This is a genomic window from Streptacidiphilus jiangxiensis, assembly GCF_900109465.1.
Lineage (GTDB): Bacteria > Actinomycetota > Actinomycetes > Streptomycetales > Streptomycetaceae > Streptacidiphilus > Streptacidiphilus jiangxiensis.
In genome coordinates this window covers 1-111,858 of record NZ_FOAZ01000008.1, presented here as the reverse complement: position 1 = coordinate 111,858, position 111,858 = coordinate 1, and the positions used below count along the sequence as shown (strand labels likewise).

The 111,858-nt window shown below is 72.5% G+C and carries 112 protein-coding genes, 2 tRNA genes and 1 riboswitch (1 of these 115 only partly in view); of the genes, 64 read left to right on the top strand and 50 right to left on the bottom strand.

The genetic code is table 11. The annotated features are described in order from the left end of the window. Positions 1-181: the 3' portion of an HhH-GPD-type base excision DNA repair protein gene (locus BMY61_RS17110; protein ID WP_042447889.1), read on the top strand. The gene continues 425 nt to the left of window position 1, outside the view; only the last 181 of its 606 coding nucleotides appear in the window; its start codon lies off the left edge, out of view; the stop codon is at positions 179-181. A 2-nt stretch (positions 182-183) separates the two neighbouring features. Here BMY61_RS17110 and BMY61_RS17105 read toward each other — a convergent pair whose 3' ends face one another. Next, positions 184-1,149, bottom strand: a complete 966-nt coding sequence (locus BMY61_RS17105) for a LysR family transcriptional regulator (protein ID WP_063773252.1) — start codon at positions 1,147-1,149, stop codon at positions 184-186. Positions 1,150-1,219: 70 nt separating this feature from the next. On the opposite strand from BMY61_RS17105, the gene BMY61_RS17100 reads away from it, so the two are divergent. Next, positions 1,220-2,269: an NAD-dependent epimerase/dehydratase family protein gene (locus tag BMY61_RS17100; RefSeq protein ID WP_063773251.1), complete on the top strand. Its 1,050-nt coding sequence runs from the start codon at positions 1,220-1,222 to the stop codon at positions 2,267-2,269. 65 nt (positions 2,270-2,334) lie between these two features. Then, a riboswitch (M-box (ykoK) riboswitch) is annotated at positions 2,335-2,503 on the top strand. A 285-nt stretch (positions 2,504-2,788) separates the two neighbouring features. Then, positions 2,789-4,429, top strand: coding sequence for an NRAMP family divalent metal transporter (locus BMY61_RS17095; protein WP_042447886.1), 1,641 nt, complete (start codon positions 2,789-2,791; stop codon positions 4,427-4,429). 40 nt (positions 4,430-4,469) lie between these two features. On the opposite strand, the gene BMY61_RS17090 is transcribed toward BMY61_RS17095, so the two are convergent. Then, positions 4,470-4,952 carry a carboxymuconolactone decarboxylase family protein gene (locus tag BMY61_RS17090; protein ID WP_082015031.1) on the bottom strand — a complete coding sequence of 161 codons (483 nt, stop codon included), beginning with the start codon at positions 4,950-4,952 and terminating at the stop codon, positions 4,470-4,472. A gap of 47 nt (positions 4,953-4,999) precedes the next feature. On the opposite strand from BMY61_RS17090, the gene pdxR reads away from it, so the two are divergent. Then, entirely contained in the window at positions 5,000-6,394 is a 1,395-nt protein-coding gene (gene pdxR / locus BMY61_RS17085; protein WP_042447883.1) for a MocR-like pyridoxine biosynthesis transcription factor PdxR, read from the top strand. Here pdxR and BMY61_RS17080 read toward each other — a convergent pair. Further along, the gene (locus BMY61_RS17080) at positions 6,368-7,090 is read right to left on the bottom strand and encodes a VC0807 family protein (protein ID WP_042447881.1); all 723 of its coding nucleotides are present in this window, start codon (positions 7,088-7,090) and stop codon (positions 6,368-6,370) included. The genes pdxR and BMY61_RS17080 overlap by 27 nt on opposite strands. Positions 7,091-7,201: 111 nt before the next feature. Between BMY61_RS17080 and BMY61_RS17075 the strand changes: the two genes are divergently transcribed. After that, the gene (locus BMY61_RS17075) at positions 7,202-8,407 is read left to right on the top strand and encodes a sensor histidine kinase (protein ID WP_143094392.1); all 1,206 of its coding nucleotides are present in this window, start codon (positions 7,202-7,204) and stop codon (positions 8,405-8,407) included. Next, positions 8,404-9,036 (top strand): response regulator, encoded by a 633-nt coding sequence (locus BMY61_RS17070; protein WP_042447876.1) that lies wholly within the window; start codon positions 8,404-8,406, stop codon positions 9,034-9,036. The genes BMY61_RS17075 and BMY61_RS17070 overlap by 4 nt, the downstream gene beginning before the upstream one ends. A gap of 5 nt (positions 9,037-9,041) precedes the next feature. On the opposite strand, the gene BMY61_RS17065 is transcribed toward BMY61_RS17070, so the two are convergent. Further along, positions 9,042-9,239: a hypothetical protein gene (locus BMY61_RS17065; protein WP_042447873.1), complete on the bottom strand. Its 198-nt coding sequence runs from the start codon at positions 9,237-9,239 to the stop codon at positions 9,042-9,044. Beyond that, the gene (locus BMY61_RS47705) at positions 9,236-10,000 is read right to left on the bottom strand and encodes a COG4280 domain-containing protein (RefSeq protein ID WP_052438713.1); all 765 of its coding nucleotides are present in this window, start codon (positions 9,998-10,000) and stop codon (positions 9,236-9,238) included. The genes BMY61_RS17065 and BMY61_RS47705 overlap by 4 nt, the downstream gene beginning before the upstream one ends. 108 nt (positions 10,001-10,108) lie before the next feature. Here BMY61_RS47705 and BMY61_RS17055 point away from each other — a divergent pair, with 108 nt between their 5' ends. From BMY61_RS17055 to BMY61_RS17035, 5 genes are all read left to right on the top strand, one after another. Further along, a complete protein-coding gene (locus BMY61_RS17055) occupies positions 10,109-11,410 on the top strand; it encodes a hypothetical protein (RefSeq protein ID WP_075003944.1) in 1,302 nt (433 codons plus the stop codon). A 115-nt stretch (positions 11,411-11,525) separates the two neighbouring features. Then, positions 11,526-12,179, top strand: a complete 654-nt coding sequence (locus tag BMY61_RS17050; RefSeq protein ID WP_082015030.1) for an NUDIX domain-containing protein — start codon at positions 11,526-11,528, stop codon at positions 12,177-12,179. 160 nt (positions 12,180-12,339) lie between these two features. Further along, complete coding sequence (locus BMY61_RS17045; RefSeq protein WP_052438712.1) at positions 12,340-12,924, top strand: DUF6542 domain-containing protein; 585 nt, start codon at positions 12,340-12,342, stop codon at positions 12,922-12,924. Continuing rightward, positions 12,917-14,596, top strand: coding sequence for an LCP family protein (locus BMY61_RS17040; RefSeq protein ID WP_082015029.1), 1,680 nt, complete (start codon positions 12,917-12,919; stop codon positions 14,594-14,596). The genes BMY61_RS17045 and BMY61_RS17040 overlap by 8 nt, the downstream gene beginning before the upstream one ends. A gap of 154 nt (positions 14,597-14,750) precedes the next feature. Then, positions 14,751-15,425, top strand: a complete 675-nt coding sequence (locus BMY61_RS17035; RefSeq protein WP_042447868.1) for a Crp/Fnr family transcriptional regulator — start codon at positions 14,751-14,753, stop codon at positions 15,423-15,425. 147 nt (positions 15,426-15,572) lie between these two features. Here the strand turns inward: BMY61_RS17035 and BMY61_RS17030 are convergent, their stop codons facing one another. From BMY61_RS17030 to sp36, 4 genes are all read right to left on the bottom strand, one after another. Further along, on the bottom strand, positions 15,573-16,352 hold the full coding sequence (locus tag BMY61_RS17030; protein WP_425314691.1) for an MBL fold metallo-hydrolase: 780 nt from the start codon (positions 16,350-16,352) through the stop codon (positions 15,573-15,575). Beyond that, positions 16,349-17,212 (bottom strand): NUDIX hydrolase, encoded by an 864-nt coding sequence (locus tag BMY61_RS17025; protein ID WP_042447865.1) that lies wholly within the window; start codon positions 17,210-17,212, stop codon positions 16,349-16,351. The genes BMY61_RS17030 and BMY61_RS17025 overlap by 4 nt, the downstream gene beginning before the upstream one ends. A gap of 70 nt (positions 17,213-17,282) precedes the next feature. Further along, positions 17,283-17,747 (bottom strand): RidA family protein, encoded by a 465-nt coding sequence (locus tag BMY61_RS17020; protein ID WP_042447863.1) that lies wholly within the window; start codon positions 17,745-17,747, stop codon positions 17,283-17,285. Positions 17,748-17,749: 2 nt separating this feature from the next. Continuing rightward, complete coding sequence (gene sp36 / locus BMY61_RS45015; RefSeq protein ID WP_143094391.1) at positions 17,750-17,908, bottom strand: Sp36 family protein; 159 nt, start codon at positions 17,906-17,908, stop codon at positions 17,750-17,752. A 97-nt stretch (positions 17,909-18,005) separates the two neighbouring features. Here sp36 and bagA point away from each other — a divergent pair, with 97 nt between their 5' ends. After that, positions 18,006-19,049 (top strand): ATPase BagA, encoded by a 1,044-nt coding sequence (bagA, locus tag BMY61_RS17015; RefSeq protein ID WP_042447862.1) that lies wholly within the window; start codon positions 18,006-18,008, stop codon positions 19,047-19,049. Further along, positions 19,046-20,194: an ATPase BagB gene (bagB, locus tag BMY61_RS17010; RefSeq protein WP_042447860.1), complete on the top strand. Its 1,149-nt coding sequence runs from the start codon at positions 19,046-19,048 to the stop codon at positions 20,192-20,194. Before bagA ends, bagB begins: the two co-directional genes overlap by 4 nt. Positions 20,195-20,225: 31 nt before the next feature. Here the strand turns inward: bagB and BMY61_RS17005 are convergent, their stop codons facing one another. Further along, positions 20,226-20,540, bottom strand: a complete 315-nt coding sequence (locus tag BMY61_RS17005) for a WhiB family transcriptional regulator (RefSeq protein ID WP_042447859.1) — start codon at positions 20,538-20,540, stop codon at positions 20,226-20,228. A gap of 387 nt (positions 20,541-20,927) precedes the next feature. Here BMY61_RS17005 and BMY61_RS16995 point away from each other — a divergent pair, with 387 nt between their 5' ends. Then, positions 20,928-23,180: a transglycosylase domain-containing protein gene (locus BMY61_RS16995; RefSeq protein WP_042447857.1), complete on the top strand. Its 2,253-nt coding sequence runs from the start codon at positions 20,928-20,930 to the stop codon at positions 23,178-23,180. Positions 23,181-23,283: 103 nt separating this feature from the next. Here BMY61_RS16995 and BMY61_RS16990 read toward each other — a convergent pair whose 3' ends face one another. Further along, complete coding sequence (locus BMY61_RS16990) at positions 23,284-23,751, bottom strand: GatB/YqeY domain-containing protein (protein ID WP_042447855.1); 468 nt, start codon at positions 23,749-23,751, stop codon at positions 23,284-23,286. A gap of 109 nt (positions 23,752-23,860) precedes the next feature. Here BMY61_RS16990 and BMY61_RS16985 point away from each other — a divergent pair, with 109 nt between their 5' ends. Then, on the top strand, positions 23,861-24,820 hold the full coding sequence (locus BMY61_RS16985; RefSeq protein ID WP_042447853.1) for a metallophosphoesterase: 960 nt from the start codon (positions 23,861-23,863) through the stop codon (positions 24,818-24,820). A gap of 9 nt (positions 24,821-24,829) precedes the next feature. On the opposite strand, the gene BMY61_RS16980 is transcribed toward BMY61_RS16985, so the two are convergent. Then, the gene (locus BMY61_RS16980) at positions 24,830-25,840 is read right to left on the bottom strand and encodes a LysR family transcriptional regulator (RefSeq protein WP_082015028.1); all 1,011 of its coding nucleotides are present in this window, start codon (positions 25,838-25,840) and stop codon (positions 24,830-24,832) included. Positions 25,841-25,939: 99 nt separating this feature from the next. Between BMY61_RS16980 and BMY61_RS16975 the strand changes: the two genes are divergently transcribed. From BMY61_RS16975 to BMY61_RS16960, 4 genes are all read left to right on the top strand, one after another. Further along, positions 25,940-26,013, top strand: a tRNA-Pro gene (locus tag BMY61_RS16975). Positions 26,014-26,191: 178 nt separating this feature from the next. After that, positions 26,192-27,832 carry an LCP family protein gene (locus tag BMY61_RS16970; protein WP_082015027.1) on the top strand — a complete coding sequence of 547 codons (1,641 nt, stop codon included), beginning with the start codon at positions 26,192-26,194 and terminating at the stop codon, positions 27,830-27,832. Positions 27,833-27,970: 138 nt separating this feature from the next. Continuing rightward, complete coding sequence (locus tag BMY61_RS16965; RefSeq protein ID WP_083555175.1) at positions 27,971-29,641, top strand: LCP family protein; 1,671 nt, start codon at positions 27,971-27,973, stop codon at positions 29,639-29,641. A gap of 35 nt (positions 29,642-29,676) precedes the next feature. Next, positions 29,677-29,750, top strand: a tRNA-Pro gene (locus BMY61_RS16960). Positions 29,751-29,800: 50 nt separating this feature from the next. On the opposite strand, the gene BMY61_RS16955 is transcribed toward BMY61_RS16960, so the two are convergent. Beyond that, positions 29,801-30,568, bottom strand: coding sequence for a class I SAM-dependent methyltransferase (locus tag BMY61_RS16955; RefSeq protein ID WP_042447849.1), 768 nt, complete (start codon positions 30,566-30,568; stop codon positions 29,801-29,803). Between the two features lie 118 nt (positions 30,569-30,686). On the opposite strand from BMY61_RS16955, the gene BMY61_RS16950 reads away from it, so the two are divergent. After that, positions 30,687-32,441, top strand: coding sequence for a pyruvate dehydrogenase (locus BMY61_RS16950; RefSeq protein ID WP_042447847.1), 1,755 nt, complete (start codon positions 30,687-30,689; stop codon positions 32,439-32,441). A gap of 13 nt (positions 32,442-32,454) precedes the next feature. Here BMY61_RS16950 and BMY61_RS16945 read toward each other — a convergent pair whose 3' ends face one another. Beyond that, positions 32,455-33,384 carry a glutaminase gene (locus BMY61_RS16945; protein WP_075003942.1) on the bottom strand — a complete coding sequence of 310 codons (930 nt, stop codon included), beginning with the start codon at positions 33,382-33,384 and terminating at the stop codon, positions 32,455-32,457. Between the two features lie 115 nt (positions 33,385-33,499). On the opposite strand from BMY61_RS16945, the gene BMY61_RS16940 reads away from it, so the two are divergent. After that, complete coding sequence (locus BMY61_RS16940) at positions 33,500-34,189, top strand: enoyl-CoA hydratase-related protein (RefSeq protein WP_042447846.1); 690 nt, start codon at positions 33,500-33,502, stop codon at positions 34,187-34,189. A 152-nt stretch (positions 34,190-34,341) separates the two neighbouring features. Continuing rightward, positions 34,342-35,328 carry a tellurite resistance/C4-dicarboxylate transporter family protein gene (locus BMY61_RS16935; RefSeq protein WP_042447844.1) on the top strand — a complete coding sequence of 329 codons (987 nt, stop codon included), beginning with the start codon at positions 34,342-34,344 and terminating at the stop codon, positions 35,326-35,328. A 73-nt stretch (positions 35,329-35,401) separates the two neighbouring features. On the opposite strand, the gene BMY61_RS16930 is transcribed toward BMY61_RS16935, so the two are convergent. After that, the gene (locus BMY61_RS16930) at positions 35,402-36,769 is read right to left on the bottom strand and encodes an MFS transporter (RefSeq protein WP_143094390.1); all 1,368 of its coding nucleotides are present in this window, start codon (positions 36,767-36,769) and stop codon (positions 35,402-35,404) included. Between the two features lie 345 nt (positions 36,770-37,114). Between BMY61_RS16930 and BMY61_RS16925 the strand changes: the two genes are divergently transcribed. The 3 genes from BMY61_RS16925 to sigJ all read left to right on the top strand — a co-directional run bounded on the left by BMY61_RS16925 (position 37,115) and on the right by sigJ (position 39,738). After that, on the top strand, positions 37,115-38,284 hold the full coding sequence (locus BMY61_RS16925) for an alpha/beta hydrolase (RefSeq protein WP_082015024.1): 1,170 nt from the start codon (positions 37,115-37,117) through the stop codon (positions 38,282-38,284). Positions 38,285-38,365: 81 nt separating this feature from the next. Then, positions 38,366-38,821: a carboxymuconolactone decarboxylase family protein gene (locus BMY61_RS16920; RefSeq protein ID WP_042447841.1), complete on the top strand. Its 456-nt coding sequence runs from the start codon at positions 38,366-38,368 to the stop codon at positions 38,819-38,821. Then, complete coding sequence (gene sigJ / locus BMY61_RS16915; protein ID WP_236656017.1) at positions 38,770-39,738, top strand: RNA polymerase sigma factor SigJ; 969 nt, start codon at positions 38,770-38,772, stop codon at positions 39,736-39,738. The genes BMY61_RS16920 and sigJ overlap by 52 nt, the downstream gene beginning before the upstream one ends. On the opposite strand, the gene BMY61_RS16910 is transcribed toward sigJ, so the two are convergent. Beyond that, positions 39,710-40,675, bottom strand: coding sequence for a hypothetical protein (locus BMY61_RS16910; protein WP_042447838.1), 966 nt, complete (start codon positions 40,673-40,675; stop codon positions 39,710-39,712). The two genes, sigJ and BMY61_RS16910, sit on opposite strands and share 29 nt — an antisense overlap. Positions 40,676-40,894: 219 nt before the next feature. On the opposite strand from BMY61_RS16910, the gene gltX reads away from it, so the two are divergent. Next, positions 40,895-42,253 (top strand): glutamate--tRNA ligase, encoded by a 1,359-nt coding sequence (gene gltX / locus BMY61_RS16905; protein ID WP_236656025.1) that lies wholly within the window; start codon positions 40,895-40,897, stop codon positions 42,251-42,253. A gap of 113 nt (positions 42,254-42,366) precedes the next feature. Here the strand turns inward: gltX and BMY61_RS16900 are convergent, their stop codons facing one another. Continuing rightward, entirely contained in the window at positions 42,367-43,329 is a 963-nt protein-coding gene (locus BMY61_RS16900; RefSeq protein ID WP_042447835.1) for a phosphotriesterase family protein, read from the bottom strand. Further along, complete coding sequence (locus BMY61_RS16895; protein WP_052438709.1) at positions 43,326-43,727, bottom strand: carboxymuconolactone decarboxylase family protein; 402 nt, start codon at positions 43,725-43,727, stop codon at positions 43,326-43,328. The genes BMY61_RS16900 and BMY61_RS16895 overlap by 4 nt, the downstream gene beginning before the upstream one ends. A gap of 93 nt (positions 43,728-43,820) precedes the next feature. On the opposite strand from BMY61_RS16895, the gene BMY61_RS16890 reads away from it, so the two are divergent. Together BMY61_RS16890 and BMY61_RS16885 are read left to right on the top strand one after the other, a co-directional pair. After that, a complete protein-coding gene (locus BMY61_RS16890) occupies positions 43,821-44,429 on the top strand; it encodes a CGNR zinc finger domain-containing protein (protein ID WP_042447833.1) in 609 nt (202 codons plus the stop codon). A gap of 29 nt (positions 44,430-44,458) precedes the next feature. Beyond that, positions 44,459-46,705, top strand: a complete 2,247-nt coding sequence (locus BMY61_RS16885; RefSeq protein WP_075003940.1) for a terpene synthase family protein — start codon at positions 44,459-44,461, stop codon at positions 46,703-46,705. Positions 46,706-46,840: 135 nt separating this feature from the next. Here BMY61_RS16885 and BMY61_RS16880 read toward each other — a convergent pair whose 3' ends face one another. Then, positions 46,841-47,644 carry a sulfite exporter TauE/SafE family protein gene (locus BMY61_RS16880; protein WP_425314690.1) on the bottom strand — a complete coding sequence of 268 codons (804 nt, stop codon included), beginning with the start codon at positions 47,642-47,644 and terminating at the stop codon, positions 46,841-46,843. A gap of 154 nt (positions 47,645-47,798) precedes the next feature. Here BMY61_RS16880 and BMY61_RS16875 point away from each other — a divergent pair, with 154 nt between their 5' ends. The 3 genes from BMY61_RS16875 (at position 47,799) to BMY61_RS16865 (ending at position 50,119) form a co-directional block, all read left to right on the top strand. Then, entirely contained in the window at positions 47,799-48,800 is a 1,002-nt protein-coding gene (locus BMY61_RS16875) for a trypsin-like serine peptidase (protein WP_143094389.1), read from the top strand. A 161-nt stretch (positions 48,801-48,961) separates the two neighbouring features. After that, positions 48,962-49,546: a TetR/AcrR family transcriptional regulator gene (locus BMY61_RS16870; protein ID WP_042447827.1), complete on the top strand. Its 585-nt coding sequence runs from the start codon at positions 48,962-48,964 to the stop codon at positions 49,544-49,546. 21 nt (positions 49,547-49,567) lie between these two features. Beyond that, positions 49,568-50,119 carry a hypothetical protein gene (locus BMY61_RS16865; RefSeq protein ID WP_042447825.1) on the top strand — a complete coding sequence of 184 codons (552 nt, stop codon included), beginning with the start codon at positions 49,568-49,570 and terminating at the stop codon, positions 50,117-50,119. Here the strand turns inward: BMY61_RS16865 and BMY61_RS16860 are convergent. From BMY61_RS16860 to BMY61_RS16850, 3 genes are all read right to left on the bottom strand, one after another. After that, positions 50,110-51,186 (bottom strand): TolB-like translocation protein, encoded by a 1,077-nt coding sequence (locus tag BMY61_RS16860; RefSeq protein ID WP_042447823.1) that lies wholly within the window; start codon positions 51,184-51,186, stop codon positions 50,110-50,112. The two genes, BMY61_RS16865 and BMY61_RS16860, sit on opposite strands and share 10 nt — an antisense overlap. Positions 51,187-51,335: 149 nt before the next feature. After that, the gene (locus tag BMY61_RS16855; protein ID WP_042447820.1) at positions 51,336-52,484 is read right to left on the bottom strand and encodes an SPFH domain-containing protein; all 1,149 of its coding nucleotides are present in this window, start codon (positions 52,482-52,484) and stop codon (positions 51,336-51,338) included. A gap of 119 nt (positions 52,485-52,603) precedes the next feature. Then, positions 52,604-52,834, bottom strand: a complete 231-nt coding sequence (locus BMY61_RS16850) for a hypothetical protein (RefSeq protein WP_042447817.1) — start codon at positions 52,832-52,834, stop codon at positions 52,604-52,606. Positions 52,835-53,047: 213 nt separating this feature from the next. Between BMY61_RS16850 and BMY61_RS16845 the strand changes: the two genes are divergently transcribed. After that, on the top strand, positions 53,048-54,736 hold the full coding sequence (locus tag BMY61_RS16845; protein WP_042448090.1) for an APC family permease: 1,689 nt from the start codon (positions 53,048-53,050) through the stop codon (positions 54,734-54,736). 196 nt (positions 54,737-54,932) lie between these two features. Continuing rightward, a complete protein-coding gene (locus BMY61_RS16840; protein ID WP_052438707.1) occupies positions 54,933-55,718 on the top strand; it encodes a hypothetical protein in 786 nt (261 codons plus the stop codon). Positions 55,719-55,802: 84 nt separating this feature from the next. Here BMY61_RS16840 and BMY61_RS16835 read toward each other — a convergent pair whose 3' ends face one another. Then, a complete protein-coding gene (locus BMY61_RS16835; RefSeq protein ID WP_042447816.1) occupies positions 55,803-56,360 on the bottom strand; it encodes a GlcG/HbpS family heme-binding protein in 558 nt (185 codons plus the stop codon). 208 nt (positions 56,361-56,568) lie between these two features. Between BMY61_RS16835 and BMY61_RS16830 the strand changes: the two genes are divergently transcribed. The 3 genes from BMY61_RS16830 (at position 56,569) to BMY61_RS16820 (ending at position 59,346) form a co-directional block, all read left to right on the top strand. Next, positions 56,569-57,759: a sensor histidine kinase gene (locus tag BMY61_RS16830; protein ID WP_042447813.1), complete on the top strand. Its 1,191-nt coding sequence runs from the start codon at positions 56,569-56,571 to the stop codon at positions 57,757-57,759. Next, positions 57,756-58,376, top strand: a complete 621-nt coding sequence (locus BMY61_RS16825) for a response regulator (protein WP_042447810.1) — start codon at positions 57,756-57,758, stop codon at positions 58,374-58,376. Before BMY61_RS16830 ends, BMY61_RS16825 begins: the two co-directional genes overlap by 4 nt. Before the next feature lie 133 nt (positions 58,377-58,509). Further along, positions 58,510-59,346, top strand: a complete 837-nt coding sequence (locus BMY61_RS16820; protein WP_042447807.1) for a hypothetical protein — start codon at positions 58,510-58,512, stop codon at positions 59,344-59,346. Positions 59,347-59,384: 38 nt separating this feature from the next. On the opposite strand, the gene BMY61_RS16815 is transcribed toward BMY61_RS16820, so the two are convergent. Further along, a complete protein-coding gene (locus BMY61_RS16815; RefSeq protein ID WP_075003939.1) occupies positions 59,385-60,068 on the bottom strand; it encodes an SRPBCC family protein in 684 nt (227 codons plus the stop codon). A 140-nt stretch (positions 60,069-60,208) separates the two neighbouring features. Between BMY61_RS16815 and BMY61_RS16810 the strand changes: the two genes are divergently transcribed. Both BMY61_RS16810 and BMY61_RS16805 read left to right on the top strand, forming a co-directional pair. Beyond that, positions 60,209-61,192 carry a daunorubicin resistance protein DrrA family ABC transporter ATP-binding protein gene (locus BMY61_RS16810; protein WP_042447798.1) on the top strand — a complete coding sequence of 328 codons (984 nt, stop codon included), beginning with the start codon at positions 60,209-60,211 and terminating at the stop codon, positions 61,190-61,192. Then, positions 61,189-61,995 carry an ABC transporter permease gene (locus BMY61_RS16805; RefSeq protein WP_042447796.1) on the top strand — a complete coding sequence of 269 codons (807 nt, stop codon included), beginning with the start codon at positions 61,189-61,191 and terminating at the stop codon, positions 61,993-61,995. Before BMY61_RS16810 ends, BMY61_RS16805 begins: the two co-directional genes overlap by 4 nt. A gap of 47 nt (positions 61,996-62,042) precedes the next feature. Here the strand turns inward: BMY61_RS16805 and BMY61_RS16800 are convergent, their stop codons facing one another. From BMY61_RS16800 to BMY61_RS16790, 3 genes are read right to left on the bottom strand one after another with little or no spacing between them, the layout of a single operon-like run. Then, entirely contained in the window at positions 62,043-65,300 is a 3,258-nt protein-coding gene (locus BMY61_RS16800; RefSeq protein ID WP_042447793.1) for an ATP-binding protein, read from the bottom strand. A gap of 36 nt (positions 65,301-65,336) precedes the next feature. Next, on the bottom strand, positions 65,337-65,921 hold the full coding sequence (locus BMY61_RS16795; protein WP_082015021.1) for a MarR family winged helix-turn-helix transcriptional regulator: 585 nt from the start codon (positions 65,919-65,921) through the stop codon (positions 65,337-65,339). 30 nt (positions 65,922-65,951) lie between these two features. Beyond that, positions 65,952-67,241 (bottom strand): glycosyltransferase 87 family protein, encoded by a 1,290-nt coding sequence (locus BMY61_RS16790; protein ID WP_143094388.1) that lies wholly within the window; start codon positions 67,239-67,241, stop codon positions 65,952-65,954. A 244-nt stretch (positions 67,242-67,485) separates the two neighbouring features. On the opposite strand from BMY61_RS16790, the gene BMY61_RS16785 reads away from it, so the two are divergent. After that, positions 67,486-68,883, top strand: coding sequence for a dipeptidase (locus BMY61_RS16785; protein WP_042447791.1), 1,398 nt, complete (start codon positions 67,486-67,488; stop codon positions 68,881-68,883). A gap of 55 nt (positions 68,884-68,938) precedes the next feature. Here BMY61_RS16785 and BMY61_RS16780 read toward each other — a convergent pair whose 3' ends face one another. From BMY61_RS16780 to BMY61_RS16740, 9 genes are all read right to left on the bottom strand, one after another. Then, a complete protein-coding gene (locus tag BMY61_RS16780; RefSeq protein WP_042447789.1) occupies positions 68,939-69,475 on the bottom strand; it encodes a GNAT family N-acetyltransferase in 537 nt (178 codons plus the stop codon). Between the two features lie 42 nt (positions 69,476-69,517). After that, positions 69,518-70,417, bottom strand: a complete 900-nt coding sequence (locus BMY61_RS16775) for a TauD/TfdA dioxygenase family protein (RefSeq protein ID WP_042447786.1) — start codon at positions 70,415-70,417, stop codon at positions 69,518-69,520. A gap of 13 nt (positions 70,418-70,430) precedes the next feature. Beyond that, positions 70,431-71,780 carry an LLM class flavin-dependent oxidoreductase gene (locus BMY61_RS16770; protein ID WP_042447782.1) on the bottom strand — a complete coding sequence of 450 codons (1,350 nt, stop codon included), beginning with the start codon at positions 71,778-71,780 and terminating at the stop codon, positions 70,431-70,433. Then, positions 71,777-72,841 carry an ABC transporter permease gene (locus tag BMY61_RS16765; RefSeq protein WP_082015020.1) on the bottom strand — a complete coding sequence of 355 codons (1,065 nt, stop codon included), beginning with the start codon at positions 72,839-72,841 and terminating at the stop codon, positions 71,777-71,779. The genes BMY61_RS16770 and BMY61_RS16765 overlap by 4 nt, the downstream gene beginning before the upstream one ends. After that, positions 72,838-73,659, bottom strand: coding sequence for an ABC transporter ATP-binding protein (locus BMY61_RS16760; protein WP_042447779.1), 822 nt, complete (start codon positions 73,657-73,659; stop codon positions 72,838-72,840). Before BMY61_RS16760 ends, BMY61_RS16765 begins: the two co-directional genes overlap by 4 nt. 4 nt (positions 73,660-73,663) lie before the next feature. Further along, a complete protein-coding gene (locus tag BMY61_RS16755) occupies positions 73,664-74,692 on the bottom strand; it encodes an ABC transporter substrate-binding protein (protein ID WP_042447776.1) in 1,029 nt (342 codons plus the stop codon). A gap of 343 nt (positions 74,693-75,035) precedes the next feature. Further along, positions 75,036-75,362, bottom strand: a complete 327-nt coding sequence (locus tag BMY61_RS16750) for a transcriptional regulator (RefSeq protein WP_236656016.1) — start codon at positions 75,360-75,362, stop codon at positions 75,036-75,038. Further along, positions 75,359-75,796: a hypothetical protein gene (locus tag BMY61_RS16745; protein WP_042447775.1), complete on the bottom strand. Its 438-nt coding sequence runs from the start codon at positions 75,794-75,796 to the stop codon at positions 75,359-75,361. The genes BMY61_RS16750 and BMY61_RS16745 overlap by 4 nt, the downstream gene beginning before the upstream one ends. A 50-nt stretch (positions 75,797-75,846) precedes the next feature. Beyond that, the gene (locus tag BMY61_RS16740) at positions 75,847-77,733 is read right to left on the bottom strand and encodes a PucR family transcriptional regulator (RefSeq protein ID WP_075003938.1); all 1,887 of its coding nucleotides are present in this window, start codon (positions 77,731-77,733) and stop codon (positions 75,847-75,849) included. 114 nt (positions 77,734-77,847) lie between these two features. Here BMY61_RS16740 and BMY61_RS16735 point away from each other — a divergent pair, with 114 nt between their 5' ends. The 8 genes from BMY61_RS16735 (at position 77,848) to BMY61_RS16700 (ending at position 85,725) form a co-directional block, all read left to right on the top strand. Then, the gene (locus BMY61_RS16735; protein ID WP_042447768.1) at positions 77,848-79,335 is read left to right on the top strand and encodes a purine-cytosine permease family protein; all 1,488 of its coding nucleotides are present in this window, start codon (positions 77,848-77,850) and stop codon (positions 79,333-79,335) included. 1 nt (position 79,336) lies between these two features. After that, complete coding sequence (locus BMY61_RS16730) at positions 79,337-80,206, top strand: nitrilase-related carbon-nitrogen hydrolase (RefSeq protein ID WP_042447766.1); 870 nt, start codon at positions 79,337-79,339, stop codon at positions 80,204-80,206. Next, positions 80,203-81,171, top strand: a complete 969-nt coding sequence (gene speB / locus BMY61_RS16725) for an agmatinase (protein ID WP_042447763.1) — start codon at positions 80,203-80,205, stop codon at positions 81,169-81,171. Before BMY61_RS16730 ends, speB begins: the two co-directional genes overlap by 4 nt. A 38-nt stretch (positions 81,172-81,209) precedes the next feature. Then, a complete protein-coding gene (locus BMY61_RS16720) occupies positions 81,210-81,860 on the top strand; it encodes a class I SAM-dependent DNA methyltransferase (protein WP_042447761.1) in 651 nt (216 codons plus the stop codon). A 145-nt stretch (positions 81,861-82,005) separates the two neighbouring features. Continuing rightward, complete coding sequence (locus BMY61_RS16715) at positions 82,006-82,638, top strand: HAD family acid phosphatase (protein ID WP_063773249.1); 633 nt, start codon at positions 82,006-82,008, stop codon at positions 82,636-82,638. A gap of 37 nt (positions 82,639-82,675) precedes the next feature. Next, complete coding sequence (locus BMY61_RS16710; protein ID WP_042447758.1) at positions 82,676-83,374, top strand: TetR/AcrR family transcriptional regulator; 699 nt, start codon at positions 82,676-82,678, stop codon at positions 83,372-83,374. Between the two features lie 78 nt (positions 83,375-83,452). Next, on the top strand, positions 83,453-84,061 hold the full coding sequence (locus BMY61_RS16705) for an antibiotic biosynthesis monooxygenase (protein WP_042447755.1): 609 nt from the start codon (positions 83,453-83,455) through the stop codon (positions 84,059-84,061). Positions 84,062-84,186: 125 nt separating this feature from the next. Then, positions 84,187-85,725, top strand: a complete 1,539-nt coding sequence (locus BMY61_RS16700; protein ID WP_052438703.1) for a protein kinase domain-containing protein — start codon at positions 84,187-84,189, stop codon at positions 85,723-85,725. A 7-nt stretch (positions 85,726-85,732) separates the two neighbouring features. Here the strand turns inward: BMY61_RS16700 and BMY61_RS16695 are convergent, their stop codons facing one another. After that, positions 85,733-86,038 carry a hypothetical protein gene (locus BMY61_RS16695; protein WP_143094387.1) on the bottom strand — a complete coding sequence of 102 codons (306 nt, stop codon included), beginning with the start codon at positions 86,036-86,038 and terminating at the stop codon, positions 85,733-85,735. Positions 86,039-86,154: 116 nt separating this feature from the next. Next, positions 86,155-86,628, bottom strand: a complete 474-nt coding sequence (locus BMY61_RS16690; protein ID WP_042447750.1) for an NUDIX hydrolase — start codon at positions 86,626-86,628, stop codon at positions 86,155-86,157. A gap of 113 nt (positions 86,629-86,741) precedes the next feature. On the opposite strand from BMY61_RS16690, the gene BMY61_RS16685 reads away from it, so the two are divergent. The 3 genes from BMY61_RS16685 to BMY61_RS16675 all read left to right on the top strand — a co-directional run bounded on the left by BMY61_RS16685 (position 86,742) and on the right by BMY61_RS16675 (position 90,755). Continuing rightward, the gene (locus BMY61_RS16685; protein WP_042447748.1) at positions 86,742-87,872 is read left to right on the top strand and encodes a tyrosine-protein phosphatase; all 1,131 of its coding nucleotides are present in this window, start codon (positions 86,742-86,744) and stop codon (positions 87,870-87,872) included. A gap of 104 nt (positions 87,873-87,976) precedes the next feature. After that, positions 87,977-90,010: a hypothetical protein gene (locus BMY61_RS16680; protein ID WP_042447745.1), complete on the top strand. Its 2,034-nt coding sequence runs from the start codon at positions 87,977-87,979 to the stop codon at positions 90,008-90,010. Positions 90,011-90,128: 118 nt separating this feature from the next. Continuing rightward, entirely contained in the window at positions 90,129-90,755 is a 627-nt protein-coding gene (locus tag BMY61_RS16675; protein WP_042448048.1) for a VOC family protein, read from the top strand. On the opposite strand, the gene BMY61_RS16670 is transcribed toward BMY61_RS16675, so the two are convergent. Both BMY61_RS16670 and BMY61_RS16665 read right to left on the bottom strand, forming a co-directional pair. Beyond that, complete coding sequence (locus tag BMY61_RS16670; RefSeq protein WP_042447743.1) at positions 90,719-91,189, bottom strand: hypothetical protein; 471 nt, start codon at positions 91,187-91,189, stop codon at positions 90,719-90,721. The genes BMY61_RS16675 and BMY61_RS16670 overlap by 37 nt on opposite strands. A gap of 34 nt (positions 91,190-91,223) precedes the next feature. Next, a complete protein-coding gene (locus tag BMY61_RS16665) occupies positions 91,224-91,700 on the bottom strand; it encodes an ABC transporter permease (RefSeq protein WP_052438702.1) in 477 nt (158 codons plus the stop codon). Positions 91,701-91,921: 221 nt separating this feature from the next. Between BMY61_RS16665 and BMY61_RS16660 the strand changes: the two genes are divergently transcribed. Continuing rightward, positions 91,922-92,299, top strand: a complete 378-nt coding sequence (locus BMY61_RS16660) for a VOC family protein (protein WP_042447741.1) — start codon at positions 91,922-91,924, stop codon at positions 92,297-92,299. Between the two features lie 40 nt (positions 92,300-92,339). Here the strand turns inward: BMY61_RS16660 and BMY61_RS16655 are convergent, their stop codons facing one another. Continuing rightward, a complete protein-coding gene (locus BMY61_RS16655; protein WP_042447738.1) occupies positions 92,340-93,407 on the bottom strand; it encodes an oxygenase MpaB family protein in 1,068 nt (355 codons plus the stop codon). Between the two features lie 84 nt (positions 93,408-93,491). Here BMY61_RS16655 and BMY61_RS16650 point away from each other — a divergent pair, with 84 nt between their 5' ends. Together BMY61_RS16650 and BMY61_RS16645 are read left to right on the top strand one after the other, a co-directional pair. Continuing rightward, positions 93,492-94,151 (top strand): TetR/AcrR family transcriptional regulator, encoded by a 660-nt coding sequence (locus tag BMY61_RS16650; RefSeq protein ID WP_042447735.1) that lies wholly within the window; start codon positions 93,492-93,494, stop codon positions 94,149-94,151. Between the two features lie 108 nt (positions 94,152-94,259). Next, the gene (locus BMY61_RS16645) at positions 94,260-95,012 is read left to right on the top strand and encodes an MBL fold metallo-hydrolase (protein ID WP_052438701.1); all 753 of its coding nucleotides are present in this window, start codon (positions 94,260-94,262) and stop codon (positions 95,010-95,012) included. A 27-nt stretch (positions 95,013-95,039) separates the two neighbouring features. Here BMY61_RS16645 and BMY61_RS16640 read toward each other — a convergent pair whose 3' ends face one another. Then, complete coding sequence (locus tag BMY61_RS16640) at positions 95,040-95,930, bottom strand: LysR family transcriptional regulator (RefSeq protein WP_042447731.1); 891 nt, start codon at positions 95,928-95,930, stop codon at positions 95,040-95,042. 155 nt (positions 95,931-96,085) lie between these two features. On the opposite strand from BMY61_RS16640, the gene BMY61_RS16635 reads away from it, so the two are divergent. Both BMY61_RS16635 and BMY61_RS16630 read left to right on the top strand, forming a co-directional pair. Next, a complete protein-coding gene (locus tag BMY61_RS16635) occupies positions 96,086-96,526 on the top strand; it encodes a nuclear transport factor 2 family protein (RefSeq protein WP_042447729.1) in 441 nt (146 codons plus the stop codon). A 12-nt stretch (positions 96,527-96,538) separates the two neighbouring features. Next, positions 96,539-97,276: an SDR family NAD(P)-dependent oxidoreductase gene (locus tag BMY61_RS16630; protein WP_042447726.1), complete on the top strand. Its 738-nt coding sequence runs from the start codon at positions 96,539-96,541 to the stop codon at positions 97,274-97,276. Between the two features lie 44 nt (positions 97,277-97,320). On the opposite strand, the gene BMY61_RS16625 is transcribed toward BMY61_RS16630, so the two are convergent. Both BMY61_RS16625 and BMY61_RS45010 read right to left on the bottom strand, forming a co-directional pair. Then, on the bottom strand, positions 97,321-97,551 hold the full coding sequence (locus tag BMY61_RS16625) for a hypothetical protein (protein WP_042447723.1): 231 nt from the start codon (positions 97,549-97,551) through the stop codon (positions 97,321-97,323). A gap of 112 nt (positions 97,552-97,663) precedes the next feature. Then, a complete protein-coding gene (locus tag BMY61_RS45010; protein WP_143094386.1) occupies positions 97,664-98,314 on the bottom strand; it encodes a hypothetical protein in 651 nt (216 codons plus the stop codon). Positions 98,315-98,510: 196 nt separating this feature from the next. Here BMY61_RS45010 and BMY61_RS16610 point away from each other — a divergent pair, with 196 nt between their 5' ends. The 3 genes from BMY61_RS16610 (at position 98,511) to BMY61_RS16605 (ending at position 100,863) form a co-directional block, all read left to right on the top strand. Then, positions 98,511-99,380: a MurR/RpiR family transcriptional regulator gene (locus BMY61_RS16610; RefSeq protein ID WP_042447720.1), complete on the top strand. Its 870-nt coding sequence runs from the start codon at positions 98,511-98,513 to the stop codon at positions 99,378-99,380. 134 nt (positions 99,381-99,514) lie between these two features. Further along, positions 99,515-99,658 carry a hypothetical protein gene (locus BMY61_RS46255; protein ID WP_161791254.1) on the top strand — a complete coding sequence of 48 codons (144 nt, stop codon included), beginning with the start codon at positions 99,515-99,517 and terminating at the stop codon, positions 99,656-99,658. Beyond that, positions 99,655-100,863 (top strand): M20 family metallopeptidase, encoded by a 1,209-nt coding sequence (locus tag BMY61_RS16605; RefSeq protein WP_236656015.1) that lies wholly within the window; start codon positions 99,655-99,657, stop codon positions 100,861-100,863. The genes BMY61_RS46255 and BMY61_RS16605 overlap by 4 nt, the downstream gene beginning before the upstream one ends. Positions 100,864-101,047: 184 nt before the next feature. Here the strand turns inward: BMY61_RS16605 and BMY61_RS16600 are convergent, their stop codons facing one another. Further along, on the bottom strand, positions 101,048-101,740 hold the full coding sequence (locus BMY61_RS16600) for a DUF6882 domain-containing protein (RefSeq protein WP_042447717.1): 693 nt from the start codon (positions 101,738-101,740) through the stop codon (positions 101,048-101,050). A 178-nt stretch (positions 101,741-101,918) separates the two neighbouring features. Here BMY61_RS16600 and BMY61_RS16595 point away from each other — a divergent pair, with 178 nt between their 5' ends. Beyond that, positions 101,919-102,497 (top strand): RNA polymerase sigma factor, encoded by a 579-nt coding sequence (locus BMY61_RS16595; protein WP_042447714.1) that lies wholly within the window; start codon positions 101,919-101,921, stop codon positions 102,495-102,497. Then, a complete protein-coding gene (locus BMY61_RS16590) occupies positions 102,494-103,135 on the top strand; it encodes a hypothetical protein (protein ID WP_042447713.1) in 642 nt (213 codons plus the stop codon). The genes BMY61_RS16595 and BMY61_RS16590 overlap by 4 nt, the downstream gene beginning before the upstream one ends. Positions 103,136-103,357: 222 nt before the next feature. Here BMY61_RS16590 and BMY61_RS16585 read toward each other — a convergent pair whose 3' ends face one another. From BMY61_RS16585 to BMY61_RS16575, 3 genes are all read right to left on the bottom strand, one after another. After that, positions 103,358-104,044, bottom strand: coding sequence for a hypothetical protein (locus tag BMY61_RS16585; RefSeq protein ID WP_042447710.1), 687 nt, complete (start codon positions 104,042-104,044; stop codon positions 103,358-103,360). 94 nt (positions 104,045-104,138) lie between these two features. Then, positions 104,139-104,702 carry a hypothetical protein gene (locus BMY61_RS16580; RefSeq protein WP_042447708.1) on the bottom strand — a complete coding sequence of 188 codons (564 nt, stop codon included), beginning with the start codon at positions 104,700-104,702 and terminating at the stop codon, positions 104,139-104,141. A 287-nt stretch (positions 104,703-104,989) separates the two neighbouring features. Next, positions 104,990-105,535, bottom strand: a complete 546-nt coding sequence (locus BMY61_RS16575) for an RNA polymerase sigma factor (RefSeq protein WP_042447706.1) — start codon at positions 105,533-105,535, stop codon at positions 104,990-104,992. A 97-nt stretch (positions 105,536-105,632) separates the two neighbouring features. Here BMY61_RS16575 and BMY61_RS16570 point away from each other — a divergent pair, with 97 nt between their 5' ends. Continuing rightward, the gene (locus BMY61_RS16570; RefSeq protein ID WP_052438697.1) at positions 105,633-106,562 is read left to right on the top strand and encodes a serine/threonine-protein kinase; all 930 of its coding nucleotides are present in this window, start codon (positions 105,633-105,635) and stop codon (positions 106,560-106,562) included. A gap of 160 nt (positions 106,563-106,722) precedes the next feature. Next, a complete protein-coding gene (locus tag BMY61_RS16565) occupies positions 106,723-107,739 on the top strand; it encodes a L,D-transpeptidase (RefSeq protein WP_042447702.1) in 1,017 nt (338 codons plus the stop codon). A gap of 181 nt (positions 107,740-107,920) precedes the next feature. Here BMY61_RS16565 and BMY61_RS16560 read toward each other — a convergent pair whose 3' ends face one another. After that, positions 107,921-108,826 (bottom strand): NAD-dependent epimerase/dehydratase family protein, encoded by a 906-nt coding sequence (locus tag BMY61_RS16560; protein ID WP_042447700.1) that lies wholly within the window; start codon positions 108,824-108,826, stop codon positions 107,921-107,923. Between the two features lie 170 nt (positions 108,827-108,996). On the opposite strand from BMY61_RS16560, the gene BMY61_RS16555 reads away from it, so the two are divergent. Continuing rightward, positions 108,997-109,938: a GlxA family transcriptional regulator gene (locus BMY61_RS16555; protein ID WP_042448034.1), complete on the top strand. Its 942-nt coding sequence runs from the start codon at positions 108,997-108,999 to the stop codon at positions 109,936-109,938. Here BMY61_RS16555 and BMY61_RS16550 read toward each other — a convergent pair. Then, positions 109,911-110,240, bottom strand: a complete 330-nt coding sequence (locus BMY61_RS16550; RefSeq protein WP_042447697.1) for a hypothetical protein — start codon at positions 110,238-110,240, stop codon at positions 109,911-109,913. The genes BMY61_RS16555 and BMY61_RS16550 overlap by 28 nt on opposite strands. A 74-nt stretch (positions 110,241-110,314) precedes the next feature. Between BMY61_RS16550 and BMY61_RS16545 the strand changes: the two genes are divergently transcribed. Next, entirely contained in the window at positions 110,315-111,652 is a 1,338-nt protein-coding gene (locus tag BMY61_RS16545; RefSeq protein ID WP_052438695.1) for a DUF1254 domain-containing protein, read from the top strand. Positions 111,653-111,858 lie beyond the last annotated feature (206 nt).

Sequence of the window (111,858 nt, the reverse complement as noted above, 5' to 3'; positions counted from 1 at the left end):
GCTCGGCGTCCGCCCCAAGGGCTGGCGCGAGGCGGCGGGGGCCTACGGCGAGAAGGACAGCTTCCGCTCGATCGCGGACATCACCGGGCCCGCATCCCTGGAGAAGGTCCGGGCCCACAAGCAGGAGATGAAGGCCGCCGCGAAGGCCGCGAAGGCGGCCAAGTCGGCCACCGCGGGCTGACGCTACGACGCGGCGCAGGCGTCGGCGTCGGCTGGGGCGTTCCCTGGGGCTGCGGCTCCGGCGTCGGCTGCGACTGCGGCGCGCAGACGAGCCGAGAGCTCGTCGGTCAGCCGGTCCGCCGGGCCGCGGTGGCGGCGGGCGCGGGCGAGGCCGATGTGGCGGACCGGGGCGGGCGAGGCCGGCGTGAGCGCCACGAGATCCGGTGCCCGCTCGACCGCGATCTGCGGGATCAGCGCGATGCCGACCCCCGCGCGGACCAGCGACTGGGCAAAGGCGTAGTCCGTCGAGCTGCACGACACGCTCAACTCCACTCCTGCCAGCTCCGCGTAACGGGCCAGCTGTGCGGCGGACTTGAGACAGCCCAGCACCCACCGCTCCCCCGCCAGGTCGGCCAGGTCCACAGTCGCCGGCCCGCCCGCGCGGGGGTGCGCGCGCGGGAGGACGACCCGCAGCGGGTCGTCCAGCAACGGGGCCCAGTCCAGGCCGGTGCGGTCACCGGGGCGGGCGGGCGGCGGACCGTCGAAGTGGTAGGCGAGAGCCACGTCCACACGTCCCTCGCGGACCAGCGGCAGGCTCTCCTCGGGCTCGGCCTCGACGATCGTCAGCTCCGCCTCCGGATGGTCGGCGACGAACCCACCGAGGACGCCCGGCAGCAGATGACGGCCACCGCTGGCGAAGGTGGCCACGGTCAGCGTCTGCCGCGGCTGGGCGAGCCGGTCGATGCGCTGCTGCGCGTCGGCGAGTTCGGCCGCGATGGCCTCGGCCGCGTCGACCAGCAGCCGTCCGGCCTCGGTCAGCACCACGCCCCGCGTGCTGCGTTCGACCACCCGGGAGCCCAGCCGCCGTTCCAGCGCCGCGATCTGCTGGGAGACGGCCGAGGGGGTGAGCCGCAGCACGCCCGCCGCCTGGTTGAAGCTGCCCTGGCGGGACACCTCGCGCAGCACGGCCAGCCGCTGGACGTCGATCACCAGTTCTCCTTAGGACGGCTTCAGCAGATCGACACTACCGCTGTCGACAGTGCCCCGACAGGCTGGCCTCATGGACCACACGCGCCAACCCCTCGCGGCTCTCGCCGGACGCTCCGTCGCCGTGATCGGCGGGAGCCGCTACTTCGGACGGCTCCTGGTCACGGAGCTGTGCGCGGCCGGAGCCGAGGTCACCGTCGTCAACCGAGGCTCCGCGCCACCGCCACAGGGCGTCACGCACGCGCGGGCGGACCGTGACGACGAGGCGGCGCTGCACGCGGCGCTGGGCGAGCGGCGCTTCGACGCCGTCGTGGACCAGGTCTGCTACACGCCGCGCCAAGCAGCCGTCGCGGCACGGGTGTTCGCGGGCCGCACGGCGCGGTACGTGATGACCTCGACCGTCGAGGTCTACGCGGAACTCGGACGCCCGCACGGTCCGACGCTCACCGAGGACGCCGTCGATCTCGCCGCGGTCCGGATCCGGCCGGAACTCCCGTGGCACGAACCGGATTTCCTCGACCGCCACTACGGTGAGGGCAAGCGCCAGGCCGAGGCCGTCCTGCAGGCGGCCTTCGCCTCGGCGGACAGCACGTTCACGAGCGTGCGAACCGCCCACGTGCTGGGCGACGGTGACTTCACCGGGCGGCTCGCCCACTACACGGAGCGGATCGCCGCCCGTCGGCCGATCCTGGTCCACCCCGACCCGCAGCCGGCCTCGTTCGTCCACGCGCCGGAGATCGCCCGGTTCCTGGCCTGGACGGCAGCCGCCGAGTTCACCGGGCCGGTCAACGCGGCCGGCCAGGGGACTTTGACCGCACGGGAGTTGGCATTGGCCATCGACCCGGCGGCGATCGTCGAGGTCGGGGCGCCCGCCTCGCCGTTCTCGTTCGAACGCGCCTACGCGATGGACACGACCCGCGCCGAGACCCTCGGCTTCCGCTTCTCCCGCACAGCGGACCTGCTGCCGGACCTGCTGTCGGGCCCGGCGGCGCTTCCGGACCAGCTGCCGGGCCCGGCGGCGCTCCCGGGCGTGCTGCCGGTCCCGGCGGCGCTCCCGGACCTGCCGGCGGGCCGCAGCGGAGCCGACGCTCGGCACACGGACCTGGCCCGGCAAAAGGCGTAAAGGTCGCGTCAACGCATTTGACACCCCACGTGCACGAGAGCAACCATGGTGGAGTTCTTACGAGAGAGACACCTCGTTCGGTGAGGCGTCTTCACGGACACAGGCCACTGATCCCAACCGTCGAGAGACGCTCCGGATCAGGACACCTCTTCCCGACCTAAGGGTTGAGGCCAAGTGGCTGCACGCGAGTGCTACGCCGTGGAGTGCCAAAGCTCTGACGAGTTGGGGTGTACCGGATCCGCGTCGGCGATCCGTGTCCGGTGTGCCCCCTGCCGCTACGACGTACCGCGCGATGCGTGCGTCTTGACCGGAGGGAGGCGAGAAGCAGTGGACTGCAGTCCTAGTCCGGGCCACAAACGGCCCCACGACACCCGCTTGACCTCGTCTTCTTCCGGCATGCGGTAACCACCTGCCTTCCTGAACCGCCCCATTCTGCGCGCCCGTGTGCTCGGTGCTCGCAGGGCGGATGGATGCTGCATGCCCTCCACCAGGCCTCACGGCCACAGGGAGGGATTCACCATGACCACCACCATCGACACCCGGACCCGTTCGGCGGTGCTCGACGACGCGCACGTCGGCGACATCCGCGGCGCACTCGGCACCATCAGGCTCGACGACCACGGCGACCGCCGCGGCCTGTCCGCGAAGCTCAAGACGCTGCTCGCGATCGTCGGCCCCGGCCTGATCGTCATGGTCGGCGACAACGACGCCGGCGCCTTCGCCACCTACGGCCAGGCCGGGCAGAACTACGGCACCCACCTGCTGTGGACGCTGCTGCTGCTCGTGCCGGTGCTCTACGTCAACCAGGAGATGGTGCTCCGCCTGGGCGCGGTCACCGGGGTGGGCCACGCCCGGCTGATCCTGGAGCGCTTCGGCAGGTTCTGGGGCGCGTTCAGCGTCATCGACCTGTTCATCCTCAACGCACTGACGCTGGTGACGGAGTTCATCGGGATCACGCTGGCCGCGGGCTATCTGGGCCTGCCCAAGGCACTCGCCGTGGTGCTCGCCGCCGCGATCATCGTCGCCTCGGCCTTCACCGGTTCGTTCCAGCGCTTCGAGCGGATCGCGATCGCGCTCTGCGCCGGCTCGCTGCTGCTGGTGCCGATCTACTTCCTGTCCCACCCGAAGACCTCGCAGATGGCCCACGACTTCGTGGTCCCGAACCTGCCGGGCGGGCAGGGCCAGCTCGCCACCGTGATGCTGCTGATCATCGGCATCGTCGGCACCACCGTCGCGCCCTGGCAGCTGTTCTTCCAGCAGAGCTACGTCATCGACAAGCGGATCACCCCGCGCTTCATGAAGTACGAGAAGGCCGACCTGTGGCTCGGCATCGTGATCGTCGTCGTCGGCGCCGCCGCGCTGATGGGCGCGACCGCCGCCGCGTTCGCCGGCACCACCGGTCCCGACGGCTTCGGCAACTTCACGGACGCGGCCGGGCTCGCGCACGGCATCGAGGCCCACGCGGGCAAGGTCGCCGGGGTGCTGTTCGCCGTCGCGCTGCTGGACGCCTCGATCATCGGCGCGTTCGCGGTCTCGCTCTCCACCGCCTACGCGATCGGTGACGTCTTCGGCATCAGGCACTCGCTGCACCGCGGGGTCAAGGGCGCCAAGGGCTTCTACGCCGTCTACGCCGGCATCGTGGCCCTCGCGGCCGCGGTCGTGCTGATCCCCGGCTCGCCGCTGGGCCTGCTGACCGAGGGCGTGCAGACGCTCGCGGGCGTGCTGCTGCCCTCCGCGACGGTCTTCCTGCTGCTGCTCTGCAACGACAAGCAGGTGCTCGGCCCGTGGGTCAACGGCCCCAGGACCAACGCCTTCACGGCGGCCGTCGTCGGCGTCCTGGTCACCCTGTCGATCATCCTTACGGCCTCGGTGCTGTTCCCGGACATCACCGCCGGCGCGATCATCGACATCATGGCCGGCTGCGGAGTCGCCGGGGTCCTGGCGGCGGGCTACGCCTTCACCAAGCGCCGCACCGCCACCAAGGAGGACCCCGTCGACCGGACCGACCGCGACAACTGGCGGATGCCGCCGCTGGAGACGCTGACCCGGCCCGCCATGGCCACCGGCCGCAGGATCGGCATGAGCGCGCTCCGCGGCTACCTGCTGATCGCGATGATCTTGGTCGTCGTCAAGATCGTCGAGGTCGCCCTCAACCACTGAGCCGAGGCGCGCTCCCGGCGCCGCACGCCTGGTCCGTCCTTCACTCGTTGACGGGCCAGGCCTGCGCCGCGACGCTGACGCGGTTCCAGGCGTTGATGGTGGTGATCAGCCAGAGCAGCTCGGCGAGCTCGGTCTCCTCGAACTCCTCGGCCGCGGCGGACCACACCTCGTCCCGGACCGGCCCCTCCGACAGGCGGGTGACCGCCTCGGTCAGCGCCAGCGCGGCACGCTCGCGGCGCGAGAACAGGCCCGTCTCCTGCCACACCGGCAGCAGCAGCAGCCGCCGCTGGTCCTCGCCGCCGGCCAGCGCGTCGGCGGAGTGGGTGTCGACGCAGTAGGCGCAGCCGTTGATCTGCGAGGCACGCGCCCGCACCAGCTCCTTCAGGCCCACCTCCAGGTCGCTCCCGGAGGTCGCCTTGTCCAGCGCGACCATCGCACGCATCGCGGCGGGGGCCAGCTTGTCCGCGGCGATGCGGACGGTGATCTGCGGGTTCTCGGTCTTCGTGTTCGTGTTCGTCGTCATGAGTAAGAGTCTGGCGCGCCAGTGGTCCCACGATAAGGTCCATTCCCATGACCGATGAGTGGTCCACTTTCGGCGTCGACCTCCACCTCGACCTGACCGCCGGGCGCGTCGGCGGCGAGGGCGTCCGGGCCGCCCTGGAGCGGTCGCTGCGCGAGGCGATCCGCGACGGCCGGTTGACCACCGGCGCCCTGCTGCCGGCGACCCGCGTCCTGGCCTCGGAGCTGGGCCTGTCCCGGGGCACCGTCAGCGCGGCCTACGACCAGCTGGTGGCCGAGGGCTACCTGATCGCCCGTCACGGCTCCGGCACCCGCGTCGCGGAGATCGCCCGACCCGAGCCACGGGCGACCCGGGGCACCCCGCGCCCGCCCCGCCACGACCTGCGCCCCGGCACGCCGGACGTCGGCTCGTTCCCCGTCGCCGCCTGGCTGAGCGCCTCCCGCCGCGCGCTGGGCTCGGCCCCTCCCGCGGCGTTCGCCTACGGAGACAGTCGCGGCCGCCCCGAGCTGCGCGCCGCACTCGCCGACTACCTCGGCCGCGCGCGCGGTGTCGACGCCTCGCCGGGCCGCATCGTCGTCACCGCCGGCTACGTGCAGGCCCTCACCCTCCTCGCCCACGCCCTGCGGGAGGGCGCGTTCGCCCTGGAGGACCCCGGCCTGCCGTTCCACCGCGAGGTGCTGCGCTTCAACGGCCGTGACGTCCGCCCGCTCCGGGTCGACGCCGAGGGCGCCGACCCGGCCTCGCTGCCCGCTGATGTCGCGGCGGCGGTCGTCACCCCCGCCCACCAGTACCCCACCGGCGTCACCCTGCACCCGGAACGGCGCCGAGCGCTGGTCGCCTGGGCGCGGGCCACCGACGCAGTCGTCGTCGAGGACGACTACGACGGCGAGTTCCGCTACGACCGCCAACCCGTCGGCGCGCTCCAGGGCACGGCGCCGGACTCGGTCGTCTACATCGGCACGGCGTCGAAGACCCTGGCCCCCGGCGTCCGGTTGGCCTGGATGGTCCTGCCCGGCCGCCTGGTCGAGCCAGTGATGCGGGCCAAGCGGCTGACGGACTTCCAGTCCGAGGCGCTGGGCCAGCTGACCCTGGCGGAGTTCATCACCTCCCACGCCTACGACCGCCACGTCCGCGCGAGCCGCGGCCGCTACCGCCGCCGCCGTGACCTGCTCCTGTCGGAGCTGGAGGGCTACTCCCTGGAGGGCGTGGCCGCCGGCCAGCACGTACTGCTCGGCCTCCCGCCCGGCGCGCCGCCCGAGGCGCAGCTGCTCCGCCGGGCCTCCGCCCGGGGTCTGGCCTTCGGCCTGCTGGGCGAGCACTGGCACGAGCCCTCGGCCGCCCCGCGTACCGGCCTCGTGATCGGCTACGGAACCCCGCGTGACGGCGCCTTCCCGAGCGCCGTCGCCGAGTTGTCGGCCCTACTGGGCGACGAGGCCGGGGGCTGAGCCGGGGGCCGTGGTCTCCGCGGCGGCCCGGGCCGCGCCGCGTGCCGCGGAGCGCTTGGAGTAGACGATGGTGAAGAGGACCTGGAGGCCGATGCAGACGTAGGGGACGGTGGAGTTGAGACCGACCATGGTCCTGGTGGAGACCACCGCCGTCAGCGCGCCGAGCAGGACGCCCTGCCCGACGAAGCCCAGGCCCCAGACGACCGTCAGAACCCGCTGGGAGTGCCGGAAGCCGGGGTACTGCCACAGCCCGTTCCACCAGGCGAGGCTGTCCGGCGAGCCGTCGGTGGCGAACTTGCGGCCGAAGTAGAACATCAGCGGTCGCGGCAGCAGCAGGCTGCCCAGGAAGGCCGCTCCGAGCAGCACGGTCAGCGCCGACTCCTTCAGCAGCAGCAGCTTTGAGCTGTCGTAGGCCACCGCGGACAGCGCCGTCAGCAGGAACATCACCAGCATCATCGCGCCGAACTCGTCCAACCGCTTGTGCAGCAGGTAGTACACCAGGAGCTCCACCACCGGCCAGGCCGCGATGAGCAGCAGACCCTGCACCTCGGAGGCCCCGTGACCGGTGAGGTAGGAGTAAGTGAAGTAGGGCAGAAGCCCGTTGAAGAGGATGGTCGGGCCCCAGGTCATCAGCAGGGTCCGGCCCCTGCGCGCACCGGGTCGCGGCCCGGCCGGCGTCGACTGCGTGGTGGTCATACTCACAAGCCTTGCGTGGAACGGTAGTTGCCGCGATCCACCGGGCGGTCACACCGGTGTCCACCGATCGGTTGACACGCTCGACGAACGGCACGTGCCACACTTCCGCGCGTGGACAGGACTCCGGCGTGGAACGTGTGGGACAGCCCGGCCAACCGATGGGACCTCAGCTGCTCGCTGGTTTTCGCCTGCACGCTGGTCATGCTGGGCCTGTCTCCGGGCGCCGGCAGCCGGTCGCATCTGGTCGGGATCGGCTGCGTCGCGGCCATGGGCCTGTGGTACGGCCTGATCGGCCATCACGCCATTCTGCGCAACGGCCCCAAGCCCCGGGCGACAGCCGTCCCCTACCTGGCCGGCCAGGCGGCCCTGTTGGCGGCGGCGCAGTCACAGTTGCCCGTCGGACTGACGCTGACCTTCCTGCTCTATGCGCTCAACCCGCAGTTCTTCATGGCCTTCCCGCCCCGCCGGGCCTTCCTGGCGTTCGTCGGCGTCAACCTGATCCCACCGCTGTTCGCGCTGGCCCGGCACGACCCGCGCACGGCCGCGATCGTGGGCGCCGCCGGCGCACTGGGCGTCGCGCACTCCAGCATCCTGGGCGGCTGGATCAACCAGATCATCGCCGAGAGCCGGGAGCGCCACCACCTGATCGGGCAGCTGAAGCAGGCCCGCGCCGAACTGGCCGAGGCGCACCGCCGGCAGGGCGCCCTGGAGGAGCGCCAGCGCATGGCCGGAGAGATCCACGACACGCTGGCCCAGGGCTTCAGCAGCATCCTGATGCTGATCCAGGCCGCGGAGGCCCAGGTCGACCCGGATCCCGAACAGGCGTGCCGGCAGCTCGGCCTCGCGGCCCGCACGGCGCGGGAGAACCTGGCCGAGGCGCGCGCACTGGTCGCCTCGCAGGGACCGAGCGCGCTCGACTCGGCCAGCCTCTCCGACGCGCTCGGCCGGTTGACCGGGCAGCTCGACGAGGAGACCGGCATCCGGGCCCGCTACCGCACCGTCGGCGAGCCCCGAAGACTGCCGACCGACGCCGAGATCACGATGCTGCGGGCGGCCCAGGAGGCGTTGGCCAACGTCCGCAAACACGCGCGGGCGGACACCGTCGACGTGGTCCTGACCTACGCGCCCGAATCGGTCCGGCTCGACGTGGCCGACGACGGCGTGGGCTTCCCCACGGAACGGGCCAGGACGAAGGGGCACGAGGGCGGTTTCGGTCTCGTCGGCATGCAGGACAGGGTCGGCCGCGTGGGCGGGCGGCTCAGCGTGGACAGCTCTCCCGGCGACGGGACCCGACTCCGGGTGGAGATAGCTCAGTGATCAAGGTACTGCTCGTGGACGACCACCCGGTGGTGCGTGAAGGGCTCCGCGGCATGCTGGCGCCCGAGGCCGACCTGGAGGTTGTCGGGGAGGCCGGCAGCGCGGCCGAGGCCGTCGCCGCCACGCTGCTGAACAGGCCGGAGGTCGTTCTGATGGACCTGCGGATGCCCGGGACCGACGGTGCCGACGCGACCGCGATGATCCTTGCCGAGAGCCCCGGCACCAGGGTCGTCGTGGTCACCACCTACGAGACCGACGCCGACATCCTGCGGGCCGTGGCGGCCGGGGCCGCGGGCTACCTGCTCAAGGACTGCACCCGGCAGGAGCTCGCCCACGCCATCCGGGCGGCCGCCCGGGGCGAGACCGTGCTGGCCCCGACCGTGGCGGCCAAGCTCGTCTCCCGGATCCGGACCACCGGCCCGACCACCGCCCTGTCCGCACGCGAGCTGGAGGTCCTGCGCCTGGTCGCCACCGGCCTGACCAACGCCGAGATCGGCCGCGAGCTGCTGATCAGCGAGGCGACGGTCAAGACCCACCTGCTGCGCGCCTTCGGCAAGCTGGGCGTCACCGACCGCACCGCCGCGGTGACCACGGCCATGGAACGCGGCATCCTCGCCCCGGGCCGATGAACCGGTCACCGCTTCGCGGCCCGCCTCAGCGAGAGGCCGAGGAGGAGCACGACCGCGGGCGGCGTCAGCCACCAGGCGTCGACGCCCGCGTGGACCAGCGCGGCCGTGCAACCGAGGGCGACGGCGACACCCACCGCGACGCGCCAGTCGTCGCCGATGACGAAGTCGTACCAGAACCGTCCGAACGCACGCAGGGTCCTCACGCCGTCGCCCCCGTCCTCTCCGACTTCTCCGTCTTCCGCTCCGCCCTCCGCAGGAGCCGCACGTAGCCGAGGGCGACCAGGGCGATCCCGGGGACCAGCACGAGCAGGGCCGCGTCCGAGCCGGGCCAGTGGGCGCCCGCGCCCTCCGTGGACCAGAACACGCCGAAGGCCGTCAGCATCGTGCCGACCACGAACTTCATGGTGTTCTCCGGGACCCGCGCGAGCGGTCCCCGCACCGCGAAACCGGCGCCGGCCACCAGCGCCACCGCGACCGCCGCGGCGAGCGCGGCCAGCGGAACATCGTGGGCGTTCGCGCCGAACGTCAGGACGATGAAGACCACCTCCAGACCCTCCAGGAAGACCCCCTTGAACGCCAGCGTGAAGGCGTACCAGTCGCGCACCACGCCGCGCCCGCCCGCCGCCGCGGCGCGGGCCGAGGCCAGGCCGCGGGTGTAGGCGGCCTCCTCGTCGCGCAGCGCCTTGAGACCCGAGGCCCGCAGGACGGCCTTGCGCAGCCACTGGAGGCCGAAGACCAACAACAGCGCGCCGACGACCAGGCGCAGACCGCCCAAGGGGATCCGGCCGACGGCGGGGCCGAGCACCGCGACCGTCGCGGTGAGCGCGGTGAGCGCCGCGAGGACGCCTTGGCCGGCGGAACGCCAGTCCCGGCCGACGCCTGCGGCCAGGACCACCGTCAGCGCCTCGACGGCCTCGACGGCGCAGGCCAGCAGGACGGTGACGAAGAGAACCCACGCGCTCAACGGACCACCACCACTCGGTAAGACTTTCGTCCGGACTGTGCCACTCATATTTCTTTCATTCAACGCCTAGGATGTGCCGCGCCCGGGGGGAACAAAGGACTGAATCGGGTGAAAGAGAAGAACGTGGGCCGATCCGGCGGGGAGGGACCGCTTTCCGACTACCGGGCGCACACCGGACGCATCGCGTCGTGGCTGCCGCTGCGCAGGCACCACGCGCTGCTGGTCGGGTGGACTGCGCTCTGGTTCGTGCTGGTCGTGCCCAGCGGCGGCGTGTCGTGGCACTACCTGCGCCAGGGCGAGCAACTCCTCTTCGGCGACCAGCCGGGCGGGGGTCTGTCGCTGTACGCGAACCACCCGGATCTGCAGATCGGGCCGGTCAGCCTGGCCGCGGCCCGGCTGTTCCAGCCGTTCGCGCCGGCCACCGGGCAGCTGCTGGCCGAGGCGGCCATGTCGGTGCTGGGCCTGGTGATGCTGATCCTGGTGGGCCGCACGGCCGCCCTGCACTACCTGGGCACGGGCACCAACCACCGGCGGCTGCAGCAGCGGATCCTCACCGCGGGGCTGGCCTTCATCCCGATGTGGATCGAGGTCTCGGTCCGCTTCGCGCACCTGGACGACGTGCTGGCGCTCTTCTTCGCCACCGTGGCCGTGCACTCGCTCGCGCGGGGCGGCAGCTGGGCGGTGGCGGTGTGGCTGGCGCTGTCCGTCGACGCCAAGCCGACCGCGGTGCCGTTCGCGGTACTTCTGCTGGCGCTGCCGCGCGGCGGGCGGCGCGGGCCGTTCCTGCTCTTCTGCGCGCTGGTCGCGGGCGCCTGGCTGCCGTTCTACCTGGGCAACCTGGGTTCGATCTCGGCGGCGAAGTTCGCGATACCCAACCAGCCCGCGTCCTCGCTGCGCTGGCTGGGCGTCCACAGCGCGGGCACGCCGCCCTGGGACCGCCCGGCGCAGTTCGCGCTCGGGGGTCTGCTGGGGGCGATCGCGGTGTGGCGCGGACGCTGGCCGGCCGTGATCCTGCTGGGCGCGGACGCGCGCATCCTGCTCGACCCGAGCGTCTACACCTACTACAGCGCCTCGGTGCTGCTCGGCACGCTGCTGTGGGACGCGGTGGGGCAGCGGCGCCTGGTGCCGTGGTGGAGCTGGATCGCACTGCTCTCGCTCTACGGCGGGACGCTGGTCATCCCGGACGACCCGACCCGCGGCCTGGTGCGGCTGGGCTTCGTGGCCCTGTCCGTCGCCTACGTGCTGCTGTGGCCGACGCCGGGCGCGAAGCGGCAGCGCAAGCGGCGTCGCGCCGAGCGTCGAGCCGGGCGCCGGGCCGGGCGCCGAGCCCAGGTCGCGGCCGGCGCGGCGGGATCCTCGGCCCGCTCGTCCCGGCACGCTGCGGCACCGGAGTTGGTCGACGCGGGGTGACCCGTCGGGCCGTCCGCGGTCGCGCACCCGCAGTGACGTTTCGGCAACCGCGCGTCAAACCGTTGCACTTCGCGCGCTCCCCCGAACGGGCCAGTCGAGCCGCTACGCTCGATCAATGACACGGACGACGACGCGTTCTGACGACCCGGCCCGGCCGGATCCCACCGAACTTCAGGCCCTGGCACGGCGCTTCCCGCGCCTGCACGCACCACAGTTCTGGGCCTGGGGCGGCTACGACGCCCAGTTCGCCGCCGTCATGCCGGAGGACCGGCTGGTCACCAACGTGCACCTGATCGGCTTCGCCCCGCTGCCCGACACGCCGGAGGGCCCCGGCCCGGGCGACGGCGTCGTGCTCTGCCGTGACGAGCGCGACCACTGGTTCCTGCCCGGCGGCACCCGGGAGCGGGACGAGAGCATCGACGACTGCCTGGCCCGTGAGCTGCGCGAGGAGGCGGGCGCGCGGCTGCTGGACGCGCCGGTGTGGATCGGCGCGCACCGGTGCGTCACCGACCGGCCGACGCCCTACCGTCCGTGGCAGCCGCACCCGGAGAAGGCCTGGCTGTGGGGCTGGGCCGAGGTGGTCGTCGACTCCGCGCCGACCAATCCGGAGGACGGGGAGTCCGTGGTCGAGGTTCGCGTCATGCCACCGCAGGAGGCCCAGGAGCTGCTGACCCGGGGTCGCGACGGCTGGTGGGCCGAGCTGGTCGCGCTCGCCGTGGAGTCGCGCGGGAACGCCCCGCGCGCCGGGGGGCGCACGCCCGGCGCGTGACGATCGGGCCGAATCGACCTGCGGCGATGCACACGTGACACCGCGACTTCCGCGCGGAACCATGAATGTCCCCTGTGCGTCTGTTACACCTGTTAAGCCCGATCTTGTGGGTTTATGGGTTTTGACACGCAGTGCGGAGGACCGGCGTGAGAGGAGAGGTATGACTGGGCAGTCGACGCAGCGTCCGACGCAGCGACCGGGCGACCGGGCCGCCCAGCCGCCGACCCAACGCGCGGTCCGCCCCCAGGGCGGGCAGCCCACGCCGCAACGCGGCGGACCGACGCGAACCGGATCGGCGCGCCTGCGGCTCGCCCGGCCGCAGGCCGGCTGGGTACTGCTGGGCCTGCCGCTGTTCGGCGCCCTGGTCGACGAGGTGTCCGGCGCGCCGCTCGGCACCGTGTTCGCCGTCTGCTCGGTGCTGGCCTCGGCCTGGGCCGCTCTGCTGGTGACCAGGCGTGGGCTGTGGTGGGTGCTGCCCAGCCCGCCGCTGGTGATCGCCGGGATCGCGTTCCTCGACCAACTGCTGCTGCACAGCTCCGACTTCGCCGGGACCAAGCTCGGCACCGGGCTGCTGAAGTGGTCCGTCGAGCTCTTCCCGGCGATGTTCTTCGCGCTGCTCGCCGCCCTCGCCGCCCCCGCGTTGCGGCGCGTGCTGACCCACCGCGCCGCCGTCCGGGCCACCGCCCGCGCGGCCGCCGACCGCGACGCCCAGGTCCCTGTCCCGCGAAGGAGCCACCATGGCTGACCGCCCCCAGGACCGCCCGCAGCGGCGTCCTTCGGGCCGTCCCTCGGGCCGTCCCTCGGACCGCACCGGCGAGCGTGACGGCGACCGCCCCGGCGAGCGGCCCGCGGACCGCGTGGTGGGTCGGCGTCCCGCGACGCCACTGGTCCGCGCCGGACGCGCCGTGGTGGCCACCGCCTCGGCCGTGGTGCTGCTGGGCAGCGGCGTCTCCTGGTTCACCTACCACTCGCTGACGGACGGCCTGAACACCTCCGACGCCCTCGGCATCACCCAGCGGCACGCGCCGCCCAAGCTGGACAACTCGATCAACCTGCTGCTGATCGGCCTGGACAGCCGCAAGGACATGAACGGCAACGACCTGCCCAAGCAGTTCGTCGAGCAGGACCTGCACGCCGGCTCCAGCGACATCGGCGGCTACAACACCAACACCCTGATCCTGCTCCACATCCCCGCCAACGGCGGCAAGGTCCAGGCCTTCTCCATCCCGCGCGACGACTACGTCGAGACGCTCAACGGCGACGGCACCTCCCAGGGTCACCACAAGATCAAGGAGGCCTACGGCCTGGCCAAGGCCGCGGTCGAGCCCACGCTCAAGGCCCAGGGCGTCACCGGCGCCGCCCTCGAACAGCAGAGCCGCGAGGCCGGGCGCGAGGCCACCCTCGCCACCGTCCAGCAGTTCCTGGGCGTGCGCATCGACCACTTCGCCGAGGTCAACCTGCTCGGCTTCTACGACATCGCCAAGGTCGTCCAGCCGATCACGGTCTGCCTCAAGCACGCCACCAAGGACCCGGCCATGACCGGCCAGGGCTCCGGCGCCGACTTCCACGCCGGCTACAACACCCTGGACGCGGCCGGGGCCCTCTCCTTCGTCCGTCAACGGCACAACCTGACCAACGGCGACCTGGACCGCACCCACCGGCAGCAGGCCTTCATCTCCTCGGTGATGTACAAGCTGAAGCAGGAGGGCCTCTTCAACGACCTGGGCAAGATGCAGGGCCTGTTCGACGTGGTGAAGCAGGACGTCGTGCTGGACTCCCAGTGGAACGTCCTCGACTTCGCCCAGCAGGTGCCGAACCTGACGGGTGGCAACGTCGTCTTCAACACCCTGCCGATCCAGGGCTTCGCCACCCGCAACGGCGAGTCGGTGAACCTGGTGGACGCCCAGCAGATCCAGCGGATCATGCAGCGACTCATCTCCGTCGACCCCAGCCCCGCCGCCGCGCCCTCCACGACCGCGCCCGCACCGGCGCCGGCCTCCGGAGCGCAGCGGCAGTCCACGCCCGTGGCCCCCGCGGCGGTCGACGTGCTCAACGGATCCGGCGTCACCGGTCTCGCCGCACAGAAGCAGAAGGACCTCGTCGACGCCGGCTGGACCGCCGGCCGCACCGGCAACGCCACGGCCCGCGCGCACACCGTCATCCGCTACGGCTCCGGCGCGGACGCGGCCAAGGCCGCGAAGCAGGTCGCGGCCAAGCTCGGCGTCTCCGCGGTGCCGACCGCGTCGGCGAACGTCGCGGCAGGCCACGTCGAGGTCCTCCTCGGCGCCGACGCGGGCGCCGCCGGGGGCACCTCCGGCAGCTCGTCCGACAGCGCCGCGACGGGCGGAACGACCTCGAGCATTCCGTTCCAGGGCGCCTCGGTCGACATGGGCAAGGGCATCCCCTGCGTCGACTGATCCCGGCTGGTGGACGGATCCGTCTCAGGGGTGGCACCCGGCTAGGAGATCGGGAAACACGTAAGACACACTTGTTGTGATTGATCGCACTGTTTCCCGGTCGGGCATGATGGGGATCGCACCTCAAGCCTGCACGGCCGACTAGGAGGACCGAGTGGACGACGTTCTGCGGCGGGCACCGCTCTTCACCGCACTGGACGACGAGCAGGCCGCCGAGCTGCGTGCCTCCATGACGGAGACGACGCTGAGCCGCGGCGAGTCGTTGTTCCACGAGGGAGACCCCGGGGACCGGCTCTACGTCATCGTCGACGGCAAGGTGAAGCTGCACCGGGCCTCGGCCGACGGCCGCGAGAACATGCTCGCGGTGGTGGGGCCGAGCGAGATGATCGGTGAGCTCTCGCTCTTCGACCCGGGCCCGCGCACCGCGACCGCCTCGGCACTGACCGAGGTCAAGCTGCTCGGCCTCGGCCACGGCGATCTGCAGCCGTGGCTGCAGACCCGCCCCGAGGTCGCCATCGCCCTGCTCCGGGCGATCGCGCGGCGACTGCGCCGGACCAACGACGTCATGTCGGACCTGGTCTTCTCGGACGTGCCCGGCCGCGTGGCGAAGGCCCTGCTCGACCTCTCGCGCCGCTTCGGCGTCCCCTCGGACGAGGGCATCCACGTGGTGCACGACCTCACCCAGGAGGAGCTGGCCCAGCTGGTGGGCGCGTCGCGCGAGACGGTCAACAAGGCTCTCGCGGACTTCGCCCAGCGCGGTTGGCTCCGCCTCGAGGCTCGCGCCGTGATCCTGCTGGACGTCGAGCGTCTCGCCCGCCGGTCGCGGTAATCCTTCCAGGGGCGCGGGGAACTGCGCGAGAAACCACTGATGAGCGGATGGCCCTGAACGTTCGGGGCTCCATCTCACCGGGTGGCTTGTCGCGCCCACGCGGCGGAGCCGCAAATCGGCAGAGCCCCGCGCCCTGAGGTAGTGCAGCTACCTGTTTTCGCGCAGGTACTCGAGCTGGGCCCGGACCGACCACTCCGCCGCGGGCCAGAGCGACCGGTCGACGTCCGCGTACACGTGTGCGACGACCTCCGAGGGCGTCGTGAACCCTGCCTCGACCGCCGCAGCGACCTGCGCCAAGCGCTGCTCCCGGTGCGCGAGGTAGTACTCCACCGCGCCGAGAGGGTCCGCCAGGACCGGGCCGTGGCCCGGGAGGACGGTGGTGGCCTCCCGGGACTCCGCCAGGGCACGGAGCCGGCGCAGGGAGGCGAGGTAGTCGCCCAGGCGGCCGTCCGGGTGGGCGACGACGGTGGTGCCCCGACCGAGGACGGTGTCGCCGGTCAGCAGGGAGCCCTCGGCGGGCAGGGTGAAGCACAGGGAGTCCGAGGTGTGTCCCGGCGTCCCGAGGACGCGAAGCTCCAGGCCGCCGACCTCCAGGACGTCCCCGTCCGCCAGGCCCTCCGCGCCCAGTCGCAGCGCGGGGTCCAGCGCCCGGACCCCGCTGCCGCTCAGCGCCGCGAAGCGGGCCGCGCCCTCCGCGTGGTCGTGGTGGCCGTGGGTCAGCAGCGTCGCGGCGACCCTGCGGCCCTGGGACTCGACCGCCGCGAGCACCGCGGCCAGGTGGCCTTCGTGCAGCGGACCGGGGTCGACGACGACGGCCTGGTCGGACCCCGGCTCGGCCAGGATCCAGGTGTTGGTGCCCTCCAGCGTCATCGGGGACGGGTTCGGCGCCAGGACGAGGGTGGCGCGGTCGGTGACGACGGTGCTCACAGATTGCCCCGCAGGGCGAGGCCCGGGTAGCCGGGCCAGCTGACCACGACGGCACCGTCGGCGTCGATCTGCGCCGTCGCCAGGATCGGGTCGATCGAGCGTGCCTTCGCCGCGGTCAGGGCCGCGTCCGGCGTCCCGAACGGGCTCAGCTCGCGCAGGGTCGTGACCGTCGGCGGCAGCATGAAGAACTCGCCCGCCGCGTGGTGCCCGACGGCCTCCTCCGGGGAGATCCACAGCACCCGGTCCGCCTCGCCCGGGACCTCCGCCGTGCGCTGGCCGTCGGGGACGGTCGCGACGAAGAACCAGGTGTCGTAGCGGCGCTCCTCGAACTCCGGGGTGATCCAGCGGGACCAGGCACCCAGCAGGTCGCTGCGGAGCACCAGGCCGCGCGAGGCGAGGAACTCGCCGAAGGAGAGCTCGTGGGCCTCCAGCGCGGCGCGCGCCGCGCGCCACTCCTCGCCGGAGACGTCGGCGACCACGGAGGCCGCGTCGGGGCCGGCCAGCAGCACGCCGGACTCCTCGAAGGTCTCCCGGACCGCCGCACAGACGATGGCCCGCGCGTCGTCCGCGGGGACGCCCAGGCGTTCGCCCCAGGCCGCCGCGTCGGGGCCGGCCCAACCGAGGCCGGGGGCGCTGTCGCGCGGGTCGACGGCGCCGCCGGGGTAGGCGTAGGCGCCGCCGGCGAAGGCCATGGAGGTGCGGCGACGCAGCAGATAGGCCTCGACGGCCTCGTCGTGCGAGCGCAGCAGCACCACCGTGGCCGCGCGGCGCGGCTCGACGGGGGTCAGCTCGCCGCGGGCCTGCGCCGCGATCCGGTCCGCCCAGCTTGCGGGGAGACGATCGTTCCGTCGATCACTCATGGCCGGATCGTACGGCGCAGGCCTCGAAATGCCCACCTCGCCCCGGGGTGGGGCATGCCTCAGCAGCAGGTCAGGCGCGGACCTTGACCTGGATCTCGACCTCGACCGGCGCGTCCAGCGGCAGCACCGCGACGCCGACCGCGCTGCGGGCGTGGACGCCCGCGTCACCGAGGACCTCGCCGAGGAACTCGCTGGCGCCGTTGACGACGCCCGGCTGCCCGGTGAAGTCGGGGGCGGAGGCGACGAAGCCGACGACCTTGACGACACGCTCGATGCGGTCCAGGTCGCCGATGACGGACTTGACGGCCGCCAGCGCGTTGATCGCGCAGATCCTCGCCTGCTCCTTGGCCTCCTCGGCGGTGACCTCGGCGCCGACCTTGCCGGTCAGGCCGAGCTTGCCGGCCACCATCGGCAGCTGGCCCGAGGTGTAGACGAACTCTCCGGTCTGCACGGCCGGGACGTAGGCCGCCAGCGGCGGAACGACCTCGGGCAGCGAAAGGCCCAGCTCGGCCAGGCGGCTCTCAACCTTGCTCATGGTTACTGCTTCTCCCGCTTCAGGTACGCCACCAGCTGCTCGGGGTTGTTCGGGCCAGGGACGACCTGGACGAGCTCCCAGCCGTCCTCGCCCCAGGTGTCCAGGATCTGCTTGGTGGCGTGCACCAGCAGCGGCACCGTCACGTATTCCCACTTGGTCATGACACTGGACTCTAGCCCGTCCACCGGACACCCATTGGTTACGCTCGACCGGACGGCAGCAATGACGTGACGCGCGATCGCCAGGGAGGCACGGCCCATGCCCGCAGCTCCACCTGCAGGTCCGACAGGTCCGGACTGGGAGGGTGTCCGACTCCACGTCGTCACCGGCAAGGGCGGCACCGGCAAGACCACCGTCGCGGCGGCGCTGGCGCTCGCGCTGGCCAAGGAGGGCCGCCGGACGCTGTTGATCGAGGTCGAGGAGCGCCAGGGCATCGCCGAGCTCTTCGGGATAGCCGCGCTGCCCTACGAGGAGCGCAAGGTGGCCGGCGGTCGCGGCCACGGCGAGGTCTTCGCACTGGCCATCGACATCGAGCAGGCCCTGCTGGAGTACCTGGAGATGTTCTACAAGCTGGGCCGCGCGGGCAAGGCGCTGCGCAAGCTCGGCTTCATCGACTTCGCCACGACGATCGCGCCGGGCCTGCGGGACGTGCTGCTGACCGGCAAGGCCTGCGAAGCGGTGCGCCGCCGTCGCCCGGACGGGCGACGCGTCTACGACGCGGTGGTGATGGACGCCCCGCCGACGGGCCGGGTGACCAGGTTCCTCAACATCAACACCGAGGTGGCGGGGCTGGCCCGGGTCGGGCCGATCCACAACCAGTCGCAGGCGGTGATGCGGGTGATCCAGTCCCCGGAGACGGCCGTGCACCTGGTGACCCTGCTGGAGGAGATGCCGGTCCAGGAGACCGTGGACGGGGTGGCCGACCTGCAGGCGGCGAAGCTGCCGGTGGGCGGGGTCTTCGTCAACATGGTCCGGCCGCCGGTGCTGGACCAGGCGGCGCTGCTGGCCGCCGAGGACGGGCACGAGGAGGAGCTGGCGCTCGCGCTGACCGAGGCCGGCCTCGGCGGACGCCGTACCGCCGCGAACGGGGGCGGCCCGGGGCCGACGGTGCGCAAGCTGGTCGGCCCGCTGCTCGCAGAGGGACGCGAACACGCGGCACGTGTCGAACTGGAGCGCGCCCAGCGAGCGGACATCCAGGGCCTGCGCCTGCCCACGTACGAACTGCCGCAGCTTCCGGGCGGCGTCGACCTCGGCGGCCTGTACCGGCTCGCCGCCGAACTGCGGACCCAGGGGGCGGCATGACGAACTCCGCATTGACCACGCACCGGTTGGACGTGGACGCGCTGCTGGACGACCGGAAGACGAAGATCATCGTCTGCTGCGGAAGCGGTGGCGTCGGCAAGACCACGACCGCGGCGGCGCTGGGCCTGCGGGCGGCCGAACGCGGCCGCAGGGTCGTCGTCCTGACGATCGATCCCGCGCGGCGGCTGGCCCAGTCGATGGGCCTGACCGAGCTCGACAACACCCCGCGCGTGGTCAAGGGCGTCTCCGGCACGGGCGAGCTGCAGGCCATGATGCTGGACATGAAGCGGACCTTCGACGAGGTCGTGCTGGCCGCCGCCGACGCCGAACGGGCCCGGCAGATCATGGAGAACCCCTTCTACCAGTCGCTCTCCTCCGGCTTCGCCGGCACGCAGGAGTACATGGCGATGGAGAAGCTGGGCCAGCTGCACGCCGACGGCACCTGGGACCTGATCGTCGTCGACACCCCGCCGAGCCGTTCGGCGCTGGACTTCCTGGACGCGCCGAACCGGCTGGGGTCGTTCCTGGACGGCCGGCTCATCAAGGTCCTGACGGCCCCCGCGAAGGTCGGCGGCCGCAGCGCGATGAAGATGCTGAACGTCGGCATGACGATGTTCACCGGCGTGCTCAGCAAGGTGCTGGGCGCGACGGTGCTGCAGGACGTCTCCACGTTCGTCGCCGCCATGGACTCCATGTTCGGCGGCTTCCGCGAGCGCGCGGACCGCACGTACGCGCTGCTGCAGGCCAAGGGCACGGCGTTCCTCGTCGTCGCCGCGCCGGAGCGGGACGCGCTGCGGGAAGCGGCGTACTTCGTCGACCGCCTGGAGGCGGACCGCATGCCGCTGGCCGGCCTGGTGCTGAACCGCGTGCACGACACCGGCGCGCCCCAGCTCAGTGCGGAGCGCGCGCGGGCGGCAGCCGAGGCCCTCGACGAGGCCCCACCGGGGGACGCGGAGCAGCTGGCCGCGGGCCTCCTGCGGCTGCACGCGGAACGGATGCAGGTGATCGCACGCGAGCGGCGCATGCGCGACCGCTTCGCCTCCGTCTACCCGAACGTCAAGGTCGCCGACGTCCCCGCCCTACCCGGCGACGTCCACGACCTCGACGGCCTCCGCGCGATCGGCAGCCGGTTGGCAGAGGGGTGAGTTGCACTGCCCCTGAAGACGCTTGCGCGTCTCAGCCCGCTTCGGCGAAGTCCACGTTGATGGTGTAGGCCTGCTCGTACTCGCTGCGCGCCGTCTCGAGCAGCCGGCGCCACGAGACCACAGTCGGCCTGCGGCGCAGCAGCGCTCTGCGCTCGCGCTCGGTCATGCCCCCCCAGACACCGAACTCGACACGGTTGTCCAGAGCATCCGCCAGGCACTCCGTGCGCACCGGACATCCCGTGCACACCGCCTTGGCGCGGTTCTGTGCCGCCCCCTGGACGAACAGTTCGTCCGGATCGCTGGTGCGGCAGGCGGCCTGCGCACTCCAGTCCTCAACCCAGCTCATGCTGGCGCCGTCCTCTCCCGAATCGAGGCTCCCCCACGGCGGCAACGGCGAATATGCCGTTGCCAGTTGAGGACGTTACGGAAGAAGTGCGCGTTGCAACAGCCCCCTGGGGCCCAATCCTTATGGCCCGTTTGGACTATGCGTGCCCGGGAGATCACCCGTTGGAGTGATCGCAGGTCGGCGGGCTTTGCGGGCTTCGGGGACCCGCCCTACCGTTCCCACGAGCTCATACGCCTGGCATATGCCAGGCAATCCGCCATGATTCGGTCATCTCTCATCACCCACAAGAGTGAAGCGAGTGGGCATACGGCAACTTGGTGCAGGCTTGTGACAAGAGTAGGCGAACACCTGGCCACCTGTCCGAGGAACGCCACGTATGGTTCTGCCATGGCAGCGAAGCGCAAGGTGTCCCCCCTCCAGCAGATCTCGCTCGGCGCCAGGCTTCTCGGCGCGAGTGTGCTGGCCGGCGGCCTCGTGGCGGGCCTCGCACTGCCCGCTGTCGGCGCTCTCGGCCTCGGGGCCAAGAACGCGGTGAACGACTTCAACTCGCTCCCCGCCGACTTCACCGCGCCGCCGCTGTCGCAGGCCTCCTACATCTACGACAACCAGAACAACGTCATCGCCAAGGTCTACTCGCGTGACCGCACGGTCGTCTCGGAGAGCCAGATCTCCCCGCTGATGCGCCAGGCGCTGGTCGACATCGAGGACAACCGCTTCTACCAGCACGGCGCCGTCGACCTGCGGGGCATGCTGCGTGCGCTGACCAACAACGGCGGCGGCGGCGCGGTCCAGGGCGGATCGACGCTGACCCAGCAGTACGTGAAGAACGTCTTCGTCGAGCAGGCCGGCAACGACCAGGCGCTGGTCCTGGAGGCGCAGCGGCAGACCCTGGGTCGCAAGATCCAGGAACTGAAGTACGCGATCCAGGTCGAGGAGAAGATGACCAAGGATCAGATCCTCACCGCGTACCTCAACATCACCTTCTTCGGCGAGCAGGCCTACGGCATCGAGGCCGCCTCGGAGCGGTACTTCGGCGTCCACGCCAACCAGCTGAAGGTGCAGCAGGCCGCCCTGCTCGCCGGCATGGTGCAGTCGCCGACCTACTACGACCCGATCACCTACCCGGACGTCGCGCTCAAGCGCCGCAACACCGTCCTGGACAAGATGGCGGAGTACGGCTCGATCACCCAGGCCCAGGCCGACACCGCCAAGGCGACGCCGCTCGGCCTGCACCCGCAGAAGGCCAAGGAGGGCTGCATCACCGCGAGCCACAACGGTGAGGCCTTCTTCTGCGACTACGTCGAGCACGTGATCCTGCGCGACCCGGCCTTCGGCGCCACCGAGACCGCGCGCCAGGCCCTGTGGGACCGGGGCGGCCTGCAGATCCACACCACCCTGGACCCGAAGGCGCAGGCCTCCCTCTACTCCTCGGTGACCTCGCACGTGTACGCGACCGACAAGGCCGCCACCGCCATGACGATGGTCCAGCCGGGCACCGGCAAGATCCTCGCCATGGGCCAGAGCCGCCCCTACGGCGTCAGCAACGACCCGGGCGTCACCAGCCTGAACTACAACGTCGACCGCACCATGGGCGGCGGTGGCGGCTTCCCGACGGGTTCGACGTTCAAGCCGATCACCGCGGCGGCCGCGATCGAGCAGGGCATCGGGATGGACAAGACCTACCCGTCGCCCTACCAGGAGCCGTACCCGGCGATGCAGGACTGCGCCGGCAACACCATCGCCGAGTCGGCCAGCCCGCCGGACCAGAACGACTCCCCCGACCTGGTCGGTCCGTTCGACATGGCGCAGGCCATGGCCAAGTCGGTGAACACCTACTTCGTGCCGCTGGAGCGGGACACGGGCCTGTGCAACGTCGTGCACATGATGAACAAGCTGGGCATCACCAGCCAGGCGACGTACGACAAGAGCGGTTCGCTGGCGCCCATCGCCCAGGTGCAGTCGCTGACGCTGGGCACCAACAGCCTCACCCCGCTGGAGATGGCCAACGTCTACGCCACCTTCGCGGCCCGCGGCCTGTACTGCACCCCCACCGCGATCACCTCGGTGACGACGGCGGACCACAAGCAGCTGACGGTGCCGCAGGCCAACTGCCAGCAGGTGATGCAGCAGAACACCGCCGACGCCATCACGACCATGCTCTACGGCGTGGTCCAGGACGGCACGGGCGCGGCCGACGGCTTCTCGGACGGTCGCCAGAGCGCCGGCAAGACGGGTACCACCAACGAGCACAAGCAGGTGTGGTTCGTCGGCTACACCCCGGAGATCGCCGCCGCCACCGTGGTGAGCGACACCGGCATCAGGCTGACCAGCCTCTCCGACCAGTCCATCGGCGGCATCACCCAGGTCGCCTTCGGCGCCACGGTGGCCGGCCCGATCTGGCACGACGCGATGGACGGCGCGCTGTCCGGGGTCCCGTTCAGCAACTTCAACCTGGTGCAGCTGCCCGCAGGACCGCAGAAGTCCAACGACAGCAAGAACGGCAACGGGAACGGCAAGGGCAAGGGCAAGGGCGGCAAGAACGGCGGCACCACCGGCGGCCCCGGTACCACCGGCATCGTGGGGATCGCCGGCGGCACGATCGGGAACCCCTTCGGCGGGGGCGGCACCACGGGCCACTGACGCCGCCGACGTCGGCGACGCCACTGACGCGCGAGGGGCGCGGCACTCTGCGGATCGAGTCGCAGAGTGCCGCGCCCCTCGGCGCTTCGGTCGTTCGGGCTGCTCAGCCGGCCAGGGCCTGCTTCACGGCGGCGGCGACCCGGCCGCCCTCCGCGAGGCCCTTGACCTTGGGGTTCACGATCTTCATGATCGCGCCCATCGCCTTCGGCCCCTCGGCTCCGGCGGCCTTCGCCTCGGCCACCGCGGCGGTGACGATCGTGGTGAGCTCCTCGTCGCTCAGCTGCCGGGGCAGGTACTCGGCGAGCAGCACGCCCTCCGCCCGCTCGCGGGCCGCCGACTCGGCGCGGCCGCCCTGCTCGAACGCCTCGGCGGCCTCGCGCCGCTTCTTCGCCTCGCGGGTGATGACCTGCAGGACCTCCTCGTCGCTGAGCTCGCGCGCGGTCTTGCCGGCCACCTCCTCCTTGGTGATGGCGGCGAGGGTCAGCCGGATCGTGCCGGAGCGGAGGTCGTCACGGGCGCGAATGGCGGCGGTGAGGTCCTCCTGCAGCTGCTGCTTGAGCGTGGTGGTCATGCCGCAAGTCTGACACCTGTGCGCAGCTCGGCGCCCGGATTAACCTCGCCGGTCCATGATCCCGCCCCCGTCGTACGAGGTCTCCTGCGGCGTCTGCCACCATGGACGGATGCGCACCCGATACGCCGCTCCGCTGAAGGCCCTTGGAGTCACCGCCGCCGTCGGCGCGGTCTGCGTCGGCTACGCCGCCGGCTACGAGGTGCGCTCGTTCCGGCTGCGCCGCGTGGAGGTGCCGGTGCTGCCCCCGGGCGCGAAGCCGATGCGGGTGCTCCAGGTCTCCGACATCCACATGGTGAACGGCCAACGCAAGAAGCAGGTGTGGCTGGGCGGCCTGGCGGCGCTCCGCCCCGATCTGGTGATCAACACCGGCGACAACCTGTCCGACCCGGATGCGGTCCCGCAGACCCTCGACGCGCTCGGCCCGCTGATGGACTTTCCCGGCGCGTACGTCTTCGGCTCCAACGACTACTACGGCCCTCAGCCGAAGAGCCCGACGCGCTACCTGTCCGCGATGGTCAGCGGCAACCACGGCATGAACAACGCCGACGGCTCGGCGCGGCGCGGCGTCAAGGGCGCGATCCACAACCCGTGGACGGACCTGCGCGACGGCTTCGACGCGGCGGGCTGGCTGGACCTGACCAACCGCCGCGGCACGCTGAAGGTCAACGACCTGGAGCTGGAGCTGACGGGTCTGGACGACCCGCACATCCGCCGGGACCGCTACGCCGAGGTGGCCGGCGGCCCGTCGCCCGAGGCGGACCTCTCCTTCGGCGTGGTGCACGCCCCCTACCTGCGCGTCCTGGACGCGTTCACCGCGGACAACTACCCGCTGATCCTCGCCGGGCACACCCACGGCGGCCAGCTGTGCCTGCCCTTCTACGGGGCGCTGGTCACCAACTGCGACATCGACCGCAAGCGGGTCAAGGGCCTCTCCACGCACGCGGCGGGCGGCCGCCGCAGCTTCCTCCACGTCTCCGCGGGCTGCGGCACCAACCGCTACACCCCCGTCCGCTTCGCCTGCCCCCCGGAGGCGACGCTGCTCACGCTCACGCCGCGGGCCCGGGACTAGGGCCGTCTGCTAGACCTCGTACGCCCCGTCGATCGCGCCGATGTCCGCGCCGTCGAGCGGCAGGGTGCGGCGGTTGCGGACGCCGGCGACCGGCTCCTCCAACGCGCCCGTGAGCCAGCCCTGCTGGCGGGACGTCTGCTCGGCCACGCGCAGCAGGCGGTTCACCGCCGGCGAGTGGTTCACGCGGCGGGTGACCAGGTGCACCTCGATGAACGCCGGGGGTGTCACCGGCAGCCAGAGCAGGCCGCTGGGCAGGCCGATGCGGCCGCTGTAGCCGACCATCGTCACGGCCGATCCGGAGGCGACCGGGGTGTAGGAGGCGTCGAAGTCGAGGCCGCGGTAGAGGACCTCGGGCTTCGCACCCGCCCGGGCGCAGATCTCCATGATCTCGTCGTAGTGGCCGGGGTTGTGCGCGCGGGGGTGCAGCAGCAGCTTGAGGCCGTCCAGCGCGGCGGGGTCGACCGACTCGGCGCCGCTCGCGGCCAGCGGGTGCTCGCGGCTGATCACGACGCCCTGGCGTTCCCTGCGCAGCAGGGTGAGCTCGACGTCGTCCGGCAGCGTCTCCGGCTGCGCGGAGCGGACCAGACCCACGTCCAGGGTGCGGGCGGCGACGGAGTCGATGATGTCGGCGAAGGCCATCACCCGGGCCGAGACCTCGATGCCGGGGGCCTCCTCGCCCATCGCGCGCAGCAGCTGCGGTGCCGTCTCGTACCCGGCGCTCATGCCGTAGCCGAGGCTGACGCTGCCCATCCGGCCGTCCGCGAACTCGCGGACCCCGCGCCACAGGCTCTCCGCCGCCTCCAGCAGCGCGGGGCCGCGCTCCAGCAGCATGCGTCCGGCCTCGGTGGGCTCGACCTTGTGCGTGGTGCGCGCCAGCAGCTCGACCCCGAGCTCCCGCTCCAGTTCCCGCACCTGGCGGCTCAGCGCCGGCTGCGCGATGTGCAGGCGCTCCGCGGCACGGGTGTAGTTCCGTTCCTCGGCGACGGCCAGGAAGTAACGCAGGCGACGCAGCTCGGACATGCGTCCATCTTAGGAGCTCGGTGATGCCGTGACGGCATGGCCCACGGAATCGGATTTCGTTCCTGGGCAGGTGGTCCGCTAGAGTAATCCTTGTTGCACCGGGGTGTAGCGCAGCTTGGTAGCGCGCTTCGTTCGGGACGAAGAGGCCGTGGGTTCAAATCCCGCCACCCCGACTGGTGAAACCGAAGGTGAGGGGCGGCTTTCCGTTGAGGAGAGCCGCCCCTCACCTGTATGTGCGGGCAAGAACGAGATAAGAGCTGGCAGTCCCCCTGGCCGAATCCTCACGAGGCAGCACTAGTATCTCGGGATCCGATCACGTGATGACTTTCTGCTGCAAGGAGTGGGGCCGACATGACACCACCCGAAGAGTCGTTCGGCGGCCGCGCTGCGGCACGTCGGGCCGGGCGTGGCAAGTCGGCTCCGGCAGGAGCCGTCCCGACGGGGCGCCGCAAGACGAAGCCGAAGAAGCGCGGCAAGCGAATAGCCATGGGCGTCAGCGCCTTCGTGGTGCTGGTGGCCGCGGCGGGCTGCGCGTGGGTCTACCAGCTGGACAGCAACATCAAGCACAGCGCCCTGGACACCGGCTCCTCGCCGCAGAAGGGCGCCGTGATCCCCGGCGCGATCAACATCATGCTGATCGGCTCGGACACGCGCATCGGCGGCAACGCCTCCCTCGGCGGGCAGGACAACTCGCTGCCGCACGCCGACGTGGAGATGCTGCTGCACGTCTCGGCGGACCACCAGAACGCCACCGTGATGAGCATCCCGCGCGACACCGACACGCAGATCCCGGACTGCACGCAGAACGGGAAGACGTACCACTTCGGCGCGCACGACCAGATCACCAACAGCCTGAACTACGGTCCGGGCTGCACGGTGTCCGCGGTCAACGCGCTCACCGGCGTCCACATCGACCACTTCATGGTGGTCGACTTCGACGGCGTGGTGAACATGTCCGACGCCGTCGGCGGCGTCGACGTCTGCACCACCCACAACGTCTACGACCCGGGCTCCCACCTCAAGCTGAGCGCCGGCTCCCACACCCTGGTCGGCCAGGGCGCGCTGGAGTTCCTGCGCACCCGCCACGCGTTCGGCAACGCGAGCGACATCGACCGCACGGTGACGCAGCACATCTTCCTCAGTGCGCTGATGCACAAGATGAAGAGCGCCAGCACGCTGGCGGACCCGACCAACGTCTACAGCCTCGCCGAGGCCGCCACCAGGGCGTTCCAGGTGGACAACGGCCTCAACAGCATCACCAAGCTGATCAGCCTGGCCAACACCCTCGCAGGCATCCCCACGAGCCACATCACCTTCGTGACCATGCCCGCGATCAACGACCCGTACAACCCGAACGCCTGGCTGGCGCCGGCCCCGAACGCGCAGCAGCTCTTCAACGCGATCGCCAACGACCAGTCGCTGTCCGGTGGCTCCTCCACCAAGCCCACGGCGGGCGCCTCCGCCTCGGCGAGCGCGGCGGTGGACCCGTCGAGCATCGAGGTGCACGTCTTCAACGGCACCGGCGTCCCCGGACGGGCCGCGGCCGTGCAGACCGAGCTGGCCGGAAAGGGCTACTCCAACTCGATCGTCGAGCACACCGCGATGTCGGTGAGCTCGAGCAAGGTCGAGTACTCGGCCTCGGACCCGCAGTACAAGCGCGAGGCGCAGCAGGTGGCGAGCGCACTGGGCCTGCCGTCCTCCTCGCTCACCGTGACGCCGGGCCTGACCACCGTCCATGTGGTGGTCGGCTCGGACCTGAAGGTCGGCAGCGGCAGCGGCTCGGCGGCCCCGAAGCCGTCGGCCAACATCGGCCAGGCGACGCAGGGCGCCTCCGCCGAGATCGCCGGCGACACGGTCAAGTGCGCCCAGGCCAGCCCGTTCCCGCTGGGCGGCCTCCCGGCCTCCGCGGCGGCCTACCAGGGCCTCACCGTGGAGCAGGCCTACGCGCTGGCCACCAAGAACGGCATCCCGGACTCCGACAAGCAGAAGTAGGAGCAGGGGGTGGTGAGCCCCGGTTCCCCCACGGGGGCTGCCGGGGTGAAACCGACTGCCGTGCTCACAGCGTCTCTTGAGCGAAGGAAGCGACTATCCGATCGCTTCTGAACCTCTGCGGCAAGGAGCGCGCCCGCCATGACATCTCCCGTTGACTCCCTCGGTGACGGCCGAGCCGCTTACGGCCCGCCGACTCCCGGGACAGGTGGGGGCGGCCACGGGACCGGGCGCCGCGACTCGAACGGTGGCGGCTCGAGGGGCGGCAGCGCCAAGCGCCGCAAGCGGGCGAAGCGAATAGCCATGGGCGTCAGCGCCTTCGTGGTGCTGGTGGCCGCCGCCGGGTGCGCGTGGATCTACCAGCTGGACAGCAACATCAAGCACAGCGCCCTGGACACCGGCTCCTCGCCGCAGAAGGGCGCGGTCATCCCCGGCGCGATGAACATCATGATCATCGGCTCGGACACCCGCCTCGGCGGGAACGCCTCGCTCGGCGGGCAGGACGACTCGCTGCCGCACGCCGATGTGGAGATGCTGCTGCACGTCTCGGCGGACCACCAGAACGCCACCGTGATGAGCATCCCGCGCGACACCGACACATCGATGCCGGACTGCACGCAGAACGGGAAGACGTACCACTTCCCCACGCACGACCAGATCACCAACAGCCTGAACTACGGCCCCGGTTGCACGGTGTCCGCGGTCAACAACCTGACCGGGATCCACATCGACCACTTCATGATGGTCGACTTCGACGGCGTGGTGAACATGTCCGACGCCGTCGGAGGCGTCGACGTCTGCACCGACCACAACGTCTACGACCCGGGCTCCCACCTCAAGCTGCCCGCCGGCAAGCACACCCTGGTCGGCCAGGGCGCGCTGGAGTTCCTGCGCACCCGCCACGCCTTCGGCGGCGCCAGCGACACCGACCGCGCCGCAACCCAGCACATCTTCCTCAGCGCGCTGATCCACAAGATGAAGAGCGCCAGCACGCTGGCCGACCCCACCAACGTCTACAGCCTGGCCGAGGCGGGCTCCAAGGCGTTCCAGGTGGACGACGGCCTCAGCGGCGTCACCAAGCTGATCAGCCTCGCCAACACCCTGGGCGGCATCCCGAGCAACCGGATCACCTTCACGACCATGCCGTACGACCAGGACCCGTACCGGCCGAGCGCCTGGCTGGTGCCGAAGCCGAATGCGCAGCAGCTGTTCGACGCGATCGCCAACGACCAGTCGCTGACCCCGGGTTCGTCCTCGTCCAAGCCCACCGCCGGGGCCACCCCCTCGGCCGCGCAGACGATCGACCCCTCGACCGTCGAGGTGCACGTCTTCAACGGCACCGGCATCTCGGGGCGCGCCGCGGCCGTGCAGACCGAGCTGGCCGGCAAGGGCTACTCCAACTCGATCGTCGAGCACACCCCGATGCCGACCGGCGCCAGCAAGGTCGAGTACTCGGCCTCGGACCCGCGCTACAAGCGCGAGGCCCAGCAGGTCGCCTCCGCCCTCGGCCTGCCCGACTCCTCGCTCACCGCGACCCCCGGCCTGACCACCGTCCACGTGGTGGTCGGCACGGATCTGAAGGTCGGTAGCGGCAGCGGCTCCTCCGGCTCGAAGCCCCCGGCGAACATCGGCCAGGCGACGCAGGACGCCTCCGTCGAGGTCGCGGGCGACACGGTCCAGTGCGCCAAGGCCAGCATCTACCGCCTGGAGGGCATGCCCGCCTCCGCCAACGCCTACCAGGGCCTCACCGTGGAGCAGGCCTACGCCCTGGCCACCAAGAACGGCATCCCGGACTCCGACAAGCAGAAGTGACCTCACCGGTCGGGTAGAGTTACGTCTCGTTGCACCGGGGTGTAGCGCAGCTTGGTAGCGCGCTTCGTTCGGGACGAAGAGGCCGTGGGTTCAAATCCCGCCACCCCGACTGGTGAAACCGCAGGTGAGGGGCGGTCTTCCGACAAGGAAGACCGCCCCTCACGGCTTTCTTGCCTCGATGAGGTGGCGGGTGGAGTGGGCCAGGAAGAGGCCGTCGCGGCGGATCGCCGCGTCCATCTCGCGCAGCCGGTCGCGGTACTTCGCCACGGAGAACTCCGGGACCGTCCACAGCACCTTGCGCAGGAAGTAGACCACCGCGCCGATGTCGTGGAACTCCATCCGCAGGCGGGCGGTGCGCAGGTCGACGATCTCCAGGCCCGCGGCACGGGCCTCGGCGGTCTCCACGTCCGGGTGGCGGTCCGCGCCGGAACTCGGCCAGGGGCCGAGGAACCACTCGGTGAGCTCCAGGGAGGTGGCCGGGCCGACGTGCTGGGCGAGGTAGGTGCCGCCCGGAGCCAGCACGCGGGCGATCTCGGCCCAGTGGACGGTGGCCGGGTGTCGGGAGGAGACCAGGTCGAAGGCGCCGTCGGCAAAGGGCAGCGGGGGTTCGTCCGGATCGGCGACGACCACGACGCCGCGCGGGTGGAGCAGGGCGGTCGCCTTGGCCAGGTTGGGCGGCCAGGACTCGGTGGCCACCGCCGTCGGCGGAAAGCTGTCGGTGGCGCCCGCGAGGACCTCGCCGCCGCCGGTCTGGATGTCGAGCGCCGCCCGGGCGCCGCGCAGGCGCTCGCCCAGCAGCCGCTGGTAACCCCAAGGGGGTCTCTCCTCGGTGGCACGGCCGTCGAGCCAGGAGAAGTCCCAGCCGTCGACGGAGACCGCGTCCGCCTCGGCGATGAGGTCGTCGAAGGAAGGTGAGGAGTGGTCCATGATCGCGAGTATCGCCCGTGCCCAAGCGACGCGCTCGCGAAATATCCCGCCGCGCCGCCGCTCGCGGGAGAGGATCGGGGGACGAGCATCAGTCCGCGCTGCGGAGGGAGCGGAGCCCATGGCCGACCGCACGGTCGCCGAGCAGATGATCACCGTGCTGCGCCAGGCCGGCGTACAGCGGATCTACGGGGTGGTCGGCGACAGCCTGAACCCCGTGGTGGACGCCATCCGGCGCAGTGACGGGGCACTGGAGTGGGTCCACGTACGCAACGAGGAGGCCGGGGCGTTCGCCGCGGCGGCCGAGGCGGAGACGACCGGACGGCTCGCCGTCTGCGCCGGCTCCTGCGGGCCGGGCAACACCCACCTGATCCAGGGCCTGTACGACGCGCACCGCTCCGGTGTGCCGGTGCTCGGCCTCGCCTCGCACATCCCGTCCGCGCAGATCGGCATGGGCTTCTTCCAGGAGACGCACCCCGAAAGGGTCTTCGCGGACTGCTCCGGCTACTGCGAGACCATCAGCACGCCGGCCCAGCTCCCGCGGGTGCTGCGCACCGCGATCCAGCACGCACTCGGGCAGAGCGGCGTGTCCGTGGTGGCCTTCCCCGGCGACGTGGCCGCACTGCCCGTCGCCCACCCGACCGGCAGCAGCGCGTTCCTGCAGCCGCACGAGCGGGCGACGCCGGTGCCCGCGCCGGCCCAGGTCGAGGCGCTGGCCGAGGCGATCAACGCGGCCCGCAAGCCGGTGCTGTTCGCGGGCGCGGGCGTGCGCGGCGCGCACGCGGAGGTGATGCGGCTGGCGGAGACGGTCCTCGCGCCGATCGGCCACTCGCTGCGCGGCAAGGAGTGGATCCAGTTCGACAACCCCTACGACGTGGGCATGAGCGGCCTGCTCGGCTACGGCGCCTGTCACGACGCGCTGCACGAGGCGGACCTGGTGCTGCTGCTGGGCACCGACTTCCCCTACGACTCCTTCCTGCCCGGCCGCCACACCGTCCAGATCGACCACGACCCGACGCGCTTCGGCCGCCGCACGCCCCTGGACCTGGCCGTCCACGGCGACGTGGCGGCGACGCTGCGCGCCGTGCAGCCGCTGCTGAAGCAGCGTCACGACCGCTCGTTCCTCGACGACATGCTGCGGCGCCACGGCGCGGCACTGGAACGGGTGGTCGGCGCCTACACGAAGAACATCGAGCACCACACCCCGATCCACCCCGAGTACGTGGCCGCGATCCTGGACGACGTGGCCGCGGACGACGCGGTCTTCACCGTGGACACGGGCATGAACAACGTCTGGGCCGCCCGCTACCTCACCCCGAACGGCCGTCGCCGCGTCATCGGCTCCTTCCTGCACGGCTCGATGGCGAACGCCCTGCCGCACGCGATCGGCGCGCAGCTGGCCCACCCCGGCCGCCAGGTGGTCGCCCTCTCCGGCGACGGAGGGCTCGGCATGCTGATGGGCGAGTTGCTGACGCTGGCGAAGTACGGCCGGCGGGCGCCGGTGAAGGTGGTGGTCTTCAACAACGGCGCGCTCGGCATGATCAAGCTGGAGATGATGGTCAGCGGCTACCCGGAGTACGAGATCGACAACGGCGACGTCGACTACGCCGCCATCGCCCGCGCCTGCGGCGTCCACGGCATCCGCGTCACCGAGCCCTCCGCCGTCCGCGACGCCCTGAGCGAGGCCTTCGCCGTCCCGGGCCCGGCCCTGATCGACGTGGTCACCGACCCGAACGCCCTCTCCCTCCCGCCGACCATCACCGCCACCCAGCTCAAGGGCTTCGCCCTGGCCGCAGGACGCACGGTGCTGGACGGCGGCGTCGGCAAGATGCTGGACCTGGCAAGGAGCAACCTCAGGAACATTCCCCGGCCCTGAGGTTGCCGCAGCGTCAGAAGACGGACCAGCCCGACAGCGTCGTGAAGGCGTCCAGCGCCGCCGCCGCGGCGACGGAGTTGCCGGCGGGATCGAGGGCCGGGCCCCAGGCGCAGACCGCGGCGCGGCCGGGGAGGACGGCGAGGATGCCGCCGCCGACGCCGGACTTGCCGGGGAGGCCCACGCGGTAGGCGAAGTCGCCGGCGGCGTCGTAGGTGCCGCAGGTGAGGAGGATGGCGTTGATGCGCTTGGCCTCGCTGCGGGTCAGCAGCCGTGTGCCGTCGGCGCGCAGGCCGTGGCGGGCGAGGACGAGGCCGGTGCGGGCGAGGTCCTCGCAGGAGGCGGCGATCGCGCAGTGGGCGTAGTACTCCGCAAGGACCGTGTCGACGTCGTTGACCAGGTTGCCGTGGCTGGCGATGAAGTGCGCGAGGGCCGCGTTGCGGTGCCCGTGCTCCGCCTCGGACGCGGCGACCTCCTGGTCGGTCGCGAGCGCGGGGTTGCCGGACTCGGCCCGCAGGAAGTCGACGACGGCCTGCGCCGCGTGCCCGTCGGTCAGGCTGTGCAGGCGGTCGGTGACCACGATCGCGCCCGCGTTGATGAACGGGTTGCGCGGAATGCCGTGTTCGGTCTCCAGCTGGATCAGCGAGTTGAAGGGGTTGCCGGACGGCTCGCGGCCGACCCGCTGCCACAGGTCCGCCTCGCCGCCCTCGGCGAGCGTGAGTATCAGCGTGAGCAGCTTGGAGATGCTCTGGACGGAGAACGGCCGCCCCCAGTCGCCGACGCCGTAGACCTCTCCCTCGACGGTGGCCAGCGCCATGCCGAACGCGTCACCGTCCTCCCGCGCGAGCGCGGGGATGTAGTCGGCGACGCGTCCCGTCCCGGCGGTCCGCAAGGCCGCGGCCATCGAGGCGACGAGCAGTTCCTGGTAGTCCACGGCGTTGTCCACGCGGACATTCTCGCTGGCCGGGCGGCCAACCTGAGCGAGCCCCGGACACGGACCGGGTCCGTTGCTACGATCGCCGGGAAAGTTACTCACCGGTAGCCATTCGAGGAGTCCCCTCATGACCGCACCGCAGAGCTCTCCCCGCCTCGACCGTGACGGCGAGGTCTTCGTCCTCGACCTCGGCGACGGCGAGAACCGCTTCCACCCGGACTGGCTGACCGCTGTCGGCGCGCTGCTCGACGAGGTGGAGCAGACGGAGGGGCCGAAGGCGCTGGTGACCACGGCGACCGGCAAGTTCTTCTCCAACGGCCTCGACCTGGACTGGCTCTTCGCCCACGCCGACCAGGCCGGCGCCTACGTCGAGTCGGTGCAGGCGCTGTTCGCTCGGGTGCTGACGCTGCCCTTCGTCACCGTCGCCGCCCTGCAGGGCCACACCTTCGCCGCCGGGGCGATGCTCTCGCTCACCCACGACCTGCGGATCATGCGCGCCGACCGCGGCTTCTGGTGCCTGCCGGAGGCGGAGATCAACATTCCGTTCACCCACGGGATGTCCGCACTGATCCAGGCGAGGCTGGCCCCGCAGACCGCGCACGCGGCGATGGTCACCGCCCGCCGCTTCGGCGGGGTGGACGCGCTGGCGGCCGGGATCGTCGACGCCACGGCCGACGAGGCGGGGCTGCGCGCGGCCGCGGTCGAGCTGGCCCGTCCGCACGCCGCCAAGGCCGGCCCGACGGTCGGCACGATCAAGGAGCGCCTGTACGGCCGGGCCCTGGAGGCGCTGCGCGAGAAGGACGTCGCGCTGGGCTGACCGTTCCTCTCCCCGGGCTCAGGGCTACGGCTCGACGACGCCGGGCCCGGCCCGGGCGTCCGGGGAAGGACCTGTCCCGGATGGACCCATGCCGACCCGGCATGACGGCACGTCGCGTTGCGGGCCGGGGCGGGTGCGTCGAGCGTGGAGGGGTGGACGAGGACCGACAGGGCGCTGCGGGCCGGTGGTGGGCGGAGCTGCCGCCGGCGGCCGGTTCGGCGGTGATGGCGACGGGGATCGTCTCGGTCGGGCTGCACCTGGTGGGCTCCGAGGGGCTCTCCGTCGCGCTGCTCGTCCTCGGCGGGCTCGCCTGGCTCACGCTCTCCGCCGACTTCATGCTGCGGCTGCTCCGCGACCGGACCCGCTGGGCGGCCGAGGCGGACACCCCGCCCGCGCTGACCGCCATCGCCTCGACGACCGTGCTCGGCACCCGGGTGTCGCTGCTCGGCACGGGAGGCTCCGGGTGGCAGGTGCTCGCCGCCGCCGCGCTGGTGGTGGCCGCCGTCGCCTGGACGGTGCTGATGCCGCACGTGATGCGGCACTGGGCCCGGCACGGGATGCCGGGCGCGGTGTTCCTGGTGTGCGTGGCCACCGAGGGTCTGGCCGTGCTCGGCGCGACGCTGGCCACCGCCCGGGCCGCGACCTGGTTGGCCTGGGCGGCCCTGGTCTGCTTCGGGCTCGGGCTGGTGCTCTACGGGGTGGCTTTCCGCCACTTCGAGCTGCGGCAGCTGCGGACCGGCGCGGGCGACCACTGGGTGGCGGGCGGCGCCCTGGCGATCTCCGCCCTGGCGGGCGCGAAGCTCCTCGCCGTCCCCGCCTGGCGCGGCACCGGTCTGCACGACACGCTGCGTCCGCTCACGCTGGTCCTGTTGGGCCTGGTCTGGCTCTGGTACCTGGCCCTCGTCCTCGCGGAGCTGCGCTGGCCGCGCCCCCGCTACGACGTACGGCGCTGGGCGACGGTCTTCCCGATGGGCATGACCGCCACCGCCACCCTCTCGACCGCGACGGCCGCGTCGGTGGGGTGGCTGCGGACACCGGGCCAGGTCCTGCTGTGGGTCGCGGTCGCGGCCTGGGCGCTGACCCTGGTCGGACTGCTGCGGAGCGTCGCACCCGCGCGTCGCCGCGTCGCAGCCCGCTGACCGCTGACGTGCCGCGCGGCTGGCAGGCGCGGCTCGTCGGCCCCGGGCGGCGGGGACGCCGCGGGAGGCGCGCTCAGCCGCGCCGGACGGGAGCCGCCGCTGTGGCAGCGGTCAGCGCGGACGCGGGTTGCGCCGCGAGCGCGGCGAGCGCGGCCAGGCGGCGGGAGCAGGCGCGGTGCTGGACGGCGGCGTTCGCGGCGACGGCCAGACCCAGGCCCAGCCAGCCGAGCGGACCGGCGGCCATGACCACGCCGGTGAGCAGCGGCGGACCGGCCGACTTCTGGATGGACTGCGACATCCCCGCCACCCCGAGGTACGCCGCCCGCGAGCGCTCCGGCGCGAGCAGCACCGACAGCTCCCACGAGCTGACCGAACGCAGCAGCTCGGCGACCGTCACCAGGACCGCTGCCGCCAGCAGCGCCAGCGAGGCGGCGAGCGCACCGCCACCCGTCGCGGTGGCGAGGAGCAGGCAGGTCAGCAGCAGCGCGGCGCCGTAGCGGAGCACCGCGCGCACCGCCCCGCGCGGACCCTCCGCCGCGGCGGAGACACGCAGCTGCAGCACGACCACGAGCACCGTGTTGACGGCGAGGAACGCGGGCACGAGCGCGTGCGGCGCGGTGGTGTGCGCGACCAGCCACAGCGGCAGGCCGACATTGAGGACGGAGTCGTCCAGGCAGAGCGGGATGTCGCGCAGTACGAAGAGGAGGTAGTGGTGGTCCCGCCAGGGGCTGCGCGGTGCGTCCACCGCCCCGGCGCCCAGGGGCTGCCCGGCGCCCACGGGGTGTGCGGCGGCGGTCTGCCCGAGGACGGCCGCCGAGGAGGCCACCGGGGTGGTCCGCCCCGCGCGGGGCTCGGCGGTGCGCCAGACCAGGGCCGCGGCGAGCAGGTAGGAGACGGCGTTGCCCAGCGCGAGCGCCCGGTAGGCGTCGTCGGTGCCGAGCGCGAGGCCGGCCGCGGCGATGCCCGCGCCGAGGGCGTAGCCGGCGTTCGCGGTGGTGCGGGAGAGGGCCTGGTAGACGGTGCGGCGGTCCCCGGCGACGCGGGTGGCGAAGAGCATCTCCAGCATCTTGGCGCCGCGTTCGCCGAGCGCCGTGAGTGCGACGAAGGGCAGCAGCATCGCGACCCCGTGGCCGTACAGCAGCCCGCCGACGGCCGCCAGGCGCAGCAGGTGACTGCCGATCAGCAGCCTCCGGGCGGAGCAGCGCCCGGCGAGCCGGCCCGCGAGGGGTGAGCCCGCGATCCCGGCGATCCCGGCGACCCCGAGAAGCAGGCCGATCTGACGGGCGTCCAGGTGGGAGACGAAGGTGAAGTAGAGCACCGAGGACGCGGCCCACACGCCCGTCCCGGTGCGGTCCACGAACAGCGCGCCCAGCATGGTCCGCGCGTCGCGCCCACCCGGTGGGCGCCGCAGCTGGGCCCACAGCCCTTCGGATCCCGTCATTCCCGCCCCCGCCGACTCCGTTTATCTCGACATCAAGAGACTTGACGTCGAGATGTTAGCCGGGGACCCATGACGTGGTCAACGTCACTCGGACGCCGTAGCTGACGCACCTTCAGCCGCACGGAGTCGTCTCCCAGGTCGGGTGGCGGCTTCTGACGACGCCACAGGAGTCGCCCCGGCAACACGCGATCCAAAGAGGGCTCATATGACGAATTCGGACAGCAGGGAACCGATTAATGTGGTTTGACCGTCCTAAGCGCCGGATCAGATCACCCTTTGATCACATTTTTCACTCTGCCCCCACTCTCTGACTGATCAGGGCCGATACCCAGCCGGAGTAGCGCGATGAACCACCAGTCCAGCCCGCCCGCCGAGTTCCTCCCGGACGCGTGCGGCGAGTGCGGCGCACCGCTTCCCGGTGTCCAGGGCAAGCGGCGGACACGCCGGCGGCGCGCGCTGATCTGGACGGCCGTGGTGGCGAGCGTCGCGGTGGTGGTCGGCGTGGCGATACCCGTGATGAAGCACTACGAGATCCCGCCCTTCAGCGAGAAGGGCCAGCCGCTGACCTTCGACACCCCCGCCCCGCAGGGCGGCGGCGGACGCAACGGCGGCGGCGACGGCAAGGCCGTCGGGGTCGACGCGCTGACCTCGCTGCCGACCGGCCCGGAGGCGCCGTGGAAGGTCGAGCACACGCTCGACGACGGCACCCATATCGGCGTGATCACCTACACCGGCCCGAAGTCCGGCTACACCGGCAAGGTCTGGGTCTGGGCCCCGAAGGCCTACAGCGACCCGAAGTACGCCCGCAGCGGCTTCCCGGTCATGATCGCGCTGCCCGGCGGCCCGGGCTACAACGACAACTACTGGAAGGACCCCGGCCTCAAGCTGGAGCAGAGCATCACCCAGTGGTACCAGCAGGGCAAGAGCAAGCCCTTCCTGGTGGTCATGCCCGTCCTCAACCCCGGCCCGGACGACCACGCCCACTACTGGGACGGCAGCGACATCCCCGGCCAGCCCAAGATGGGCACGTGGCTGACGGACGACATCCCCGACCTGATGCGACAGAACTTCCGGACCATCAAGTCGCGCGACGGCTGGGCCTTCATGGGCTCCTCCAGCGGCGGTTTCGCCGGGCTCAAGGCGGTGCTGAAGTACCCGGACCGGTTCAAGGCCGCACTGATCTCCGGGCCGGACATCGTGGCCGACTCGCCGTTCTGGAAGGGCCACCCCAAGGAGCAGGCGGCGAACAACCCGCCCGTGCTGGCCAAGCAGCTGCTCGCCCGCGGCGGGCCCGACATCTACCTGGCGTTCCAGTACGGCACCCGGGAGGGATCGGGCGAGATCGGCGCGGTGACCGGGTTCCTCAAGCAGTTCGGCAACAAGGGCCCGATCCACACCACCGTCAACGTCATCCAGGGCGGACGGCACAACGCCTACACCTACGTCCCGGCCATGGGCGCCGGCCTCATCACCTGGCTCAGCGACCAGATGGTCGGCCCGACCCCGTCGCAGTGACGACGGTCACACCGCTTTCCGTCACAGAGCGACGTGCCTCTCCGTCGAGGAGATGACGAACCTCGACGGAAGGAACCGGCCATGACCACCCACGCCCCGCGCACCCCGTGGGCCCGCGTCGCGCCCGACGCCCTGCAGGCGATGCTCGCCCTGGAGGAGACCGCCGGCGGTCAGCTCGATCCGACGCTGCGCGAGCTGGTGCGGATGCGCGCCTCCGGGCTGAACGGCTGCGCCTACTGCCTCGACCTGCACGCCCACGACGCCCTGGCCCAGGGTGAGAGCCTGCAGCGGCTGGTGACCGTCGCCGCGTGGGAGGAGGCGCGCCACCTGTTCACCGAGCGGGAGCAGGCCGCCCTCGCCCTCACCGACGCCGTCACCCGGCTCGGTGAGTACGGCGTGCCCGACGCGGTCTGGGACGGCGCCGCCGCCCACTTCGACGAGAAGGAGCTGGTCCGGCTGCTCCTCGCGATCGTTACGATCAATGCGTGGAACCGGCTGGGAGTCGCGACGCGGCTCCACGTGAAGGAACGGGCCTGAGCGCCCCCACCGACACCGTGGCCGAGGACCTCTTCCTCGGCCACCGGCCGATGCTGCTCGCCCTCGCCTACCGCCTGCTCGGGCAGGTGACCGAGGCCGAGGACGTGGTGCAGGACGCGTGGCTGCGCTGGAGCGCGGCCGACCAGGGGGCCGTGGTGAACCCGGCCGCCTTCCTCACCACCGTCACCACCCGGCTCGCCCTGGACCGGCTGCGGTCGGCCGCCGTCCGCCGTGAGGTCTACATCGGCCCCTGGCTGCCCGAGCCGCTGCCGACAGCCGCTGATCCGGCCGCAGATCCGGCGGCTGATCCGGCCGAGTCCCTCGCACTGCGCGAGACCGCGTCCATGGGCATGCTGCTGCTCCTGGACCGGCTGAGCCCGCCGGAGCGTGCGGTGTTCGTGCTGCGCGAGGCCTTCGACCTGCCGTACGAGGAGATCGCCGCGATCCTGGAGCGGACCGAGGACTCCTGCCGTCAACTGCTCAGCCGCGCGCGGCGGCGGGTGGCCTCGGAGCGCCGTGTCCGGCCGGTCACCGCGCCCACCGACGCCCGCCCGCTCGTCGAGGCGTTCCTCGCCGCCGCCCAAGGCGGCGATCTCGGCCGGCTCCGGTCACTGCTGCGCGAGGACGTGGTCGTCACCACGGACGGCAACGGCATGGCCCGCGCCGGACGCCACCCGATCCACGGCGCCGAGAAGGCGGCCCGCCTCTTCGCAGCGGTCTTCGAGCGCTTCTACGCCGGGACGGACATCACCTTCGCCACCTACAACAACGCACCGGCGTTCGTCATCCGAACGCCGGTGCGTGAGGTGGTCTACGTCTTCGGTTGTGACGCCGAGGGCCGGATCGCCGAGGTGTACGCGGTGCTCAACCCCGACAAGCTGCGGCACCTCAGCCGCGGTGGACCGTCAGCGGGATGACCGGGCCGGCCGGGTTGACGACACCGTCCCAGTTGATCAGGGACAGCTGCGTGCTGACGGTGGCCGTCTTCGCGGTGTAGTCGACGACGCGCAGGCGCAGTTTGAAGGTCTCCGAAGCCCAGGCCGGCAGGCCGTTCACGAGCAGGCTGTGGCCGGTCACGGTCTTCCAGTGGCCGTTCGCGCCGGAGCCGACCCAGACGTCGACCGCGAGCCGCGCACCGTTCAGCTGCTGGACGGCCGGCAGGAACCACCAGGACTGCTTCAGGTCCGCGCCGGTCCGGTTGGTCACCGTGACCGTCTCGTACGCCGCGTGCCGGGCGGAGAGGCTCGTGTCGCCGTGCAGGCTCTCGTTCATCGGCCCGTCGGTCCGCTTCGCCAGGGTGAAGTCGATCTCCTTCTTCACGGAGAGGTCGGTGCCCCGGTTGACGCCGACGTCGAAGCGGAGCACACCGTCGTTCAGGGGCCAGGCCTTGGTGGCCGCGACGGAGAGCTTCCAGGCGAAGGTCGCGTGTGCCGGCAGGGTGAAGGCGCCGAACTGAGTACCCGTGGCGTAGAAGACGCCCGCGTATCCAGGGGTCTGCGGCTGGAAGACGGTGCTCGTCGCCGGAGTCTTGCCGAGCGCCGTGACCGAGGCCTTGAGCTCCCCGGCCCGCAGGTAGATCGCGCCCTCGGTCGTCGCCATCAGGTTGCCCATGAACCGCTGGGCCTTGCCGGTGGTGTTGGTGACCTTGACGATCTCGGTCCGAGTGGCGCCGCCCGGCTGGAGCCAGGAACCCCGCGCGGTCGGCGTGACCGACAGCTGCAGAGCGGCCGGCTTGGTGGCGGCCGGGGCGGGAGCCGCGGCGTTCGCCGCGGCCGGGAAGGCCAGCGCGGCGGAGCCGAGCAGTGCGGCGGCCGCGACGGTGGCGGCGACGGAGCGGTTGATGCGAGCGGACATCGGGAGCCCCCTGGGTTCGTGTTCCGGCTGATGGCCGACTGGTTCGGCGACGAAGAGAAAAGTAGAGCCGGAGCGATCTTGGAATGATCCGCGCAGCGTCACAGCCGCGAAACAGCCGCGCCGAAAACCTGGGCGGGTCCGGGGCCCGGCGACGGATAGGCTTGGCCCATGTCTGCTGCTACCCCGGTACGTGTCCGCTTCGCCCCCTCGCCCACCGGCATGTTCCACGTCGGCGGCGCCCGCTCCGCGCTGTACAACTGGGCCGTGGCGCGACAGTCCGGCGGTGTCTTCGTGCTGCGCGTCGAGGACACCGACGCGGCGCGCAACAAGCCCGAGTGGACCGAGGGCATCATCAACGCGCTCGCCGCGATCGGCATCCACCAGGACGACCCGACCTTCGAGGGCCCCTACTTCCAGTCGCACCACGCCGAGCGCCACCGCGAGGCCGCCGAGCAGCTCAAGGCCTCCGGCCACGCGTACTACTGCGACTGCACCCGGGAGCAGCTGACCGCCCGCACCGGCTCCGAGCACCTCGGCTACGACGGCTTCTGCCGCGACCGGGGCCTCGCCTACGCCGAGGGCCGCGCGCTGCGCTTCCGCACCCCCGACGAGGGCGAGACCGTCGTCAAGGACGTGGTGCGCGGCGACACGGTCTTCCCGAACAAGGCCATCGAGGACTTCGTCATCGCCCGCGGCGACGGCTCCGCCGTCTTCCTGCTGGCCAACGTCGTCGACGACCTCGACGAGAAGATCACCGAGGTGATCCGCGGCGAGGAGCACCTGTCCAACACCCCCAAGCAGCAGTTGCTCTGGGAGGCCCTGGGCGCGACCCCGCCGGTCTGGGCGCACCTGTCCGTGATCGTCAACGAGAAGCGTCAGAAGCTCTCCAAGCGCCGCGACAAGGTCGCCCTGGAGGACTACCTGGCCGAGGGCTTCCTGCCCGAGGCCATGGTCAACTACCTGATGCTGCTGGGCTGGTCCCCGGGCGAGGACGAGGAGATCCTCCCGTTCGAGGAGCTGGTCCGCCGCTTCCGGATCTCGGACGTCAACACCTCGCCGGCCTTCTTCGACATCAAGAAGCTGACGGCCTTCAACGGCGAGTACATCCGCGCCCTGACGCCCGAGCAGTTCCTGGCCGCGTGCGCGCCGTACCTGACCGCGCCCTACGCCACCTGGACTCCGGAGCAGTTCGACCAGGCCCTCTTCGAGACGGTCGCCCCGCTGGCGCAGACCCGCCTCGCGGTCCTGTCGGAGATCACCGCCAACGTGGACTTCCTCTTCCTCGACCAGCCGGTGGAGGACGAGGCGTCCTGGTCCAAGGCGATGAAGCCCGGCGCGGACGCGATCCTGCGGGACGCGCGCAGCGCGTACGAGACCGCGGAGTGGGCGGCCGAGCCGCTGAAGGAGACGCTGCTCGCCATCGGCGAGAAGCACGGCCTGAAGCTGGGCAAGGCCCAGGCCCCGGTCCGCGTGGCCGTCACCGGCCGCACGGTCGGCCTCCCGCTCTTCGAGTCCCTCGAGGCGCTGGGCCGCGACCGCGTCCTGGCCCGCCTGGACGCGGCCATCGCGAAGCTGTAGTTGCCCTACCCAGGGGCGCGGGACTCTACCGAGATGCGGCTCCTCCCCAAGCCTTCGGCCGGGAGGTGCCCCCTGCGTGGGCGCGAGCAACCCACCCTGTGCGGACGGCCCTGTTACTGGGGGACCATCGGCTCAAGTGGCTTGTCGCGCAGTTCCCCGCGCCCCTGGGCGTTTGCCACAGCGCTTGCTGCGTTGGTGATCGTGATCGCCACCTCGGCATCCGCGCCGAACTCGCGTCGTAGGCGGGGCCACAGCACCCTCGGGAGATAGGGCGCACCTGGGCCCTCGCCCGTCGTCGCGCGCCCGGAGGCCACCACCGTGTCGCCGCCGAGCAGCAGTTGATCCGTCCGGCCGGCGTCGATCAACGACGCGAGCGCGTCGAACAGCCGCCAGTCCGTGGCGTGGTGAGCCCGTGACGGGCCCTCGAAGCCCAGGAAGCAGCCCGTCGCGGCGAGTTCGCGCAGGGCGCGGTCGTCGGGGAAACGGTTCAGGTGGCCGAGGATCACCGACGTCGGTGCCACACCCAGCTCGTCGCAGAGCAGTGACGCGACCTCCGGCCCCGAGCTGCCGTGTTCCAGGTGGACGCCGATCGTCGCGCCGGAGGCGTGGTGGGCCTCGGCTGCGGCACGCATCGTCCAGCGGGCGTGGGCGTCGAGCCCGTGGTACGCGCCCGCTACCTTGATCATCCCTGCCCGGACGCCCGGGACGATCCCCTCCGTCAGCTCGCGGACGAACAGCTCGGCGAGCGCCGGGCCGGCGAGCGCCTCGACGACGCCGGGCGGGTAGTGCCGCGCCTGGTGCAGGCCGGTCGCGGCGACGATGTGCACGCCCGCATCCCTGGAGAGTCGCGGCAGGTCGACCGCCCCGCGGCCCAGCCCGTAGGGCGTCCACTGCACGAGCGTCCCGCCGCCGAGGCGGGCGAACTCCGCGAGCTCGGCCTGCGCGGCCGCCGCGTCGTCCAGCTCCTCGCCCGGCAGCGCGGGCGAGCGCAGGAAGAGGTGGTCGTGCGCGTCCACGCGCCCGAGTTCCGTCGCGGCCACGTCCCCGAGAACCGTCCGCACCACAGGCGCGCTCACTGATCCACCGCCGCGAACGCCGCACCCACGGCGCGCAGTCCGGCGAGGGCCTTGGGGACGCCGACGTAGGGCGCCAGGTGGACCATGCTCTCCACGATCTCCTCCCGGCTCATGCCGATCCGCAGGCTGCTGCGCACATGCCCCACCAACTGCGGCTCGACGCCGCCCAGTGCGGTGAGCGCGGCGAGGTTGAGCAACTGCCGGTCCCGCAGGGAGAGGCCGCCGTCGCGTTGGTAGGTGCCGCCGAAGAGCGCCGTGACCACCCAGTCGGTGAAGCCCGGCGCGAGGCCCTCCAGGGCCGGGAACGCGGCCTGTCGGGTCGCCTCGTCCTGCAGCTCGTCGAGGAGCGCGTATCCGGCGTCGCGGTCGAGCGTGGCGCGGGCGAACTGGTCCTGCATCTGTGGCCTCCCCGGTGCGGATGTGTAACGGCTCAGCCGTTACCGACACCACGACCGTAGCATGCGTAACGGCTCAGGCGTTACACTTCTGCCATGCCCCACGCCGACGCAGCCGACGACACCACCGCCTTCCGCCTCGACTGCGGGGCCACCTGGCTCAATCTGCTGGCGACCCAGGGGCGCCACCCCACTCCCACCCCGATCGAGCGGATCCCCACGCCCGACCGTCTCGCCGCCTGGCTGGCCCTGCACGAGCTCACACCGGCCGCACCCGTCACCGAGGACGACGTGGCGCTCGCGCAGCACCTGCGCCGACCGATCCGCGCGGTCGCCTGGGCGACGATCACCGGCACGCCCGCACCCGAGGAGGCGGTCGGCGAGCTCGCACGGTTCCTGCGCGAGCACGACGACCCGGTCGCACTGCTCGCCACCGACGAGGGTCTGCGCAGGGCCGCCCCCGACGGCACCGCGGCGGCCCTGTCGCGGATCGTGCGACAGGCCGTCGACCAGCTCGCCGGCTCCGAGCGGCTGACCCTCAAGGCCTGCCCGGAGCAGGACTGCCTGGGCCTGTTCAGCGACCCGACCGGGCGCCGTCGCTGGTGCCCGTCACCGGCCTGCGCGAGCCGTGGACGGGTGCGCGCGCTGCGGGCACGCCGCGCGGGAATTCAGTCCGACGATATGACTACTTCCGCACCGGAATGACCGTTTTTCCGGCGGGGTAAGCCCGACTGGTGACCCCTGCCACCTCTGCCGCACCCACCGGCACTGCCCAACAGCCTTTCGTGCTGCCCGAGTTCTACGTCGTCCACCCCGCCAGGCTCAATCCCCACCTGGAACGTGCCCGGGCCCACACCAAGGAGTGGGCCCGGTCGCTGGGCATGCTGGAGGGCTCCGGCGTCTGGGACGAACACGACCTCGACGCCCACGACTACGCGCTGCTCTGCTCGTACACCCACCCCGACGCCGGCGCCGAGGACCTGGACACCGTCACCGACTGGTACACCTGGGTCTTCTTCTTCGACGACCACTTCCTGGAGTTGTTCAAGCGCACCCAGGACCGCGAGGGCGCCAAGGCCTACCTCGACCGGCTGCCCGCGTTCATGCCCCTCGACCCGGCCACGCCGATGCCCGACCCGACCAACCCCGTCGAGGCGGGCCTTCAGAACCTGTGGCTGCGGACCGTCCCGCACCTCTCCCCGGCCTGGCGCGCCCGGTTCGCGACCAGCACCCGGAACCTGCTGAACGAGTCGCTGTGGGAGCTGTCCAACATCCACGCAGGCCGCATCGCCAACCCGGTGGAGTACATCGAGATGCGCCGCAAGGTCGGCGGCGCGCCCTGGTCGGCCGGGCTGATCGAGTTCGCCAACCGTGCCGAGGTCCCGGCGAAGGTCGCCGCCAGCCGGCCCCTGCGGGTGCTGCGCGACACCTTCTCCGACGCCGTCCACCTGCGCAACGACCTCTTCTCCTATCAGCGCGAGGTCGAGGACGAGGGCGAACTCAGCAACGGCGTGCTGGTGTTGGAGCACTTCCTCGGCTGCACCACGCAGGACGCGGCCGATGCCGTGAACGACCTGCTCACCTCCCGGATGCAGCAGTTCGAGCACACCGTCGTCACCGAACTCCCGCCGCTCTTCGTCGAACAGGCGCTGGATCCGGCCGAGTGCGCCGCGGTCCTCGCCTACGCCAAGGGCCTGCAGGACTGGCAGTCCGGCGGCCACGAGTGGCACCTGCGCTCCTCCCGCTACATGAACGCGGGCGCCCTGGAGGGCGGTTCGGGCCCGTGGCGCCCCGGCCCGACGGGCCTCGGCCTCTCCGCGGCCGATCTCCCGTCGCTGACGGGCCGGTTGGGCCTGAAGCGGATCCGCAGCTTCGCGCACGTGCCCCACCGGAAGGTCGGGCCGTCGGTGGTGCCGGGCATCGCCTCGCCGTTCCCGCTGACGCTCAGCCCGCACCTGGACGTCGCCCGTCGCCGTCTGAACGCCTGGGTCGCCGCGCACGGCATGCTCAGCGAGGGACTCTGGGACGACCGGCTGCTCACCGGCTTCGACTTCCCGCTCTGCGCCGCAGGGATCTTCCCCGACGGCACGGAGGACGGCGTCACCCTCGCCGCCCAGTGGCTCGCCTGGGGCACCTACGCCGACGACTACTACCCGGCCGTCTTCGGCCGCGGCAGCGGCGTGGTCGCCGCCCGGGCGGCGAACGCCCGCCTGCGGGGGCTGATGCCCGTCGACCCCGGCGAGACCGACGGGCAGCCCACCACCCCCCTGGAACGCGGCCTCGCCGACCTCTGGCTGCGCACCGCCGCCGAGCTGCCGCGCGACGCGCGGGCCTCCCTGCAGCAGGCGGTGGTCGACATGCTGGACAGCTGGCTCTGGGAACTGGACAACCACACCCTGAACCGCATCCCCGACCCCGTCGACTACGTCGAGACGCGCCGCGACACCTTCGGCTCCCCGCTGACCATGGCGCTCAGCCGCCTGGCCCGCAACGAGGAGGTGCCGGCCGCCTTCTTCGACAGCGGCGCGGCCCGGGCGATCGAGGGCGCGGCCAGCGACTACGCCTGCCTGCTGAACGACCTGTACTCGTACCAGAAGGAGATCGAGTTCGAGGGCGAGCTGCACAACGCCGTGCTGGTGGTGCAGTCCTTCTTCGCCTGCGAGTACCCGGCGGCGGTGGGCATCGTCGCCGACCTGATGCAGTCGCGCCTGCGCGAGTTCCGGCACGTCGTCGCGGAGCAGCTGCCGGTCGTCCTGGACGACCTGGGGCTGGACGCGACCGCGCGGGCCGGCGTCGCCGACTGGGTGCGGGACCTGGAGCACTGGATCGCGGGAATCGTCCGCTGGCACGCGGACACCGCCCGCTACCCGGAACGCGAGCTCCTGGCCCGTTACGGCGGCGGCGTCGTCGGCACGGGCGGCCTCACCTTCCCCTTGGGCCCGACCGGGCTGGGCACCTCAGCCTTGATTCCGGGGAGGTAGGTGCACTGCCCCCAGGGGCGCGAGGAACTGCGCGAGCAACCACCCCGTGAGGATGGCCCTGCTCGTTCAGCGACACACCGCAGAGAGGTGGCCTGTCGCGCAGTTCCTCGCGCCCCTGGATCGTGCAACCGACCCTCAGCTCATGACGACGCGGGTGATCGCGACCACGCCGACGGCAACGATCACGCCCCGCAGCACCGGTGCGGGCAGGCGCCTGCCCACCAGCGCGCCGATCTGGCCGCCGACCACCGAGCCCGCGGCGACCAGCAGGGCCGCACGCCAGTCGATCCGGCCGTCGGCGATGAAGAAGAGCGCGGCGATCCCGTTCACCGCGAGGGCCAGGACGTTCTTCACCCCGTTGATCCGCTGCAGCGGCAGGTCCAGCAGGACACCCATCAGCCCGAGCAGCAGCACCCCCTGCGCCGCACCGAAGTAGCCGCCGTAGATCCCGCACAGGTAGACGCCGATCAGCAGCGCGCGCCCGCCGTTCTCCGGTCGGGGGCGGTCCGCGGGACGCGCGGCGAGGCGCTTGGCCAGCAGGGGCTGGAGCAGCACCAGGGCCAGGGCGCCCGCGATCAGCACCGGGACCGCCGCCTCGAAGGTCTTCGCGGGCAGAGCCAGCAGCAGCACCGCGCCGGTCAGACCGCCGGCGAGCCCGGCCGTGCCGAGCCGCCGCACCAGCGGGCCGAGGCCCGCGAGCTCGCGGCGGTAGCCCCAGGCTCCGCTGACCGACCCCGGCACCAGGCCCAGCGTGTTCGACACGTTCGCCGTCACCGGTGGCAGCCCGGCCGCGAGCAGCACCGGGAAGGTGATCAGGGTCCCCGAGCCGACCACGGTGTTGATCAAGCCAGCGCCCACGCCGGCCAGTGCGACACCCGCCTGAGTCCAGCCGGATGTCCCGGCCAGCCCGGCGGCCGTCGTCATGACAGCTCCGCTCATTCCGCATCCCCTTGCTTCGGCGATCCGGTCCGTCGGGACGGTACCGGTCGCAATTCGTGAACCGAGCTTCTCATCCAGCTCCCATGTAGCTCCCACCGATGTCTCAGGCCCGGTGGGGAGTCTCGATATGCGAAACGGGAGGAAGGGGATGGCGATGGACACGACCGCACGAAAGGTCGCGACGCTGGTGGCGGGTGGACTGCTGCTCGCCGGTGTCGGCGTGACCGTCGTCCCGGCTGTCGCCGCCCCCCGCCACTCCTCGGCCGCACCCGCCCCGACCAGCACCGCAGCATCCGCGCCGACCAAGGCGAGCTCCACGCCCAGCGCGAGCGCCACCGCGAAGCCGTCGGCGTCCGCGTCGACGACCGCGTCGATGAGCCCGACGGCGAGCGCGAGCCCGAGCCCGACGCCCACCACCTCCGCTGCCACCTCCGCCACCGCCGCCGCTTCCTTCGCCGCGGCGGCCGGTGGGAACGTGCCGGTGACCACGACCGGGCAGTCCCAGGTGCTCGCCGCCTCGCAGCAGAGCACCAAGGTCGGCGCGATCTTCTCCTCCGACTCGATCACGCCCGGCAACCACCACTGCACCGCCAGCGTCGTGGACAGCCCGGCGGGCGACGTGATCGTCACCGCCGCGCACTGCCTCAGCAGCGGCCAGGCCGGCGCGGTCTTCGTTCCCGGCTACCGCGACGGCTCCGCGCCGGACGGCGTCTGGAGCATCACCCAGGTCGTGGAGAACTCCGCGTGGACGGGCGACGGCGACGCGGACAACGACGTGGCCTTCGCGCTGGTCGCCCCGCAGAACGGCCAGAGCCTCGAATCGGCGGCCGGCGGCGGCTACACGCTGTCGACCTCGGGCACCACCGCAGCCACCGTCCAGATGACCGGCTACCCCTCCGCCACGGACGAGCCCATCACCTGCACCGGCGACGCCTCGGCGTACTCCACGACGCAGCTTGTGGTCGGCTGCACCGCCTTCACCGGCGGCACCAGCGGGACGGCCTGGCTGGCCGGCTACGACTCCGGCGCCGACCAGGGCAGCATCATCGGCGTGATCGGCGGCTACCAGCAGGGCGGCGACACGGCCGACACCTCGTACAGCATCGTCTTCGGCCCGACCACGCAGGCGCTGTACGAGCAGGCCGTCGCGGGCTGATCCCCGACCCGAGCCGCCGGGCCCGGGCCATCGGCGAGGGGCGTCGAGGCGGGGACTCCCCCGCGACCCCCCGCCTCGACGGAGCTCATGCTTGCCGCCCCAGGACGCACATGTCAAGACGCGACGTCTCGTCTCGCTGGCCGACGTCCTAGAATGCGATCATGGGCCGAACTCCCAATCCCGACCTCCGCAGCGCGCGGTCCCGCCGCGCGATCCTCGACGCCGCCATCGAACTCGGCACCCGTGACGGGTACGCCCAGGTCACCGTCGAGGCGATCGCGGCACGGGCCGGTGTCGGCAAACAGACGATCTACCGGTGGTGGCCGCGGAAGTCCGCGGTGCTGCTGGAGGCGCTCAGCGAGCGGTCCGGCCCGGCGGCGGAGGTGCCCGACACCGGCGACCTCACGGCCGACCTCAGCCAGCAGCTGCGGATGGTGATCGGACTGCTCAACGGCGAGCTCGGGGTGGTCTGGCGCGGCCTGCTGGCCGACGCCCAGAGCGACGCGTCCCTGGCTCAGGAACTGCGCGACAACTTCTTCACGCCCAGGCTGCGGCGCTGGCGGGACCGGCTCGAAGCCGCCGTGGCGACCGGGGAGCTGCGCGCGGACGTCCCCTCCGCCACCATGGTCGAACTGCTCTTCGGGCCCGTCTACTACCGCTACCTGATCGGCACCTCGGCGCTCGACGCGGACGACGCCGAGGCCCTCATCGAACAGATCTTCAACGGTCTGCGGCCGCGCGTCTGAACCACGGCATAGGATCGCGCCGTGCGATTCGACGCCGTCCCCAAGCCCCCCTCCGTGGCCGCGCGGCCGCAGGACCGGCGCGGCTATCCCGTCCCGGCGATCACCCCGTACGAGGAGGGCGAGCCGCGCTTCGCGCGGACCGACTACGAGAAGAGCGCCGCCTGCGCGCAGCAGCGCCTCTGCTCGGTCTGCGGAACGCCGATGCCGGCGGACACCCCGGTGTGGCGGGTGGTCGGCGCGGCCGAGGCGGAGGCGATCGGCGCCGCGCTGGACGCGGGTCGGCCGTACCGGAATCTCGCCCCGACCTGGGAGGGGCCGGGGCACCGGGCGTGCATGCTCTACGCGTCGATGGTCTGCCCGTACCTGGGCCGCCCGCAGGCCCGCCGCGCGGTGCTGGACCGCGGCCGGGCCCGCGGCGCCACCGGTGCCGTCGTCGGCTTCGCCGACTTCGAGTACGCGGTGACCGACACCCAGGTGCTCTTCCGCTTCCTCGGCGTCGTCGAGTTCCTGCCCCACGAGGACGCCGCGACCGCCCATCTGGACACGCTGCGGGCGGAACTGGCTCAGCGGTAGGCGGGCAGACCGGGCGTGGTGGAGACGAGGCGCGGCGCGGCCGAGCCGTCGATCGGCACCACGGCGACACCGTTGGGCGTGCGCACCGCGACGGTGCGACCGTCCGGGGAGACGGCGGGCTCGGTGCAGTCGGTGGTGGCGCCCGGCGTCAGGTCGGTGATCACCGGGTTCGCCTGGGTGAGCCGCTCCAGGAAGACGTGGTCGTGGCCGCCGACCGAGCGGACGAAGACGATGCCGCCGTCCGCGGCGCCGGGGACGATGGCCGGCTCGGAGCCGTTGGTCAGCGCGGAGCCCTGCTGGCGGCTGTAGTCGTCGCGGATGTAGACCTCGCCGGTGGCGCTGTTGGCGTAGACGGTCTCCCCGGTCGTGCCCTGGCCGTTGATCCAGGTGTTGCCCGCCGTCGGGAGCGCACCGCCGGCGCCCGGCTCGCCGTCGACCGAGATCGGGGCGGGTGTGCCGCCGGTGGCGGGCACACCCATCAGGCGGGTGGTCGCACCGCTGCCGGAGACGAAGAAGAGGTTGTCCCGGGCCGGGATGCCCACCTGCGCCTGGTAGGTGACGACCTCCCAGGCCGGGTGGGACCAGGTCACGCCGCCGGGGTTGTGTGCGACGACGATTCGGCCACTGCCGTCCGCGTTGGCGGTGTCGAGGTTGCCGTCGCCGTCGACGAAGGCGGCCTTGCGGCCGTCCGGGGACCAGGCGAGGTCGCGGACGACGACGCCGAAGTCGACAACCGTGCCGTTCATGACGACGCGGCTGGTGCCGTCGCTGATCGTCAGCATCGACCCGGCGGTGCCGTTCAGGGAGACCGGCGCGGCCGTCGCACCACCGGTCCCGCCGCTGCCACCGGTCCGCCCGCCACCGCCGGAGCCGGTGGTCGGGCCGCCGGACGGTGCCGACGCGGAGGCCTGCGCGGAGGCCTGCGCGGAGGCCGGCCGGGAGCCGGAGACGACCGGCGCCGGGGAGGAGGCGCCGGTCGCCGAGTTCGGGCCGCACGCCGTCAGCAGGCCGCCGGCGGTGACGGCGGTGACCAGGGCTGTCGCAAGGGTGAGACGGCGGGCGCGCATGAGGGGTCCCCCGGGGTCGGGCAGGCTCGTGGACGGTCTGTCCACGAGCCTGCCCGGCGCCCGTCCCGGATCGGTGCCCTCCCCGTCACAGCCGCGCTACAACGAGCGCGACCGTCCCGTCGTCCGGCGTCGTCCGGCGTCAGCCGACGTCAGTCGACGTCGATCTGACCGCTGTTCAGCTGCTTGCGCGCGCCCGGCTTCGTGTCGTCCGAGGCCTGCGGCGCGCCGAGGTTGCGGCGCACCGAGTCGAGGATGGTCAGGCCCTGGCCGACCAGGCCGGCGGCGATCTCGCCGAGGCCGTCGGCGCCGTTGAGCACGTTGACGTTGGCGCCGGCCAGACCGCCCGCCGCCTCCTTGACGATCTGCGGCAGCTGGTCGATCAGCATCCGGTCCAGGGCGACGCGGTCGTGCGAGGCGGCCGCCTCCGCCTGGATCTTCATGCGCTCGGCCTCGGCCTGCGCCAGCACCCGGATCCGCTCCGCCTCGGCCTCGGCGGGCTTGACGATCTCCGCGACCAGCTGCTGCTGGCGCAGCTCGGCGGCCCGCTGGGCCAGCTCGGTCTGGGCCGCGAGGACCTCCTGCTGGGCGTGCGCGGCGGCCAGCGGTCCGGCCTGCGCCGCCTGCGCCTGGGCGCGGTCGACCTCGGCGTTGTACTGGGCCTTCACGACCGCCGTCTGACGGGCGTACTCGGCCTGGTTGCGGGCGGCGGCCTGCTCGGCCTCGGCCGCGGCCTGGGTGGCCTGGGCCTGCGCGACCTGGGCGGCGCGCTTGATCGCGGCCTTGTGCGGGGCGGACATGGCGGCGATGTAGCCGGCGTCGCCGTCGTCGATCGACTGGATCTGCAGCGAGTCGACCACCAGGCCGATCTTGGCCATCTCGGCCTTGGAGGTCTCCAGCACCTCCGTGGCCAGCTTCTGGCGCTCGGTGACGATCTCCTCGACCGTCATCGAGCCGATGATGGAGCGCAGGTGACCGGCGAAGATCCGGCCGGTCAGGACCGACATCTGGTCCTGGTCGGAGAGGAAGCGCTGGCCGGCGTTGACGATGCTCTCGTGGTCGTTGCCGACCTTGAACGCGATCACGGCGCGGACCGTGAGCGCGATGCCCTGACGGGTCACACAGGTCTCGGCGACCTCCGACTCGCACATCGCCAGGGTCAGGAACCGGGTCTTGCGGAAGACCGGCAGCACGAACTTGCCGTGCCCGGTGACGACGCGGAACGGAGCCCCCTCCAGCCCACGCCTGCCTCCGGAGATCAACATCGCCTCGTCCGGGGCGGGAACGCGGTAACCGAACATCCTTCTCGTCTCCTCTTCCAAGAAATCCTGGAACCTCGCGGAATCCCCCGTGAGGACCTCTCGCGGGTCTGTCTTACACCCGCGCTGGTATGTCTTACACCCGGGGGGTGGGCCCGGGTCTACACCCCCTCGTCGAGCGGATCCGCCCACTCGATCACATCGACCTGCCGCGCCCCGCGCGACTCGATCACCAGGACCGTCGTACCCTCCGCCAGTGGCTGCTCCGACCAGGCCAGAAAGGCCTCGGAGCCACCGCGGACGCGCACCACCACCTCGCCCGGGCCCTCGCTGCCGCGGGTGCCGATGAGCAAGCGCCCGACGCAGCCGATCACCGCCTCGTCCGCCGGCATGCCGCCGCGCTCCTTTCGCTGGGGATCACGACCCTAGCGCGAATTCCGGCCGCCCAGCAGAGCTGCCGGAAGAGCATTGCGCTCCTATGCTGGACTTGTCATTTACATATTGCTTACGCGTTGCCGTCGCCAGGCTCCGATACCGGGGAGCCCGCGCGCCCACAGCGCCCGCGGCTCACCGATACCGCCGACTGACCCGGTCGGATTGAGGTGATCCCTTTGGCAACCGCGACCGCGCCTCCCAAGGGAGGCCAGCACGCCCTGAAACGCGACATCGGGCTGATCGGTCTGACCTGGACCTCGGTGGGGTCGATCATCGGTTCGGGCTGGCTTTTCGGCGCACTGTTCGCCGCGCAGGCCGCCGGCACGGCGGCGCTCGTCTCCTGGGGCATCGGCGCCGCGGCCATCATCATCCTGGCCTTCGTGCACGCCGAGCTGGGCGCGGCCTATCCGGTCTCGGGCGGCACGGGCCGGTTCCCCCACTACGCCTTCGGCACGGCGGCGGGCGCGTCCTTCGGCTGGTTCTCCTGGCTGCAGGCGGTCACCGTGGCCCCGATCGAGGTCCTGGCCGCGTTGAACTACCTCTCGGTCCACGCGAGCTGGATCCAGACCGGCAAGAACCACCTGACCGGCGCCGGCTACGCGCTGGCGGTCGCCTTCATGGCCTTCTTCGTCGTCGTCAACTGGCTCGGCATCAAGATCCTGGCCCACACCAACAGCGCCGCGACCTGGTGGAAGATCGCCATCCCGTGCCTGACCATCCTGGTCTTCGCGGCCACCGCCTGGCACAGCAACAACTTCGGCTACCAGGGGTTCTCGCCCTTCGGCTCGGAGGGCATGCTCTCGGCGATCAGCACCAGCGGCATCATCTTCGCCCTGCTCGGCTTCGAACAGGCGGACCAGCTGGCCGGTGAGAGCCGCAACCCCAAACGCGACATCCCCGTCGCCGTCATCGGCTCGATCCTGCTCGGCGCGCTGATCTACATCATGCTGCAGGTGGTCTTCATCGCCGCGCTGCCGCACAGCGCGTTCGCCTCCGGCGGCTGGGCCAACCTCACCTTCACCGGCAAGACCGGCCCGTTCGCCGGTCTGGCGACCACCATCGGGGTGGGCTGGCTGGCCACGGTCCTGTACATCGACGCGGTCGTCTCCCCGGCCGGTACCGGCCTGATCTACACCACGGCGACGTCCCGCGTCTCCTACGGCCTGTCCCGCAACGGCTACGTGCCGGAGGTCTTCGAGAAGACCACCAAGCGCGGCGTCCCGTGGTTCGGCCTGCTCTTCGCCTTCGTCATGGGCCTGGTCGTCTTCCTGCCGTTCCCGACCTGGCAGAAGCTGGTCGGCTTCATCACCTCCGCGTCGGTCCTGATGTACGCGGGCGCGCCGCTCTCCTTCGGCGTGCTGCGCAAGTCCGACCCGGACCGCTACCGGCCGTACCGGCTGCCCGCCGGCAACTTCTGGTCGCCGGTCGCCTTCATCGTGGCCAACCTGATCATGTACTGGTCCGGGTTCGACACGCTGTGGCGGCTGGGGATCGGCATCCTGCTCGGCTACCTGCTGCTCGGCACGTCGGTGACGTTCAAGCTCAACTCGAAGTCGCCGCGCATGGACTGGCGGTCGGCGCAGTGGCTGCCGGTCTACCTGCTGGGCATGGGCATCATCTCCTGGCGTGGCCGCTACTGCAGCGCGGGACCGGCCAACACCAACTCCTGCGGCGCGAGCAACAGCCTCCCGCTCTGGTGGGACCTTGGCGTCGTCGCCGCGTTCAGCCTGGTGATCTACTACTGGGCCCAGGCGGTCCGGCTGCCGCAGGAGGAGACCCAGGCGTACATCGGCAACGTCGAGATCGAGGAGGAGCCCAAGGGCTACCAGACCACCGAGGAGGGAGAAGGCAAGCCCTGAACCCGCTCCCACCCGACCGCCCGCACCCGACCGCTCGCACCCGAAAGTGACCCGAACCGCCTCGCCGCCCAGCACCGCGGCGAGGCGGTCGAGCACGTGCGGCCGGGTCGGGCCGTCCCCCCGTCAGGTCCGACTGGTATAACGCTCCTCTCAAGATCGCGTGCGCCGTGCGCGCGATCTTCGTCAAGGAGCACTCATGCGCATCCGCATAGTCGCGCCGGCCCTGGTCGGCGCGCTCGCGCTCGGCACCGTGGCCCTGCCCGCGTCCGCGTTCGCCGCAACCCCGAAGCCGGTGATCACCCACGCGTCGGCGACCACGCTCGTGCTCGGTCTGACCGGCAAGGCCACCGAGTCCATCCGCATCACCGCGACCGACCCGGCCGGCATCAAGTCCATCAAGGCCGTCCCGTACTCGGCCTACGCCACCGCGCACGGGTACAAGGTCACCCTCTCGGACTTCGCCAAGGTCTCCGCGCTGCCGGTCATCAGCCGCAGCGCGACCGGCGAGACCGCCGGCGAGAGCGACACCGAGACGTACAACGTCAAGACCATGCAGCTCCCCAACGGCGTCGCGGGGATGGTCTTCGACGTCGCCGTGCTGGTGACCGGCAAGGACGGCCGGACGACCCTCGACGCGAAGGCCACGTCGTTCGCCCTGTTCAAGCGTGCCGACGCCCTGACGGCCAAGCCCTCCGCCACCGCGGTCCACAAGGGCGCCTCGCTGACCGTCAAGGGGCAGCTCAACCGCGCCGACTGGAGCAGGTTCACGTGGGGCGGGTACGCGGGCCGCTGGGTCGCGCTGCAGTTCCGCGCGGCCGGCTCCCAGCAGTGGACCTTCGTCCGCTGGGTCCGCACCGGCAGCACCGGTGCACTGTCCACCACCCTGCACGACAACCGCTCCGGCTCGTGGCGCTACGTCTACGGCGGTGACGCCGCCAGCGGCGCCGCCACCTCCGCCGCCACCTGGGTCGCGGTCAAGTAGTCACGCGCTGAGGCAGTAGCCGCACGTCGAAGCCTCCCCGGCCACCAGGCCGGGGAGGCTTCCCGGTTTCCGGGGCGCCGCTCCTCAGTGGCCCAGCGCCGCCGCGCCGGCCGCGGCGAAGGACTCGTCCTGGTCACCGCTCGGGGCGCCGGCGACGCCGATGCCCGCGATCGGGGCGCTCTTCGCGTCGACCGGGACGCCACCGGCGAGGAACAGGGTGCCGGGGATGTCCTTCAGGGTCGGGTTCTGGGCCAGCCGGCCCGCGAGGACGGAGGTCGGGGCGTTCCAGGAGACCGCCGTGTAGGCCTTCTCCTGCGCCGAGGCGTAGGACTGCGGGCCCGCGCCGTCGCCACGGAGCGTGACGATCGTGTTGCCGTCGCGGTCGACCACCGCGACCGAGACGTGCCGGCCGGCCTTGGCCGCCGCGTCCTGCGCCGCCTGCGCGGCCTTGAGCGCCGCCGCCTCGGTCAGGTGCGTGGTCTGCTGCGTCTGCGACGCCGGGACGGAGACCGGCGCGGCGGGGGCCGGTGTCGGGCTCGCGGCGGTCGCCGAGACGGCGCCGACGACGCCCGCGGTGAGCGCGACCAGGGTGGCGGCGCCGGTGAGGACGGTGGCACGGCTGCGGCGAAGGGTGGCCTTCATGGCGGATCTCCTGATCCTCGGGGCCCGCGCTTTCGGGCCGGTGCTTCCATCGTCGAAGCGGTCCGGGGCCGGGTCGGTCGACCGTCGGGGTCGACCCCGGAGACCGAACGGACGACCGGAGGTCAACCGATCGGTTGACCCCCGGCTCGGCACAGCGTGTGACGATGGTGGGGACGGACAGGCACCCGCGCGCAGGAAGGAGCCCGGCATGACGACCGCGGAGGACCGGCGTCTCGCGCTGGTGGTGCACACCGCCTTCTTCGTGCTGCTGGGCGCCTCCCTGGCCCGCTTCCTGGAACGCCACCACGGGGATCCGCGCACCCCGTGGGTGCTCGCCGCCGGCGCCCTGCTGGCCGCGGTCTACCTACTGGCGGGCGCGTTGCGGGGGCATCCGCGGATCTGGCTGGCCGGCGTGGTCGCCGCCTGGCTCGCGCTCGCGCTGCTCGCGCCGAGCTGCTCGTGGTGCGCCGTGCCGCTGCTCTACTCCGCGCTGCGGATCCTGCCCGCCCGGCCCGCCATCGTCCTGATCGGGCTGCTGACGGGCGCCATCGTCGGCTCCGAGGTGCGGCTGACGGGCTGGGACCCCAACGTCCTGCTGGCCCCGCCCGCCATCGCGGCGCTCGCCGTGGCCGTGCTGCTGCACGCCCAGCGGCAGACGGAGCGGCTGCGTGCCAGCATGGCCCAGCTGGTCGAGGCCCGGGACGAGCTGGCCGCGACGGAGCGCCGGGCCGGCGTGCTCGCCGAGCGCCAGCGGCTGGCGGCGGAGATCCACGACACCCTGGCCCAGGGCCTGACCAGCCAACAGCTGCTGCTGCAGGCCGCCGAACGCAGCTGGGACCGGGACGGCCCGGCGGCCCGCGCCCAGCTCGCGGCCGCCTCCGAGTCGACCGCCCGCTCGCTGGCGGAGGCCCGCCGCTTCGTCCACGACCTCGCCCCGGCCGACCTGGCCGAGACCGGCGGCCTGGAGGCGGCGCTGCGCACGGTCGCCGCCCGCGAGGGCGCCCACCTGCACGTCGACGGCATGGCCGTCGACCTCCCCGAGCGCGCCCAGGGCGCACTGCTGCGGGTGGCACAGGGGGCCCTCGGCAACAGCCGCCGCCACGCCGACGCGGCGACGACCACCGTCACCCTGACCTACCTGGACGACCAAGTGATCCTCGACGTCTGGGACGACGGCCACGGCTTCGACCCGGCCGTGCTCCCCGCCCCCGGCCCCGACGGCGGCCACGGCCTGCCCGCGATGCGGGCCCGCATCGGCCAGCTCGGCGGCCGGCTCAGCGTCGAGTCCGCACCGGGCGCCGGCACGACGGTGACGGCGGTCGTGCCGCTGGAGCCGATACGCGCACACCGCACGGCCCCTGACCTGGGCCAAGGTCGGAACCAGGGAGCGGCCGCGTGATCCGTGTGCTGCTCTGCGACGACCACGCTGTGGTGCGGGCGGGCCTGACGGCGCTGCTCGGCAGCGCGCCGGACATCGAGATCGTCGCCGAGGCGGCCACCGGCGAGGAGGCCCTCGCCGCCGTCGCGCACCACCGTCCCGACGTCGTCCTGATGGACCTCCAGCTCGGCTCCGGCATCGACGGCGTGGAGACCACCCGCCGTCTCACCGCGGCCCCCGACGGCCCGCGCGTGCTCGTGCTCACCACCTACGACACGGACGCCGACATCACCCGCGCGATCGAGGCGGGTGCCACCGGCTACCTGCTCAAGGCCGAACGGCCGGAGGAGCTCTTCACCGCCATCGCCGCCGCGGCCGAGGGCCGCACCACGCTCTCCGCCCCGGTCGCCAGCCGGGTCATGGCCCGGCTGCGCGCGCCCGGGCCGACGCTCACCCCGCGCGAACTGGACATCCTCGCCCATCTGTCGAAGGGCCTGGGCAACCGCGAGATCGCGCAGGCGCTCTTCATCAGCGAGGCCACCGTCAAGACGCATCTGGTCCGCGTCTACGCCAAGCTCGGCGTCGACACGCGCGCCGCGGCCGTCGCGAGGGCCAAGGAGCAGCGATTGCTGCCGTAACGTCAACTCCCTGCCCGCAGGGCGTCGCTCGGAGGGGTGATCGACCACTGCGATCCGTAGTCGGCTGGTTACCATCGGCGTGGCGAACGGGCCCGTGCCGAGGCCGCCGCGCCTGCCGACGAGGAGCCGTCCGATGTCCCAACTCCCGGCCGACACCAACGCCGACGCCACCGGCGACACCGCGAGGAGCGGGCGGCTCGCCCTGCCCGCGCCACGGCTGCCGATGCAGGCGGCCCGCTGCCAGTACGAGGGGCTGCCGATCCACGCCCGGCCGCCGTTCGGCGTGCTGCGCCCGACGCGTCTCATCCGCGAGCACGCCCGCGAGCGGCTCACCGGCGTGCCGGGCCCCGGCCGTCCGTCGGCGTTCGAGGTGGGCAGTTGGGTCACCGTCCGCAGCGCGGAGGAGATCCGCACGACGCTGGACGCGGACGACCGCCTCGGCGGTCTCTGGTTCACCGCCTCGCAGTGGTCCTTCTGCGGCGGCACCTACCAGGTCGAGCACGTGGTGCGGCGCATGCTCGACGACCACTACCGGATGCGTCGCATCTCCCGCACGGTCACGCTCCGCGGTGGCACGTGCGCCGGAGCGGGCGCCGAGGACGAGGGCTGCGGGTTGGGCTGCGCCCTGCTCTTCCGCGACGACTGGCTCCGCTCGGCGGCGGCACCGACCGCGGTCCCGGCGCCGCAGCGTTTCGCCACGGTCCGCAGCCTCCAGGAGATCCAGCAGACCCTCGACCCCGACGGCACGCTGCTCGGCGTCCCCTTCCACGCGGCGATGGCCCGACACGTCGGCCGCCGCCTGCCGGTCCTGCGGCAGGTCACCCCCCGCGCCCTCCCCCGCTGGCAGTACCCGGTCGGCGAGTGGTACCAACTCGACGGCCTCCGCTGCCTCGGCGAGCCCCTCGCCGAGCTCGGCTGCGACCGCCAGTGCGCGCTGCTGTGGCACCGCTCCTGGCTGACCTTCGAGTAAGACCTCCTGTCGCACCATCAGGGGCGCGAGGAACCGCGTCACAAGCCACCCACGCAGGTGGTGCACCGAACGCGCAGGGCCATCCGCACAGGGTGGTTACTCGCGCGGTTCCTCGCGCGGTTCCTCGCGCGGTTCCTCGCGCGGTTCCTCGCACCCCTGATGGTGCAACGCGTTCGGTGCACCACCTGCGTGGGTGGCTTGTGACGCGGTTCCTCGCGCGGTTCCTCGCGCGGTTCCTCGCACCCCTGATGGTGCAACTCAAGCGATCGCTTCAAGGCGGCCAGCGTCCGTTCCATGGTGCGCTCGTTCCACGACGCCCTGCGGCCCGTGCGGAGCGCCGCCTCGGTGAGCCAGGCGACGACGGGGTTGCGGCGGTCCTGCCAGGTCTGTTCGACGACCGTGGTGCCCTCCGTCGCGCCGGGGGTGAGGACAAAGCCCCAGCGGGCGATGGGGACACCCCAGCTCACCTCCCAGGCGAACGCGCGGCCCGCCTCGGCCGCGACCACCTCGCAGACGGTCGACCATCGGCGGCCGCCCTTCGCGTTGTGGCCCTGGAAGCGCGCCCCCACCACCGGCTGCGCCGGAGTGCCGCGCCACGCGCCGCCCGTGCACTCGGGGCTCCACTCCCCCATCCGCGTCACGTCCGAGACCGCCGCCCACACCTCCTCCGGCGTGGCCTCGATCTCCGTGCGCACCACAAGGGAATCCCGCGCCGCAGCCATCCCCGCTCCTCCCGATCCCGACGGTTTCACTGATGGAACCCGATGAAACCACGCTGAAGCCGCCGTGAATCCGGGCCCCTCCACTCTCTTCCTCGTCACCACCGAACGGAACACGACGAGGGACGAAGGAGGAACCGGAGATGAGCCCGTCGCAGCTGGCGATCGAAGCCACCGGTTTGCGCAAGGCCTACGGCGAGAAGGTCGTGCTGGACGGCATCGACCTCGCGATCCCCGCGGGGACGGTGTTCTCGCTGCTCGGCCCCAACGGGGCCGGCAAGACCACCACGGTGCAGATCCTGTCGACGCTGATCGGCGCGGACGGCGGCAGCGCCCGCGTCATCGGTCACGACCTCGTCGACGCCGCGGACGACGTCCGCGGCGTGATCGGGGTGACCGGGCAGTTCTCCGCCGTGGACCACCTGCTGACCGCCGAGGAGAACCTGCTCCTGATGGCGGACCTGCACCACCTGCCGCGGGCCGAGGGCCGCCGCCGCGCGGCCCAACTGCTGGAGCAGTTCGACCTCGTCGACGTGGCGAAGAAGATGGCCGCCACCTTCTCCGGCGGCATGCGACGCCGGCTGGACCTGGCGATGACGCTGGTCGGACGCCCGAAGGTGATCTTCCTGGACGAGCCGACGACGGGCCTGGACCCACGCAGCCGCCGCGCGATGTGGGAGATCATCCGCGGCCTGGTCGCCGACGGCGTCACGCTCTTCCTCACCACGCAGTACCTGGACGAGGCCGACCAGCTCGCCGACCGGATCGCGGTGCTGGACCACGGGCGGCTCGTCGCCCAGGGCACTCCTGCGGAGCTCAAGCGGCTCGTCCCGGGCGGGCACCTGGTGCTGCACTTCCCGGACGCGCAGGCCCTCGACGACGCCGCGCGGCTGCTGCCCGCAGGGCCGCGCGACGACAACGCGCTCACGCTGCAGACGCCGAGCGACGGCAGCGCCCACGCGGTCCGCACGGTCCTGGACCGGCTCGACGCGGCCGGCATCCCGGTGGAGCAGCTGACCGTGCACACCCCCGACCTGGACGACGTCTTCTTCGCCTTCACCGGCGGCCCGACCGTTCCCACCCAGACCACCACCACGGACAACGAGACCAAGGCGGCCGCACGATGAGCACCCTCTCCTACGCCCTGACCGACTCCACCACCATGCTGCGACGCAACCTGCGACACGCGCTGCGCTACCCCGGCATGACGATCAGCGTGATCGGCGGGCCGGTCATCATGCTCCTGCTCTTCAACTACGTCTTCGGCGGCGTGATCGGCCACGGCATGGCGGTCGGCGCCGGCACCGCCCCGCACCACGGCAGCTACCTGAACTACCTGGTCCCCGGCATCCTGCTGATGACCATCGCCTCGGGCTCCATGCCGGTCGCCGTCGCCGTCTGCACCGACATGCGCGAGGGCATCGTGGCCCGGTTCCGGACCATGCCCATCTCCCGCGCCTCGGTGCTGACCGGGCACGTGGTGGGCAACGTGCTGGTGACCATGGCCAGCGCGGTGCTGGTGGTCGGTGTGGCGCTGGCCCTCGGCTTCCGCTCCGGCGCGAGCCTGCTGGAGTGGGTCGCCGCCTTCGGGCTCACGGCGCTGGTCACCCTGGCCGTCACCTGGCTGGGGGTCGGCCTCGGTCTGGCCAGCCCGACGCCCGAGGGCGCCAGCAACGCGGTGCTGCCGATCTCCCTGCTGCTGCCCTTCCTGAGCAGCGCGTTCGTCCCGATCAACTCGCTGCCCACGGGCCTGGCGCAGTTCGCCGAGTACCAGCCCTTCACCGCCTTCATCGAGACGATGCGCGGTCTGCTGCTGGGCTCCCCGATCGGCCACAACGGCATCCTCGCGGTCGCCTGGGCGGTCGTGATCGGCTTCGGCGGCTACGCCTGGAGCAAGAAGCTCTTCCACCGCGACCCGGTGGCCCGCTGAGCGCGACCGGCCCGAGGACCTGTCCGACCCTGAGGGGCCGACCGGGCTCAGCGATCGGCGAGGGCCTCCAGCGCCGCGAGGCGCAGGCCCTCCGGATCCAGGCCGGCGTACGACGAGACCGCCTCGTCATACGCCGGCCGGTCTGCGTTCCAGGCCGCCGTCCGGGCTCGTTCCGCGGACATGGTGGGCTGGAAGTTCCGTGCGTAGCGCACCCGTTCGGCCAGCGCCAGCCGCCGGGCCGCCGGAGCGGTACGGCCCCGCTCGAGGTCGAGGTAGGCCAGTGCGAGCAGGCCCGCGCCGACCCGGGAGAGGTCGAGGCCCGCAGGTGAGAACCGGAGTTGAGGTCGCATCAGCATAGCGGTCAGGTCCCTCGCCAGCTGGTCGGAGAGGTCCGACACCAGCTCCCCGCGTCCGTGCTGGGCGTGTGCGGCGACGGCGACGGCATGGATCTCCAGGATCCACGGCTCCAGGCTGTCGGTCTCCCCGGGCGCGAGCGGGCGCCCGTCCGGCGCGAGCCGGGGGTAGTCGCGCAACCGCTCGACCGCACGGCGCCAGAAGCCGAGGCCCAGCTCGGTCTCCCCGCGCACCAGGGCGATCTCCGCTCGACCGCCCAGCTCGACCAGGAGCGAGTCGACGGTCTCGTCCACGTGGTGCAGTGCTGCCTGCTCGAGCCAGCGCTCGGCCTCGTCGGGGTTGCCGAGCTGGAGATGGGTCAGCATCAGCGCCCAGCGCAGGCCGATGACGTCGGAGCGCCAGCCGACCCGCTCCTGGAGCAGCAGCGCGGCCCGCAGGTGACGTTCGGCCTCGGCCGGCTGCTCGGCCAGCAGGCACAGTTCGCTGATCCGTGAGTGGGCCAGGATCTCCAGCAGCGGCAGGGAGCCGCCCCGGTGCTCGAACGCCCTGAGCATCCCGCGCGCGTGGCCGAGCGCGGTCTCCGGATCGCCCTGCGCCTCGGCCGCATAGCTGGCGGTCGCCCGGGCCACGGCCGCGAGCAGCGGCGGCTGCTCGTCGCCGGTCAACGCGAGCAGCGGCCCGGGGTCGCCGGCGACCAGCGCGTCGCGGCTCACGCACAGGACGGTGGCGAGTGCCCGGACCAGGCTGGTCGGCGAGCCGGGCGGCAGCCGCCGCAGCGTCACCAGCGAGCGCACCGCGTGCGGGCCGCGCACCAGGAACAGGTTGGTCGCGCAGAGCGTGGACACGGCCCGGACCGCCTCGACGTAGGCGGGCGAGGAGGGCCGGTGGTGCGAGAGCAGCCGGGCGACCTCCGTGTCGAGGACGGCCATGCGGTTGTAGCGGGCCTCGACCGTCCACAGGCCGGCCAGTGCCGCGGAGGTGGCGGCCACGGTGTCGCCGTCCTGCCGGGCCAGCCCCAGGCGCAGGGCGAGCGTCAGGTTCTCCAGTTCGGCGCGGATCCGGTCCCCGGCGCCGGCGAGGTCGGCGCCGAACGGCGCGTCGAACTCGGCCAGTCCGAAGGCGCGCGCCCAGGCGAGCAGCGCCTCGGTGGTCGCCTCGGTCCCGCCCTGCGCCTCGCGCTGGTCCGCACTGAACTCGCGGACCGTCTCCAGCATGTGGAAACGCAGGCCGGACGGGGTGTCGGCGGCCTTGAGCAGGGACTGGTCGACGAGATGCTCGACGAGCTCCAGCGCGTCCAGCTCCTCGCCCTCCTGCTCCTCGCGCTCCTCGTGGGCGCTCAGCGCGTCGAGGAGGTGCTGAGCGGCGGTGGCGGTGAACCCGCCGGGAAAGACGGACAGCGCGCGCATCGCCGCGCGGCCGTCCGCGTCGAGCAGGTTCCAGCTCCAGTCGACGACGGCACGCAGTGTCCGGTGCCGCTGCGGGGCGTCGCGGGATCCGCCGCGCAGCAGGGCGAAGCGGTCGGTGAGGCGGCGCGTGATCTCGGCGACGGACAGCACCCGTACCCGGGCCGCCGCCAACTCGGCCGCCAGCGGCAGCCCGTCGAGGTGGCCGCAGAGTGCGCGCACCGCGTCCTCGGGGAGCTCGACGTCCGGGCGCGCGGCGCGGGCCCGGCGGCGGAACAGCTCGGCGGTCTGCTCCGGCCCCAACTCGGGCAGGAGGTAGACGGATTCGGAGGAGAGGCCGAGCGGCGCGCGGCTGGTGGTGAGCACCCGCAGGTCCTTGGTGCGCTGCACCAGCACCTGCACGATGTCGGCGACGCCGGCGACGACCTGCTCGCAGTTGTCGAGCACCAGCAGCACCGGGCCGCTGCCCAGGGCCTCGACGAGAGCGCTGACGTCGTCGGCCGGGGCCCGCCCCGGCACGGCGCTGCGTGCGCCCGCGTGTGCCGCCACGGCCGCCACGACCTCGGCGGCCACGTCCTCGTCCCTGGTCACCGCCGCGAGCGGCACGAAGTGCACCACCCGCTGCTCGGCGGCCCGGCTGACGACCTGGGCCAGCCGGGTCTTGCCGAGCCCGCCCGGCCCGACCACGGAGGTGACGCGGGCACTGCGCAGCAGTGCGGAGACGGCGGCGATGTCGGCGTCCCGGCCGACCAGCTCGTTCGGCTCGTGCGGCAGCCCGTGCCGTTCCAAGGGCACCTCGCCCTCCAGCAGCGTGCGCTGCAGCGTCTGCAGCGGCGCGCCCGGGTCGACGCCCAACTCGTCGCGCAGCGACCGGCGGTAGTGCTCGTAGCGGGCCAGCGCCGCGGGCGGGCCGACGGTGGCCGCCTCGGCCCGCAGCAGTTCGAGCAGCGCCTCCTCGTCCCTCGGCCGCGCGCGGACGACCTGCGCGAGGGCGGGCGCCGCCTCGTCGTACCGGGTCAGCCGCGCCAGCGCGAGGGCCCGCGCCCGGGCCAGCGCCCGACGCACCGGCGCGCGTCCGGCGCGCAGCGCGGCGACGGGGTCGTCCTCGTCACGGGCCCCGTCCTGGGTGCCCGGGGCCGGGGCAGCCTGTGCGTCGGCCTCGCCCTCCCAGAGCGCGAGGCCCGCCTCGGCGTGGGCGAGCGACGCCGCGTGGTCGCCCTCCCTGGCCTGCTGGGCGGCGGCCGCCGCCCGCAGCAGGACCGCCGCGCTGTCGACCTGGTCCTCGGCCAGGTCCAGCCGGTAGCCGCTGGGGGTGGTGACGATCAGCCCGGTACCCAGCTGCGCGCGGGCCCGCGAGACCAGCACCTGCAGCGCCTTCGCCGGGTTCTCCGGCTGCGCGTCCGGCCACAGCCCGTCCACGAGCAGCGCGGTGCTGCAGCCGGCTCTCAACTCCCCTGCGAGCAGCGCGAGCAGACCCCGAAGCCGGGCGGAGGTGACCTCCTGTCCCCGACAGGAGACGCGTGGCAGCAGGGTGAGTTCGATCGTCACGTGTGCAGAGTAGTCAGGGTGGTCACGCGTCCGTGGTCACAGCTCTGCGCCTGCGGCTCCTGCGCGCACCGCCAGCAGCACGTCGAGCTGGGCGGCGAAGGCCGCCGCGCCCTCCCCGGCCGTGCCGCCGAGCGGCGCGAGCAGCTCGTCGAGGAGGGCCTGGACCACGGAGATCGCCTCGCGCACGGCCTGTTCGCCACGCTCGGTCAGGTCGAGCCGGAACGCGCGGGTGTCCGCGGTGTCGCGGACCCGCACGATCAGGCCGTCGGCCTCCAGGGAGCGGGCCAGCTTGGAGACGTAGAGCGCCTCCAGGCCGGTGGCCTCGGCCAGCTCGCGCTGGTTCGGCCGGGCTCCGGCGCGGCGCAGTGCGTGGAGCGAGGAGACGAACACGTAGGTGGCGTGGGTCAGCCCGAGGGGCGCGACCGCCCGGTCGACGGCCACGCGCCACTTCAGCGACAGCCGCCAGACCAGGTGCCCGGCGAGCGACCCCTTGGGGTGGCTCGCACCCGTGGCCCGGCCCGTCGAGGTCTGACCGATCGAGGTCTGGCCGGTCGAGGTCTGACCGATCGAGGTCTGGCCGGTCGAGGTCTGGCCGGTCGTGTCGCCGCCGTTCTCACCCATGACAGATACTGTACATGGCTACTGTCCTGGCTAGCGCCTGATCCCGATCGCGGTCGCCTCGGCCCGCGGCGCGATCACGGGGGCGCCGGTGGCCGCACGCCTCGACGTCACCAGCAGCCACACCGGCACCGCGACGAGCAGCGCCAGCCCCGAGAGCACGTAGAGGTTCTGGCAGAGGAAGTCGAGGACCGCCGCGACCGGCTCCGTCCTCGCGTTCGGCAGCGGCGAGGCCCAGGTCAGGCCGCCGGGCCAGTCCGCACCCCGGATCGGCCGGAACCAGCCCGGGGGCCAGGCGCCGAAGAGCAGGCAGCCCAGCACCGGGGCCAACCACCGCGACCAGTGGCCCCGCCGGGCCCGGACCACCAGCAGCCCGAGGGCCGGCAGCAGCGCCCACACCCAGTGGTGCACCCACGACATCGGCTCCATCAGCAGCGCCGCGACCGACACCACCACCAGCCCGGCCGCCTCCCGCCCCCGCCGGTGCAGCAGCACCGCCAGCCCGAGCCCGATCGCGGCCGCGACCCAGCCCAGCACCCCGCCGACCGCCCGCACCTGCGCGGTGTCCGCGACCACCCGCACCGCGAAGGACGCCACGGCCTGGTCGATCGGCGTCGCCATCAGCAGCATCCGGTGCGCCCGCTCGGCCAGGCCGCTCAGCTGCGGCCAGTAGGCGAGCGAGGCGTGCGGCAGCAGCACCAGCCCGAGCAGCGCCGTCCCGGCGAACGTCGCCAGCCCGCGCAGACCGGCCGAGCGGCGGCCGGTGCACAGGTAGTGGGCGAGGAAGAGCGCGGGCGTCAGCTTGATCCCGGCCGTCAGGCCCAGCAGCACGCCCTTGAGCCGGTGGCCGTCCGGCAGGCACCAGTCCACCGCCGCTGGCGCGAGCAGCAGCAGGTTCAACTGCCCGTAACGAAGCGTCTCCTGGACGGGCGCGAGCCACAGCGCGGCCGCCGTGCACGCCAACACCGCCGCGACGCCCGGCCGCCCACCACCCGCCAGCCGCAACCCGCACCAGCTCACCAGCACCACCGCCGCGACGCTGAGCCCCAACAGCAGGACCTGCGCGACCGCGAACGGCGGCGACAGCCAGAAGACCATCGCCGCGAACGGCGGATACAGGTACGGCAGTCCGGCCGGACCGCCCTGCAACAGGTACAGCCGTCGCTCGCCGCCGGGCAGGCTCTGCCCGGCCTTCAGATAGACCTGCAGGTCCATCTGCCGCAACTCCCCGTCGGACCAATGGAACAGACACCACAACCACAACCCGAGTGCGGCGGCGAAGGCGAGCGAGGCCGCCACGATGGCGACACGTCGAGCGGTCACGGTGACTCCCGGATCAAGAGGCTGCACGGACTCAGGGGTAACGCGCCCCGCCGGATCGGGTCACGCGAAACGCCGTGTCGCAGGAGATCGTCAGCCCGACGTGGCAGACCGGCACCGCTGGTCGGACCTGCTCGTCCGGCCCTGACCGGCGGAAAGGCGGGCAGAGCGGCGGGCGGACCGTAAGGTGGGCCGGTACCACCGGCCCCACCCCGGACCGTCCGCAGCACCCACAAGGAGCGCACGCATGTCGCAGTCCCCCGTCTCCCAGGAAGGCGCCGCCCCCGCCGGAGCGGAGTTGGCCGAGGTCGTCGCCGGGCTGATGCCGCGCGCGAAGGAGGAACTGGCCGAGCTGGTCGCGTTCCAGTCCGTCGCCGACCCGCGGCAGTTCCCCGTCAGCGAGTGCGAGAAGGCGGCCCGGTGGGTCGCGGACGCGCTGGGCGCGGAGGGCTTCGTGGACGTCGCACTGCTGGACACCCCCGACGGGACGCAGTCCGTCTACGGCGTGCTGCCGGGCCCGGAGGGCGCGCCGACGGTGCTGCTGTACGCGCACTACGACGTGCAGCCGCCGCTGGACGAGGCGGCGTGGGTCTCCCCGCCGTTCGAGCTCACCGAGCGGGACGGCCGCTGGTACGGACGCGGCGCGGCCGACTGCAAGGGCGGCGTGCTGATGCACCTGACCGCGCTGCGCGCGCTCAAGGCGACCGGCGGCGTCCCGGTGACCGTCAAGGTGATCGCCGAGGGTTCGGAGGAGCAGGGCACCGGTGGTCTGGAGCGTTACGCCGAGGCCCACCCGGAGCTGCTGACGGCGGACGCCATCGTCATCGGCGACACCGGCAACTTCCGTGTCGGGCTGCCGACCGTCACCGCGACGCTGCGCGGGATGAGCATGGTCGAGGTGGCCGTCCGCACCATGGGCGGCAACCTGCACTCGGGCCAGTTCGGCGGTGCCGCGCCGGACGCGCTCGCCGCGCTGATCCGCATGCTGGACTCGCTGCGCGACGAGACCGGCGCGACCGCGGTGCACGGGCTGGAGGCGGAGGCCGGACAGAGCTGGGAGGGCCTGCAGTACGCGGAGGGCGACTTCCGCAGCGACGCGAAGGTCCTGGAGGGCGTGGGCCTGATCGGCACCGGGACCGTCGCCGACCGGGTCTGGGCGCGCCCCGCGGTCACCGTGCTCGGCATCGACTGCCCGGCCGTGGTCGGCGCCACGCCGTCAGTCCAGGCCGCCGCGACCGCGCTGGTCTCGCTGCGCGTGCCGCCGGGCCTGGACGCCGCGCGTGCCGAGGAGGCCCTGATCGCCCATCTGGAGGCGGCCGCACCCTGGGGCGCCCGGGTGGAGGTCACCACCCGCGGCCAGGGGCAGGCCTTCCGCGCCGACACCTCCAGCCCGGCCTACGCCGCCATGCGCGCGGCGATGGCGGTGGCCTACCCGGGCGAGGAGATGCAGATCGCCGGCCAGGGCGGCAGCATCCCGCTCTGCAACACCCTCGCGACGCTCTACCCCGAGGCGGAGATCCTGCTGATCGGCCTCAGCGAGCCGGAGGCGCAGATCCACGCGCCGAACGAGTCCGTCTCCCCGCGGGAGCTGGAGCGCCTCTCGCTCGCCGAGGCGCTTTTCCTGCGCAGCTACGCCAAGCGGTAGGCAAAAGACCGGCAGCACGGCGGCCGTCACCAGGCGGCCGCCCACCGGGAGGGTGTCAGGAGCGCCGCAGGTCGAGCATGCAGAAGACCTTGTCGTAGCGGCGCTCCCCCACGGCGACGAAGTCCGGCAGCCGCCCGTACTCGGTGAAGCCGAGGTTGCGGTAGAGGTGCAGGGCGTTCGCGTTGTCGCCGCGCGCGTCGAGCGTCAGCACCTCGATGTCGGCCGCCCTCGCGTCCGCGACCAGCGCCGAGACCAAGGCGCGGCCCACACCGCGGCCCTGGGCAGCCGGGTCGACGGCGACCTTCTCCAGGTCCGCGTGCGGCCGGTGCGTCGGGCGCGCGTACCGGGTCCAGTAGCCGAGCCCGACCAGGCGGCCTTCCAGGACCGCGACGCGCAGTGCCGCGTCGCCCGCCTGCACCTGCGCGGCGACGTCCGTGAGCAGCAGCGCCACCTCCTCGTGCGAGGGCGGGTCGACCCAGCCCAGGGCCGCACCGCCGCGCACCAGCTCCGCGAGGAGCCGGTGCGCGGCGTCCACCCAGGCGGCGGGCGGCTGGTCGAGTGCGAGAACGTCGAGGCAGGCGGCAGCGTCCATGCGCCCGAGCCTAGTTGCCCGACACGGCCCGGACGGCGGCGGTCAGGCCACCGCGGGCGTGTAGTGCGCCGCCTCGTCCCCCTCGACGACGTAACTCTCGCTGCCGTCCACGCCGACCGGGACGTCCCCGGCGACGGTGACCCGGTGCAGCAGGCGCGGGAGGTCGCCGTAGTCGTCAGGGGCGTAGTGCTGGGTCGCGCGGTTGTCGAAGAGCACGACGTCACCGGGGTTCCAGGAGACCCGCAGGACGTTCTCCGGCCGGGTCACGTAGGACTGCAGGACACGCAGCAGCTCCTGCGACTGCTCGCCGTCGAAGCCGAGCAGTGTGCGGGCGAACCCGCCGACGAACAGGCCGCGCCGGCCCGTCTCCGGGTGCACCCGGACGACGGGGTGGGCGGTGCGGTACGTGCGCGAGGTGAACTGCTTGCGCCGCGCCGCCGCGCGCTCGTCGCGCGGGACCGCGTAGTCGTAGTCGTTGGTGTGGACCGCCCAGGCCCGGTCGGCGAAGGCGCGCAGCGGTTCGGGCAGGTCGTCGTAGGCGGCCTGGGAGTTGGCGATCAGCGTGTTGCCGCCGTAGGGCGGGACGACGATGCTGCGCAGCGTCGACGCCTTGGGCGGGGTGCGCACGAAGGTGACGTCGGTGTGCCAGCGGTTGGCCCGCTGGCCGGCCTCACCGTCGACGGGCAGCACGTTGGGCTGTCCCTCGGCGGAGGGGACGGTGGGGTGCGCGGTGGTCAGCTCGCCGAAGAGGGAGGCGAAACGCAGCTGACCCGCGTCGTCGAGGTGCTGGTCACGGAAGACCAGGGCCTTGTGGTCGAGCAGGGCCGTGTTGAGCTCCGCGACGAGCGCGGGGTCGAGCTCCTGCTGCAGGTCGACGCCGAGGATCTCGGCGCCGATCCGGCCGCCGATGCGGCGGACGTCGAATCCGGTGCTGGTGGACATGGTGGTTCCCTTCTCAGACAGCGCTGCGGACACGGGTGAACTGGTTGGCGGGGCGGGGCAGGCCGTAGTGGTCCCGCAGGGTGCGGCCGGTGTACTCGGTACGGAACAGCCCGCGGGACTGGAGGATCGGCACGACCTGGTCGACGAAGTCGGCGAGGCCGGTCGGCAGGATCGGCGGCATGATGTTGAAGCCGTCCGCAGCGCCCTGCTCGAACCACTCCTGGAGCTGGTCGGCGATCTGCTCGGGCGTGCCCGCGTAGACGCGGTGGCCGCGACCGCCGCCGAGGCGGGCGATGAGCTGCCGCAGCGTCAGGCCCTCGCGCTGCGCCAGCTCCGCGACCAGCGCGAACCGGCTCCTGTTGCCGTTGATGTCGCGTTCCTCGGGCAGCTGCGGCAGCGGCCCGTCCAGCGGCAGGCCGGTCAGGTCGACGCCGACCATGCCCGACAGTTGCGCGAGCCCGTACTCGGGCACCTGGAGCTCGGTGAGCTCCTCCAGCAGCGCCTGCGCCTCGGCCTCGGTGCCGCCGATGACCGGGCAGATGCCGGGCAGCACGAGCAGCGCGTCCGGGGTGCGGCCGTGGTGGGCCAGCCGGGCCTTGAGGTCGCCGTAGAAGGCCTGCGCGTCCGCGAGGGTCTGCTGCGCCGTGAACACCGCCTCGGCGTACCGGGCGGCGAACTCCTTGCCGTCCTCCGAGGAGCCCGCCTGCACCAGCAGCGGGTATCCCTGCGGCGACCGCGGCACGTTGAGCGGCCCCTGCACCCGGAACCAGTCGCCGGCGTGGTCGATCGGGCGGACCTTCTCGCCGTCCGCGTACAGGCCGCGCTCGCGGTCGACGAGCCGGGCGTCGTCCTCCCAGCTGTCCCAGAGCTTGGTGGCCACGTCGACGAACTCGGCGGCGCGCCGGTAGCGCAGGGCGTGGTCGAGGTGCTCGTCCTGGTTGAAGTTGCGGGCCTCGTTGACCGTGCCGGAGGTGACGATGTTCCAGCCGGCCCGGCCACCGCTCAGGTGGTCGAGGGAGGCGAAGGCGCGGGCGGTGTGGAACGGCTCGTTGAAGGTGGTGGAGACGGTGGCGATCAGGCCGACGTGCTCGGTGGCGCCGGCCAGCGCGGAGAGCAGCGTCAGCGGCTCGAAGCCGCCGAGCGCGTTGTAGCGGACCTGACCCCACAGGGCGAGACCGTCGGCCAGGAAGACCGAGTCCAGCCGGCCGCGTTCCGCGGTGCGGACCAGGTCGCGCCAGTAGGCGAGGTCGGTGGCCCGTTCGGGCGTGCTGAGCGGGTGGCGCCAGGCGGCGTCGTGGTGGCCGGCGTTCATCAGGAAGGCGTTGAGGTGCAGCTGCCGTTCCTCGGCGGCGGGCGGGGTCATCGGTTCTCTCCTCGGGCGGGGAGCCGCCAGGCGCCGAGACGGCGTTCGGCGGCGACGAGCAGTTGGTTGACGAGCACGCCGATCAGGGCGATGGTGACGATCCCCGCGTACATGTCCGGGATCGCGAAGTTGAACTGCGCGGAGTTGATCAGGTAGCCGAGCCCGGCCTTGGCGCCGACCATCTCCGCCGCGACCAGCACCAGGATCGAGACGGCCCCGGCCAGGCGGATGCCGGTGAAGATCGTCGGCACGGCCGCCGGGAGGATCACCTTCTGGAACAGGCGGAACGGCGAGAGGTCCATCGACCGGGCCAGCCGCAGCAGGGTCGGGTCCACCTCGCGCACGGCGCTGATGGTGTTGAGCAGGATCGGCCAGGTGCAGGCGTACAGCACGATGGCGATCTTGGAGGTCTCGCCGATGCCGAGCAGCAGGATGAAGACGGGCAGCAGGGCGAGCGCGGCGGTGTTGCGGAAGAGCTCCAGCAACGGTCCGAGCAGGTCGGCGACGGGCCGGTACCAGCCGATCAGCAGCCCGAGCGGCACCCCGAGGACGACGGCCAGCCCGAAGCCGCTCAGCGAACGCACCAGACTGGCCTGCGTGTTGGCCCACAGCTGCCCGTTGGCGGCGAGGTTCCACCAGTCCTGCGCGACGACGGAGAACGGCGGCAGGAACGTCGCGTCGACCAGGCCGAGCCGGGGCGCGACCTCCCAGAGCGCGAGCAGCGCGACGATCGCGACGGACTTCGTGGCCCCGCGCAGCAGCAGTCGCGCGGGGCGCGCGGCGCCGCGGCGCGCAACGGCACTCCGCGCGGGAACGGGACCGGGCGCGGGACGCGGCACGGGCTGGGGCGCGGGCGCGTCGGACCCGCGCGCGGCTGCTGTTGCGTCCACCGCCGACTCCGCCACGGCGGGCTCCGCCCGGGGCGGCCCCGGCGTGCCCGGCTCCTCGCCGACCGGTCCGGAGGAACCCGCGATCGCCGCCGGATCGGCCTGCGGGGTGGCCGCCCGGGGCCCGGCGGGTGCGCTGTCCGAGATCAGTGTCTCCGTCGTGTCGAGGCTCATGCCGCTGCCCTCTCCTTCTCCAGGCGCTGGGCCTGCGCGACCTCGTCGCGCAGCAGGGTCCAGATCTCGTGCCGGTGGTGGGCGAACTCGGGGCTGGAGCGCAGGTCGTCGACCTCGTGGCGACCCGCACCCAGCGCGATCGGCACGACGTGCTTGACCCGACCCGGCCGCGAGGTGAGCACCGCGACGCGCTGGCCCAGGTGCACGGCCTCGTCGATGCCGTGGGTGATGAAGACGACGGTCTTGCCGGTCCGCTCCCAGATCCGCAGCAGCTCGTCCTGGAGCGTCTCCCGGGTCTGCGCGTCCAACGCGGCGAACGGCTCGTCCATCAGCAGCACGTCGGGGTCGTAGGCGAGGCTGCGGGCGATGGCGACGCGCTGCCGCATGCCACCGGAGAGCTCGTGCGGATGCCGGTCCTCGAAGCCGGACAGGCCCACCAGGTCCAGGAACTCTCTTGCTCGCGCTGATCGTTCGCGGCGCGGTACACCCGTCGCCTCCAGGCCGAACTCGACGTTTCCGCGGGCGGTGCGCCAGGGCAGCAGCGCGTACTGCTGGAAGACGATGCCCCGGTCCAGGCCCGGGCCGGTCACCGGCTCGCCGTCCAGCAGGACGCGTCCGGCGCTCGGGCAGGTCAGCCCGCCCAGCAGGTCCAGCAGGGTGGACTTGCCGCAGCCGCTCGGCCCGACCACGACCAGGAACTCCCCGGCCGCGACCTGCAGGTCCACGCCGTCGAGGGCGACCAGATCGGGCGCAGCACCGCGTGCGGGGAAGACCTTGCCGACCCCGTCGAAGACGATCTTCGGCGTCTCGATGGTCATCGTCTCAACTCCCGGCCCGGTAGGCGTTGTACTGGTTGGTGTAGAGCCGGCCGGCGGTCACCGAGCCCTTCGGGACGGTGCCTCGGTCGGCGAGCCAGTCGAGCCAGAGCTGGAACTCGGCGTCGGTGATCCGGCCGCCGGTCTCGGCCACGCCGAAGGACTGGAAGTACTTCAGCGGCGCCGGGTCCTCGTTGCGTCCCCGCTTGTGGACGATGTCGGTCATCCGGGCCACCACCTGCTCGCGCGGCGTCCGTCGTGCCCACTCGATGGCCTTGGCCGTGCCGGTGACGAAGGTCCGTGCGGTGTCCGGGTTCTGGCGCAGGAATCGCTCGGTCATGACGTAGGTGCCGGCGCTGAACGAGCCGAGCAGCTGGTAGTCGGTGAAGAGCGGCCGGATGCCGCCCTCGGCCAGCGCCTTGTCGCGGAGCACACCGCCGAGGACGGCGACCTCGATCTGCTTCTCCCGCAGCGCCTGTTCGGTGCTGACGGGCGGCAGGACCACCGGCTGGACCTGCGCGATCTCGTCCGGGGTGAGGCCCTGGCGCTTGAGGTAGATGTCGAGCATCGCCTCGTCGTGCGCCCCGAGGGTGTTGACGCCGACCTTGGCGCCGATCAGGTCCCGCCCGGTGCGGATCGAGCTGCCCGCGAGCACGTAGAAGCCGTTGTAGGAGTAGCGGTCGACGCCGTAGTAGCTGATCACGGCCTGTACGGGCGCGTGGTTCGCGGCCAGTTTCACCACCGCGCCGTTGAACGCGCCGCCGAAGTCGACCTGACCGGTGGCCGCCGACTGGATGTCCTGCGGTCCGCTGATGGTGTCGCCCACCCAGTCCAGCTTCACGTCGCCGAAGTAGCCGAGGTCCTCCGCCAGTTCGGGCAGGAGCACCTGTCCGGCCCAGCCCTGGTAGCGCAGCGTCCTGGCCTGCCCGCCCGTGCCCGACGCGGCGGCGGCGCCACCGCATCCGGCCAGCGTGACCGCGGCGGCGGAGCTGCCGAGGAGGGCGAGGAACCGGCGTCTGGACGGGAATGCGTGCATGGCGGGGAAACCCTTTCAGGCGACAGGAAGGGGAAAATTGGCAGGCGAAATTCAGCCCGGCGCAACAGGAATCAATACCCGCGCAACAGGGCGACACAAAAAAGTGCCGCGCACGGCGATGGTCACGTGCGCGGCGAATGAAAGGCCAGGTCAGCCCGGATCAAACAGGGTCGACTACCAGCCGGTCAGTTCACCGACCGGCGGCACAGAGGGCGCTCGCGTCACGGCGGAGATCGACGTGGCGGCGCAGCGCGAAATTCGCGGACTGGCTCATGCGAAGAAGACTGGCAGGAATTCCCGCCGGGCGTCAATACATTCCGTGCGGGCGTCTCGCTCCTCGGAATTACGTGTCGTCTCCCTGGTGTGCCCGCCCCTGCTCGGTCAGGGCGGAGAGCGCGGCGAGGTGGACCTCGAAGGCCGTCCTGCCCTCGGGCGTGAGCGACAGCCAGGTGCGGGGGCGGCGGCCGACGTGGCCCTTGCGGATCCGGACGTAGCCGATCTCCTCCAGGGCCGTGGCGGTCTTGGAGAGCGTGGGCGCGGCGATCTGGCAGGCCTCGGCGACGGTGGCGAAGTCCGCCTCGCCGCACCCGGCCAGGAACGCGGCCAGCTTGAGCTTGGGCAGCGTGCCGAACGCCTCGTCCGGGAAGGGGGATTGGGGCAGCCTGCTCACTGCTGGCGCACCTGCCCGGCCATCCGGTACCAGGTGCCGGCGCCCAGGATCAGGCCGCAGCTGATGGTCCCCCAGGCGAGGTGGCCGCTCATCGAGAAGCCCGCGCCGGACGCGAAGCCCGCGAAGATGCTCAGCCTGGTCACCCGCTCTCGGACCCGACTGTCCATCAACGGCACCAGCCCGCCCCGGCGCCAGCGGCGCCACAGCTCCACGTAGACCGCCACGTGCGCCACCCCCAGGAGCACGGCGGCGATCCGGAGCGCCTGGCCCGCCGCCCCCGCCACCAGGTCGGACACCCCGAGGACGGTCAGCGTGAGCGCCATGGTGGCGCCCGCGAACACCGGCAACCAGGCGGGGATGCCCGGCGTCGCGGCGATGCGTCGGGTGTCGGCGGCTATGCGGAGAGCCTCTTCCGGGCTCAACGTCTCATCCATGCTTGAACGTTAGCAAGAAGTTTCCAAAAGGAAAGTACTTTCTCCGAAGCTCATCGGGTGGATGTGCGCATGCCCTGGCGGATGCGCGTGGCCAGCCACAGGTCGAAGCGGTCGTCGCCGTCGTCGAGATTGCGGCCCGTCAGGCGCATGGCCTTGTCGACACGGTTGCGCGCGGTGTGGCGGTGCACCGCGAGGCGACGGGAGGTCTCGTCCCAGGAGCCGCCGGTGTCGAGCCAGATGGCGAGGGTACGGACCAGGTCCCCGGCCGGGTCGGCGGCGTCGAGGGGACCGAGGACCGCGTCCGCGTAGCCGCGCAGCGCGGCACGGTCGCCGAACTCCAGCAGCAGGCGCGCGGAGCGTGCCTCGCGCGCCTCGGCGGGGTGCCCCAGGGCGCGGCTGACCGCGACGAGCGCGCGGGCCTGGCGCAGCGACCCGGCGGCGGCCTCCGGCGGCACCGCGGGCCCGATCCCGGCGGCCGCGCCGGGCGCGAAACGCGCCAGCACGTCCCCGAGGTCCAGGTCGTCCCCGACCACCGCCTCGACCAGCCCCTCCCGCACCCGCACCAGCCCTCCGGGCACGGCCAGCGCGAGATCCGCGGCGAGCTCGGCCGCGGCCTCGGCGGCAGCCGCGCCGACCGTCCGAGCGCCGGACGCGCCGGACGCACCCGGCACGACGCCACGGCGGACACCCGCTCCGATGCCCGCATCCGCGTCGCCGGCGGCCTCGACCACCCCTTCCCGCACCCGCACCAGCCCTCCGGGCGCGGCCGACGCGAGATCCGCGGCCACCTCGGCCGACGCCTCGGCGCGCTCACGCGCCCCGGCCGAACCAGCACGACCGCCGCCGACCCCGGCCCCCGTCTCCGCTCCGGCCCGCGCTACCGCGCCGACGGACCGGTCGCCGAGCAGGGCCGACCCGCCACGACCGCTGCCCGCGGCCGACCGCCCCCCCGGCTCCCCTGCGCCCGTCACGGCCCCCGCTCCCGCGAGGGGGCGCGGCTCGACCGCGACGGCGCGGAACGTGTCGCCGCCCAGGCCCGCCAGCGCGAGGACGTCGCGGGCCTGGGCGGGCGAGACACCCTCGGTGAGCAGGCGCCCCAGCAGGGCCGAGCGGCGGCGGCGTTCCGGCTCGTCGGCCAGGTGGCGGCGTTCCAGTTCCAGGGAGAGCAGGGAGACCAGGCCCGAGGCGGGCATCCGGTCGTCGGAGGCGAGCGCGCCGACGAGGACCAGCAGGCCGCGCAGCCGGTTCGCGCCCAACGGCTGCACCTCGAGGCCGGGGCCGCCCTGCGGGCCCGCCGTGCTCGTGGCGCTGCCGCGCAGGCCGCGGGAGGCCACGCGGGCGACGAGCTCGGCCGCCGCGTCGGGCAAACGCTCGGGGTCCAGGCCCGCGAAGGCGATGGGACGGCCGAGCAGGTCGGTGACGACCGCGCCGACGCCGGTGACGTCCACCCAGGCCTCCAGCGTCCCCGTGAGGCCCCGGCCGGACGCGGCCGCCGCGGTCAGCCGCCGCTGCGCGTCGACGGCGCGTTCCAGGGCCCGGTGCTGCTCGGCCGCCTTCGCCGCGAAGACGGCCTTGGTGACCGCGATGAACGGCACCTCGTCCGGGACGGTCAGCAGGGGCAGGCCGGCCTCCCGCGCCGCCGCGACCAGCACCTCGGGCGCCTCCTGGTAGGGCAGGTCATGGCCGAGGCCGAGTGCGAGCGCGCTCGCCCCGGCCGCCGCGCAGTCGCGGACGTAGGCGCGGCAGCCCGCCGCGGTCATCGGCAGCAGCAGCCCGATGGTCATCAGCAGCTCTCCCCCTTGCAGCCACGGCCCGGGGCGGAGTAGTTCGGAGACATGGGCCGCCTCCACCGGTCGGTCCAGTCGATCGGGCGCGGCGACCACCGACAGCCGAAGCTCGGGGAGCGCCACCAGGTCGGCGAGTCGAAGAGGAGGCATGGACACAGTGTCCATCGCACGGGCCGAGAATCGACCCGACAGCCATCGTCCGGGGCGCGGGGGCCGCATAGGTTCCTGCTACCACCCGCCTCCGCCGCCACCCAGGAGGGCCCCATGGACCAGCAGCCCGAACGTGAACCGCAGCAGCACAGACCGCAGCAGCTGATCGAGACCCGCTCCATCGACTACGTCCCCGCCCGCGAGCGGCACGGCAAGGTCTGGCACCAGGGCCCGTTCTGGTTCACCGGCAACTTCGTGCTGACCACCATGGTCACCGGCTTCATCGGTCCCGCCCTGGGGCTGGGCCTGGGCTGGTCGGTGCTGGCCGTCGTGCTGGGCGCCTGCTTCGGCACCTTCTTCATGGCCTTCCACGCCAACCAGGGCCCGCGGATGGGCCTGCCGCAGATGATCCAGTCGCGGGCCCAGTTCGGCATCCGCGGCGCGATCGTGCCGTTCGCGGCCGTGGTCTTCGTCTACATCGGCTTCAACGTCTTCAACGTCGTGCTGGCCACCCAGGGCCTGCGGACGGTCCTGCCGGGCGGGACGACGCTCTGGTACGCGCTGCTGATCGCCCTGGCGATCGTGCTGGCCGTGGTCGGGCACGACCTGCTGCACGCGGTGCAGCGCTGGCTCACCTACGTGCTGATCGTCGTCTTCGGCGTGCTGACCGTCGGCGCGGTCGTGCACCTGCACCCGCACACGGCCGCGGCCTCCTCGGGCGGAGGCGGCTTCACGGCGTTCCTCGTGGTCTTCTCGGCGGCGGCCGGCTACCAGATCAGCTACGCCGTCTACGTCTCGGACTACTCGCGCTACCTGCCCAAGGACGTGCCCGCGAAGAAGGTCATCTGGTGGACCTACCTGGGCGCGGCCGGTTCGGCCGTCTGGCTGATGTCGCTGGGCGCACTGCTGGCCTCCGCGCTGCCGAACCCGGACGCGATCGCGGGTCTGCGACAGGTCGGCAACGACATCCTGCCGGGCTTCGGGACCTTCGCCGTGGTCGTCTCCTCGCTCGCGCTGATCTCGATCATGGCGGTCAACGCGTACGGGGCGATGCTCACCTCCACCAGTGCGGTGGACGCCTTCCGCACGGTCCGCCCGACGGTGAAGTCGCGCGTCGCCGGGATCGTCGTGATCGAGCTGGTCGTCTTCGCCGTCGCGCTGGCGCTGCCCGCGGACTACCTGGGCAACTTCAACAACTTCGTGCTGCTGATGCTCTACTTCCTGATCCCCTGGACCGCCGTCAACCTGGTCGACTTCTACTTCGTGCGCCGCGGCCACTACGCGATCACCGCGATCTTCGACCCGCGCGGCATCTACGGCCGCTGGTCCTGGCAGGGCCTGACCGCCTACACCGTCGGCTTCGCGGCGATGGTCCCGTTCTTCGCGACCTCCTTCTGGACCGGCCCGGTCGCCAAGGCGCTGGGCGGGGCGGACATCTCCTTCGCGGTCGGCCTGGTGGTGGCGGGCGCGCTGTACTACGCGCTCACCCGCGGCCTGGACCTGGACGCCGAGGCGGAGGCGATCGCCGCGAGCGACCGCGAGCTGGAGGGCGAGGACGCGGACGGTCCGGAGGCCACCGACGGTCACCCGCTGGCGGTGTGAGATGGCCTTCCTGGACAGCGACAGCACCACCACCCGAATCGCCTGCGCGCAGCTGACCCTGCGCATCGGCGAGCCCGAGGCCAACCGGGCCGCCGCCCGCGACGCGATCGAGCGCGCGGCGGCCGCCGGCGCCGAGGTCGTGGTTCTGCCCGAACTCACCAACAGCGGCTGCATCTTCCATGACGCCGCGGAGGCCGCGGCGGCGGCCGAGCCCCTGGACGGCCCGACGGTCGCCGACTGGACCGCGGCGGCCCGGCGCCACCGGCTGGTGATCGTCGGCGGGCTCTGCGAGCGCGACGGGGACGGTCTGATCCGCAACTCGGCCGTCCTCGTCGACCAGACCGGCCTGCGAGCCGTCCACCGCAAGGCCCACTTCTTCGGCGGGGAACAGGAGTTCTTCGTCGCCGGTGACGAACTCCCGCCCGTCGTCGAGACGTCGGTGGGTCGGATCGGCGTGATGGTCTGCTACGACCAGGAGTTCCCCGAGTACGTGCGGACCGTGGTCCTGCGCGGCGCCGAGTTGCTCTGCGTGCCGGTCAACTGGCCGCTCTTTCCCCGGCCCGCGGGCGAGCGGCCGTCGGAGGTGGTCCGGGTGCAGGCGAACGCGGCGGTCAACCGGATGTTCGTCGCCGCCTGCGACCGCGCCGGGACCGAACGCGGCGTGCCGTGGACCGGCGGCTCCGTGATCGTCGACCTCGACGGCTTCCCCGTCGCCGGACCCGCCACCGAGAAGAGCGCGGACCTGCTGCTGGCCGACTGCGCGTTGGCGACCGCGCGCGACAAGAGGCTCGGCGAGCACAACGATGTGCTCGGCGACCGCCGACCCGACCTCTACCGATCCGTCACCACCCCCTTGGAGGAGGCACGATGAGCGACCAGCCCGTCGGCCCGATCGACGCGACCCGCGTCCCCCGCTACGCCGGCCCCGCCACCTTCGCGCGGCTGCCGCGCGCCGACGAGGTCGACCATGTCGACGTGGCCGTCGTCGGCGTCCCGTTCGACAGCGGTGTCAGCTACCGCCCCGGCGCGCGCTTCGGCCCCGCCCATGTGCGCGCCTCCTCCAAGCTGCTGCGCCCCTACCACCCCGCGCTCGACGTCTCCCCGTTCGCGGCCCAGCAGGTCGCCGACGCGGGCGACATCGCGGTCAACCCGTTCGACATCGCCGACGCGATGAAGACCGTGGAGCTGGCCGCGCGCGAGCTCGGCGCCGGCGGCACCAAGCTGCTGACCATCGGCGGCGACCACACCATCGCCCTGCCGCTGCTGCGCGCCGTCGCGGCCGAGCACGGGCCGGTCGCGGTCGTCCACTTCGACGCCCACCTGGACACCTGGGACACCTACTTCGGCGAGCCGACCACGCACGGCACGCCGTTCCGCCGGGCCTCGGAGGAAGGTCTGCTGGACCCGGCCCGCTGTCTCCACGTCGGCATCCGCGGTCCGCTGTACTCGCGCGAGGACCTGCGCGAGGACGGGGTGCTCGGCTTCCAGGTCGTGCACGCCGACGACTACCAGGACGCGACGGTGGCCTCGGTCGTCGAGCGGATGCGCCGACGCCTGGGCGACGGGCCGGTCTACGTCTCCATCGACATCGACGTGCTGGACCCGGCCCACGCCCCCGGCACCGGCACGCCCGAGGCCGGCGGCCTCACCAGCCGCGAACTCCTGCACACGCTGCGCGGACTGGTCGGGCTGAACATCGTCGGCGCGGACATCGTCGAGGTCGCCCCGGCCTACGACCACGCCGAGCTGACGGGCATCGCCGCCGCGCACGTGGGCTACGAGCTGCTGTCCGTACTGGCGAAGAACCGCGAGGAGGGCAGCGCGGCGCAGCGGTAGCCGACTGGTTGTCAGTCACGTCGGCTACGGTCCCGAAGGTGACCGGATTCGACTCCCTCCCCGCCACCCGCGACGCCTACGACGCCGTCGCCGTCCGCTACGCGCAGCAGTTCCACGACTCGCTGCGCGACCGGCCGTTGGAACGCGCCCTGCTGGCCGCCTTCGCCGAGCTGGTGCGGGCCGACGGGGGCGGGGAGGTCGCCGATCTGGGCTGCGGCCCCGGCTACGTCACCGCCCACCTGCACGGGCTGGGTCTGCGGGCCTTCGGCGTCGACGCGTCGGCCGCGATGATCGCGCTGGCCCGTGAGGCCCATCCGGAGCAGCGGTTCGAGGTCGGCTCGATGGCCGCGCTCGACATCGCCGACGGCGCCCTGGGCGGGGTCCTGGCGCGCTACTCCGTGATCCACACGCCGCCGCAGGACCTCCCGCTCCTGCTGGCGGAGTTCGCCAGGGTGCTGGCGCCGGGCGGGCAGCTGCTGCTCAGCTGCTTCGCCACGGACGACGCCGCGAATCCCACGCAGTCCTTCGACCACACCGTCGCGACGGCGTACCGCTGGTCGCCGGACCACCTGTCGGGCCTGCTGCGCGGGGCCGGGCTGGACGAGACGGCCCGGCTGCTCTGCGAGCCGAAGCCCACGGACAAGCGGCAGTTCCGGGAGCTGCAGTTGCTCGCCACCCGGAGCCAATAGCTACTCGCCAGTAAATGCCATGCACAGAACAAGAGTTGGTCACCTCGCCGCCGCCTGGAGTTCCCCTGCGACGAGCAGGGTCGTGCCGGGTTCCCCTCACAGCCCGCGTCCACGTCCTGCAAGACCTCCAGACAAGGGAGTTCCCGTGCGAGGAATCCGCCGTCCCGTCACCGTCGTCGCCGCCACCGCCGTGCTGGCCGCCCTGGCCGCCGCCGCGGCCCCGACGGCGAGCGCCGCCCCCGTGCGCGCCGCCGCGAGCGCCACCACGACGACCAGCGCCGCCCCCGGTTACGCCCAGTGGCTGGCCGACGCGACCGCCGCCACCGCCCCGGCGCTCGCCTACCTCCAGCAGCGCGTCGCCGCCGGCACGTTCACCGGCACGCCGGCCGTCGTGCTCGACATCGACAACACCGCGCTGGCCGCCTACTACAACCCCGGCACCTACCCGACGCCGGCCACCCCGCCGGTGCTGCAGCTGGCGCAGTACGCATCCGCGCACGGCGTGAAGGTCCTCTTCGTCACCGCCCGGCCCGAACTGATCGACTGGGTCACCGAGTTCAACCTCGACTCGGTCGGCTACCGCATCGACGGCCTGTACAGCCGCGACCCGCTGGAGCTGCTGGAGCCGATCCAGACCTTCAAGACCGACACCCGCAGGAAGCTGGTGGCCGACGGCTACGACATCGTCGCCAACGTCGGCAACAACACCACCGACCTGGAGGGCGGCTACGCCGACGCCACCTTCAAGCTGCCGGACTACGACGGCCTGCTGTCGTAGCGGTCGTCGTCGCGCGGCATGTCCTATCGTGGGCGGCATGCCGCGCGACACCCTGACCCGGGACCAGATCGTCCGGGCCGCCGTCGCCCTCCTCGACGAGGAGGGCCTGGAGGGCCTCAACATGCGGGCCCTCGGCGTGCGCCTCGGCTCGGCGGCCACCGCCGTCTACTGGCACGTCGGCAGCAAGGACAACCTCATCGCCCTGGCCGGCGACCACGTCTGGTCCGAACTCCCCCTGCCGCAGGCCCCCGCCGGGCGCGCGGGTTGGCGGGCCGCGGCGGAGGCGATGGCCGTCGGCGTGCACGGGATGCTCGCCGACCATCCGTGGCTGGTGCAGGCCTTCGGCGCGTACCTGACGTTCGGGCCCGGCAAGGCACGCCACGACGACCACCTGCTCGGCCTGTACGAGGACGCGGGCTTCACACCCGACGAGGCGGACCGCGCCTCCGCCGCGGTGCTGACCTTCGTCCTCGGCAACGCGCTGGGCCCCGCCGCCGCGGCCGCACTGCAGCGCAAGCTCGCCCACGAGTCCGGCGACGCGGAGGCCCGGCTGGCCGAGGGCATGGCCCAGGCCCGCGAGGTCGCCTCGCAGTACCCGCGGCTGCGCGCCCGACTCGACACCCCCGACGCCGCCGAGCACGGCGCGGACTACGGCTCCGCCCCCGACCAGACCTTCGCCTTCGGCCTGCGCTCCCTCCTCGACGGCCTCGAAGCACGCCTCCGCGCCCAGCGCTGACCAGCGCTTGCGATGCCCCGGTCAGCGGAGGAGCGTCATAGACAGGAACCCAGTCGTCAACAGGAATGGGGGCCGGTCATGTACGTACGCACCACCTACGTGACGGGCGATCCGGGAAAGATCGACCAGGCCCTGGACGGGCTGCTGGTGGAAGCAGTCAAGCTGCTCTCCGACCAGCCGGGCTACCGGGGCTACGGGCTCTTCGCCGACCGTGAGATCGGCAAGATCGCCATGGGCAGTTGGTGGGAGACCCTGGAGGACTCCCAGAGCAGCAACGAGCACCTGCAGCAGCGACGCGGCGAGCTCTTGGCGCCCTTCGCGTCGTCGCTCTCCATGATGACGCTGGAGGTCCTCGCCTTCACGCCGAACATGCAGGTCGAGGCGGGCGCGGGCTTCCGCCTCGGACGCTTCCAGATGCCGCCCGACCACCTGGACAGGATGGCCGAGCAGTTCCGTACGGCGGGTCTGCCCGCCTTCGAGGCCACGCCCGGCTTCGTGGGTGGTTCCCTCCTCGCCGACCGCCGCACCGGCATGGGCTCGGTCGGCACCCTGTGGTCCACGCACGAGGCCCTGGTCGCCTCCCGCAGCGCCCAGTCCGCCGCGCGGGCCAAGGCAACCTCGAACGTGCCCTTCAACGTCATCGCCCTGGAGGAGTTCGAGGTGGTGATCGTCGACCGCCGCGACTGACCGTCGCCGACACGCACGTGGGGCCCGGACAGCCGACCTGTCCGGGCCCTCGACCGTTCCCCGACCGGTTAGGGTTCCGGGACGCGCGAATCCGGGCTCCGGCCCGGGGTGAGGAGAGCGAACCGGTGCAGGGTGGGCTGCTGAACGGACGGTACGAGCTGCACGACGCCCTCGGCACCGGCGGGATGGCCACGGTCTGGCGTGGCCTGGACCGGGTGCTCGGGCGCCCGGTCGCCGTGAAGGTGATGAACCCCGCCCTCGCCCAGGACCCCCGCTTCGCCGAGCGCTTCGCCCGTGAGGCCCGTCACGCCGCGATGCTGCTGCACCCGGCGATCGTCGCCGTCTTCGACTCCGGCACGGACGAGAACGGCACGCCCTACCTGGTGATGGAGCTCGTCGACGGTCGCACCCTGGCCGAGCTGCTGGCCGACACGCCGCGCCTGCCCGTGGACCGCGCCGTCGCGATCACCGCCGCGGTGTGCGAGGCGCTCCAGGTCGCGCACGCGGCCGGGCTGGTGCACCGGGACATCAAGCCCGGCAACATCATGGTCGCCCACACCGGGGAGGTGAAGGTCGTCGACTTCGGCATCGCCAAGGCCGGCGCGGACGACGCCCAGCTCACCGGCACCGGCTCGGTGCTCGGCACCGCCTCCTACCTCGCGCCGGAGCAGGCGACCGCCGCCGCGGTCGACGGGCGGGCCGACCTGTACGCGCTGGGCTGCGTGCTCACCGAGATGCTCACCGGCCGCCCTCCCTTCGACGGCACGACGCCCGTCGAGATCGCCTGGAAGCAGGTCAGCGACCGTCCGGCCCCGCCGTCCGCGCTGCGCCCCGACCTCCCGCCCGCGCTGGACGCGGCGGTGCTGCGGCTGCTGGCCAAGGAGCCGGGACACCGCCCGGCGGACGCGGCCACGGCCCGCGCCGAGCTGCTGGCCGCGATCGGCCACGGCGGACCGGCCACGACGGGAGTACCGGCGGGCCTGACCGGAGCCGCGGGCTTCGCCACGCCGGCGGGCGGAGCCGACATGGCGGGGGGAGCCGGTGCCGCGGCGACCACCTGGCTGCCGCCGATGCCCCGGGCCCCGTTGAACCAGACCATGGCGATGCCGCCGTTGGACGGATCCGTCCCCGCGCCCGTCGCACCCCTGGGCGCACCGCGCCGACGGCGCACGGCGCTGCTGGCGGCCGGTGTCGGCGTCGCCCTCGTCTGTGTGGTCGCGGCCGTGGCGTACGGGTCCGGCCCGTCCGGACCGTCGACCCCGGCGGCGGGCGCGGGTGCCCCCTCCGCCACCGTGACGTCGCAGCCCGGGTCCGGTGCGGCCACGTCGACCACTCCGTCCCCGCAGTCCACCGACCCGGCGAGCACCCTCGCGGCGCTGCGCTCCGCCGTCGACTCCGCCGACCTGCCCTCCGGTCAGCAGCAGGACCTGCTCGACGCGCTCGACAGCGCGACGCAGGCCCTCTCCGACCAGGGCCAGTCCAATCAAGGCCGGGACGACGCCGCCCAGTCGGTCCGCGACGCCCAGAAGATCCTGCGCAAGCTCGGCCACCAGCAGGCCGTCGACCCGGCCACGCTCCACTCCTGGCAGTCCCAGCTCAACACCGTCGCCGCCGCCCTGCGCGACGGCAGTGGCGGCGGCGACGGCAACGGCAACAACGGTTGATCAGTGCCTAGTTGCTGAAGTACACGTACGTCCAGGACCCGTACACGGACGCGTTCACGGTGTCGCCCGACTGCCCGTAGAGGTAGTCCGTCCGCACGCGCGCCTGGATCCCGGCCCGGCCGGGAGCCTGCAGCACCACGGCACACCGGCCGGTCGACGAGACCGCGAAGAACTGCGAACCGGCGTCCTGCCAGCTGCCGTTGGCGAAGACCTGCACGTCCAGGCGCCACCGGAGGCGTTGCAACCGGAAGCTGAGTTCGGCCGCGGCACGCCCGGGTCCGCTCGACGGGGACCGGCAGGCGCGCGGTGGCACGCACGCGAGCGTAGGACATGCCCACGAACCTTGTCGCCGGTGGGTGGCGGTCTTTCTCGGCGTCCTCGAGAGCAACCACGGGCAAGCGCGGACATACAGGGAACAGTCGTCGGCCCTCAGCCGAGGTAGGGCTCGGTCCGGTTCTCGCTCAGGCCGTGGTCGATCCGCAGACGCATGGACGGGTGGATCGGAAGGGCGTCGAGGTCCGCGGGAGCGACCCAGCGGACCTCCTTCGACTCGCTGCTGGTGCGCAGCCGACCACCGACCGGCCGGGCGCGGAAGGAGATCGAGAACTGCTGCCGGACCTCGCCGTCGTCGTAGGCCATCACGTGGTCGGGGTCGGTGTAGAGGCCGACCAGTCCCTCGACCTCGACGAGGACGCCGGTCTCCTCCTCGACCTCCCGGACCACGGTGTCGACGATCCGCTCGCCGATGTCGTGGCCGCCGCCGGGCAGCGCCCACAGGTCGTTGTCGGTGCGGTGGATCAGCAGCAGTTCTCCCGCGAGGTTGCGGACCACCGCGACCACCGAAGGCACCACGGAGTTCGCGCGCGGCGCGGCGGGGTCGCGGAAGTAGTCGATCCTGGCCATCCGCCCATGATGGCGCGCCCGGCGCCGCCCTCCGATCTCTTCATCCGCATGTCACCGGGACGCCTTTCGTGCGCCACCCGGCTTTACACGTGTCAGCACTAGCGTCCGGCGCCATGAAGACCCCCAAGCGCTCCCTCCGTCTCGCCGGTGCCGTGATCGCGACCGCCACCGCGCTGAGCCTCGGCGCCGTCGCCGCGCCCGCGCAGGCCGCCCCCGCGCACGGCGCGCAGCCGACCGCGCACGCGATCGACCGGGCGCACCCGATCCCCTTCACCGCCGCGAACGTCACCCAGAACGCCGACGGCAGCTTCACCGTCTCCTGGTCCTCGGACGCCGACCTGCGCGGCGTCACCGTCTACGCCGGCACCTCGCAGTGGAAGATCGACGAGCGCCACGCCGTCGCCCACGGCCAGGGCACCGACAGCGTCACCGTCACCGGTCTCGGCCAGGCCGACCGCTGGTGGTTCCGACTCCAGCCGAGCCGCGGCGAGGGCCTGACCCTGGCCGACCGCAGCCTGCACCTGGCCGGCGCGCCCAACTTCCGCGACGCGGGCGGCTACCGCACCAGCGACGGCTCCTGGGTGCGGATGGGCGTGGTCTACCGCTCCGGCGACATCTCCAAGCTGACCGCCGACGACCTCGCCAAGCTGCAGCGTCTCGGCATCCACACCATCTACGACCTGCGCACCGACAGCGAGCGCAGCGCCTCCCCGGACCAGGTGCCGGCCGGCGCCACCGACGTCCAGGAGAACGTCCTCGGCAACCTGGGCGGCCTCAGCTCCATGCCGAGCAGCCCGGCCGCCGCCGTCGCCATGATGCAGCAGGCGGAGGTCGGCATGGTCGACCTGCCCAGCGCGCAGTCCTCCTACCAGACCGTGGTCAAGGGCATCGAGAACCCGTGGAACCTCGGCGTCCTGTACCACTGCACGGCCGGCAAGGACCGCACCGGCTGGGCCAGCGCCGTGCTGCTCACCGCGCTCGGCGTGCCGCAGCAGACCGTCGACGCCGACTACCTGGCCAGCAACGACTACAACGCGGGCATGATCCAGGCCACCCTGTCCCACCTGCCGGCCGCCTACCAGGCCGTCTACAAGCCGCTGCTGGTCGTGGACCAGTCCTACCTGGACGCCGGCCTGAACGAGGTCAACGCCAAGTACGGCTCCTTCGACGCCTACCTGCACCAGGGCCTCGGCCTCTCCGACGCCGACCTGCACTGGCTGAAGGCGGAGCTGCTCGTCGGCTGAGCGGACATGGTGCCGTCCGCAGAAGAGAATTGATCGCCCCTCAAGTCGATCTTGTGAGCTACCGTGCGACACAGGTACGACACAGCAACAGGGGGGAACGCTTCGTGCGAGCGAACACACTGCTCAGAGCGGCGGCCGTCGCCACCGTCGCCGGCCTCGTCGGCGCGGCGGCGCCGGCCGCCGGGGCCGCGACCACGGCGACGCTGCCGCTGGCGGCCGGAAAGCTGCAGGCCATGGTCGTCGACCAGGTCCACCGGCACGTCTTCCTGAGCGACGGCGCGAACGTCTACATGACCGACTTCTCCGGCACCCCGCTGGCCACCCTGGCCGAGCCGGGGGCGGGTGCCATGGTGCTGTCGCCCGACAGCAGGGCCCTGTACGTGGCGCTCAACGGAAACCTCGATCCGGCGGAGTCGAACCCGCACCTCGAGATCGCCACCGTCAACACCGCCACACTCGCCCGGACCCACGTGCTGGACACCGGCGTGACCAGGACGGCGCGGACCACCATGGCGATGAGCGGGGGCAAGCTCTGGTTCAACGCCCGCCTCGACGACGTACGGGGCTGGGAGACGGGCATCGCCGGGGTCGACCCCGTCACGCCGGGCTCGTGGACCTCCTTCTCGGCGACCTCCCTCCCGGCGGACCTGCTGAGCGCCGAACCGACAGCGCAGGGCCTGCTCGCTGTGGCCTGGGCCACGACGACCGCGGGCACGCCGAACCTGTCCCTGTACGACGTCTCCGGCGGCACCCTGCCGCACCAGCCGGTCGTCACGGGCGACGTGCCGGATCTGGGCTCCCCGAGCGGGCGGGCCTCGGCCCTCGCGGTGACCGCGAACGGGCAGCGGATCGTCCTCGCCGACGGCACCGTGCTGCGCACGAGCGACCTCACCCCCGTCGGCGCCTACCACGCTCCGGCCGGAACCGGCCCGCTGAAGGGCGTCTGGGCGACGGAGGACGGGGCGGTCGCCTTCACCAGCGCGGCGCCGGTCCGCGGCAGCGCCGTCCCCGGCACCGACATCGACGTCTTCGCGGCGGGCGGCTCGCGCCCGTTGAACACCTACGCCTTCCCGCCGAACAGAAGGAGCGGCGCCCTCGACGACGGTGGCGTCGCCTGGGCCGGGGACGACAGCAAGCTGTTCACCGTCACCGGCAACGCGACGGCCACCGCCGCGACCGTGGGCGCGCTCGACCACCCGGAGTGGACGGTCACCCGAATCACCCTGACGGCGCCCGCCCGGGTCGCTCTCGGCCAGGCCGTCACCGTGCACGGCAGGCTCAACTCCATCGCCGCGATCGCGACCGGCGAGACCGTCATGGTCACCCGCACCGACCCGGCGAGCCCGGCGGGGACGGCCGTCGGGGCGGTCCCCGTCGCCGCGGACGGCTCCTTCTCGTTCACGGACACCCCGCCGGTCGCCGGCGCCGCCCGCTACACGATCCACTACGGGGGCGACGGCACCCACCAGCCGACGACCGCTCAGACGGGCGTCACCGTCGCCCGCCTGGCGACCACGCTCACCGTGACGACCGACGCCACGACCTACGCCTACGGCGGTTGGGCCACCGTCACCGCACACCTCGGCACGGCCTCCGCCGACCGCACCGTCTCGGTCTACGCCCAGCCCTACGGCGGCGCCCGGACCCTGCTCGCGACCGGGGCGGTCGACGCACAGGGCGACCTCGCCGTCCGCTACCGGGCCTGGCACAACACCACCCTCACCGCCGTCTTCGGCGGCGACGACCACTACGCCCCCGCGACGGCCACGCGCCACATCGGTGACCGGGTGAGTCTGCAGGAGGCGCTCAAGGGCTACTACCGCTCCGTCAAGGTCGGCAGCGTGTGGGTCCGCGAGTACCACCGCGCGGCGAAGCCCGTCCTCACCGCCCAGGTCACCCCGCGCGAGCCGGGCCAGTGCGTGGTCTTCGACCTGCAGCGCTACTCCGGCGGCGCGTGGCACGACCTCGGCGTGACGCCGTGCACCAGGATCTCCGCGAACGGCACGGCCTCCGTCACCGTGGCGCAGAACCTCCCCAAGGGCACGTACCGGATCGACGCCGCCTACCTGGCGGGCCGCACGAACCTCGGCAACGTGAGCACCGCGGGCGGCTGGCTGTACCTGGCGATCACCGACTGACGCACCGGCCGAAGCAAGCGGGCGGCCGCTCCCTCCGGGGGGCGGCCGCACCGAGCAGTTTTCGAGAAGCCCCCGCGGGTGGGCGAGAACTAGCGTTGCTGTCATGACCTCCAAGGACCTGAGCACCATCGCATCCGTGACCCTCGACGTGGCCGACACCGAGGCCGCGCAGCGCTTCTACTCCGCCGCCTTCGGCCTGGGCGCACGGCTGCGGCTGCGCGCCGCCGAGGCGCCCTCCACCGGCTTCCGCGGCTTCACGCTGTCGCTGGTGGTCGCCCAGCCCGCCGACGTCGACGCCCTCGTCGGCGCCGCGCTCGAAGCCGGCGCCACAGCGCTGAAGCCGGCGTCGAAGTCGATGTGGGGCTACGGCGGCACCGTGCAGGCGCCGGACGGCAACGTCTGGAAGATCGCCACCTCGGCGAAGAAGAACACCGGCCCCGCCACCAAGCACGTGGACCAGTTCGTGGTGCTGCTGGGCGTCGCCGACGTGGGGGCGAGCAAGCGCTTCTACGTCGAGCACGGTCTGGCCGTGGGCAAGAGCTTCGGCCCCATGTACGTCGAGTTCGCCACCGCCGAGGAGAGCCCCGTCAAGCTCGGCCTCTACCGTCGCCGCGCGCTGGCGAAGGACGCGGGCGTCTCCCCCGAGGGCACCGGCCCTCACGGCCTCGCGGTCACCGGCACCCTCGGCGCCTTCACCGACCTGGACGACTACCTCTGGGAGGCCCCCGTCCCGGCCGCGGCCTGACCGCCACGAACCGACACCCGCACCGACACCCGCGCCCAGTCGGTGCGGCGGCGGATCCCCACGAAGCACGACCCCACGCAGAGGCCGGCGCCGACGGCGTAGAGAGCCGCCTCGGCGGCCTGGATGGCCCAGTAGCGGCCACCCGGCTGATAGTCGGCCTCGACGTGGAGGTCCTGACGGGCCAGACAGGCCGGCGTCGCGTCGAAGTGCCCCGGGAAGAGGCAGCCGGAGAGGACACCCGGGTCGGGGGCGTGGCCGGACGCGTCGACGGCCGGGCCGGTCGAGATGACCCAGGCGTCGGGCAGCGAGCCGGACCCGACGGTCAGTGTGGTGCCGGAGAAGAGCACGCTGTCGGCGTGGCCGAGCGTCGTCACGTCCAGGCGGAGAGCCTCGGTGCGCGGCGGGAGGTAGTACGGGCGCAGCAGCGTCGGCACGACGAACTGCGCGGCGGTGAAGACGGACGAGCGGCTACTCGGTGCGCAGGGCCGTCGCGGTGCGCAGCCTCGCGGCCCAACCCGCCGGGAGGACGGCGCCGGCCGTCGCCGTCAGGCAGCCGCCGAGCACCAGCGCAACGACCACCCGGGGGCCGTAGACCGCCAGGTCCGCGGGAGGGACGACGGTGCCCGCCGCAGCGCCCATACGTGGCAGGACGTCGTCGTGCAGGGCGATGCCGAGCGGGACGCCGGCCAGGCCGGAGACGAGCCCGATGCCGGTGACGGAGGTCAGCACCATGGTGACGGTCTGCCGGGGCGACATGCCGAGCGCCTTGTGGATGCCGAGCTCGCGGACCCGCTCGCGGGTGTCGAGGAGCACGGTGTTCAGCACGCCCAGCCCGGCGACCGCGACCAGCATCAGCGTCAGCGCCGTGGCGAGCCCGTCCATGGCCAGCACGGTGCTGCTGAGCCGCCCGCCGTTGGGCTGGGCGGTGACGCCGTAGGGGGCCAACTGCCGTCAAGCGCCGCCTACGAGTCCGGTCTGATCAAGCCCGGCGCACCGCGCTGAGGGCCGCGTCCCGCGCCGCCGCGGGTTTTCCGGGCGCCGTCGTCGCTGCTCACGGCCGTTCCGACTGTCCCACGCCGTCCCGTCGGCCTCGTGGCGGCAGCCCGGAACGGCTGTCATGGAGTCACCGAAGCACCGAACCCCAGCAGCCAAGGAGCACACCGAAGATGAGCACGACGCAGTCCCGAGTCCTGATGAAGCTCAGCAGCGTCTCCGGCCTGACCTGCCCGGTCGCCGATCTCGACCGCACGGTGGCCTTCTACGAGAGTCTCGGCTTCCGTGTGGGCAAGCGCGACGACGCGCAGGCGACCTGCTACGTCAACTGGTTCTGGATCACCTTCACCGCCACGGACGGCGGACCGGTCCCGACCCCCTCCGGCCCGGCCGTCCACATCAAGGTCGAGGACCTCCAGGCCGCCCACCAGAGCCTGATCGACGCGGGCCACACGCCCGCGAGCGAACCCGTCAAGCGCCCCGGCGGCGGCACCCAGTTCTCCCTGCTCGACCCCGACGGGTACGAGCTGGTGCTCTTCTTCAAGAAGTAAGCAGCTTCGGGAAGTAAGCAGCTTCGAGAAGCAGGCGGCTTCAGGATGTGAGCGGGCCGAGGATCTCCTGCGACTCGAGGAGTCCCTGCTCACTCGGGGCCCTGCCCTCGCCCAGGACACGGGTGGCCTGGCGGGCGCGGAGGTCGAGGTGGGCCTCCGCGGGCTTGGGGTAGCCGTGGCGGGTGCGGGCCTCGGCGGGGGTCAGCACCTCGTCGCGCAGTGGCGGGATGTCGAGCTTGATCGGGGCCACCACCGGGACCGTCGACGGCGAGAGCCGTCCCAGCAGCCGCAGTTCGAGCCGCGGGCTGAGGTGGGCGAGCGCGAAGGACGCCTTCATCACCGGCACGACGAGCGCGTCCAGCAGCCTCGACTGCCGGATCCCGGCGAGCTCGCGCATCCAGCGCGGCAGCGTCGCGATCGTGGCGATCCGCTGCGCCCGCGCGACCACCATGCTCGCCGGCCGCGCCCACAGCGGGGTGGGCGGCAGCACCAGCTCGGTGCGGAGCAGGTGGTTCATGGCCTGGCGGGCGATCGGGCTGGCGGAGAGCTGCGGACGCATCCGCTCGAAGTAGGCCCGGACCCCCTCGCGGGTGCGCGGGACGTCGTCGGGCGAGCAGGTCTGCAGTTCCGCGGCGGTCGCGCAGGCCTCCCAGTACTCCGCCTCCTCCGCCTCGGTGAGCCTGCCGGGGCCGTAGCGCTCGTAGGCGTAGAGGATCGAGTGCCAGCCGGTCAGCTGGATCCACAGCTGCGAGGCGGGGTCGTTGGCGTCGTAGGTGCCCTCGCTGTAGGGGAGTTGGCCGACGGCCTTGGAGTGGACCTTGACCAGGACGTCCGCGGCCCGGCACACCTCCCGGGTGCCGGCGAAGGCCACCATCGCGAAGTAGCGCAGCGTCCGGTCGTACCGGGTGCGCGGGCGCTGGTAGATGCCCTGGGTCCGGTGCACGGCGGCCACCAGTGGCGGGTCCAACTCCTCCACCACCACGGCCCGCTGGAAGCCGACCGTGAGCGAGGTCGGATAGCCCCAGACCTTCCAGACCACCGAGCCCGGGCCGAAGAAGCCGTAGTCCTCGTGCGGTTCGACCGCGCCGTGCCGCCTCTGCTTCGACATGCGTCCGCTCCTCCGGGGCGCCCGCCGGCGCCGTTTACGACACTGCTGTCGTAAATTAAGACACGGATGTCGTAAACTGCCAAGGTGTCTGCGCCCACCTCTCCGTCGACGCCGCGCAAGCGGCGCCCGTACGCCCCGCGCGTCCCGCTCCCGGAGCGGCGCGAGCAACTGCTCGACGCGGCGCTGGCCGTGATCGTCAGCGACGGCTACGGCCGGATCTCCGTCGACGCCGTCGCCAAGCGGGCCGGGGTCGCCCGTGCGGTCGTCTACGGCGCCTACGAGAACCTCGACGCCCTGCTGGGCGCCCTGCTCGACCGCGAGCAGTCCCGCGCCTTCGGCCACCTCCTGAAGACGCTGCCCCACGCGGTGGACCTCGGGGATCCGGCCGCGTTCGCGGCCGGGACGGTGCGCCGGATGTCCGCGATGCTGCGCGCCGACCCCGACACCTGGCGGCTCATCCTGGCGCCGCCGGGGGACATGCCCGCCGTCGTACGGGAGCGGGTCGAGGCGGACCGCGGGCGCTTCCGACTCCGCGTCGCCGCCTGGATCACCGCCGTCCTGGCCGACCGTGAGCACTGCGACCCTGAGGGCACCGCGCTCGACCCGCAACTCCTGGCCCACGCCCTCGTCGCCTGCGCGGAGCACTTCGGCCGCGTCGCCCTCACCGACCCCGACCGCTTCGGCCCGGACCACGTCGCGGACCAGGTCCACACCCTCCTCACCGCCCTGTGGCCCGCACGCTGACCCCGCCCGTCGCCCGCCGTTCCACCCCCCATCCCCGAATCCCCGTTGGCCGCACCGGCCCGGTTCTGCTCCACTGGAGTGACTGAACTACTGGTTGGGGGAACCACCGTGGGACATCAGGCTGCTTACGAGGTCGCGAAGAACTTCTGGCGCATTCCGGCGGCGCCGTTCGACTTCGTCAACATCTACGCGCTGGTCGAGGACGACGGCGGGGTGACGCTGGTCGACACCGGAGTGAAAAGCTCGGCCACCCGCACCGCCGCCGGGCTGGCGGCGATGGGCAAGTCCGTGCAGGACGTGCGGCGCATCGTGCTGACGCACGCGCACGGCGACCATGCGGGCAACGCCGCCAACCTGGTCGCCGAGGCAGGCCTGGACGGAGTGGCGATCAGCGCGATCGACGCCCCCTACGCCCGGATCGGCCAGGCGCCCGCCCGGGACCAGGCCACGCTCATGGGACGGCTGCTCACCCGGATGTCCAAGCCCGGCAAGGACTTCCCGGCGGTGGTGGTCGGCGAGGAGTTCGCCGACGGCGACGTGCTGCCGGTGGCCGGCGGACTGCGGGTCGTGCACACCCCCGGCCACACGCCCGGGCACGTCTCGCTGCTGCACGAGGACACCGGGGTGCTGATCACCGGCGACTCGATCTGGAACGTGCGCAAGCTCAGCTTCGGCGTCCGCGCCTTCTGCAGCGACATCGCCCTGAACCGGCGCACCGCGCACGTCCTCGGCGAGCTCGACTACCAGGTGGCCGCGTTCACGCACGGCCCCCACGTCCGCGAGAACGCCCGCGAGCGGGTGCGGGGTTACCTCGCCGACGCCGTCAGGGCGGGCAAGGTCGGCGCCGGCGACGCGTCGTAACGCCCGTGCCCGCCGAGCCCGGCCCGCTCACAGCGTGATCGGGCCGAGCTCGGCGGCGGTCCGGGCCAGGGCCCGGACGGCGGGGCTGTCGTCGGTGGAACGCCAGGTCAGGGCGTACTGGAGCTCGGGCGCGTCGCGCAGCGGCACGAAGACGATGCCCGGCGGGCTGTTGTACCGCGCGGCGATCTCGCCCAGCGGGTGGACGCACCGTCCGGAGGCGACCAGCGAGAGGATCTCGTGGAACGTCCGCCCGGCCGGCCCGCGCGGAACGCGGCGTCCGCTCGGCGTGCGCAGGGGCACCATCGCCGCGACCCAGTACTCGGGAGCGTCCGGCCCGAGGTCGACGACGTGATGGTCGGCCAGATCCTCCAGCGTCGCGCCGCCACGCACGGCGAGCGGATGCCCGGTCGGCACGGCCAGCACCCGGCCCCCGGTCAGCACCGTGGGACCGACGGTGAGGTCGGGCTCGGCAACGGGCAGCCACAGCACGTTGACGTCGGTGTCCCCGGCGCGCAGGGCCGTGAACGCGTCGCTGCCGTTGATCTCGTTGAGCTGGATGTCGCTGCCGGGGTAGCGGGCGCGGAACGCGTCGACGAGCGGGCGCAGCTCGTGCCCGGCGTGGCCGAAGACGCCCAGCCGCAGCGTCCGCCCCGCGCCCGGACCGGCCGCCTCGGCACGGGCCAGCCCCTCGTGGAGGAGGTCGACGGCCTGCTGGAGGTCCTCCCGCAGGCGCCGCCCTACGGGCGTCAGGCTCACGCTCCGGCTGGTGCGGTCGAACAGGGCCACCCCGAGCCGCCGTTCCTGCTTGGCGACGGACTGGCTGACCCGGGCCTGCGACACGTGCAGCCGCTCGGCGGTGCGGCCGAAGTGCAGTTCCTGCGCCAGCGTCAGGAAGATCTCGATGTCCCGCAGCTCCATGGATAACTCCAGGGTTATGGATCGCTGCACGGATCGTACCTTGTTCCGCCCCTGCCCCCAGCCGATGCTGGGTCTGTCGCCAACGCCCAACTCGCAGGCGACACAGGCCAGATCAGCCGGATCGACCGGATCGACGCAGGGACGGGGAGAGGTTCATGACCGACACCAGCATGCAGGCCCTCGCCGACCGCATCGAGATCGAGGCGCTGCGCGCCGAGATCACCGACGCGGTGATGATGCGCGACTTCGACCGTGTGGCCGCACTGTTCACCCCGGACGGGACGATGCGGTGGCCGCACATCGGCAAGGAGTTCGTCGGCCGGGAGGCGATCCTGACCGGCATCACCTGGGGCCAGGGGCTCTGGGAGTTCTTCGTGCAGACCGTCCACCCGGGCTTCCTCCAGTTGGACGGTGACACCGCCTCCGGCCGCGCCTACATCCACGAGTTCGGTCGGCTCAAGGACGGCACCTCGCACCTGAACTTCGCCGTCTACCACGACCACTACGAACGCACGCCGGACGGCTGGCGGTTCAGCGAGCGGGTCTACGAGGTCCGCTACGTGGACTCCACCCCGCTGCCGGGCACCGCCCACTGACAGGAGAGCCGCATGAACGCCACAGAGTCCGTACTGATCACCGGCGCCAACAAGGGCCTCGGTTTCGAGACCGCCCGACGGCTCGCCGACCAGGGCCGACGGGTCTTCCTCGGCTCCCGTGACGAGGGCCGGGGCCGGGCCGCCGTCGACAAGCTCTCCGCCGACGGCGGGGACGTGGTCCTGGTCCCGCTGGACGTGACCTCGGACGACTCGGTCGCCGCCGCCGTGGCGCTGGTGCGCGAACACACGGACCGGCTCGACATCCTGGTCAACAACGCCGGCACGCCGGGCCGGGCGATCCCACCCGCCGACGCGACCGCCGAGGAGCTCCAGTCCGTCTACGACACCAACGTCTACGGCCCGGTCCGGGTCACCCGCGCCTTCCTGCCGCTGCTGTTGGCGGCGGAGAACCCCCGTGTGGTGATGGTGACCAGCGCGGGCGGCTCCTTCGCGGTGGTCACCGACCCCCAGCAGCCCATCTCGACGATGCACGAGCTCGCGTACACGTCTTCGAAGGCGGCCCTCAACATGGTCACCGTCCGCTACGCCCAGGCCCTTCCGCGCGTGAAGTTCAACCTCGCCACCCCCGGCGAGGTCGCCCACCACACGTTCGCGGCGACCGACATGAACCACCACACCGGCCAACTGACCGCCGCCGAGGGCGCCGATCCGATCGTCCGCCTCGCCACCCTCACCCCCGACGGCCCCACCGGCCTCTTCGTCGACCGTCTCGGTCCCGTCGCCTGGTGACGCCCGGCGATCCGGCGCCCGTTCGGCGCCCGTTCGGTGCCCGTTCAGTGGTGGCAGGAGGCTGCCAGGAGCAGCACCAGGAAGGCGATGCCGATGAGCGGCAGGCAGCCGAGACCACCACCGCCCGGGTTCTTCTGGTTCGTCTCGACCTGTCCACCCGGCAGGATGCCGGGGTGCTGGACGCGGTAGTGCTCGATCAGTTGCTGCTCACTCTGCGACTGCGCGCCCCAGGAGGACTTGAAGCCGCACTCCCCGCACCAGTTCCGGTAGGCCATGGGTCGGCCGCCTCTCCTCGGTGATTCGCCTCGTCCAGGTAGGTCCGAGCATCACCGACGGGAGAGCGGAACGACAGGTCAGGGCACCGGCCATCCATGACCGGTCCGGCGGTCACGAGCAGTGCCACTGCCGCGCGAGAGCGGCGGGGGCAAACGCGGCGCAGTCGCCCGTGGGCGGATAGGAGTCGGACCCGACGAACGCCCAGCCTGCGCTCGGGGTGAACCGGAAGAACTGCAGCACGGTTCCCTCGTCCTGCAGTTGGACCAGATCACGGCTGGTCGCACCGGGGCCGGCCTCGAAGCGCGCGGCGGCGTACAGGGTGGTGCCACAGCTGCCGTAGTAGAAGCCGCCGGGCCTTGGCTGGATGTGGGCGATGCCCTTGGCGTTCGCCCAGGTCTGCACCACGGCCGACTTGACGCCGCTCGGGACGGACAGGTTCTGGCAGCTCGCGGGGGTGGCGACGGCGGCCGCATGGGACGCGCCCGCCGTGGTCGGTGCCGCCGCGGATGCCGACACCGAGACCGCTACCGATGCCGCTACCGATGCCGACGCAGCGGAGGGAACAGCCGCTCCGGCCGTCGCGGTCGCCGCAGTCCCCGCAGCGGTCGGGCCCGGCGAGGAGGAGGCGGTACCCGCGGCCGCCACCGACACCGACGTCGACGCCGCGCTCGCCGGGTGACCGGAGCCGTTGCAGGCGGTGAGACCGATCCAGGCCACGGCGGCAACCGCCGCGGCCGCCGTGCGTCGCACCGGGAATGTCATCTGCTCCTCCACCCCGTTCTGGTGAGCAAACCTTACGCAAGCACCGCGCCTCACTCGCACGGGGGCGCCTGCAGCTGTTTCCGGCCCCTCCGCCGTTCCCGGCCCCTCCGCTCGCCCCGCGGCCGTACGGCGGCACGGCGTTCCAGGTGGGGCCTGCCGATCGCTAGGATGAAACGTCCATTTCAGGAGGTGGCCCGTGCAACCGGCACCCGGGGGTGTGGGCGAGGCCGTGCGGCTTCGCCTCGGGGAGTTCAGCCCGGCGGAGCGGAAGGTCGCGCGGGTGCTGCTCGCTGCGTATCCGGTGGCCGGATTCGAGACCGTGGCCAGGCTGGCCGAGCGGGCCGGGGTGAGTGCGCCGACGGTGGTGCGGTTCGCCCAGCGGCTCGGGTTTCGCGGTTACCCGGAGTTCCAGCAGGCGCTGCGGGACGAGCTGGAGGAGCGGGAGGCCTCGCCGCTGAGCCTGTACGGGTCGGCGGAGTTCGCCGAACAGGCCGAGGCCGAGGGCGGGTTGCTGGCCCGTAGTGGGCGGGTGTTCAGCAGCTCGGTCGCGGAGACCTTCCGGACGCTGCCGCAGGACGAGATGGACCGGGCGATCGCCCTGGTCGCCGACACGTCCCGCCGGATCACCGTGGTGGGCGGGCGGTTCACCAACGCGCTGGCGTCCTACCTCTGCCTGCACCTGATGCAGATGCGGGCCGACTGCCGCGTGCTGCCCGAGGCGCCCGCCCCACGCGTCGCCATGCTGGCGGAGCTGGGCCGACGGGACGTCGTCGTGGCCCTGGACATCCGGCGCTACGAGTCCGCCACGCTGAAACTCGCCACCGCGGCGCACACGCGCGGGGCCACCGTCGTCCTGGTGACCGACACCTGGCTGTCCCCGGTCGCCGAGGTGGCGCAGGTGGTACTGCCGACCGTGGTCACCTCTCCCTCGCCCTACGACACGCTGGTGCCGGCCATGGCCGTGCTGGAGACCGTCGTCGCAGGCGTTCTCGCCTCCCTCGGCGAGGTGGCGACCGCCCGCATGGCCGCCGGGGAGCAGGCGACCCAGGAGCTCTCCCTCTTCTGAACCGGCCCCCGCGGGGAGTCGGGTCGGCGCATCCCGGCATTGAAACGTCTGTTACATCTATCGAAGATTGGCGAGCTTATGTAATTTGTATCTCTATCGCCGCCCCTCCCCCTCGCGGCGGCAAGGAGACAGCCATGTCCACAATCCCCCCGACCCGACGCGTCGGCACCGACCGGTCCTTCCACGACGCGCTACCGGCGCGATCAGGTCCTCCGGCACGGTGGGAGTCACCGGGAGAGGCGGGCCAGTACGACGAGGCCCCGGCGAAGGCCCTGTGAGCGCCCCCGCGCACCTCGGGTGCGCCACCGGCCTGTCCTCCACCCACGTGCTCCAGACCCATGTACGGGCCCGCTACGACGACTTCCTGACCGACCTCGCCGAACTGGTCTCGATCGACTGCGGCAGCTGGAACGCCGACGGCGTCAACCGCGCCGCCGACCTCTGCGCCGACCGGCTCACCTCGCTCGGCTTCACGGTCACCCGCACCCCCGCCCGGGCCGACGACGGCCGGCCTCTGGGCGACATCGTGGTGGCCCGGCGCCGGGGCGACCTCCCGCACGGGCGCCGGATCCTGCTACTCGCCCATCTGGACACCGTCTACGACGACGGCACGGCCGCCGCCCGGCCGCTGCGGATCGTGGACGGCATCGCCTACGGCCCGGGCGTCACGGACGACAAGGGCGGTCTGCTCGCCGGCATCACCGCCGCCGCGGCCATCTCCGACACCGGCCGGCACCCGTATGCGGAGCTGGTGTTCCTGCTGACCCCGGACGAGGAGATCAGCTCGGACGCCGGCCGCCCGACCATCGAGGCGCTGGCCGTCGAGGCCGACTACGCGCTCTGCCTGGAGGCGGCCCGGGAGAACGGCGATCTGGTCCAGGCCCGCAAGGGCATCGCCGACCTGCACCTCACCGTCAGCGGCCGGGCCGCGCACTCCGGCATCGAACCGGAGCGCGGCGCCAATGCGGCGCTCACCGCCGCCCACCTGATCACCGGCCTCCAGGGGCTCAACGGTCAGTGGCCCGGCGTCACCGTCAACGTCGGTGTGGTGCAGGCCGGTTCACGCACCAACGTGGTCTGCGCCGAGGCCCGCCTGGAGCTGGAGGTCCGCGCCACCACCACCGACGAGATGGAGGCCGCCCTCGCCGCCGTCGAGTCACTCGCCGCGCACCCCGTCGTCCCCGGCACCTCGGTGACGATCCACCGGCCCGCCGCATGGCCGCCGATGGCGCCCACGGACGAGGTCGCGGGCATGGTGGCCCAGGCCCGGCAGATCGCCGCCGAGCTCGGGTTCGACGTCACCGCGGTCGCCACCGGAGGGGCGGCCGACGCCAATCTCGCCTCCCTCCACGTGCCCGTCCTGGACGGCCTCGGCCCGATCGGCGGCGGCGACCACAGCCCCGCCGAGTGGCTCGACCTGACCAGTGTCGTCCCCCGCACCACCCTGCTGGCCGCGCTGATCACCCACCTGGGAACCGGCTGAGCCCTCGTAGCACGCCCCGGACCGATGGATGGCCGGGGAGCACGGCAGATCGCCGCCCCGACCGTGATCCGCTCCCACGACCAGGCACCGACCCACACCTCGGTGCCCCTCACTGCCCCCTCACTGCCCCCTCGCCGTGGCGACCCTCGCCTTCTGGCGCACCCGCCGCCACCCGGGGTGAGGTTCAGTGCCCGTTCGCCGTGGCGCTGATCCCGGCGATCCGCCCGTACGCGTCGAAGCCGACCTCGGCCACCCGGCCGTCGGGCAGGTGGGCGCGGATCCGGTCGGCGGCCACGTCGACGGGCACGCCGTGGTCGGCGAAGTAGCCGCTCACCACCTCGCGCGCGGAACGTCCGAACAGTCCCGCGCCGGTCATCAGGAAGCGCGGCATGGTGATCGGGTCGAGGTTCGCACGCGGGATCTGCGGGTCGTCGGGGGCGAAGTAGACCCGGGTCTCGGGACCGGCCGACTGACCGATGTAGCCCGGGGCGCCGAGCACGCCCATCCCGACGAAGGCGAGCGCCTCGGCGGCCCGGCGGGGGTCGCCGAAGCCCGACAGGTCCACGCCCTCGGTCCGGAGCTCGGGGACGCCGTTGCGCCGCCCGAAGTCGGCGATCCGCTCGCTGGCCGCCACCACCGCGCTGCCCTGCAGGCCGGGATTGGCCCAGGCCCAGAGCCAACTCCGCTCGGACAGGTCGTACGAACCAAGGAGGCCGACCCGTACTGTCCGGCCGCCGGACTGGTAGGTGCACTGCTCCAGGTCCGCCGTCCACGGCCCCTCGGGCAACACCCGCCCGAGCGCCTCGAGTTGCTCGGCTCCCCACGCGGCATGGCGTTCGGCGACGAGGAGGAAGGCATCGGTGAAGGTCGCGGTCATGGCGGGACTCTACCGAGGCACCCCCACCGAGACCTCGGGGCACCGAGACGCGCAAGGCGGATGCGACTCCCCCGAGTGGCCGATCTCCGGGCGGCCACCGATGGGATCATGTGACGCTTTTCGGCGCCGGAGCCAAGTAGAGACGTAAGCAGTCACTCGTTCGTCCCAAGGAGCGTCCGTGCCCACGGAGCACCCGATAGCCCCACCTGTGCCGGACCCATCCGGCTTCGCCGAGTTCTACGAGCAGAACTTCGCCGCGATCCTCGGCTTCGTCACCCGACGTACCGACAACGTGCATCTGGCAGCCGACCTGACCGCGGACATCTTCCTGACCGCGCTGGAACAGGTGGAGAGCTACGACGCCCGGCGCGGCACGCCCGCCGCCTGGCTCTACGGCATCGCCCGCAACGTCCTGGCCACCCACTTCCGCGGCAGCGCCCGGGAGCGGCGCGCCGTCTCCCGGATCGCCGGCCACCGGATGCTCGACGAGCAGGACGTCGCCGCGATCGAGTCCCGCATCGACGCGGCCCGCGCCGCTCGGGAGTTGACCGGGCTGCATGCGGCGTTGTCCGAACCCTTGCGCGCCGTACTGGACCTGGTCGCGGTCGACGGGCTGACCATCCGTGAGGCCGCCCAGGCGCTGGGGATCAGCGCCGCCACCGCGCGGATGCGCCTGCACCGGGCTCGCAAGGCGCTGAAGAGCGTCACCCCGCAGGCCGGCCCGTCCCTGAACACCCTTCTGGAGGCCGCCTCGTGAACACCCCCATGGACACTCCCGTGAACTTCCGGCAGCGACTCGGGGACGAGCTGGCCGCCCGTGCCGCAGCCCGGCCCGTCCTCTCCCCGACGCCCGTCCGGCCGCGCCACACCGGGCGTATCGCGGTCACCTCGCTCGGCCTGGCCGCCGCCGTCACCGCCGTCGTCCTGGGCACCCACACCGGCACCGCCCCTGCCACTCCCCACGCGGCGCCGGCCTCCCCGTCGGCCGGGAACAGCAACTCCGCGCCTGCCCTCGGCGATGTCGGCTACACCGTGACGGTCCGCCCCGGCCACGTCGTCGCCCTCGAGATCACCGGCACGAAGCTCTCCGGGCTCCAGGCCGCGCTGCGCCGAGCGGGGCTGCCCGCCGTCGTCCTGTCCCCCTCGGCCACCTGCCCCGCCAAGGTCACCCCGGTCGACACCAGCCACCTCGGCCAGGTGATGTCCCTTGACCCGAAGAACGGCCGCGTCGCCCTGCTCGACCCGGGCGCCGTCCCGCACGGCGACACCCTGCTGGTCGTCGACGAAGCGCCGCCAGGCGCACTCCACAGGTCCGTCGGAAGCCTCGCCGTCATGCTGACCAACCCGGCCCCGGCCTGCTTCCCCTCCTCCCAGGTCGACATCGGCGAGGGCTGATCCCACGCCCCGGCGGGCTGGCGCCTTCGAACTGCGGGTCCTGACACCCGTCCCCCCGTCCCCGCCCAGGCAACGAGGAGGACCCGGACGCACGCGCGTCCGGGTCCTCCTCCGCGGCGAAGTCACCAACCGGGGGCCGAACGCTGCTGCCCCTCCTCCAGTCGAGGACGATGCACGAGGAGGGCGGCGGCGTGGACCCACAGGCCGCCTCCTGGGGGCGGTTCAGGAGGGGAGGCGGTTCAGTGCCGCGGTGGCGATGGCCTTGACGGAGGCCGGGCCGTCGGCGGGCCGGCCGGTGAGCTCGACGATGGCGACCCTGGTGCCGCTGCGCAGGATCGCGACGCCGCCGGAGGCCCTGCCGTCGCCGTTGACGGACGGGTACCAGCGCCCGGTGCCGCCGGGGAGCGTCAGGGTGTGGGCCGCGCCGTAGTGCCAGTGGCCGGCGGGCTCGTCCTGGCAGTCCTGGACGAGCGCGACAAGCTGCTTCTCCCACGTGGCCGCCGTGCTCCCGGAAGGGGCGCTCGCGGCCGACTCGGTCAGCAGACCGTCGGTGCCGAAGGTCCAGGTCACCGACGCGTACGCGGTGGCCTTGCCCTTGGTCAGGTCGTGCATCGTCTCCTCGCCCGAGCACGCGGAAAGCCCCTGACGTCCGGTCAGTGTGACGGTCGCGCCGGCCGGCTTCACGCCCCGCAGGAAGTCCTCGCTCTGGACGAGCGCGGCGGAGCCGAGTCCGGGCGTGGCGACCGCGGTGTGCTGCGTGGCACTCGCCGCGCCGTCCGCGCCGTCCGCGCTGGCCGACTGGACGCCGACGACTCCGGCCGTGATCAGTGCGGCGGCGAAGCAGGCCGCCGCGGCCGCGACACGGTTGCGGCGGACGGACGTGCGCCGGACGGTCTGGTTCTCGTTCATCTGCTCCCCCTACTGGTCGGGACGCCTGCTGCGTCCTCGTACAACCGGGGAGATGCCGCCGGGAAGGCGAAAGTTGGAGCCCTGACCGGCTGTTTCAGAGCCGTGACAGAGCGGCCCTGACGACGCGGTTCATCTCGGCCGTGCCCAGGCAGAACTCGATGTCCAGCAGCCCGTAGTGGGTCCCGCTGTGCAGCACGGCGACGCCGCCGCAGGGCTCCTTGCCCGCGGGCGCGGTTCCGGTGGTGTTGAGGGTCCCCACGTACATGCCCATCCAGCTCGCGGTGACGTCGGGGGCCAGCCGCAGGGTCGTGGTCTTTCCGTAGACCCAGTGGGTCGGCGGTTCGTTCTGGCAGAGACCCTCCTCGAGCAGCAGGCGTTCGGTGATGTTCTGCGCCAGATCGGGGCTCAGGGCCTCGGCAACGAGCTCGTGGGCGACCTGGTTGGTATAGGGGAACGCCATGGTGGGGTCGGACGGGGCGGTGCGGGTGCCCTTGATGATCAGTCCGCGGATGACGGAGCCGAACCCGCCCAGGGTGTCGTCCTCGCCGATGCAGCCCGAGTTGTACGTCCCGTTTCCGAGGAGGTCCGCGACGTGGATCCGCCCGATGCTGACGTCCGGGCTGAACACGGCCGCATCCACCATGTTGGCGGCCGTCACCGGCCCCCTCTCACCGGCCGGCGAAGCGGAGGCGGAGGCCGAGGACCCAGGTGCCGGGACGGACGCGCGGGCCGTCGCCAGGGCGGAAGCTCCCCCGGAGGCCCCACCCGTGGCGGGACCGGAGCGTGCTGCCGGGTGCCCGGTGCCGGGAGTGCCGGGAGTCCCGGGTGGCGGTGGCAGGACGAAACGGCCGGTCGCCAGGCCGAGCGCGGCAGCCGCCGCAAGGGCAGCGGCAGCGGACCGGAGCCGGACGACCGTGCGGCCGCCGCCCGTCGCGGGCGTCTCGTTCACAGACCGGTGGCCAGGCGCTCGCGCATGAAGCGTCGCGCCTGGTGGATGCGGTCCTTGACCGTGCCCAACGGGGTGCCCAGCTCCTCGGCCACCTGGAGGTAGGTCAGGTCCCCCAGGTCGCGCAGCACGAAGGACTCCACCAGGGTGGGGTGCTGCCGCTCCAACGCGGCCAGCGCCTCCATCAGGTCCAGCCGGCTCCCGGCGATGACGCTGGTGGTGCGCGGGTCGACGGACTCGGGGAGGTCGGCGTGGCTGTCCTCGGCGCGGCGACGCATGGACCGGTAGGTGGTCCGGGCGGCGTTGGACGCGATCACCGTCACCCACCCCAGGAAGGATCCGCGGCCGCCGTACTCGCCCAGGTGCGTGCTGATGGACAGCAGGGCGTCCTGCGCGGCCTCCTCGGCGTCGGCGTGGTGAGGAAGGAAGCGCGCGCAGCGGCGCAGCACCACCGGCCGAAGTTTGGCCAGCAGGTACTCCATCGCCCCAGGGTCCCCCGCCTGAGCAGCCGTCACGAGCTCTTCCAGCTCGCGTTCCTCGAACACCCGAAGCCCCCCGCCTCGTCCCACGTGCGTCCCGCTCGCGTCCCACCCGTCGAAGGGGAGTTCCGTCCCTCCGCCGACTCCGGCAGAATGCTGCCACATGCGCAAGCTCGGCCGTTACCTCCTCGTCGAGCGGCTCGGTGCCGGTTCCTTCGCGACGGTGTGGAAGGCCTACGATCCGGAGCTCGACACCGACGTCGCGGTGAAAGTGCTGGCCGAGAACTGGGCCGCCAACGCCGACGTACGCGAGCGGTTCCTGGCCGAGGCGCGGCTGCTGCGCAGGATCGCCAGCCCACGAGTGGTCCGGGTGCACGACGTGGGGGTGCAGGAGGACCGGCCCTACTTCGTCATGGACTACGTCCGCGGCGGCACCCTGGCGGACCGGGTCGGGCACTGCGACCCGCAGGAGGCCCTGCGGCTGGCCGCGGAGGCGGGCTACGCGGTCCAGGTCCTGCACGAGGCAGGCGTGGTTCACCGCGACGTCAAGCCGTCCAACCTGCTGCTCGCCGCCGGCTCCGGTCCCACCCGGGTGCTGGTGGCGGATCTGGGCAGCGCGAAGCAGCTGGCCGACGCGTCCGGGCTGACGGTGACCACGGGCACGCCCGCGTACATGGCACCGGAACAGGCCTTCCAGACCGGCGGCTTCGACGGAAGGGCCGACGTGTACGCGCTGGCCGTCGTGGCCTACGAGCTGCTGACCGGCCAGAAGCCCTTCGGTCCGGGCGGACGCGCCACGGCTCTGATGACCGACCAGCCGACCGCATCGACGCTCCCGGCGCTGCCGGCCGGCACGGAACTCCCGCCGCACGTCGCCCTGTTGCTGCGGGCCGCGATGTCCGTCGAGCCCGCGGACCGACCGTCGACCGCCCAGGCCTTCGCGGACGCGCTGCTGACACCGCTCCCGCAGTCCCAGCCCACGCCCCGCCCCCAACTCCCCGACCGCTCCAGGCGGCTGACCCTGCGGGCGGTCTGTCTCACGTCGGGAGCGGTGTTCACGGCCACGACCCTGCTGAGCTGGCTCTACCGCTGACGCGGAGGCGGCCTCCGGCAGACGGTTTGTCACGGGTCTGGAACAGCCGCCCAGGCCTCCAACCTTTCCGGCGCACTCGGCATCTCCACGGTTGCGCGAGGGCGTAGCAGCCATCGCGTTCCCATGACGCACAGGGGAACTCACGAGGAGCGTGGAGAAGATGGCACGGAACGCGCGACCGGCGGCGCACCGCAGGTACGTTGGGATCGCGGTGCTCACCGCGGCGGTGCTGCTGGGGGCGACCGCCTGCAGCGACGGCTCCGCCACGGCCGCCGGGCCGGGCTCCGCGTCGGCTCAGTCCTCGTCGACCGGCGGCACCCCGGGCACCGGCCCCGGGTCGACCAGTCCCTCGCCGACTCACCCCGCGGGCCCGCCGCTGCTGCTCGACACGATCGCTCCGGCCGACGGCGCCACCGTCGGCGTGGCGATGCCCGTCTCCGTGGAGTTCACCCACCCCGTGGCCCCGTCCGCCCGCGCCGCGGTCGAGCAGGCGATGAAGGTCACCACCTCCTCCCCGGTCACCGGCGCCTGGCACTGGTTCAGCAACACCCGCGCGGACTGGCGGCCCAAGCAGTTCTGGCCCGCCGGCACCCGCGTCTCCGTCGACGCCCGCCTCACCGGCATCGCCGACGGCAACGGCCGCTACGGCATCCACGACTACCACCACGCGTTCACCATCGGCGCGGACTGGGAGACCAAGGTCGACGCCGCCGCCCACACCATGGACGTCTACCTCGACAGTGTCCGCCAGAAGCACTTCCCCATCGACGCCGGCAGCGCCCAGTTCCCCACCTGGGACGGCACCATGGCCGAGATGGAGAAGGCCCCGTCGGTGCACATGACCTCCTGCAGCGTGCACATCACCTGCGACCCGGCCAACGTCAACTTCTACGACGTCACCCTGCCCTGGGACGTCCGGCTCACCACCTCCGGCACCTTCGTCCACTACTCCACGGCCCACCCCAACCCCGGCCAGTCCACCTCCCACGGCTGCATCCACCTGTCCCTGGCCGACTCCCAGTGGTTCTACGCCCACGCCCACCCGGGCGACCCCGTCACCGTCACGGGCAGCCCGCGCGGCCCCGTCCCCGGCGACAACGGCTACGCGGCCTTCACCCTGGACTGGAGCACCTGGCTGGCCGGCAGCGCCACCGGAGCACAGCAGACCACCAGCTGAACGGACCCCCGATGCCGCCCAAGGGGAGCGGCTGGCCTGCGCACCGGCCGGCTTCACGACGCCCGCCCCGCCCGGAGTGGTTCACGCCTGCCCTGACCTGTGCTGGAAGGAGAGCGGAGTCACGGCGTGAACCTCAGTGGACGGAGGTGAATGAGACCGGAAGCGAGACCAAGCCGCCGCGTCACCCGACCTGGGCAAGGCCTCGCGCGGTGGCGAGCAGCGCCTCGTCCAGCGCGGTCGGGCGAACGCCGAGCATGCGTTCCGTCTCGGTCGAGTCGAGGATGTGCGGGTTCTCCGTGGCGTAGAGCATCTCGACGAGTTCGCCGAAGACGGGGTTCTGCTTCGAGAGCGCGCGGAGCGCGTCCTGGTCGAGGCGTTCGAGGCGCGGGGCGGGAGCGCCAGTCAGCTCTGCGAAGCGCTCCGTGAGTTCCTGAACCGGAATCACAGCGGCCGGCACGTGCCAGGCTCGCCCCCACGAGCGGCCGTCGCGAGCAGCAGCAACCAGAGTCTCGGCGACGTCTCCCACGAAGGACCAGGACTGCGGCACATCGAGCCGACCGGCGTACTTCGCCACCTCGCCTGCCAGCACCTGCGGAGCAATGGAAAGCGTGAAGGTGCTGACCGCTCCCGCACCAAGGAACGCCGCAGCGCGGACCTCGGTGACGTTGGCACGCCCCGCCTCGAAGGCGGCCAGGGCATCCAGCCACATCTGGGCGCGCACGCGGCCCTTGGCGGAGACCGGGGCGATCGGCAGGCCCTCGGTGAACGGTCCGTCGACGTGCCCGTAGGCGTACAGGTTGCCGAGCATGACGTAGCCGATGCCCGCGCGTTCAACGGCGCTCAGCAGCGCAGCGGCGAGCGGCGGGGCATCCGTGATCCATCGGTCGTACGGCGGCATCGCACAGTTGATCACGGTCTCGGCTCCTTCGAGCAGCCCGGCCAGCCGCTCGGCGTCGCGAGCGTCAGCCGCGACACGTTCGACCAGTGGATGCTGCAACCCGGCGCCTCGGCGCGTGATCTGACGTACCTGCGAGCCCTCGCGGACGAGGCGCTCAGCGACCGCAAGGCCGGTGGCACCTGCTCCCATGACAACGTAGCGGGACACGAAACCCCCGGGGGACAGTGACGAACAACAGGGAAATGCCCGGCCGCAGTGAGGAGTTGCAGTTCCTGCGGGCCGCGCACGACCAGCCTCCGACGAAGCCTGGCAGCACGGCCACCGCCGAGATGGACGACGAACCGGAGGATCTGGCCACCATGCACCGCGTTGCTGTTCTGGCCTTGCCCCCGGCAACGGCGTTCGACCTGTCCATCCCGGAGCTGGTCTTCGGGGCTGCGGAGCTGGACGACGGCCCCGGCTACGACGTGCGCGTCGGCACTCCGGATCCCGGGTTGGTGGACACGCTCGGCAGCCTCCAGATCTCGATCCCGCACGGGCTCGATGTCGTGGACGCGGCCGACACAGTCATCGTCACCGGTACCGGGGCGCGCGCTGACGCCGATGCACGCGTACTCGCGGCGCTCAACCGGGCAGCGAGCGCCGGCGCCCGCATCGTCTCCATCTGCACCGGAGCCTTCGTCCTGGCCCAGGCCGGCCTCCTGGACGGCCGACGGGCGACGACCTTCTGGCCGTTCTCAGCGGAACTCAGCGATCGTTTTCCCCTCGTCAACGTCGTCGGCGACGTCCTTTTTGTCGAGGACGGACCTGTGTCCACCTCGGCCGGCCTGGCAGCCGGGGTGGACCTCTGCCTCCACCTCATCCGCTCCGACTACGGCGCGGCGGTCGCGAACAACGTCGCCCGCCTGACCCTTCTCGCCCCGACCCGGATCGGCGATCAAACGCAGCGGGTCGCCGCCCCTGTCCCCTCAAGCCGCGCCTTCTCCCTGGCCGAAACCAGGGCCTGGGCGCTGGAGCGCCTCGACGAACCGCTGACCCTCGGCGCCCTGGCCGAACACGCCCACACCAGCGTGCGCACCCTGACCAGGCGCTTCCAGGCCGAAACCGGCCTCACCCCACTGCAGTGGGTGCTTCAGCAGCGCGTCGACCGAGCCCGGGAGCTCCTGGAGACCACGGACCTTCCCGTCGACCGCGTAGCCGAACGCAGCGGCCTGGGCAGCTCCGATTCCTTGCGTCAGCATCTGCTGCGCCGCGTACAGCTCACTCCCACCGCTTACCGCGAGCTCTGGCAGCGCCAGTAAGGGGGCGGACCTGAGCGGCACCGCCGTGACGTGGAAAGCCCGGGAGCGCAGACGGAGAGCAAGCTGCCGAGGAGGACGACGGCGCCCAGGACGGTGAAGACGACCTTGGAGCCGGCCACCGCAGTGGCGTAGTGGTCCGGAGCAAGGCCACCGGCCAGTGGGGCCACGGCGGCGATGGTGGTGACCACGGTGTTGTAGGAGGCGAGCATCGTGCCCCGCTGGGCGAGCATCGTGCCCCGCTGGGCGACCCTCGGCGCCGCTCCGTCCTTCGACTGGTAGGCGCTCGTGACCGCGGAAGACACGCGACATCAAACAGACATAACGCATCAAATACACCTATGCTGGCGGCCGTTCCCGCGAGCGGAAGGTGACATGGATGACTGCCGAGGCTTACCCGGACGCGTTGCTGACGACGGTGGTCGCCCCCGGCCTCCTGGCTGACGGCCAGGAGGCCGACGCCTACCACCTCGGACTCTCCGCCTACCTCTGGGGCTACCCACTGGTGCGGATGGAGCGCGTGTGCCGCGAGTACACCGACGTGCCCACGCCCCGGCCGACCACCAGCTACCGCAATCCGCTCAACACCATCGGCTGGGCCACCGAACTGGCGACCCCGGACGCCCACGACATGCCCACCGCCAACGCCGACACGCTCTACATGAGCGCCGTGGTCGACCTCACCGTCCCCTACCTCCTCCAAGTCCCGGACACGCAGGACCGCTACTACGTCATCGACGTGTTCACCATGTACCAGGAACTGCAGCACTACATCGGCCGCCGCACCACCGGCACCGGCGCCGGCCGCTATGTCCTGGTGCCCCCGGGCTGGACCGGCCCGCTGCCTGCCGACGCGGTCCGGCTGGACGTCACCACCCGCAAGGTCTGGCTCTGGGGCCGCATCCGCGTCAGCGCGGGCGAAGATCTCGCAGAGGTCCATGCGCTCCAGTCACGGTTCACGCTCACCCCGTCAGGGAACGCGCCCGCCGACGGCGGCCTCGCACCCCTTCCCGACATCACCGGCGACCCCCTGGGCTTCTACACCCACCTCGGCGCAGCCCTGGCCGCCAACCCCGTCTACCCGACCGACCAGGCACTGGTGGCGCAGTTCACCCGGATCGGGTTGACCCCGGAGGGCTTCTCCCCGTCCGGCCTGACCGACCGCCAACGAGCGGCACTGGCCCGAGCCCTGGCCGACGGACCCGCCGCCGCCCAGGCCGGCTTCGCGGCGACCGCAGAGATCCGCAACGGCTGGACCTGGGTCGTGGGGATGGACGCTTTCGGCTTCGACTACCCGCGCCGCGCCGTGGTGTCCGGCCCCTACCTCGGCGGCAACGGCGAACGGGAGGCCATGTACCCGGGCGGCTTCGTCGACGACCGCGGCGAGATCCTCGACGGCCGCCACGCATACCGGGTCACTTTCGCCGGACCTCCGCCCGTGGACGCGTTCTGGTCACTCACCCTGTACCGCGCGGCGGACAAGATGCTGGTGGACAACGAACTCGACCGCTACAAGGTCGGCACCGACACGCCGGGCCTGGCCGTCGGGCCCGACGGCGGGATCACCATCGCCGTCCAGCACGCGCGCCCCACCGACGACTCCCTCTGGCTCCCCGCCCCCGCCGAGCCGTTCTACCTCATCCTGCGCCTCTACCAGCCGACCCGGGCCATCCTCGACGGCACATGGCCACTGCCCACCATCACCCGCGTGGAGTGACCTCCGCGTGAGCCCCGCCATGCCCGCCATGCCCCGCAACGACGAGGGCCCCGACCGGCGTACCGGTCGGGGCTGCGGTCGAGACGACACCTACGCGAGGGTGTTGTAGGTGTTCCAGCCCCCACCAACCCGGACCCGGGACTTGAACGGCGCAGCCGGGTTACCGGTGCCCTGGTACAGCCACAGCACGCCACTCGCATCCCGCG

Coding starts and splice junctions, on each gene's coding strand:
- BMY61_RS16940 (WP_042447846.1), top strand. CDS start 33,500: ATGACCGCACCGCAGAGCTCTCCCCGCCTCGACCGTGACGGCGAGGTC.
- BMY61_RS16555 (WP_042448034.1), top strand. CDS start 108,997: ATGCACCGCGTTGCTGTTCTGGCCTTGCCCCCGGCAACGGCGTTCGAC.
- BMY61_RS17020 (WP_042447863.1), bottom strand. CDS start 17,747: ATGAGCAAGGTTGAGAGCCGCCTGGCCGAGCTGGGCCTTTCGCTGCCC.
- BMY61_RS16705 (WP_042447755.1), top strand. CDS start 83,453: ATGTACGTACGCACCACCTACGTGACGGGCGATCCGGGAAAGATCGAC.
- BMY61_RS45010 (WP_143094386.1), bottom strand. CDS start 98,314: ATGACATTCCCGGTGCGACGCACGGCGGCCGCGGCGGTTGCCGCCGTG.
- BMY61_RS16995 (WP_042447857.1), top strand. CDS start 20,928: ATGGCAGCGAAGCGCAAGGTGTCCCCCCTCCAGCAGATCTCGCTCGGC.
- BMY61_RS16710 (WP_042447758.1), top strand. CDS start 82,676: ATGCCGCGCGACACCCTGACCCGGGACCAGATCGTCCGGGCCGCCGTC.
- BMY61_RS17050 (WP_082015030.1), top strand. CDS start 11,526: ATGACACGGACGACGACGCGTTCTGACGACCCGGCCCGGCCGGATCCC.
- BMY61_RS16930 (WP_143094390.1), bottom strand. CDS start 36,769: ATGACGGGATCCGAAGGGCTGTGGGCCCAGCTGCGGCGCCCACCGGGT.
- BMY61_RS16635 (WP_042447729.1), top strand. CDS start 96,086: ATGACCGACACCAGCATGCAGGCCCTCGCCGACCGCATCGAGATCGAG.
- BMY61_RS16685 (WP_042447748.1), top strand. CDS start 86,742: ATGAAGACCCCCAAGCGCTCCCTCCGTCTCGCCGGTGCCGTGATCGCG.
- bagA (WP_042447862.1), top strand. CDS start 18,006: ATGCCCGCAGCTCCACCTGCAGGTCCGACAGGTCCGGACTGGGAGGGT.
- BMY61_RS17095 (WP_042447886.1), top strand. CDS start 2,789: ATGACCACCACCATCGACACCCGGACCCGTTCGGCGGTGCTCGACGAC.
- gltX (WP_236656025.1), top strand. CDS start 40,895: ATGTTCCACGTCGGCGGCGCCCGCTCCGCGCTGTACAACTGGGCCGTG.
- BMY61_RS16690 (WP_042447750.1), bottom strand. CDS start 86,628: ATGGCCAGGATCGACTACTTCCGCGACCCCGCCGCGCCGCGCGCGAAC.
- bagB (WP_042447860.1), top strand. CDS start 19,046: ATGACGAACTCCGCATTGACCACGCACCGGTTGGACGTGGACGCGCTG.
- BMY61_RS16570 (WP_052438697.1), top strand. CDS start 105,633: ATGCGCAAGCTCGGCCGTTACCTCCTCGTCGAGCGGCTCGGTGCCGGT.
- BMY61_RS16895 (WP_052438709.1), bottom strand. CDS start 43,727: ATGCAGGACCAGTTCGCCCGCGCCACGCTCGACCGCGACGCCGGATAC.
- BMY61_RS16925 (WP_082015024.1), top strand. CDS start 37,115: ATGAACCACCAGTCCAGCCCGCCCGCCGAGTTCCTCCCGGACGCGTGC.
- BMY61_RS16875 (WP_143094389.1), top strand. CDS start 47,799: ATGGACACGACCGCACGAAAGGTCGCGACGCTGGTGGCGGGTGGACTG.
- BMY61_RS17045 (WP_052438712.1), top strand. CDS start 12,340: ATGACTGGGCAGTCGACGCAGCGTCCGACGCAGCGACCGGGCGACCGG.
- BMY61_RS17100 (WP_063773251.1), top strand. CDS start 1,220: ATGGACCACACGCGCCAACCCCTCGCGGCTCTCGCCGGACGCTCCGTC.
- BMY61_RS16795 (WP_082015021.1), bottom strand. CDS start 65,921: ATGGGTGAGAACGGCGGCGACACGACCGGCCAGACCTCGACCGGCCAG.
- BMY61_RS16780 (WP_042447789.1), bottom strand. CDS start 69,475: ATGGACGCTGCCGCCTGCCTCGACGTTCTCGCACTCGACCAGCCGCCC.
- BMY61_RS16745 (WP_042447775.1), bottom strand. CDS start 75,796: ATGGATGAGACGTTGAGCCCGGAAGAGGCTCTCCGCATAGCCGCCGAC.
- BMY61_RS16785 (WP_042447791.1), top strand. CDS start 67,486: ATGTCGCAGTCCCCCGTCTCCCAGGAAGGCGCCGCCCCCGCCGGAGCG.
- BMY61_RS16625 (WP_042447723.1), bottom strand. CDS start 97,551: ATGGCCTACCGGAACTGGTGCGGGGAGTGCGGCTTCAAGTCCTCCTGG.
- BMY61_RS16640 (WP_042447731.1), bottom strand. CDS start 95,930: ATGGAGCTGCGGGACATCGAGATCTTCCTGACGCTGGCGCAGGAACTG.
- BMY61_RS16920 (WP_042447841.1), top strand. CDS start 38,366: ATGACCACCCACGCCCCGCGCACCCCGTGGGCCCGCGTCGCGCCCGAC.
- BMY61_RS17080 (WP_042447881.1), bottom strand. CDS start 7,090: ATGACCACCACGCAGTCGACGCCGGCCGGGCCGCGACCCGGTGCGCGC.
- BMY61_RS16775 (WP_042447786.1), bottom strand. CDS start 70,417: ATGTCCACCAGCACCGGATTCGACGTCCGCCGCATCGGCGGCCGGATC.
- BMY61_RS16585 (WP_042447710.1), bottom strand. CDS start 104,044: ATGAACGAGAACCAGACCGTCCGGCGCACGTCCGTCCGCCGCAACCGT.
- BMY61_RS16965 (WP_083555175.1), top strand. CDS start 27,971: ATGACATCTCCCGTTGACTCCCTCGGTGACGGCCGAGCCGCTTACGGC.
- sp36 (WP_143094391.1), bottom strand. CDS start 17,908: ATGACCAAGTGGGAATACGTGACGGTGCCGCTGCTGGTGCACGCCACC.
- speB (WP_042447763.1), top strand. CDS start 80,203: ATGAGCGACCAGCCCGTCGGCCCGATCGACGCGACCCGCGTCCCCCGC.
- BMY61_RS16950 (WP_042447847.1), top strand. CDS start 30,687: ATGGCCGACCGCACGGTCGCCGAGCAGATGATCACCGTGCTGCGCCAG.
- pdxR (WP_042447883.1), top strand. CDS start 5,000: ATGACCGATGAGTGGTCCACTTTCGGCGTCGACCTCCACCTCGACCTG.
- BMY61_RS17025 (WP_042447865.1), bottom strand. CDS start 17,212: ATGAGTGATCGACGGAACGATCGTCTCCCCGCAAGCTGGGCGGACCGG.
- BMY61_RS16855 (WP_042447820.1), bottom strand. CDS start 52,484: ATGTTCGGTTACCGCGTTCCCGCCCCGGACGAGGCGATGTTGATCTCC.
- BMY61_RS16660 (WP_042447741.1), top strand. CDS start 91,922: ATGAGCACGACGCAGTCCCGAGTCCTGATGAAGCTCAGCAGCGTCTCC.
- BMY61_RS16760 (WP_042447779.1), bottom strand. CDS start 73,659: ATGACCATCGAGACGCCGAAGATCGTCTTCGACGGGGTCGGCAAGGTC.
- BMY61_RS16805 (WP_042447796.1), top strand. CDS start 61,189: ATGAGCACCCTCTCCTACGCCCTGACCGACTCCACCACCATGCTGCGA.
- BMY61_RS16835 (WP_042447816.1), bottom strand. CDS start 56,360: ATGAAGGCCACCCTTCGCCGCAGCCGTGCCACCGTCCTCACCGGCGCC.
- BMY61_RS17005 (WP_042447859.1), bottom strand. CDS start 20,540: ATGAGCTGGGTTGAGGACTGGAGTGCGCAGGCCGCCTGCCGCACCAGC.
- BMY61_RS16815 (WP_075003939.1), bottom strand. CDS start 60,068: ATGGCTGCGGCGCGGGATTCCCTTGTGGTGCGCACGGAGATCGAGGCC.
- BMY61_RS16870 (WP_042447827.1), top strand. CDS start 48,962: ATGGGCCGAACTCCCAATCCCGACCTCCGCAGCGCGCGGTCCCGCCGC.
- BMY61_RS16880 (WP_425314690.1), bottom strand. CDS start 47,644: ATGAGCGGAGCTGTCATGACGACGGCCGCCGGGCTGGCCGGGACATCC.
- BMY61_RS16755 (WP_042447776.1), bottom strand. CDS start 74,692: ATGCACGCATTCCCGTCCAGACGCCGGTTCCTCGCCCTCCTCGGCAGC.
- BMY61_RS16765 (WP_082015020.1), bottom strand. CDS start 72,841: ATGAGCCTCGACACGACGGAGACACTGATCTCGGACAGCGCACCCGCC.
- BMY61_RS16985 (WP_042447853.1), top strand. CDS start 23,861: ATGCGCACCCGATACGCCGCTCCGCTGAAGGCCCTTGGAGTCACCGCC.
- BMY61_RS16565 (WP_042447702.1), top strand. CDS start 106,723: ATGGCACGGAACGCGCGACCGGCGGCGCACCGCAGGTACGTTGGGATC.
- BMY61_RS17040 (WP_082015029.1), top strand. CDS start 12,917: ATGGCTGACCGCCCCCAGGACCGCCCGCAGCGGCGTCCTTCGGGCCGT.
- BMY61_RS16810 (WP_042447798.1), top strand. CDS start 60,209: ATGAGCCCGTCGCAGCTGGCGATCGAAGCCACCGGTTTGCGCAAGGCC.
- BMY61_RS16600 (WP_042447717.1), bottom strand. CDS start 101,740: ATGACCGCGACCTTCACCGATGCCTTCCTCCTCGTCGCCGAACGCCAT.
- BMY61_RS16740 (WP_075003938.1), bottom strand. CDS start 77,733: ATGCCTCCTCTTCGACTCGCCGACCTGGTGGCGCTCCCCGAGCTTCGG.
- BMY61_RS16980 (WP_082015028.1), bottom strand. CDS start 25,840: ATGTCCGAGCTGCGTCGCCTGCGTTACTTCCTGGCCGTCGCCGAGGAA.
- BMY61_RS16840 (WP_052438707.1), top strand. CDS start 54,933: ATGCGCATCCGCATAGTCGCGCCGGCCCTGGTCGGCGCGCTCGCGCTC.
- BMY61_RS16910 (WP_042447838.1), bottom strand. CDS start 40,675: ATGTCCGCTCGCATCAACCGCTCCGTCGCCGCCACCGTCGCGGCCGCC.
- BMY61_RS16970 (WP_082015027.1), top strand. CDS start 26,192: ATGACACCACCCGAAGAGTCGTTCGGCGGCCGCGCTGCGGCACGTCGG.
- BMY61_RS16850 (WP_042447817.1), bottom strand. CDS start 52,834: ATGCCGGCGGACGAGGCGGTGATCGGCTGCGTCGGGCGCTTGCTCATC.
- BMY61_RS17090 (WP_082015031.1), bottom strand. CDS start 4,952: ATGACGACGAACACGAACACGAAGACCGAGAACCCGCAGATCACCGTC.
- BMY61_RS16730 (WP_042447766.1), top strand. CDS start 79,337: ATGGCCTTCCTGGACAGCGACAGCACCACCACCCGAATCGCCTGCGCG.
- BMY61_RS16860 (WP_042447823.1), bottom strand. CDS start 51,186: ATGCGCGCCCGCCGTCTCACCCTTGCGACAGCCCTGGTCACCGCCGTC.
- BMY61_RS16545 (WP_052438695.1), top strand. CDS start 110,315: ATGACTGCCGAGGCTTACCCGGACGCGTTGCTGACGACGGTGGTCGCC.
- BMY61_RS16735 (WP_042447768.1), top strand. CDS start 77,848: ATGGACCAGCAGCCCGAACGTGAACCGCAGCAGCACAGACCGCAGCAG.
- BMY61_RS16820 (WP_042447807.1), top strand. CDS start 58,510: ATGTCCCAACTCCCGGCCGACACCAACGCCGACGCCACCGGCGACACC.
- BMY61_RS16830 (WP_042447813.1), top strand. CDS start 56,569: ATGACGACCGCGGAGGACCGGCGTCTCGCGCTGGTGGTGCACACCGCC.
- BMY61_RS16655 (WP_042447738.1), bottom strand. CDS start 93,407: ATGTCGAAGCAGAGGCGGCACGGCGCGGTCGAACCGCACGAGGACTAC.
- BMY61_RS46255 (WP_161791254.1), top strand. CDS start 99,515: ATGTCCACAATCCCCCCGACCCGACGCGTCGGCACCGACCGGTCCTTC.
- BMY61_RS16560 (WP_042447700.1), bottom strand. CDS start 108,826: ATGGGAGCAGGTGCCACCGGCCTTGCGGTCGCTGAGCGCCTCGTCCGC.
- BMY61_RS16955 (WP_042447849.1), bottom strand. CDS start 30,568: ATGGACCACTCCTCACCTTCCTTCGACGACCTCATCGCCGAGGCGGAC.
- BMY61_RS16990 (WP_042447855.1), bottom strand. CDS start 23,751: ATGACCACCACGCTCAAGCAGCAGCTGCAGGAGGACCTCACCGCCGCC.
- BMY61_RS16890 (WP_042447833.1), top strand. CDS start 43,821: ATGCCCCACGCCGACGCAGCCGACGACACCACCGCCTTCCGCCTCGAC.
- BMY61_RS16630 (WP_042447726.1), top strand. CDS start 96,539: ATGAACGCCACAGAGTCCGTACTGATCACCGGCGCCAACAAGGGCCTC.
- BMY61_RS16770 (WP_042447782.1), bottom strand. CDS start 71,780: ATGACCCCGCCCGCCGCCGAGGAACGGCAGCTGCACCTCAACGCCTTC.